The sequence below is a fragment of the Vagococcus jeotgali genome (assembly GCF_035918315.1).
In the GTDB taxonomy this organism is placed as follows: domain Bacteria; phylum Bacillota; class Bacilli; order Lactobacillales; family Vagococcaceae; genus Vagococcus; species Vagococcus jeotgali.
Genome location: NZ_CP142146.1, coordinates 1441786 through 1557128, shown reverse-complemented (window position 1 = coordinate 1557128; position 115343 = coordinate 1441786). Strand labels below are relative to the sequence as shown.

At 34.1% G+C, this 115343-nt stretch carries 104 protein-coding genes, 1 other RNA gene and 1 pseudogene; 79 read left to right on the top strand and 27 right to left on the bottom strand.

Features of this window, described 5'->3' with window-relative positions; translation table 11 throughout:
• Positions 1–22 precede the first annotated feature (22 nt).
• The 5 genes from VSF34_RS07730 to clpX all read left to right on the top strand — a co-directional run bounded on the left by VSF34_RS07730 (position 23) and on the right by clpX (position 4935).
• The gene (locus VSF34_RS07730; protein WP_326716757.1) at positions 23–946 is read left to right on the top strand and encodes a hypothetical protein; all 924 of its coding nucleotides are present in this window, start codon (positions 23–25) and stop codon (positions 944–946) included.
• 106 nt (positions 947–1052) lie between these two features.
• Positions 1053–2333 (top strand): trigger factor, encoded by a 1281-nt coding sequence (tig, locus tag VSF34_RS07725; RefSeq protein ID WP_326716756.1) that lies wholly within the window; start codon positions 1053–1055, stop codon positions 2331–2333.
• Positions 2334–2489: 156 nt separating this feature from the next.
• A complete protein-coding gene (locus tag VSF34_RS07720) occupies positions 2490–2939 on the top strand; it encodes a MarR family winged helix-turn-helix transcriptional regulator (protein WP_326716755.1) in 450 nt (149 codons plus the stop codon).
• A complete protein-coding gene (locus VSF34_RS07715) occupies positions 2923–3555 on the top strand; it encodes a nitroreductase family protein (protein WP_326716754.1) in 633 nt (210 codons plus the stop codon). The genes VSF34_RS07720 and VSF34_RS07715 overlap by 17 nt, the downstream gene beginning before the upstream one ends.
• 123 nt (positions 3556–3678) lie before the next feature.
• Entirely contained in the window at positions 3679–4935 is a 1257-nt protein-coding gene (clpX, locus tag VSF34_RS07710) for an ATP-dependent Clp protease ATP-binding subunit ClpX (RefSeq protein WP_326716753.1), read from the top strand.
• Positions 4936–5033: 98 nt separating this feature from the next.
• Here clpX and VSF34_RS07705 read toward each other — a convergent pair whose 3' ends face one another.
• Complete coding sequence (locus VSF34_RS07705) at positions 5034–6311, bottom strand: ISL3 family transposase (protein WP_326716709.1); 1278 nt, start codon at positions 6309–6311, stop codon at positions 5034–5036.
• 328 nt (positions 6312–6639) lie between these two features.
• Between VSF34_RS07705 and VSF34_RS07700 the strand changes: the two genes are divergently transcribed.
• The 3 genes from VSF34_RS07700 to VSF34_RS07690 all read left to right on the top strand — a co-directional run bounded on the left by VSF34_RS07700 (position 6640) and on the right by VSF34_RS07690 (position 10071).
• Positions 6640–7530 (top strand): phosphate ABC transporter substrate-binding protein PstS family protein, encoded by an 891-nt coding sequence (locus VSF34_RS07700; RefSeq protein WP_326718051.1) that lies wholly within the window; start codon positions 6640–6642, stop codon positions 7528–7530.
• 82 nt (positions 7531–7612) lie between these two features.
• Entirely contained in the window at positions 7613–8323 is a 711-nt protein-coding gene (locus tag VSF34_RS07695) for a response regulator transcription factor (RefSeq protein ID WP_326716752.1), read from the top strand.
• The gene (locus tag VSF34_RS07690) at positions 8320–10071 is read left to right on the top strand and encodes a sensor histidine kinase (protein ID WP_326716751.1); all 1752 of its coding nucleotides are present in this window, start codon (positions 8320–8322) and stop codon (positions 10069–10071) included. The genes VSF34_RS07695 and VSF34_RS07690 overlap by 4 nt, the downstream gene beginning before the upstream one ends.
• Before the next feature lie 126 nt (positions 10072–10197).
• Here the strand turns inward: VSF34_RS07690 and VSF34_RS07685 are convergent, their stop codons facing one another.
• Positions 10198–10908, bottom strand: coding sequence for an IS3 family transposase (locus VSF34_RS07685; RefSeq protein WP_326718050.1), 711 nt, complete (start codon positions 10906–10908; stop codon positions 10198–10200).
• Between the two features lie 155 nt (positions 10909–11063).
• Between VSF34_RS07685 and VSF34_RS07680 the strand changes: the two genes are divergently transcribed.
• Entirely contained in the window at positions 11064–12023 is a 960-nt protein-coding gene (locus tag VSF34_RS07680) for an IS30 family transposase (RefSeq protein WP_326716750.1), read from the top strand.
• Here VSF34_RS07680 and VSF34_RS07675 read toward each other — a convergent pair.
• A pseudogene (locus tag VSF34_RS07675) lies at positions 12019–12401 on the bottom strand (transposase); the annotation flags it as partial. The gene VSF34_RS07680 and the pseudogene VSF34_RS07675 overlap by 5 nt on opposite strands.
• Positions 12402–12623: 222 nt before the next feature.
• Here VSF34_RS07675 and VSF34_RS07670 point away from each other — a divergent pair.
• Together VSF34_RS07670 and VSF34_RS07665 are read left to right on the top strand one after the other, a co-directional pair.
• Positions 12624–13016 carry a CopY/TcrY family copper transport repressor gene (locus VSF34_RS07670; RefSeq protein WP_326716749.1) on the top strand — a complete coding sequence of 131 codons (393 nt, stop codon included), beginning with the start codon at positions 12624–12626 and terminating at the stop codon, positions 13014–13016.
• Positions 13017–13024: 8 nt separating this feature from the next.
• On the top strand, positions 13025–15481 hold the full coding sequence (locus VSF34_RS07665; protein WP_370659283.1) for a heavy metal translocating P-type ATPase: 2457 nt from the start codon (positions 13025–13027) through the stop codon (positions 15479–15481).
• Positions 15482–15568: 87 nt separating this feature from the next.
• On the opposite strand, the gene apf is transcribed toward VSF34_RS07665, so the two are convergent.
• Entirely contained in the window at positions 15569–16192 is a 624-nt protein-coding gene (apf, locus tag VSF34_RS07660; protein WP_326716747.1) for an aggregation-promoting factor, read from the bottom strand.
• Positions 16193–16623: 431 nt separating this feature from the next.
• Here apf and VSF34_RS07655 point away from each other — a divergent pair, with 431 nt between their 5' ends.
• The 3 genes from VSF34_RS07655 (at position 16624) to VSF34_RS07645 (ending at position 19855) form a co-directional block, all read left to right on the top strand.
• A complete protein-coding gene (locus VSF34_RS07655) occupies positions 16624–17454 on the top strand; it encodes a hypothetical protein (RefSeq protein WP_326716746.1) in 831 nt (276 codons plus the stop codon).
• A gap of 155 nt (positions 17455–17609) precedes the next feature.
• Positions 17610–18983, top strand: coding sequence for a glycoside hydrolase family 1 protein (locus VSF34_RS07650; protein WP_326716745.1), 1374 nt, complete (start codon positions 17610–17612; stop codon positions 18981–18983).
• Positions 18984–18994: 11 nt separating this feature from the next.
• Positions 18995–19855, top strand: coding sequence for an ROK family protein (locus tag VSF34_RS07645; RefSeq protein WP_326716744.1), 861 nt, complete (start codon positions 18995–18997; stop codon positions 19853–19855).
• Positions 19856–20068: 213 nt separating this feature from the next.
• Here the strand turns inward: VSF34_RS07645 and ahpF are convergent, their stop codons facing one another.
• Positions 20069–21595 (bottom strand): alkyl hydroperoxide reductase subunit F, encoded by a 1527-nt coding sequence (ahpF, locus tag VSF34_RS07640; RefSeq protein WP_326716743.1) that lies wholly within the window; start codon positions 21593–21595, stop codon positions 20069–20071.
• 14 nt (positions 21596–21609) lie between these two features.
• Complete coding sequence (gene ahpC, locus VSF34_RS07635; RefSeq protein ID WP_326716742.1) at positions 21610–22173, bottom strand: alkyl hydroperoxide reductase subunit C; 564 nt, start codon at positions 22171–22173, stop codon at positions 21610–21612.
• Between the two features lie 165 nt (positions 22174–22338).
• Here ahpC and VSF34_RS07630 point away from each other — a divergent pair, with 165 nt between their 5' ends.
• Complete coding sequence (locus VSF34_RS07630) at positions 22339–22590, top strand: DUF7916 family protein (protein WP_326716741.1); 252 nt, start codon at positions 22339–22341, stop codon at positions 22588–22590.
• Positions 22591–22711: 121 nt separating this feature from the next.
• Here VSF34_RS07630 and VSF34_RS07625 read toward each other — a convergent pair whose 3' ends face one another.
• From VSF34_RS07625 to mdxK, 3 genes are all read right to left on the bottom strand, one after another.
• Positions 22712–23701 (bottom strand): aldose epimerase family protein, encoded by a 990-nt coding sequence (locus VSF34_RS07625; RefSeq protein WP_326716740.1) that lies wholly within the window; start codon positions 23699–23701, stop codon positions 22712–22714.
• Positions 23701–24363: a beta-phosphoglucomutase gene (pgmB, locus tag VSF34_RS07620; RefSeq protein WP_326716739.1), complete on the bottom strand. Its 663-nt coding sequence runs from the start codon at positions 24361–24363 to the stop codon at positions 23701–23703. Before pgmB ends, VSF34_RS07625 begins: the two co-directional genes overlap by 1 nt.
• 374 nt (positions 24364–24737) lie before the next feature.
• Positions 24738–26999: a maltose phosphorylase MdxK gene (gene mdxK, locus VSF34_RS07615; protein ID WP_326716738.1), complete on the bottom strand. Its 2262-nt coding sequence runs from the start codon at positions 26997–26999 to the stop codon at positions 24738–24740.
• A gap of 194 nt (positions 27000–27193) precedes the next feature.
• Here mdxK and VSF34_RS07610 point away from each other — a divergent pair, with 194 nt between their 5' ends.
• The 3 genes from VSF34_RS07610 to VSF34_RS07600 are packed head-to-tail and all read left to right on the top strand — an operon-like array spanning position 27194 to position 31239.
• Positions 27194–29374: a PTS transporter subunit IIBC gene (locus VSF34_RS07610; protein ID WP_326716737.1), complete on the top strand. Its 2181-nt coding sequence runs from the start codon at positions 27194–27196 to the stop codon at positions 29372–29374.
• 15 nt (positions 29375–29389) lie between these two features.
• Positions 29390–30208 (top strand): endonuclease/exonuclease/phosphatase family protein, encoded by an 819-nt coding sequence (locus VSF34_RS07605; protein WP_326716736.1) that lies wholly within the window; start codon positions 29390–29392, stop codon positions 30206–30208.
• A gap of 20 nt (positions 30209–30228) precedes the next feature.
• Positions 30229–31239: a LacI family DNA-binding transcriptional regulator gene (locus VSF34_RS07600; RefSeq protein ID WP_326716735.1), complete on the top strand. Its 1011-nt coding sequence runs from the start codon at positions 30229–30231 to the stop codon at positions 31237–31239.
• A gap of 277 nt (positions 31240–31516) precedes the next feature.
• Here VSF34_RS07600 and VSF34_RS07595 read toward each other — a convergent pair whose 3' ends face one another.
• A complete protein-coding gene (locus VSF34_RS07595; RefSeq protein ID WP_326716734.1) occupies positions 31517–31732 on the bottom strand; it encodes a DUF4368 domain-containing protein in 216 nt (71 codons plus the stop codon).
• Between the two features lie 296 nt (positions 31733–32028).
• Between VSF34_RS07595 and VSF34_RS07590 the strand changes: the two genes are divergently transcribed.
• The 21 genes from VSF34_RS07590 (at position 32029) to VSF34_RS07490 (ending at position 54492) form a co-directional block, all read left to right on the top strand.
• The gene (locus tag VSF34_RS07590) at positions 32029–32229 is read left to right on the top strand and encodes a helix-turn-helix domain-containing protein (RefSeq protein WP_326716733.1); all 201 of its coding nucleotides are present in this window, start codon (positions 32029–32031) and stop codon (positions 32227–32229) included.
• 11 nt (positions 32230–32240) lie between these two features.
• Positions 32241–34028, top strand: a complete 1788-nt coding sequence (locus tag VSF34_RS07585; protein WP_326716732.1) for a type I restriction-modification system subunit M — start codon at positions 32241–32243, stop codon at positions 34026–34028.
• Positions 34018–35304: a restriction endonuclease subunit S gene (locus VSF34_RS07580; RefSeq protein ID WP_326716731.1), complete on the top strand. Its 1287-nt coding sequence runs from the start codon at positions 34018–34020 to the stop codon at positions 35302–35304. Before VSF34_RS07585 ends, VSF34_RS07580 begins: the two co-directional genes overlap by 11 nt.
• A 14-nt stretch (positions 35305–35318) precedes the next feature.
• Positions 35319–38348: a type I restriction endonuclease subunit R gene (locus VSF34_RS07575; protein WP_326716730.1), complete on the top strand. Its 3030-nt coding sequence runs from the start codon at positions 35319–35321 to the stop codon at positions 38346–38348.
• Between the two features lie 366 nt (positions 38349–38714).
• Positions 38715–40211 carry an FAD-dependent oxidoreductase gene (locus VSF34_RS07570; RefSeq protein WP_326716729.1) on the top strand — a complete coding sequence of 499 codons (1497 nt, stop codon included), beginning with the start codon at positions 38715–38717 and terminating at the stop codon, positions 40209–40211.
• A 43-nt stretch (positions 40212–40254) separates the two neighbouring features.
• Positions 40255–40689 carry an LPXTG cell wall anchor domain-containing protein gene (locus tag VSF34_RS07565; protein WP_326716728.1) on the top strand — a complete coding sequence of 145 codons (435 nt, stop codon included), beginning with the start codon at positions 40255–40257 and terminating at the stop codon, positions 40687–40689.
• Positions 40690–40899: 210 nt separating this feature from the next.
• Entirely contained in the window at positions 40900–41319 is a 420-nt protein-coding gene (locus VSF34_RS07560; RefSeq protein ID WP_326716727.1) for an oxidoreductase, read from the top strand.
• Between the two features lie 101 nt (positions 41320–41420).
• Complete coding sequence (locus VSF34_RS07555; protein ID WP_326716726.1) at positions 41421–42479, top strand: IS30 family transposase; 1059 nt, start codon at positions 41421–41423, stop codon at positions 42477–42479.
• A gap of 119 nt (positions 42480–42598) precedes the next feature.
• Entirely contained in the window at positions 42599–43024 is a 426-nt protein-coding gene (locus VSF34_RS07550; RefSeq protein WP_326716725.1) for a DUF4430 domain-containing protein, read from the top strand.
• Positions 43008–43901, top strand: a complete 894-nt coding sequence (locus VSF34_RS07545; RefSeq protein WP_326716724.1) for an energy-coupling factor transporter transmembrane component T — start codon at positions 43008–43010, stop codon at positions 43899–43901. Before VSF34_RS07550 ends, VSF34_RS07545 begins: the two co-directional genes overlap by 17 nt.
• Complete coding sequence (locus VSF34_RS07540; RefSeq protein WP_326716723.1) at positions 43874–45559, top strand: ABC transporter ATP-binding protein; 1686 nt, start codon at positions 43874–43876, stop codon at positions 45557–45559. Before VSF34_RS07545 ends, VSF34_RS07540 begins: the two co-directional genes overlap by 28 nt.
• A gap of 44 nt (positions 45560–45603) precedes the next feature.
• The gene (locus VSF34_RS07535) at positions 45604–46245 is read left to right on the top strand and encodes an ECF transporter S component (protein ID WP_326716722.1); all 642 of its coding nucleotides are present in this window, start codon (positions 45604–45606) and stop codon (positions 46243–46245) included.
• A 17-nt stretch (positions 46246–46262) separates the two neighbouring features.
• Positions 46263–46439: a hypothetical protein gene (locus VSF34_RS07530; RefSeq protein WP_326716721.1), complete on the top strand. Its 177-nt coding sequence runs from the start codon at positions 46263–46265 to the stop codon at positions 46437–46439.
• Entirely contained in the window at positions 46406–46603 is a 198-nt protein-coding gene (locus tag VSF34_RS07525) for an AAA family ATPase (RefSeq protein WP_326716720.1), read from the top strand. The genes VSF34_RS07530 and VSF34_RS07525 overlap by 34 nt, the downstream gene beginning before the upstream one ends.
• Positions 46600–47115, top strand: coding sequence for a hypothetical protein (locus tag VSF34_RS07520; RefSeq protein ID WP_326716719.1), 516 nt, complete (start codon positions 46600–46602; stop codon positions 47113–47115). The genes VSF34_RS07525 and VSF34_RS07520 overlap by 4 nt, the downstream gene beginning before the upstream one ends.
• Before the next feature lie 8 nt (positions 47116–47123).
• On the top strand, positions 47124–47486 hold the full coding sequence (locus tag VSF34_RS07515; protein ID WP_326716718.1) for a hypothetical protein: 363 nt from the start codon (positions 47124–47126) through the stop codon (positions 47484–47486).
• Between the two features lie 451 nt (positions 47487–47937).
• The gene (locus VSF34_RS07510) at positions 47938–49107 is read left to right on the top strand and encodes an IS256 family transposase (protein ID WP_326716335.1); all 1170 of its coding nucleotides are present in this window, start codon (positions 47938–47940) and stop codon (positions 49105–49107) included.
• Positions 49108–49173: 66 nt separating this feature from the next.
• Positions 49174–49779, top strand: a complete 606-nt coding sequence (locus VSF34_RS07505) for a hypothetical protein (RefSeq protein WP_326716717.1) — start codon at positions 49174–49176, stop codon at positions 49777–49779.
• 222 nt (positions 49780–50001) lie between these two features.
• Positions 50002–51435, top strand: coding sequence for a 6-phospho-beta-glucosidase (locus tag VSF34_RS07500; protein WP_326716716.1), 1434 nt, complete (start codon positions 50002–50004; stop codon positions 51433–51435).
• Between the two features lie 233 nt (positions 51436–51668).
• The gene (gene licT, locus VSF34_RS07495) at positions 51669–52508 is read left to right on the top strand and encodes a BglG family transcription antiterminator LicT (protein ID WP_326716715.1); all 840 of its coding nucleotides are present in this window, start codon (positions 51669–51671) and stop codon (positions 52506–52508) included.
• 67 nt (positions 52509–52575) lie between these two features.
• Positions 52576–54492: a beta-glucoside-specific PTS transporter subunit IIABC gene (locus VSF34_RS07490; RefSeq protein ID WP_326716714.1), complete on the top strand. Its 1917-nt coding sequence runs from the start codon at positions 52576–52578 to the stop codon at positions 54490–54492.
• 213 nt (positions 54493–54705) lie between these two features.
• On the opposite strand, the gene VSF34_RS07485 is transcribed toward VSF34_RS07490, so the two are convergent.
• Positions 54706–56100 carry a 6-phospho-beta-glucosidase gene (locus tag VSF34_RS07485; RefSeq protein WP_326716713.1) on the bottom strand — a complete coding sequence of 465 codons (1395 nt, stop codon included), beginning with the start codon at positions 56098–56100 and terminating at the stop codon, positions 54706–54708.
• A gap of 98 nt (positions 56101–56198) precedes the next feature.
• Between VSF34_RS07485 and VSF34_RS07480 the strand changes: the two genes are divergently transcribed.
• The 4 genes from VSF34_RS07480 (at position 56199) to hisS (ending at position 60784) form a co-directional block, all read left to right on the top strand.
• Positions 56199–57209, top strand: coding sequence for a LacI family DNA-binding transcriptional regulator (locus tag VSF34_RS07480; protein WP_326716712.1), 1011 nt, complete (start codon positions 56199–56201; stop codon positions 57207–57209).
• Positions 57190–57666, top strand: a complete 477-nt coding sequence (locus tag VSF34_RS07475; protein ID WP_326716711.1) for an ASCH domain-containing protein — start codon at positions 57190–57192, stop codon at positions 57664–57666. The genes VSF34_RS07480 and VSF34_RS07475 overlap by 20 nt, the downstream gene beginning before the upstream one ends.
• Positions 57667–57742: 76 nt before the next feature.
• Entirely contained in the window at positions 57743–59419 is a 1677-nt protein-coding gene (locus tag VSF34_RS07470) for a formate--tetrahydrofolate ligase (RefSeq protein WP_326718049.1), read from the top strand.
• A gap of 66 nt (positions 59420–59485) precedes the next feature.
• Positions 59486–60784, top strand: a complete 1299-nt coding sequence (gene hisS, locus VSF34_RS07465; protein WP_326716710.1) for a histidine--tRNA ligase — start codon at positions 59486–59488, stop codon at positions 60782–60784.
• 132 nt (positions 60785–60916) lie between these two features.
• On the opposite strand, the gene VSF34_RS07460 is transcribed toward hisS, so the two are convergent.
• On the bottom strand, positions 60917–62194 hold the full coding sequence (locus VSF34_RS07460) for an ISL3 family transposase (protein ID WP_326716709.1): 1278 nt from the start codon (positions 62192–62194) through the stop codon (positions 60917–60919).
• A gap of 215 nt (positions 62195–62409) precedes the next feature.
• On the opposite strand from VSF34_RS07460, the gene VSF34_RS07455 reads away from it, so the two are divergent.
• The 11 genes from VSF34_RS07455 to VSF34_RS07405 all read left to right on the top strand — a co-directional run bounded on the left by VSF34_RS07455 (position 62410) and on the right by VSF34_RS07405 (position 71177).
• Positions 62410–63822, top strand: a complete 1413-nt coding sequence (locus tag VSF34_RS07455) for a gluconokinase (RefSeq protein ID WP_326716708.1) — start codon at positions 62410–62412, stop codon at positions 63820–63822.
• Between the two features lie 13 nt (positions 63823–63835).
• Positions 63836–65131 carry an adenylosuccinate lyase gene (purB, locus tag VSF34_RS07450; RefSeq protein WP_326716707.1) on the top strand — a complete coding sequence of 432 codons (1296 nt, stop codon included), beginning with the start codon at positions 63836–63838 and terminating at the stop codon, positions 65129–65131.
• Between the two features lie 135 nt (positions 65132–65266).
• Positions 65267–65797, top strand: coding sequence for a YqeG family HAD IIIA-type phosphatase (locus VSF34_RS07445; protein WP_326716706.1), 531 nt, complete (start codon positions 65267–65269; stop codon positions 65795–65797).
• A complete protein-coding gene (yqeH, locus tag VSF34_RS07440) occupies positions 65790–66899 on the top strand; it encodes a ribosome biogenesis GTPase YqeH (protein WP_326716705.1) in 1110 nt (369 codons plus the stop codon). Before VSF34_RS07445 ends, yqeH begins: the two co-directional genes overlap by 8 nt.
• 16 nt (positions 66900–66915) lie before the next feature.
• Complete coding sequence (yhbY, locus tag VSF34_RS07435) at positions 66916–67227, top strand: ribosome assembly RNA-binding protein YhbY (RefSeq protein WP_326716704.1); 312 nt, start codon at positions 66916–66918, stop codon at positions 67225–67227.
• A gap of 15 nt (positions 67228–67242) precedes the next feature.
• Entirely contained in the window at positions 67243–67878 is a 636-nt protein-coding gene (locus VSF34_RS07430) for a nicotinate-nucleotide adenylyltransferase (protein WP_326716703.1), read from the top strand.
• 4 nt (positions 67879–67882) lie between these two features.
• On the top strand, positions 67883–68470 hold the full coding sequence (gene yqeK / locus VSF34_RS07425; RefSeq protein WP_326718048.1) for a bis(5'-nucleosyl)-tetraphosphatase (symmetrical) YqeK: 588 nt from the start codon (positions 67883–67885) through the stop codon (positions 68468–68470).
• A gap of 27 nt (positions 68471–68497) precedes the next feature.
• Positions 68498–68839, top strand: a complete 342-nt coding sequence (rsfS, locus tag VSF34_RS07420) for a ribosome silencing factor (protein WP_326718047.1) — start codon at positions 68498–68500, stop codon at positions 68837–68839.
• Positions 68839–69573, top strand: coding sequence for a class I SAM-dependent DNA methyltransferase (locus VSF34_RS07415; protein WP_326716702.1), 735 nt, complete (start codon positions 68839–68841; stop codon positions 69571–69573). Before rsfS ends, VSF34_RS07415 begins: the two co-directional genes overlap by 1 nt.
• Positions 69574–69651: 78 nt before the next feature.
• Positions 69652–70848: a nucleotidyltransferase gene (locus VSF34_RS07410; RefSeq protein WP_326716701.1), complete on the top strand. Its 1197-nt coding sequence runs from the start codon at positions 69652–69654 to the stop codon at positions 70846–70848.
• Positions 70845–71177: a DsrE family protein gene (locus VSF34_RS07405; protein WP_326716700.1), complete on the top strand. Its 333-nt coding sequence runs from the start codon at positions 70845–70847 to the stop codon at positions 71175–71177. The genes VSF34_RS07410 and VSF34_RS07405 overlap by 4 nt, the downstream gene beginning before the upstream one ends.
• 33 nt (positions 71178–71210) lie before the next feature.
• Here the strand turns inward: VSF34_RS07405 and fni are convergent, their stop codons facing one another.
• The 5 genes from fni to VSF34_RS07380 form a co-directional block, all read right to left on the bottom strand.
• On the bottom strand, positions 71211–72263 hold the full coding sequence (fni, locus tag VSF34_RS07400; RefSeq protein WP_326716699.1) for a type 2 isopentenyl-diphosphate Delta-isomerase: 1053 nt from the start codon (positions 72261–72263) through the stop codon (positions 71211–71213).
• Positions 72264–72265: 2 nt separating this feature from the next.
• On the bottom strand, positions 72266–73375 hold the full coding sequence (locus VSF34_RS07395) for a phosphomevalonate kinase (protein WP_326716698.1): 1110 nt from the start codon (positions 73373–73375) through the stop codon (positions 72266–72268).
• A gap of 14 nt (positions 73376–73389) precedes the next feature.
• Positions 73390–74388, bottom strand: a complete 999-nt coding sequence (gene mvaD / locus VSF34_RS07390) for a diphosphomevalonate decarboxylase (RefSeq protein WP_326718046.1) — start codon at positions 74386–74388, stop codon at positions 73390–73392.
• Between the two features lies 1 nt (position 74389).
• Positions 74390–75331, bottom strand: a complete 942-nt coding sequence (mvk, locus tag VSF34_RS07385) for a mevalonate kinase (RefSeq protein ID WP_326716697.1) — start codon at positions 75329–75331, stop codon at positions 74390–74392.
• A gap of 204 nt (positions 75332–75535) precedes the next feature.
• Positions 75536–76318 (bottom strand): peptidylprolyl isomerase, encoded by a 783-nt coding sequence (locus VSF34_RS07380; RefSeq protein ID WP_326716696.1) that lies wholly within the window; start codon positions 76316–76318, stop codon positions 75536–75538.
• A 223-nt stretch (positions 76319–76541) separates the two neighbouring features.
• Between VSF34_RS07380 and obgE the strand changes: the two genes are divergently transcribed.
• The 4 genes from obgE to VSF34_RS07360 all read left to right on the top strand — a co-directional run bounded on the left by obgE (position 76542) and on the right by VSF34_RS07360 (position 80174).
• Positions 76542–77855, top strand: a complete 1314-nt coding sequence (gene obgE / locus VSF34_RS07375; protein ID WP_326716695.1) for a GTPase ObgE — start codon at positions 76542–76544, stop codon at positions 77853–77855.
• Positions 77856–78021: 166 nt separating this feature from the next.
• Positions 78022–78951, top strand: a complete 930-nt coding sequence (rnz, locus tag VSF34_RS07370; RefSeq protein WP_326716694.1) for a ribonuclease Z — start codon at positions 78022–78024, stop codon at positions 78949–78951.
• Positions 78952–78970: 19 nt separating this feature from the next.
• Complete coding sequence (locus tag VSF34_RS07365; RefSeq protein WP_326716693.1) at positions 78971–79765, top strand: SDR family NAD(P)-dependent oxidoreductase; 795 nt, start codon at positions 78971–78973, stop codon at positions 79763–79765.
• A 10-nt stretch (positions 79766–79775) separates the two neighbouring features.
• Positions 79776–80174, top strand: coding sequence for a LapA family protein (locus VSF34_RS07360; RefSeq protein WP_326716692.1), 399 nt, complete (start codon positions 79776–79778; stop codon positions 80172–80174).
• Between the two features lie 66 nt (positions 80175–80240).
• On the opposite strand, the gene VSF34_RS07355 is transcribed toward VSF34_RS07360, so the two are convergent.
• Positions 80241–80894 (bottom strand): metal-dependent transcriptional regulator, encoded by a 654-nt coding sequence (locus VSF34_RS07355; protein WP_326716691.1) that lies wholly within the window; start codon positions 80892–80894, stop codon positions 80241–80243.
• A 154-nt stretch (positions 80895–81048) separates the two neighbouring features.
• On the opposite strand from VSF34_RS07355, the gene VSF34_RS07350 reads away from it, so the two are divergent.
• The 5 genes from VSF34_RS07350 (at position 81049) to VSF34_RS07330 (ending at position 87409) form a co-directional block, all read left to right on the top strand.
• Positions 81049–81405 (top strand): arsenate reductase family protein, encoded by a 357-nt coding sequence (locus tag VSF34_RS07350; protein ID WP_326716690.1) that lies wholly within the window; start codon positions 81049–81051, stop codon positions 81403–81405.
• Positions 81406–81420: 15 nt separating this feature from the next.
• Positions 81421–81711, top strand: a complete 291-nt coding sequence (locus tag VSF34_RS07345) for a glycine cleavage system H family protein (RefSeq protein WP_326716689.1) — start codon at positions 81421–81423, stop codon at positions 81709–81711.
• Between the two features lie 197 nt (positions 81712–81908).
• Positions 81909–82355 carry a flavodoxin gene (locus tag VSF34_RS07340; protein WP_326716688.1) on the top strand — a complete coding sequence of 149 codons (447 nt, stop codon included), beginning with the start codon at positions 81909–81911 and terminating at the stop codon, positions 82353–82355.
• Between the two features lie 93 nt (positions 82356–82448).
• Positions 82449–85988: a pyruvate:ferredoxin (flavodoxin) oxidoreductase gene (gene nifJ / locus VSF34_RS07335; RefSeq protein WP_326716687.1), complete on the top strand. Its 3540-nt coding sequence runs from the start codon at positions 82449–82451 to the stop codon at positions 85986–85988.
• Between the two features lie 362 nt (positions 85989–86350).
• On the top strand, positions 86351–87409 hold the full coding sequence (locus VSF34_RS07330) for an IS30 family transposase (protein ID WP_326716671.1): 1059 nt from the start codon (positions 86351–86353) through the stop codon (positions 87407–87409).
• Here the strand turns inward: VSF34_RS07330 and VSF34_RS07325 are convergent.
• Together VSF34_RS07325 and VSF34_RS07320 are read right to left on the bottom strand one after the other, a co-directional pair.
• On the bottom strand, positions 87379–88491 hold the full coding sequence (locus VSF34_RS07325) for a GGDEF domain-containing protein (protein ID WP_326716686.1): 1113 nt from the start codon (positions 88489–88491) through the stop codon (positions 87379–87381). The genes VSF34_RS07330 and VSF34_RS07325 overlap by 31 nt on opposite strands.
• 9 nt (positions 88492–88500) lie before the next feature.
• Positions 88501–90006: an AcpB/EbpR/MafR family transcriptional regulator gene (locus tag VSF34_RS07320; protein ID WP_326716685.1), complete on the bottom strand. Its 1506-nt coding sequence runs from the start codon at positions 90004–90006 to the stop codon at positions 88501–88503.
• A 217-nt stretch (positions 90007–90223) separates the two neighbouring features.
• On the opposite strand from VSF34_RS07320, the gene VSF34_RS07315 reads away from it, so the two are divergent.
• Positions 90224–90922, top strand: a complete 699-nt coding sequence (locus tag VSF34_RS07315) for a zinc metallopeptidase (RefSeq protein ID WP_370659251.1) — start codon at positions 90224–90226, stop codon at positions 90920–90922.
• On the opposite strand, the gene VSF34_RS07310 is transcribed toward VSF34_RS07315, so the two are convergent.
• Positions 90919–91773 carry a helix-turn-helix domain-containing protein gene (locus VSF34_RS07310; protein WP_326716683.1) on the bottom strand — a complete coding sequence of 285 codons (855 nt, stop codon included), beginning with the start codon at positions 91771–91773 and terminating at the stop codon, positions 90919–90921. The two genes, VSF34_RS07315 and VSF34_RS07310, sit on opposite strands and share 4 nt — an antisense overlap.
• An 83-nt stretch (positions 91774–91856) precedes the next feature.
• On the opposite strand from VSF34_RS07310, the gene tadA reads away from it, so the two are divergent.
• The 3 genes from tadA to VSF34_RS07295 all read left to right on the top strand — a co-directional run bounded on the left by tadA (position 91857) and on the right by VSF34_RS07295 (position 93783).
• Positions 91857–92369 (top strand): tRNA adenosine(34) deaminase TadA, encoded by a 513-nt coding sequence (gene tadA, locus VSF34_RS07305; protein WP_326716682.1) that lies wholly within the window; start codon positions 91857–91859, stop codon positions 92367–92369.
• A 29-nt stretch (positions 92370–92398) separates the two neighbouring features.
• Positions 92399–92485, top strand: an RNA gene (gene ffs / locus VSF34_RS07300) — signal recognition particle sRNA small type.
• A gap of 113 nt (positions 92486–92598) precedes the next feature.
• Positions 92599–93783 (top strand): acetyl-CoA C-acetyltransferase, encoded by a 1185-nt coding sequence (locus VSF34_RS07295; protein ID WP_326716681.1) that lies wholly within the window; start codon positions 92599–92601, stop codon positions 93781–93783.
• A gap of 58 nt (positions 93784–93841) precedes the next feature.
• On the opposite strand, the gene VSF34_RS07290 is transcribed toward VSF34_RS07295, so the two are convergent.
• Complete coding sequence (locus VSF34_RS07290; protein WP_326716680.1) at positions 93842–94441, bottom strand: bifunctional hydroxymethylpyrimidine kinase/phosphomethylpyrimidine kinase; 600 nt, start codon at positions 94439–94441, stop codon at positions 93842–93844.
• 177 nt (positions 94442–94618) lie between these two features.
• On the opposite strand from VSF34_RS07290, the gene mgtA reads away from it, so the two are divergent.
• The 8 genes from mgtA (at position 94619) to VSF34_RS07250 (ending at position 106936) form a co-directional block, all read left to right on the top strand.
• Positions 94619–97228 carry a magnesium-translocating P-type ATPase gene (gene mgtA, locus VSF34_RS07285; RefSeq protein ID WP_326716679.1) on the top strand — a complete coding sequence of 870 codons (2610 nt, stop codon included), beginning with the start codon at positions 94619–94621 and terminating at the stop codon, positions 97226–97228.
• Between the two features lie 448 nt (positions 97229–97676).
• Positions 97677–98789, top strand: coding sequence for a pyruvate dehydrogenase (acetyl-transferring) E1 component subunit alpha (gene pdhA / locus VSF34_RS07280; protein WP_326716678.1), 1113 nt, complete (start codon positions 97677–97679; stop codon positions 98787–98789).
• Between the two features lie 3 nt (positions 98790–98792).
• Positions 98793–99770, top strand: coding sequence for an alpha-ketoacid dehydrogenase subunit beta (locus tag VSF34_RS07275; RefSeq protein WP_326716677.1), 978 nt, complete (start codon positions 98793–98795; stop codon positions 99768–99770).
• Positions 99771–99811: 41 nt separating this feature from the next.
• Entirely contained in the window at positions 99812–101401 is a 1590-nt protein-coding gene (locus VSF34_RS07270) for a dihydrolipoyllysine-residue acetyltransferase (protein ID WP_326716676.1), read from the top strand.
• 12 nt (positions 101402–101413) lie between these two features.
• Complete coding sequence (lpdA, locus tag VSF34_RS07265; RefSeq protein WP_326716675.1) at positions 101414–102820, top strand: dihydrolipoyl dehydrogenase; 1407 nt, start codon at positions 101414–101416, stop codon at positions 102818–102820.
• Between the two features lie 151 nt (positions 102821–102971).
• Complete coding sequence (locus VSF34_RS07260) at positions 102972–104159, top strand: glycine C-acetyltransferase (RefSeq protein ID WP_326718045.1); 1188 nt, start codon at positions 102972–102974, stop codon at positions 104157–104159.
• A 267-nt stretch (positions 104160–104426) separates the two neighbouring features.
• Complete coding sequence (locus tag VSF34_RS07255; RefSeq protein ID WP_326716674.1) at positions 104427–105380, top strand: NAD-dependent epimerase/dehydratase family protein; 954 nt, start codon at positions 104427–104429, stop codon at positions 105378–105380.
• A gap of 41 nt (positions 105381–105421) precedes the next feature.
• Positions 105422–106936, top strand: a complete 1515-nt coding sequence (locus VSF34_RS07250; protein WP_326716673.1) for a DUF1846 domain-containing protein — start codon at positions 105422–105424, stop codon at positions 106934–106936.
• A gap of 80 nt (positions 106937–107016) precedes the next feature.
• On the opposite strand, the gene VSF34_RS07245 is transcribed toward VSF34_RS07250, so the two are convergent.
• Positions 107017–107427 carry a GtrA family protein gene (locus VSF34_RS07245; protein WP_326716672.1) on the bottom strand — a complete coding sequence of 137 codons (411 nt, stop codon included), beginning with the start codon at positions 107425–107427 and terminating at the stop codon, positions 107017–107019.
• Between the two features lie 253 nt (positions 107428–107680).
• On the opposite strand from VSF34_RS07245, the gene VSF34_RS07240 reads away from it, so the two are divergent.
• The 4 genes from VSF34_RS07240 to efaA all read left to right on the top strand — a co-directional run bounded on the left by VSF34_RS07240 (position 107681) and on the right by efaA (position 111478).
• Positions 107681–108739 carry an IS30 family transposase gene (locus tag VSF34_RS07240; protein ID WP_326716671.1) on the top strand — a complete coding sequence of 353 codons (1059 nt, stop codon included), beginning with the start codon at positions 107681–107683 and terminating at the stop codon, positions 108737–108739.
• A gap of 153 nt (positions 108740–108892) precedes the next feature.
• Positions 108893–109666, top strand: coding sequence for a metal ABC transporter ATP-binding protein (locus VSF34_RS07235; protein WP_326716670.1), 774 nt, complete (start codon positions 108893–108895; stop codon positions 109664–109666).
• The gene (locus tag VSF34_RS07230) at positions 109666–110523 is read left to right on the top strand and encodes a metal ABC transporter permease (protein WP_326716669.1); all 858 of its coding nucleotides are present in this window, start codon (positions 109666–109668) and stop codon (positions 110521–110523) included. The genes VSF34_RS07235 and VSF34_RS07230 overlap by 1 nt, the downstream gene beginning before the upstream one ends.
• Positions 110510–111478, top strand: a complete 969-nt coding sequence (gene efaA, locus VSF34_RS07225; RefSeq protein ID WP_326716668.1) for an Mn/Fe ABC transporter substrate-binding lipoprotein EfaA — start codon at positions 110510–110512, stop codon at positions 111476–111478. The genes VSF34_RS07230 and efaA overlap by 14 nt, the downstream gene beginning before the upstream one ends.
• 36 nt (positions 111479–111514) lie before the next feature.
• On the opposite strand, the gene VSF34_RS07220 is transcribed toward efaA, so the two are convergent.
• The 4 genes from VSF34_RS07220 to VSF34_RS07205 all read right to left on the bottom strand — a co-directional run bounded on the left by VSF34_RS07220 (position 111515) and on the right by VSF34_RS07205 (position 115287).
• Positions 111515–112789: a hydroxymethylglutaryl-CoA reductase, degradative gene (locus VSF34_RS07220; protein WP_326716667.1), complete on the bottom strand. Its 1275-nt coding sequence runs from the start codon at positions 112787–112789 to the stop codon at positions 111515–111517.
• Between the two features lie 20 nt (positions 112790–112809).
• Positions 112810–113976 (bottom strand): hydroxymethylglutaryl-CoA synthase, encoded by a 1167-nt coding sequence (locus tag VSF34_RS07215; protein WP_326716666.1) that lies wholly within the window; start codon positions 113974–113976, stop codon positions 112810–112812.
• A gap of 114 nt (positions 113977–114090) precedes the next feature.
• Positions 114091–114582: a GtrA family protein gene (locus VSF34_RS07210; protein WP_326716665.1), complete on the bottom strand. Its 492-nt coding sequence runs from the start codon at positions 114580–114582 to the stop codon at positions 114091–114093.
• A gap of 78 nt (positions 114583–114660) precedes the next feature.
• The gene (locus tag VSF34_RS07205) at positions 114661–115287 is read right to left on the bottom strand and encodes a 50S ribosomal protein L25/general stress protein Ctc (RefSeq protein ID WP_326716664.1); all 627 of its coding nucleotides are present in this window, start codon (positions 115285–115287) and stop codon (positions 114661–114663) included.
• Between the last annotated feature and the right edge of the window lie 56 nt (positions 115288–115343).

The window sequence follows — 115343 nt, the reverse complement described above, 5'->3', positions numbered from 1 at the left end:
TATAGTAAGGTAGGGGTGCGATATGGACGAGTATAAAGAGTTGTTAGAAAAAGGAAAGTTATGTGTAAACCAGGGTGATTATGAGCAAGCAGCTACCCTTTTTGATGAATATTTTGAAAAAACACAAGATTTTAAAGTTCACCCATTATTAGTAGATGCTTTGTTAAAAAGTGGCGATGAGGATGAGGGGTTTTTAAGAGTTCTCGAATATGACCAAATCTATCAAACAACGCCTCAGTTATATGATATGTATTTCAACTTGATGCTTAAGCGAAAACTATATTTAAGAGTTGGCATGTGGTTAAATAATTTAAGTGATGAGGAAAAAGAGCCTTATGTAGAAATGTTTAAATCAGCTATGATTTATTGGACCACTTTAGATACAAAAGAGTACCGAGCTATTCTTAAAGAGTTTGAAAATGTAGAAAAATTAAGTGAGAATGACCAACTAAGATTAATGCATAGTATGAGTTATTTAACACCTGGTGATTTTTTAGATTTTGCGACTTCAGCGTTACTAGTGCCAAATCTATCAGCTATTGTTAGACCTCAGCTGGCTGATTATATCATTAGACTAAAGGAAGTAAATGAATTAAGTTTCCTTGATTACTCTGGTGAGGTGCAGAGTTTATTAGCGAGTGATTGTGTGTCTTTAGAGCGAACCTTTTTAGAATCAGAGGTTTTAAGAAAGACTCGTGAATATTTAATTGATCATCAACCATCACTGATTGATCTTGTCATTGGAACAATCACCATGCATATGGGCCTATTATACCCAGCCAGTCTAAAAGTAATGTCACCAGTGGATTTATGGGTTGAAGCTTATCTATTAACTTTTGAAGTTAAGAAAAAAACAAGTTATCCTGAAGATCAAGAAAAAATCACTGAAATAATGGACATCATGCGCTTATTAGATAAACAAATTAGTGACATGGCTGATTTTTAAGGAAGCTATTGTAAAAAGGTTTACAATTTATACCCTTTAGTGTAGACTTATTGGGTATGAAGAAGTACAAATATCATAGATGAACGATTATATGGAGGTACAGAATATGTCTACAAAATGGGAAAAAAAAGGAACAAATGATGGTGTCTTAACATTCACTATCTCTGAAGAAGATATTCAAAAAGGATTAGATGCAGCATTTAAATCTGTTAAAAAAGATTTAAACGTACCTGGCTTCCGTAAAGGTAAAGTGCCACGTCAAATGTTTAACCAAATGTACGGCGAAGAAGCATTATATGAAGATGCTTTGAACCACATTTTACCATCAGTATATCCAGTTGCTGTTGAAGAAGCAGGAATTGATCCAGTATCTCAACCAACAATTGGTGTTGAGTCAATGGAAAAAGGTCAACCTTGGGTAATCACTGCTGAAGTTACTGTAAAACCTGAAGTTAAATTAGGTGAGTACAAAAACTTAACAGTTGAAAAACAAGAGCGTGACGTAACGGATGCTGAAGTTGAAGAAAACATTAAACAAAAACAAGCTGGACAAGCAGAATTAGTTATTAAAGAAGCTGCTGCTGAAAATGGCGACACAGTTGTTATTGACTTTGAAGGATTCAAAGACGATGTTGCTTTTGAAGGTGGAAAAGGTGAAAACTATTCATTAGAATTAGGTTCTAACTCATTTATTCCAGGATTTGAAGACCAATTAGTAGGCACTAAAGCTGGAGATGATGTTGACGTTACTGTGACATTCCCAGAAGAGTACCAAGCTGAAGATTTAGCTGGTCAAGAAGCTGTTTTTAAAGTTCATGTTCATGAAGTGAAAGTAAAAGAATTGCCAGAACTTGATGATGAATTTGCAAAAGATATCGATGATGAAGTGGAAACATTAGAGGAATTGACTGCTAAGATCAAAGAAGAATTAGTTGCAGCTAAAATTGCTGCTGCTGAAGCTGCTATTGAAGAAGCTGCTATTAGTTTAGCTGTAGAAAATGCAGAAATCGTTGAATTACCAGAATCAATGATTCATGAAGAAGTTCACCGCGCGATGAACGAATTCTTGACTAACATGCAAAATCAAGGTATCTCACCTGAATTATATTACCAAATGACAGGATCTACTCCTGAAGATTTACATAAACAATTTGAAGGTGAAGCAGAAAGCCGTGTTAGAACTAGCTTAGTTGTTGAAGCTATCGTTGAAGCAGAAGCTTATGAAGTAACTGAAGACGATATCAATGCAGAAATTACTAGTTTAGCAGAGCAATACAACATGGAAGTTGAAGCTGTTCGTGGTGCCTTAACTGATGACATGTTAGCTCATGATATTAAAATGAAACATGCTATTGATATGATTACAAAAACAGCAACTGAAAAATAATGATTCTTTAATTCTTTAGGGAGACTGATGTAAATCGGTCTCTTTTTTTTGTTTCTTAAACACATATTTCTAAGCAAATTAGTTTACAAATAATAAAAATAACCATAGAATTGACTAGTCAATCGTTGATAAGTCAATTTAAAAGGAGTTGATAAAATGAAGCTTTGTACGATGAGTGGTCTACTATATCTAATGAAAACAAAAAGCCAAGAAGTGACAGATCAATTTGAAGTGGAAACAGGATTTAGCTTGACTCGTTATGAGCTGATGATGTATGTCATCAATAAGCCACAAGTGAGCCAACAAATGATACAAACAAATTTAAAGATAGATAGAGCAGCCGTCACGAGACACCTAAAACAATTAGAGGAAAATGGTTATGTGATAAGACTAAGAAATCCAGACAATAACCGGGAAGTTTTAGTTGAAGCAACAAAAAAAGCTGTTAATGAGTTATCTGCTTGTGAATCACAATTAGCTAACATTTTATCAGAAGCCTTTTTGAATTTAACTTCAGAAGAATTGGATCAACTACAAAAGCTACTAAATAAATTGACACTACATTTACCAAAGGAAAGAGGAAAAATAAATGAACCAAAAAAATAATGATTTTTCAAAGATTATGTTAGAAAGACGTTCAGTACGTCACTATGATGAGACATTTAAAATACCACATGACGAGATGCTTGAGATGATTCAAGAGGCAATCACAGCCCCTTCATCTGTAAATCTACAACCATGGCGTTTTGTAGTTGTCGAAAGTGATGAGATGAAAGCAAAATTAAAGCCTCTAATTCGTTTTAATACACTACAAAATGAGACATCATCTGCTATGGTTTTAATATTTGGTGATATGCGTTGTCATGATAGAGGAGAAGAGATTTATGACTTAGCTGTAGAGCAAGGTAAGATGCCAAGTGATGTGAGAGATGAACAATTAGCTGCTATTATTCCATATTATGAGAATTTTTCTAAGGAAAAAATGACAAGTGTCGTAACAATTGATGCATCCCTTGCTGCCATGCAATTTATGTTAGTTGCCCGTACTCATGGTTATGAAACAAACCCTATTGGAGGATTTGAAGAGGATTTACTTGCTGAGGCAGTTGGCCTTGATAAAGATCAATATCTTCCAGTCATGATTATCTCAGTAGGAAAAGCTATGACTGATGGTTACGAGTCGAGCAGATTAGATGCTAGTGACGTGACAACATTTAAATAATAAAAAAATCATAAGTTATCCCATTATTTTCTTTTTTAATGCATTGTGAGAATCTTTATGTTATTATGAAAAAGATGATAAAAGAGACCTAGAATGGTCTTTTTTTATATAGGGGGGACGTACATGTACGACAATATCAATGATGGCTCAGAAGTTCGTTGTTCATTTTGTGGTAAATCTCAAGATGAAGTGAAGAAACTAGTTGCTGGACCAGGTGTCTACATTTGTAATGAATGTATTGATTTATGTAAAGAAATCATTGATGAAGAGATGCAAGATGAGATGGCATCTGACTTAATTAATGTGTTGAAACCAAAAGAAATTTTAGAGGTCTTAAATGACTATGTAATTGGTCAAGAAAGAGCTAAAAAGGTTTTATCAGTAGCTGTTTATAATCACTATAAACGTATACAACAACTTCATTTAGAAGGTGCTGATGAAGAAGAAATTGATGAGGTAGAACTTCAAAAAAGTAACATTTGCTTAATTGGACCAACTGGATCAGGTAAAACATTCTTAGCACAAACATTAGCTAAAACACTAAATGTGCCATTTGCTATTGCTGATGCTACAAGTTTAACAGAAGCTGGTTATGTAGGGGAAGATGTGGAAAATATCTTACTAAAACTACTTCAAGCAGCTGATTATAACGTTGAAAAAGCTCAAACTGGTATTATCTATCTTGATGAGATTGATAAAATTGCTAGAAAAAGTGAGAATGTTTCTATTACCAGAGATGTTTCAGGCGAAGGGGTTCAACAAGCTTTACTTAAAATTTTAGAAGGAACAGTTGCTAGTGTACCACCTCAAGGAGGACGAAAACATCCGCAACAAGAGCTAATCCAAATTGATACATCTGAAATCTTATTTATTGTTGGTGGTGCTTTTGATGGCATCGAAACCATTGTGAAAGAACGCTTAGGTGAGAAAATTATTGGGTTTGGAACAGGAACAACAAACAAACAGGTAAATGAAGATGCAAGTATTATGTCTCAAATCATTCCAGAAGATTTACTTAAATTTGGTTTGATTCCTGAGTTTATTGGACGATTACCTGTCATGGCATCTTTAGAAAAACTAACTAAAGATGACTTAGTTCGTATACTGACTGAGCCTAAAAATGCTTTAGTAAGACAATATAAAAAGTTAATGGCAATTGATGATGTGATTCTTGATTTTACACCAGGAGCCTTAGATGCTATTGCAAACTTAGCTATTGAGCGTGATACTGGAGCTCGTGGCTTGCGTTCGATTATTGAGGACGTGATGATGAATGTGATGTATGACATACCAACACGTGATGACGTTGAGAAAGTGATTATTACAAAAGAAGCAGTAGATGGTACATCTCATCCAGAGATTAAAACACGAGTTAGCTAGAATATAATTAAAAAGGCTCTTCGTCAAATCGTGTTGATATTTAAAAATTGATAAAATAAGGGCATTAGAAGAAGGGGGATTTTTCCTCCTTCTTCTTTTTAATTAAATTGAAATGATTGACCTTGAATAAGGAAAATCCGTCGCTTAAAAGTTAAGAAATTTCGGTAACCATAGGCTGTTCGTTTGATAGCTTTGATTCGGTTGTTAATTCCTTCTAAAAAACCATTTGAATAAGAATAATTTAAAGCATTGGTAACACCTTGCCTGAAGGTTTGGAATGTTTTGAATTTGGCTTTAAATTCCTTAGGAAGCTCATTAGAGATAGAATGAGTTAATTCTAAAAATAAGTCTGAATCCTTTGTTTCATAAGCATATTTTAACTCTTGTATATAATCATATGCGATTTTTATAGTTGAGTTATAGGAAAGAAGTTCTTCAATGACACCAACTTGTGTCATACTTTTATTGAAAAGAGGATAATTACTATATGTAGTGGCACTTAATTGACTAGAGTCTTTTAAAAATAGTTTCCAATATTTTTTTATTCTCCGGTATTGTTTTGCTTCTTCATTATCATAACGTTTTAATTGATTCATTTCTTTTATTCTTAGTTGATTAAAAGAACGATTGATATGCTGAATGATATGGAATCTATCTGTCACAATCTCTGCATGTGGAAATACAGTTTTAAGAAGGCCACCGTAGTTGGCATTCATATCCATGACGAGAAACTTCACTTTTAACCGCTCTTTTCTGGAGTATTTCAGGAAGTACTTAATAAGAGAGAAGAGACGTCTATCTGGTAAAATATCAATAATCTTTTTACTTTCAGCATCAGCACAAATAAAGCTCATACCAGATTGACATGACTTAGTTGATTTAAATTCATCGACACATAGTACTTTTGGTAGATGTTGAAAGTTGGTTAGACAGTGGTTGGTAAAGTCGTATAAAACACGTTGTACCGTGTTATCAGAAACATGATGGAATCTAGCGATCTCTTTTCTTGAACGATCTTCTTTCAAATCTAAGGCGATTTGATACTTTAATGTTTTCGATATATGACAATAGTCATCGACTAACGCAGTATCAGCACTGAATGTTGTATGACATTCTTTACATAGATATCGTTCTCTTTTAAGTTCTAAATAAGTTGTGACCCTATTAAACTCTGGTAGTTGTGTTTTAGTAGTATAAGTACCATTTTTAACACACGTATTCTGATGACAAGAGGGGCATATTCTGTCTGGAGACGTTAGTCTTCCCCTTATTATATTTGAGCGTCTACCTCTAATAGTAGCCTCAGTTAACCAATCTTTTTCAAAAATAATAGATTTGTCTGTTAAATTAAGTAATTTTCTAGTATGATTATCCATGGGAACATCCTCCTAATAATTTGGTTTTTGTCGACTTTATTTTATCATGTTTGGATGTTCCTTTTTGTATTTAAAAACAAAAAATCGTATTAATGGAAACTATCCATCAACACGATTTATTATAGACCCATTAAAAATAGGCGATGTGATGAAAAATCATATCGCTTATTTTTTTGTGTAGATTTTAGGTAAAACTATTGTAAAAAAAAGGTAAGATTAGTCTTATTATTTACAGATAGTTTACATAGTCATAAGAATTAAGTTTACATTAGCTTGTTAAACTCTATTTGTAAGGAAAACAACAAAAAAGAGTTAAGGGGAAAAGATGATGAAAAAATTCTTGTTATCAATTATGACATTAGGAGCAGTAGTAGGCTTAGCAGCTTGTGGCACAGGTTCAACAGATACAAAAGAGACAAGTAGTCAAGAAACATCTAAAAATGAAAAAGTTGACATAACAGCAGTAGGTTCTACTGCGCTTCAACCACTAGTAGAAAAAGTAGCTGATATTTACATGACGGATCATCCTAATTATACAATTACAGTACAAGGTGGCGGAAGCGGGACAGGACTAACTCAAGTTTCCCAAGGTGCTGTTGATATTGGTAATTCAGATGTGTATGCTGAAGAAAAAGATGGGATTGATGCTTCAAAAATTGAGGATCATAAAGTAGCTGTCGTTGGTGTAGCACCTGTAGTGAATCCTGAGGTTGGTGTGACAACAATTAGTTCCGAAGATTTAAAAGGAATCTTTACTGGAAAAATAACTAATTGGAAAGAGGTTGGTGGGAGAGATCAGACAATTGAACTCATTAACCGAGCAGCAGGAAGTGGAACACGTGCAACATTTGAGCAGTGGGCATTAGAAGGTGAGCAACCAGCTAAAGGTCAAGAGCAAGATTCATCAGGAACAGTTAGAAAAATTGTAGCAGAAACACCAGGAGCTATTAGCTACTTAGCTTTTTCCTACATTGATGATAGTATTCAAGGCTTAGCAATTGATGAAGTTGAACCAAAAGCTGAAAATGTACTAGATAACTCTTGGAAAATCTGGGCTTATGAGCATATGTATACTCAAAAAGGAGCATCTAAAGATATTTTGAATTTTGTAGAATACATGAAAACTGATGATGTTCAACAACATGTTATCAAAGACCTAGGATACATTCCAATTTCAGAGATGACAGTGGAAAAAGATTTAGATGGTACAGTGAAGTAAGGCTTAAGCATGTGAGTTTGTTTCATAAAATCTTGTGTTATAATGAAGCAAATAAACACGTGTTTAAGGAGAGAGTTGTGTTATGACAAAGCGCATATTAGTTGTAGATGATGAGCCATCAATTACGACACTATTAAAATATAATTTAGAAAAAGAACATTTTATTGTAGATACTGCATATGACGGAGAAGTAGCCATAGAAATGGCTACTTCTTTGGCGTATGATTTTATTATTTTGGATTTAATGTTACCTCGTGTCAATGGATTAGATGTAACAAAGCACTTACGTCATGAAAAAATAGAGACACCTATTATTATGCTTACAGCAAAAGATGAGGTGGTGGATAAGATTATTGGTCTTGAGGTAGGGGCAGATGATTATTTGACAAAACCTTTTAGTCCTAAAGAGTTAATTGCTAGAATTAGAGCAGTAGAGCGGCGGATAGATAAAATGAATAAATCCAATAAGGAAAATCAAACACAAGCTACTTTAGAAATTGGGGAGATAGTCATTTATCCAAATGATTACCAAGTTCTAAAAAATGACAATGAGCTTAGCTTAACTAAAAAAGAATTTGAACTATTACTTTATTTTATGAAGCGACAAGATAGGATTATTAGCCGAGATGAGCTGATGCAGACTATTTGGCAAGATGACATGTATCATTTATCAAGAACAGTGGATATTCATGTTAGCCATCTACGTGAAAAAATAGAAGATGACCCTAAAAAACCGCTTTATATTAAAACAGTGAGAGGATTTGGCTATAAATTTCAGGAGCCAACACAATGATTAGCATGAAGCGCTATATTAAACCTATGGGTGTAGTATTTTTTACTGTTATGTTATTTATGACAGGAAGTTTCTACCTTAATCATCTTCTTAAAAAAGATATGATTGCTCAGCAGACGGAGCAATTATCTGGTGAGATTGATTTATTAACTCCTTTTTTAATAGATAAAGATGAGTTAGTATTTAATCCTGAAAAATTAAGTCAAAGCTTGTCAGGATCTGAGCGAATAACTGTATTAAGTGCTACAGGTCATGTTTTATATGATTCATCTCACCAAGTTAGTCTTGATGTAACTAGGAAAAATCGTCCAGAAATCAAAGGGATTTTAGAAGGAGAAGCTAAAGAGTTAACTGATATTAGAGACAGCCAAACAGTGAATACAGAGCTTTTATATGTCGCAAAAGGTATTTATGTTAATGATGAGCTAATTGGTGTTGTTAGGCTAGCTGAAAATTATCTTGGTGTCTCAGAGAATATTATGAGTATTCAGCGTAGTGTGACATTGATATTGTTCATTTTATTACTTTTTATGTTAATACTAGCTCTTTATATTTATCGTCAAAACAAAAAACCGTTAGATTTTATTTTACCGATTTTAAAAGAAGCTACCCAAAACCCAGAGAAGAAACAAGAAATCATCGAAGCTCCTAGCGAGTGGCGAGAATTGTATGAGACAGTTTATGAGTTAATGGATGAGACCAACCTGTTGTATTATAAACAGCTCCAAAACAAAGAAAAACTCTATTTTCTTTTTAACAATTTAAGTATTGGTATTTTTATTTTAAATCAAGATCTAGAGATAACATTAGCTAATACGGTTGTGGAAGAGTGGTTTCAGAAAAAATGGAAAGTAGAAAGTTATGAGACGTGGATTAGTCACAAAAAATTAAAACAAATGATTCGCTTAGCTGTTGAGGGCGGGGAAGATGTTCAAGGAGAAATTAGAGTAAAACGTCCTAAATATCGAAATCTAAAAGTGGTCATTCGCCCTCTACAATCTGAAAAGAAAGAATACGTGTGTATGATTTATGATGTGACTGAGATTAGACAAATGGAGAAAGTTCATGAGGATTTTATTAGTAATATTTCCCATGAACTAAAAACACCGACAACATCAATTATTGGTTTTGCTGAAACACTATTAGCTGGTGCTAAAGATGATCCTGATGCTTCTGTAGAATTTATTACTATTATCGAGCGTGAAGGTCAGCGCCTACTGAGTCTAATTCAGCACATTATGATGTTACTTAAAACAGAAAAAGATTTACATGTGAGTGACTCACTAAGAACAAGTCCTGTCAGTATTATTCAAGAAGAATTAAAACGCTACACTCATCAAATGAAGAAAAAACAACTAGATGTGAGTTTTGATGAATCTGTTGATTCGACCATTTTAGTTTCTAGTCAAGGTTTTCAGATTATCGTAAAAAATCTACTGGAAAATGCAATAGAATATTCAGAAGAAAGTGGCAAAATTTTTATTTACTTAACTCAATCAGAAGATGAACTGATTTTTAAGATTGAAGATACTGGTATTGGTATTTCAAAAGAAGATCAACTTCGGATATTTGAGCGATTTTACCGGGTGAGCCACTCTAGACAACGAAATACAGGAGGCTCTGGCTTAGGATTGTCACTTGTACAACATTATGCCGATCTGTTAGGTGGTTACGTGAAGTTAAGCAGTGATTTAGGTGAGGGGACTACTGTGATTGTGAGGTTTCAACTGGATTATTTAATGGATTAAATATTCTACAGCTCAGCCAAGTAGGCCTTTAACTCTGCTTGGTTGACAAGTGTATGAATTGGCAACACTTTTCTGTACAAAAATTATACGGTCTTTATTTTATTTAGATAGTTATTCTATGTTCTGCTAAATAACCTGTTTCAACTCCCAATCTAAACGGTAATTAATCGGGGATTGATAGCCAAGCTTGCCATGTTTTCTAAACTTGTTCCACCAATTGACATAATCCATTAACTCATATTGTAGTTCAAACAATGAGTCAAAAGATTGTTGGTAAATAAACTCAATTTTAAAAGCTCGATAGGTTGCTTCTGCCACAGCGTTGTCATAGGGGCAGCCAGGACGTGATAAAGACCGTTTTATCTGAAACACATCCAATAATTCATCAATACTTTGGTTATCAAATTCTTTTCCTCGGTCTGTATGAAAAATTTCAACATCATCTAATGGCTGTTCAATCGTTCCGATTGCCTGTAGCACAAGGTCCACAGATTTGTTAGGACCACTAGAATGCCCAACTATTTCTCGATTGAACAAATCGAGAATAAAGCAGACATAATGCCACTTTTTGCCTACTTTAACATAGGTTAAATCTGTCACTAAAGCTTCCATAGGTTGCATTTTATCAAATTGACGTGATAAAACATTATCGATTTTCTGTTCATTTTTAGTCGTTGCTTGAGGTTTAAATTTCAGTGTTGTGTAGCTTGAAATGAAATTAAACTTATTCATGATTCGTCGTATCCTTCTTCTTGAAACAATTAATCCTTGATCGTTTAAATCATCTTTAATTCTTCTTGCTCCGTAGGAGTTACGGCTATCTGTAAATGACTCAATGACTGCTTTTTCAACAATAGCTTCTGATTTTTTTCTTTTGACTTCATAATCGCCGATTGTAAAATTAAGCTAGACAAATAAAAAAATCATTTGTGATACACTCAAATTGTCCAAATTGTATTTCCGACGAAAGAAAACAAGGAGAGTGATCACAAATGACCTATATACATCTTACTACAGACGAGCTTGTTTTAATAGAATCTTATTATCACCAAGCTAAAAAAGTTAAACATGTTGCTGATACTTTAAAAAGATCAAGACAAACTATTTATAATGTTTACAACGCTTTAAATGAGGGATTATCTATTCTAGATTACTATCAAAGATACAAAAAAAATAAAAAGAAATGTGGAAGGCGTCCTATTTCTTTACCTGATAATGAAACAAAATATATTCAAAACAAAGTGGCTCAAGGATGGACTCCTGACGTGATTATCGGTCGTGCTGAGATTTCTATTTCTTGTTCTGTTCGGACACTTTATAGATTGTTCTCGCGTGAATCTTTTGATTCCACAACTTTATCAATGAAAGGTAAAAGAAAACCTAATGGGCATAAAGAAAAACGAGGTAAACAAGCATTTAAACGAACCATTCATCAGAGAGACGCTGAGCATAACGAGTTTCAAAGTGAATTTGGTCACCTAGAAGGTGACACTATTGTTGGGAAAAATCATAAAAGTGCTGTTATTACATTAGTTGAAAGGTTATCAAAAGTTATTATTACCTTAAAGCCAACAGGGAGACACGCTATAGATATTGAGAATAGCTTAAATGAATGGTTAAAAAAATGCCCTAATCACTTGTTTAAATCTATCACATTTGATTGTGGCAAAGAATTTTCTAACTGGAAATCTATCAGTAACTTAAATGATATTGATATCTACTTTGCTGACCCTGGTACACCTTCACAACGAGGTTTAAATGAAAATTCTAATGGGCTATTGCGTAAGGATGGATTGCCTAAGAAAATGGATTTCAACGAAGTTGATGAATCTTTCATTCAATCTGTTGCATCCAAAAGAAATAATATTCCTAGAAAATCATTAAACTATAAAACACCATTAGAAGTATTTTTGAGCTATGTAGACAATGACATTTTGTCTAGCTTCTTTTGACTTCATAATAATAAGCCCCACGAGAAATTTCTAATTTTCGACACATCGCTGATACACTATACTTCTTTTTGTTTTCCCTAACAACTTCTACTTTCGTCCGAATATCAGCGCCGCTTGCTTTAAAATATCATTCTCCATCATCAGTTCTTTATTTAGTTTTCGTAATTCACGCAACTCTTTTTCTTCTGGTGTCAAATTATCTTTCTCTTTGAATGATCCTGACTGATTATATTGTTTTACCCATTTATCAAAGGTTGATGGTGTCAGGTCATATTCTCTTAAAATATCTTTTCTAGGTTTTCCTGATTTATGCAGTTCCACCATTTGTTTCTTAAATGATTCTTTGAAGGTCCGTCTTGGTTTTCTGTTAGTTGTCATGAAATAAGCTCCTACTTTGTTTTTTATTAAGTATAGACACCTTATCTTTATTGTTCAACTAAGTGTAACCTATTCAGTAGATTGATGAGTTATGATGTATTCATAGTAAAGAAAGAGAAATTATTTTTTTTTATAATAAATCTACAATTGTAGTTTTAAAAGGAGGAGAATAGAATGGCTGTTGAATTAATTGATACTATCACTGATTCAGAGTGAGAGATTATGCGGGTAATTTGGACGCAAAAAGAAAGTACAAGTAATGACATGATCGACATATTACATGAGAAAACCCAGTGGAAACCATCAACAGTTAAAACGCTACTATCTAGACTAGTTGATAAAGGTTATTTAGAAACAAGACGAGAAGGAAAGCAATTCGTTTATAGTGCTTTGATTAAAGAAGAGTCTGGTATGAATCATGCGATTGATCACCTATTAGAGAAAGTCTGTAATAAAGATGTAGGAAAGCTGACTTATCAATTAATAAATGAGGAAGAATTAAGTTTATCTGATATAGAAAAATTACAACAATTATTAGAAGAAAAAAAACAAACGGCTCCGGATACTATAATCTGTACATGTATACCAGGACAGTGCCGATGTGAGGAGAGATAATAATGGAAATGACAAAAAAATATACTGTTGAAGGTATGAGTTGTGCATCTTGTGCTCAAACAGTTGAAAAAACAGCAGCAAAAGTCAGTGGTGTTAAAGAAGCATCTGTTAATTTAGCAACTGAACAATTAAATATAGTATTTGATGATGAATCATCACAAGAGCAAGCTGTCATTGATGCTGTGGCTCAAGCAGGTTATCAGGTAGTAGTACCAAGTGAGAGCATTCAGTTTAATTTAGAAGGTATGACGTGTTCATCGTGTGCCCAAACCATTGAAAAAGCTGTAGCGAATATGCCAGGTGTGACAAGTGCTAATGTCAATTTTGCAACAGAGCAACTATCCGTTGGGCTAAACACAGAGGAAGCTTCAATTAATGATGTCATTAAAGTCGTTAGTGATGCAGGTTATAAAGCTATTCTAAGATCTGACAGTATCTCAGAAGCAGACCGTATTAGAGAGCAAAAAGAAGCACATGTTAAAACGATGTGGAAACGATTCTGGTTATCAGCAATATTCACTATTCCTTTGCTATATATTTCAATGGGACATATGGTTGGACTACCTATACCAGGTATGATTAATCCAGGAGTATATCCAGAGAGATTTGCTATGACGCAGTTAATTTTAACACTTCCAGTGATTATAGTTGGTTGGGCATTTTTCTTAGTTGGTTTTAAAGCATTATTTAAAGGTCATCCTAATATGGACTCTTTAGTAGCACTAGGAACAAGTGCTGCTACACTTTACAGTATTTACGGTACTATAAAAGTTTTCCAAGGTGATGCTGGATTTGCTATGGATTTATATTATGAATCAGCAGCAGTCATTTTAACTTTGATTACGTTAGGTAAATATTTCGAGGCAGTCTCAAAAGGTAAAACGTCTGAAGCCATTAAAAAATTAATGGGGCTAGCTCCTAAAACAGCAATGGTTTTAAATGATGGAAAAGAAGTGGAAACACCAATTGAACAAGTTCAAGTAGGTGATGTGATTGTAGTCCGTCCTGGAGAGAAAGTACCTGTGGATGGGATGATTGTCTCAGGAAGTAGTGCACTAGATGAGTCGATGATTACTGGGGAGAGTATTCCTGTTGAAAAAACAGTAGGGGACTTAGTTGTTGGTGCAAGTATGAATAAAACAGGAAGCTTTCAATTTGAAGCAACAAAAGTAGGGAAAGATACAACGCTATCTCAAATTATTCGATTAGTAGAAGATGCCCAAGGTTCCAAAGCACCGATTGCTCAAATGGCAGATAAAGTGTCTGGTGTTTTTGTACCAATCGTGATTGTTTTAGCTATTTTATCTGGTGTCTTATGGTTTACCCTTGGACAAGAATCTTGGATCTTTGCTTTAACCATTACGATCTCAGTTTTAGTTATTGCCTGTCCTTGTGCGCTAGGTCTAGCAACACCAACAGCTATTATGGTGGGGACTGGTAAGGGAGCTGAAAATGGTGTATTGATTAAAAGTGGGGACGCTCTTGAAACTACTCATAAATTACAAACAATTGTATTCGACAAAACAGGAACGATTACAGAAGGAAAACCTGTCGTAACAGATATCCATGTTTTATCAAATATGTCTTCTGATGAGTTACTACGCTTAGCAGCGTCCGCTGAAACAGGATCAGAACATCCATTAGGTGCTGCTATTGTAGAAAAAGCAAAAGAAAAAGACATGAATTTTGTAGAAGTTTCTGATTTTGAAGCAGTCCCAGGTCATGGTATTGAAGTTGTTATGAATGATGTGACTTATTTAATTGGAAATAAAAAACTAATAGAAAAAAATCAGTTATCATTAGACAAAGCTATTGATGTGTCAAATCAACTTGCCTCAGAAGGTAAAACACCAATGTATATGGCAACTAAAACAGAGTTGTTAGGTATTATTGCTGTAGCTGACACGATTAAAGCAAGTAGTCATCAAGCGATTAAAAAATTACAAAGTATGGGTATTGAAGTTGTCATGATGACAGGAGATAATGAGCGAACTGCTATGGCAATAGCTAAACAAGTTGGTATTACTCGTGTATTGAGTGATGTGTTACCAGAAGATAAAGCAAGTGAAGTGAAAAAACTTCAAGAAGAAGGTAAAAAAGTTGGAATGGTAGGAGATGGGATTAATGATGCACCAGCTCTTGCTCAAGCTGATATTGGTTTAGCTATTGGATCAGGAACAGATGTAGCTATGGAGTCAGCAGATATTGTGTTAATGAGAAGTGATTTAATGGATGTGCCGACAGCAATTGAATTATCTCATGCAACGATCACAAACATTAAAGAAAATCTGTTTTGGGCTTTTGCTTATAACGTATTAGGTATTCCAGTTGCTATGGGAGTTCTTTACTTATTTGGAGGTCCATTACTTAATCCAATGATTGCTGGAGCTGCCATGAGTTTTAGTTCAGTTTCTGTTTTACTAAATGCTCTACGATTAAAACGATTCAAACCTAAAACTATTTAAATTAGTAATATAAAAAAGTCAGAAAATGGTTATATATCGAACCGTTTTCTGACTTTTAAGTTTTAAATGAGACTTATTTATCTATTCTTAGTACCAACCGTTATTCATCCAGAATTCTTGAGCATTTTCCCATGAACCATAACGTCCTGAAACATACTCATCAGCTACTTTTTCTTGGTTTTCTGGAGAATGATCCCCGTTTAAGTAACTTGGGTCTAATTGATAACGTCCAATATGATAACCATTTGTTGCATTATAATCCCCACCTGATTCACGCTGGGCAATCCATTCTTTAGCACTTGATGATTCACCAGTATATTCTGTGTGATTGTTATCAGATTCCCCTACATTTATCTCATCTGCCTCATCACTAATAATGTCTTCTTCTTGAGTATTGTCAACAATAGGTTCTTCTTCCTTAACATCAGGTTTTCCTTCTTCGGCTTTTTGAGTTGTCACTGGCGTTACTTTTTTATCATTATCAAATTTGATTTTTAGTTCTTGTCCTGGAAAAATTAAGTTGATATCTGAAATATCATTATCTTTAGCAATTTGCTCAACTAATTTGTTGCTACCTACAAATTCTTTTGAGATAGCTGATAGAGTATCTCCTGATTTAACTGTATATAATGAGTCGGCTAAAACGCTAGTTCCAAGTAATAATCCACATGCTAAAGTACTTCCTACAATAATAGTTTTTAGTGATTTCATAAAAATCTCCCTTATTCGTTTTAATTTAGAGGTCTATATTCCTCGCTTACAAGAAATACTTTAACAGCAATAAATATGACATAGGTAAAGGAAATAATTAAGTTGTATGACAAGAAACAGCCTTATTAACGATTTTTGTTACAATGTAATATTAAAACGTACTATTCCATTAAGGTGTGAAATAATAATTAAATTGGTTTTTATGACATATATAATAATAAAATAAGTAGAATTGTATATTTATATTGGTAGAGATAGTTATGAAATATGGTATATTTTTATTACAAATATATCTATAATTTTGAAGTATATGACATAAAAGAGGAAAATTTTGGTATTCTCTTAGATAATTTGATTGGTTACCTTTGATATATTATGTTTTTTTTCATATACTAAGACTATAAGATTTTTATTATGTGAGGAGTGAAGTGATGTTAGTAGATTCTAATTTACCAGTAGAACGTGATAAATTAAAAAATCGTCTAGTACGACTTGTCAAAGAAGATGAAGAAATCATTGGTTGTTTCTTTGGAGGGTCAATTGGATCAAAAGAAGAAGATTATTATTCTGATATTGATGCTAGAATAGTAGTTATTGATGGGATCGATTTAGTTAGAAAGCAACAAGATATTATTAAGTCTATTGGGGAGTACCTATTTGTTGAAACATTTACTGAAAATTACTCAGTTATTAATTATGCAACATTTGTTCAATTAGATTTATTTGTCTACCGAAAAGAGATGTTAGAGCCAAGTATCTGGATGAAGCAAATTGATATTGTCAAAGATGATGAAGGTATTTTAGCAGATTTACGAGCATTGTCACAAGGACTAGAGTATGAGATTACTCAAGGGACATTTGATTCTGTGTTAAATGAATATTATGGCTATTATTTTGAATTATACCGTGCATGGCGTAGAGGTGAGCCAAATAATATGGAAGCTATTATTTTAAATATTAAACAACACTTGGTTTCTATGTGGTACTTATCAAAAGGAGAGATTCCAAACTATGATCGTATTTGGTCTAAATATGAAGGAAAACGATCTAAATTATCACACCTAGAAACTGAATTTTTATTATCCTACACACCTTGTCCACCAGATGAGTTATATATATTTACTAAAAAAATTGAAATTTTAATGCTTGAAGCAACAGAAAAAGTTGCCGCGTACAATCATTTAGAATTTTCTCCTTCTATTTTTAGACGAGTTCATGACCGTATTTCATTTAAAGTAGAAGAAGATATCGAAGAATACTAAACACTAGAGAGTGCCTTAAAGGGGACTCTCTTATTTTTTTATTCCGTTAATTGATATATCATTTTTAAAAAAATCGAAAAGTTCTTTATAAAAGTTATATCTTATTCTATAATGAAGAAAAGCGTTATCATTATATTAGATAAAGGAGAATCATTATGAAACAATTTCCAAAAGATTTTTTATGGGGATCAGCAGCTTCTGCTCCTCAAACAGAAGGCCATGCTTTAACAAATGGGAAAAGTGCTTCAACTTGGGATAAATGGTTTGAGCTCAACCCAGAAAAATTTAATAAAGATCAAGGACCACAAGATACATCTAATGTATATGAATATTACAAAGGTGATGTTAAGCGGATGACAGATATTGGTATGAATTCATATCGTACATCAATTTCTTGGGCTCGCTTGTTACCTGATGGCAAGACTTTAAATCAAGAAGCCGTTACGTTTTACCGTGATTACTTCCAAAGTTTAGTAGATAGTGGTATCAAGCCAATCATTAATTTATTTCATTTTGATATGCCGTGGTGGTTAATGGAAAAAGGTGGTTGGGAAACACGTGAATCAGTTGATGCTTTTGGTTTTTATGCTAAAACTGCCTTTGAACAATTCGGTGATATCGTGAAAGACTGGGCGACGTTTAATGAGCCTTTAGTCCATATTGAGTGTGGTTATTTGTATGAATTCCATTATCCAGCTATTGTTGATTTTAAAAAAGCGATTCAGGTTGGATATAACACATTGATGGCTCATTTTTCAGCAGTAAAGGCTTTTAAAGATGGTCAACATGAAGGTAATATTGGAATTATTTTAAATGTGACACCTATTTATGCTAAGAGTGAGGAACCAGAAGATGACAAAGCAAGACGTATTGCTGACTTATTAATTGTAAAAAGCTTTTTAGATCCTTGTGTTTTAGGGCATATGCCAACTGGACTTTATGAAATATTAGCAGAAAATGAATTGCTACCAGTGACAGTTGATGGAGATAAAACTCTGATGAAAGACTATCCTGTTGATTTCATCGGTATTAACTACTACCAACCAATGCGTGTTCAAGCACCTAAAAACACACAAAAACCAGCTAAAATGCCAAGTGACTTCTTTAGCTCATATGATTGGCCAGATAAGAGAATCAATCCATATCGTGGTTGGGAAATCTATCCAGAAGCTTTATATGATGTGTCAATCATGATGAAAGATGATTACGGTAATATTCCGTGGTATGTTTCTGAAAACGGTATGGGTGTAGCTGATGAGGAGCGTTTTATGGATGAAGATGGCATGATTCAAGATGATTACCGGATTGAGTTTATGATTGAACACTTAGATCAATTACATAAGGGGATTGAACTAGGTAGTAACTGTTTTGGTTATCATACTTGGACCTTTGTTGATTGCTGGTCATGGTTAAATGGTTACCGTAATCGTTATGGTTTTTACCGAGTAGATTTAGATAATCATTTTGAGAGAACACTCAAGAAAAGTGGTCTTTGGTATAAAGAAGTCTCTAAAAATAACGGATACTAAGGAGTATATGAATGGATGCGATTGTAGCTTTTGATATAGGTGGTTCAGCAGTTAAGTATGGTTTTTGGATAGACAATCAACTAAAGCATCAATCTTCTTTTGTTACACCAGAAACAATGGATGATATGATTGTAAGCATGAAAGACGTGATAAACTCAGCTCCAAAAGAGGTAAAAGGTGTTGCTATTAGCTCTCCTGGAGCTGTGAATGCTGATGCTAGAGTCATCGAAGGGATTAGTGCAGTTCCTTATCTGCATGATTTTCCTATTTATGATAGGTTAGAAAAAGAATTTAATTTGCCAGTAACTATTGAAAATGATGCTAACTGTGCTGGTATTGCAGAGATGGCTCTTGGAGCAGGTGAGAAAGCTAATAATGCTGTGTTTATTGTATTAGGAACAGGTGTTGGTGGTGCAATTTTTATTAATGGTAAAATCTATAAAGGAAGCCATTTATTTGGCGGAGAATTTGGTTTATTAAAAAATAAAACGGATAAAATACTAAGTATGACAGGTACGATTGTTAAAGTAGCTAATCGTTATGAGGAATTAACTGGAGAAAAAGTGACAGGTAAGGAAATATTTGCTTTAGTTGATGAAAAAAATGAGTTAGCAATTGAACTGGTGAAAGAGATGTATGATGACCTTGCTCAGTCTTTGTATAATATTCAAGTATCTATTGATCCTGAACTTGTGATGATTGGTGGGGGTGTTTCTGAGCGTGAGGAGCTACCTGTTGAGTTGTCGAAGAGATTAAAAATATTATTAGATGGTCAAGGAGTAGGTAGTATTATGCCTGAGATTGTAGCTTGTCAGTTTAAAAATGATGCTAATTTAATTGGAGCAGTCATGAATTTTATTCAAAATAGTTAAATAAAAACCCTCAAAAATTAGTCTATGACTAGCTTTTGAACTGGCCCCAAACGATGAGACAAATATAAACACACCCCGTTGAATTCATGTAAAATGAAATTAACGGAGGTGTATTTTTTTATGATAACGTCATTTTAGGTAATTCATTGAAAAAGCCAATTGATTACCTAATCCTCCAGTTATTTAGAGCAAACTACTTTTTGAATCACCTTGTTATTGTCTAATGAGGTAATCAAAGGCTCCAAGGGCTGCGGTTGCTCCTAATCCCATTGAGATAATGATTTGTTTATAGGCGGAGTCTGTACAATCACCTGCCGCAAAAATACCAGGTGTGTTTGTTGATCCATTTTTTTCAGTTACGATTTCCCCGCGATTTGTCACATCAATAAAATCTGGTAGCCATTCAGTATTTGGTACAAGTCCAACTAAGATAAAGACTCCTTGTACGTCTAATCTATGAATTTCTTGAGTGATATTATCTTTATAAGAAATACCATTAACATTAGAATCACCTTGAATTTCTTGTGTGGCTGCATTAGTAATAACCGTTACATTTGGTAAAGAGCGTAGTTTTTCTTGTAAAATGTTATCTGCTTTTAATTCAGGTAAAAATTCTAAAACATAGACGTGTTTAGCCATATTTGCTAAATCAATAGCAGCCTCAATACCAGAATTCCCCCCACCAATAACAGCAATATCTTTACCAGTAAATAAAGGACCATCACAATGTGGACAATAAGCAACCCCTTTATTTTTAAATTCAGATTCACCAGGAACATTGATATTTCTCCAACGAGCCCCTGTTGATAAAACTAAACTCTTAGCATGAAGAGTTGCTCCGCTTTCTAAAACAACATCAAAATGTTCATTTTTTTCAATAGTTTTAGCACGTTGTTTTTTCATCACATTAACATTATATTCATTAACGTGAGCTTCTACTTGACGCATTAAATGAGGGCCTTCAACGTAAGGTGTGCCAATTAGATTTTCAATACCTAATGTGTCTAACACTTGTCCACCAAATGTATCAACCACCATACCTGTATGGATACCTTTACGAGCAGCATAGATGGCAGCACTAGCCCCAGCAGGTCCACCGCCAATGACTAAACAATCGAAAACTTCTTTTTCATCAAGTTCAGTCACATCAGTTGGACCAGTGATTTTTTCTAGAATATCTTCTAAAGACATACGTCCACTGGCAAATTCTTCCCCGTTTAAGTAAACCGTTGGGACAGCTAAAATATTTTTTGCCTCAATTTCATTTTGGTACATACTACCTTCAACCATAGTACTAGTAATGTTGGGATTTAAGACAGTTAATATATTTAGCGCCTGTACAACGTCTGGACAATTGTGACAAGTTAGACTGATGTAAGAATCAAAGTGTAGTTCATCTTTAATAGCTGTTATTTGTTTGATTTGTGTCTTTTCAATTTTTGGAGCACGCCCTCCAACTTGAAGTAGTGCTAAAAGAAATGATGAAAACTCATGTCCATTTGGTACACCAGCAAAGGTGATACCACTTTTGTTATCAATTGGATTGATTTCAAAAGATGGCGTGCGTGATAGTTTTTCTTTTTCAATAGAAATTTTATCTGACATTTTAGCTACACTATCGATAAATTCAAATACTTTACTTGAATCATCAGAAGTATCTAAGCTTGCAGTGAAGCGAACTGGATTTTCTAATAGAGTTAAGTATTGTTCTAGTTGTTGTTTTGTTTCATTATCAAACATATTATTTTAGCTCCTTAAATTTTACCAACTAAATCAAAGCTTGGTTTTAATGTTTCGCCACTTTCTTTCCATTTTGCAGGGCAAACTTCACCTGGATTTTCACGAACGTATTGAGCTGCACGAACTTTATCAATTAAGCCACTAGCATCACGCCCGATACCATCAGCATTGATTTCAACTGCTTGAACGATCCCATCTGGGTCAATGATAAAAGTCCCACGTTGAGCTAGACCAGATTTTTCATCTAAAACATCGAATGAACGAGAGATATGGTGAGATGGATCACCTAACATAATATATTTGATTTTACCAATAGCATCTGACGTATCATGCCATGCTTTATGAGTAAAATGTGTATCGGTTGAGCAAGAGTATACTTCTACACCTAATTTTTGTAGGGCTGGGTATTGCTCTTGTAAATCTTCTAATTCAGTGGGGCAGACAAAAGTAAAATCTGCAGGATAAAAACAAACAATGCTCCATTTACCTTTAAAATCTTCACTAGAGACAGTTATAAAATCTCCCTCGTGATATGCTTCTGTTGTAAATTCTTCAATTTCTTTACCGATTAATGACATAATTGATAGCCTCCTAGAATAGTTAAAGATTCAAACAAAATAATTCTTTGTTTAGAATTATTATAAATAAGGGGTTAGTAGAAGTCAAATTGTTTTCGTAAAAGGGTCAATAAGTTGATATAACTAAAATAGAATGATTATCTCTTGTTATATTAAAAAGGAAAAATGCACTCAGCTGGTGTATTTGAGAAAATTATAACAGATGATGTGATAGAGGACTTTGTTCAAGCTGGTACCGATGTGGAAACCATTAGACAGCTTGCTCTAACAAGTAAGCGAGCAAGGGCTGATATTCAGCATATTGGAGATGCAGGATTTAATGGAACAGCTGCCCCAGAGAATATCAAGGCTTTATCCATTGCGATACGAGGTAAGCGTCATACCTATTTAAAAATGACCCAATCTGTTAATTGTTAACTCATCATACTAGTTCGGGAAGGGGTTAGTGTGATTAATTATAGGAAAAGAGGCTGACATATACACGTCAGCCTCTTTTTTATTTATGTTCCTCTTAACTCATATTTTTTAGTAAAAATATTTAAGTATTTTCAATGTTATAAGTTGTTTTGTATATTCTTGTATCGCCTTTTGACAAATTGATGCTACCCCATTCAGGAAAATGAACAATATCTGGTAATTCTTGTGTTTCAATAGCTAGACCTAGTTGAGAAGAAACTTGTTTGCCATTAACACAATAATCTAGGTTAAAGTCAGTCATTGAAAAAACAACAGCTGCCTTTCTATCCGTTGTAATAGTTAATTCTCGGCCAGATTCAGGGTGAGTCAATTTAATGATAGGGTGTGATTGACTTAAAATAAAAGCATCGTCAAGTCCTGAACTTAGATTGTTAAAATTAGTTTCAATGGTAGTTAGTTGGTTAAAATCATAACCTGTACCTGCCACTGGTATAAGTTTACCAGTAGGTAGGTTGTCTTCATCTGTTTCAGTGATGTAATCAGCTGGTATTTCTAAAGCGTGTGTTGATATATCTTCCTTAGCGTTACCACTTAAGTTGAAATAAACATGATTAGTTGGATTAACAATTGTTTCCTCATCTGTTTGACAAGTTGTAGTCATAGCAATCGCCTTTTTGGTTACCTCATAAGTATTAGTGACGTGAATTGGACCAGGATAACCAGAATCAGTATCTTTTAAAGAGAAATGAACGAAAACACTATTAGCTGTCTCCTCTATATCAACATCCCAAAACTGGTGCCACCAACCGTTACTACTACCATGGATGTGATGTTTACCTAAATTTTTTTCTAGGCTAATACCATTCCAATCGGCATTTTTAATTCTACCGGCAACAGGTCCCACTAAGGCACCGAATTGAGCCGTATCATTTAATATGTCTTCAGGTTTGTCTATAGTTAGTACGATATTCTCTTTTACCCCATCCTTATCTTCTACTTGCCACTCATGAATACGTGCTCCAAAATTTGTAAAAGTTACCTCCATATGGGGTTGAATCACAGTGATAAATTTGATTTGACTCTGTTTATCTTCTTTGATAACAACTTCCATTATTTTTCCTCCCAAATTCGTTTTAGAAAACTCAAGGTTAAATCTTTTGTATTTGGGACAACGACAATATCATCACCTAAATCTTGGGTTGATCCGACACCTACTGGTAAGGCACCACTTGCTTTGATGGCTTCAATACCTGCTTTAGCATCTTCAATACCAATACACTCATGGATTGGTACGCAAACTTCTTTAGCTGCTTCAAGAAAAATATCTGGAGCAGGTTTACCTTGTTTTAGAGAAGCAGGATCAACAATGGCATCGAAATAATGACGAATCCCCATCATATCTAGTAAAGCAGGTCCATTTTTACTGGCAGAAGCTAGAGCTATTTTAATTTGGTTTTTTGATAAATCTTTTAATAGTTCAGCAATACCAGGATAGATATCCTCTTTAGTGATAGATTTAATTAGAGTGACATAGTGGTCATTTTTTTCTTTTGCTAGTTGTCTAAATTCATCCTCACTTATGTCTTCAAGTTTATTACCTTTTTGTAGGATTAGAGTTAGAGAATCTTCTCGGCTAACTCCTTTTAGCTGTTCGTTAAACTTTCGGTCAATATCAATTCCAAGTCCTCTAGCTAGTTCTTTCCAAGCTTTGTAGTGGTATTCTGCTGTGTCAGTAATGACACCATCCAAATCAAATAATACAGCTTTAAACATACTAATCAACGTCTCCTTTATTGGTGGTAGATGATAAAAAGAGGCTGCGTGTCAACATCAGCCCTTTTATCTATTTTTTATTTAATATTGTTAACAACTAAGAGTAAATCGACTTTTGAGTCACTTTGGTTTAATCCGGACTAAAAAGTCTGCTTTTTCGGTAACTTCAGCATCAATACACAATTGAAACAGCCAATTGTGTATCAACGCTTCCAGTTACTTAGAGCAAATCGACTTTTGAGTCACTTTGGTTTAATCCGGACTAAAAAGTCTGCTTTTTCGGTAACTTCAGCATCAATACTCAATTGAAACAGCCAATTGTGTATCAACGCTTCCAGTTACTCAGAGCAAATCGACTTTTGAGTCACTTTAGTTTATTGGATTGGTAAATTTAATTCTTTGCTGAGGTGATGGCTTTTACCGTAAATGGTGATATCTAATGGTTCTCCTTTAAGTAAACTAATGTTGACTTGATTGTTTACTGTGATATGTAGTAGTCGGTCACGGTAATTAATATGAAAAGCATATTCATCCCATTGGCTTGGTAAGAAAGGTGCAAATGATAGGGAATCATTAAAGGTCTTCATTTGAGCAAATCCTTGGACGATAGCTAACCAACTTCCGGTCATACTAGTAATATGTAAGCCGTCTTCTGTGTCATTATTGTAATTATCTAAATCTAGTCTTGCAGTACGTTGGTACATCTCAATGGCTTTTTCTTCCATACCTAATTCAGCTGCTAAAATAGAGTGAATACAAGGAGATAGAGATGATTCATGGACTGTCATTGGTTCGTAGAAATCAAAATTACGTTGTTTTTCTTCTAAGCTAAATTGATCATTAAAGAAGTATAAACCTTGAAGGACATCTGCCTGCTTAATAAAACAAGAACGTAAGACTTTGTCCCAAGACCAGTTTTGGTTAAGTGGAACATCTTTAGCACTCAGCTCTGTCACAGGTTTTAAATCCTTATCTAAGAAAGTATCATGCTGGACAAAAATGCCTAGTTCCTCATCTGTTGGGTAGTACATATTATCAATAATATCTTGCCAATGTTTTTTTTCATCTTCATCAATGGTCACAATAGCACTGTCTTTAAATGTTTCATAATTATCAAGAGTGTATTGAAGAACCCAAGTAGCAATCAAGTTAGTGTACCAGTTGTTGTTAACATTATTTTCATACTCGTTTGGTCCAGTAACTCCGTGAAGCATGTATTTTCCATGACGTTTTGAGTAGTGAACACGATCTGCCCAAAATCTTGAAATGGCAGTTAACACTTCAAGTCCTTCTTTTTCTAGGTAAGAAGTATCTCCAGTATAATTTGTATAGTTATAGATAGCATAGGCAATAGCACCATTTCGATGAATTTCTTCAAAAGTAATTTCCCACTCATTATGGCACTCAACACCAGTGAAAGTCACCATTGGGTATAGGGCTCCTTTTAGACCTTGTTGCTTAGCATTATGGAAAGCTTGTGGTAATTGATTGTGACGATATTTCAATAAATTCATAGTGACAGAAGGGTCTGACAATGCCAAGTAAAGAGGGACAGCATAGGCTTCTGTATCCCAATAAGTTGCCCCGCCATATTTTTCACCAGTAAAGCCTTTTGGTCCAATGTTTAACCTAGCATACTCACCATAATAAGTACTAAATAATTGGAATAAGTTAAAACGGATTCCTTGTTGGGCTGCTTCATCTCCTTTGATAACAACATCAGCTAACTCCCAGCGCTTTTCCCATTCTTTTTTATGCATCTCTTCTAACTCTTCAAATGAATGTGTTAAAACGTCATCCATTAATGTTTTAGCAGACTTATATTGTTCATCAGCAGCGACATCACGGCTTGTTACAATCACAACATATTTATTTAGAGTAAAAGAGTTTCCCTCTTCTAACGTAACGTTTAAAGTTTCACTAACACATAATTTAGATGAATGGAGTTTTCTGGTAGCAGGCACTGAGATGTGGTTCTCCATTAAGGCTGTTACAGTGAACTGTTCAATATCAAAATCATTTGGAATCGTACGAGTTGTGATGGAGTGATCAGTTGTTGCGATCTCATCCCAAAACATATCATCATAATTACTGTCTTCATTATGTACATAGTTATCTAATTTTGAGATGATTTTAATATCAGGGTTTCCTTTTATAGCTTTAGCGCTAAATTGGACAACCCCAAGTTCTTTTATAGTTAAACTTAAAAAGCGTTTGAATTTAAGTTGAACAGTTGCATCACCAATAGAGATAGTATAGTGACGAGTTAATATACCATGCTTCATATCTAGTTCTTGATAAAAATCTTCAACATCTTGTGTGTATAAATCTATTTTTTCTTGGTTAATGTAAATATCTAAAGCTATAAAATTAATGGCATTAATCACTTTTCCGAAATAATCTGGGTAACCATTTTTCCACCAGCCAACACGGGTTTTATCTGGATACCACACGCCAGCTAAATAACTTCCCTGATGGTGATCACCTGAGAAGCCTTCTTCAAAATTACCACGCATACCCATGTAACCATTACCGATACTAGTTAAAGATTCTTGTAGTCTCATATCCTCTGAGTGTAGTGAGTGAGTAGATAATGTCCATGGGTCAATATTAAATAAACGTTTTAAATGTTCCATTAAACGTGCCTCCTATTATTTTTTCTTGCTTTAAGCATATATGCGAACGGTTGCGAAATCAATAGTTTTTTTAGGATTTAGCCATCTTGTTACTGGTAACATTATTTTTTATATAATCAATTATCTATTTACAATACGTTAACTTATTCGTATACTTAGATATAGAGAAAACGATTGCGTAAGGAGAGAGTATCATGAAGAAAATATTTAACTTTGAATTTTGGCAAAAATTTGGGAAAGCTTTGATGGTTGTAGTAGCTGTGATGCCAGCAGCAGGACTGATGATTAGTATTGGTAAAACAATTCCGTTAATCAATCAAAATATGGCTTGGTTAGTCACAACGGGTGGTGTAGTTGAAAGTATTGGTTGGGGAATTATTGGTAACCTTCATCTTTTGTTTGCCTTAGCTATTGGTGGGAGTTGGGCAAAAGATAGAGCAGGTGGTGCTTTTGCTGCGGGTATTTCTTTTGTTTTAATTAATAGAATTACAGGTTCAATTTTTGGTGTAACAAGTGAGATGCTAAACCAGGAAGATGCGTTTACTCATACATTATTTGGTACAAAAATTATGGTAAAAGGATTTTTTACTAGTGTTTTAGAGGCACCAGCTTTAAACATGGGCGTTTTTGTTGGGATTATTGCAGGTTTTGTGGGGGCTATGGCTTATAATAAATACTATAATTATCGTAAACTTCCAGATGCTTTATCATTTTTTAATGGAAAACGTTTTGTTCCTTTTGTAGTAATTTTATGGTCAGTGATAGTATCTTTGGTTTTAGCAATTATTTGGCCGGTGATTCAATCAGGTATTAATAATTTTGGTCTATGGATAGCAACATCACAAGACTCAGCTCCAGTGTTGGCACCGTTTTTATATGGTACTCTTGAGAGACTGCTACTGCCATTTGGACTACATCATATGTTAACCATTCCAATTAATTATACACAATTAGGTGGATCTTATGAGATTTTATCAGGTGCACAAGCAGGTACAGTTGTATATGGACAAGATCCATTATGGTTAGCTTGGGCAACAGATTTAATGAATTTAGATACCGCTAAAAATGCTGAACAATATAACTATGTGTTAAATAACTGGACACCTGCTAGATTTAAAGTCGGTCAAATGATTGGTGCATCAGGAATTTTAATGGGTGTTTCTTATGCTATGTTTAAAAATGTAGATGCTGATAAAAAAAGTCAATACAAATCGATGTATGTTTCAGCAGCATTAGCTGTCTTTTTAACAGGTGTGACAGAACCACTTGAATTTATGTTTATGTTTGCAGCTGTACCTTTATATGTCGTTTATGCTATTTTACAAGGGGCAGCTTTTGCTATGGCAGATATAATTGATATGAGGATTCATTCTTTTGGAAACATAGAATTACTAACTTGTATACCGATTACATTAAAGGCAGGACTTGGTCGTGATTTAATTAATTATTTAGTCTGTGTCATCGTCTTTACAGTTATTGCTTATTTCTTATCTAATTGGATGATAAAACGATTTAATTTCGCTACACCAGGTAGAAATGGTAATTATGATGTGGACACATCAACTCAAGCTGATTCTAATTCTTCTTTAAGTGATGGTATTAGCCAACAAGTCGTTCAAGTGGTTAATCTTTTAGGTGGACGAGATAATATTGTAGATGTAGATGCTTGTATGACTCGTTTGCGTGTGACAATCATTGATCCACAAAAAGTTGGAGCTGAGGAAAAGTGGAAACAAGCTGGTGCCATGGGCTTATTTGTGAAAGACAAAGGTGTACAGGCGGTTTATGGTCCTAAAGCTGATGTCTTGAAATCAGATATTGAAGATGCTCTACAATCGTCATTTGATTTTTCAAAGGCTAAGGTGAGTCAACCAATTGAAAAAGTTGATAATCAACAACAAACACCTAATAAAAATGGTGCAGTTATTTCTTTATGTGCGGTTAGTGATGGTAAATTATTAGCCATTACTGAAGTAAAAGATGAAGTGTTCTCATCAAAAGTGATGGGTGAGGGGTATGCTATTGAGCCAAGTACTAGTGAGGTTGTTTCTCCAGTATCAGGTGAAATCACAACTATTTTTCCAACAAAACATGCTTTAGGAATTGTGAATTCAGATGGCCTAGAGGTACTCGTTCATATGGGACTAGATACAGTAGAGATGGCAAAACAAGCTTTTGAGACAAAAGTAGCTGTTGGAGATAAAGTGAGTGCAGGAGAGGTGATAGCCTCAGCTGACTGGGATTGTGTTAGAGAAGAAGGAAAAGAAACTGTGATTGTTGTTGTGATAACAAATAGTGAGATGATTGATTCTTTTGAAGTAGAAGATAAAAATCAGGTGAGTGCAGGAGAGGTGATTGGTTTACTTAGATTGTAAAGGAGACAAGGGAAAATGAAGTACCTGACGTTAAATATTCATAGTTGGATGGAAGAAAATCAACTAACAAAATTTGAAGAAATTGCAGCCTTTATTTTAAAAGAAAATATTGATGTGATTGCCTTACAAGAAGTTAACCAGTCTATTGGGGCTGATGTCGTTAACGACCCTCTTCATTTTATTTCACCAAAAAATGAGGAGGTTACTATTAAAGAAGATAATGCTGGGTTAGTGTTGGTTACTTTGCTTAAGGATCTTGGATGTGATTATTACTGGTCATGGAGTATGTGTCATATTGGTTATGGTAAATATGATGAGGGAATTTGCTTGTTGTCAAAAGAAAAAATGGAAACAAGCTCCCTTTTAATATCTGAAGAGTTTGATATAGTGGATTATAGAAGGCGTAAAGTTTTACTAGGACGACAAACTATCGCATCTAGGGAATACTGTTTTGTTAGTTGTCATTTTTCTTGGTGGCAAAAAGATAACACAGGCTTTAAGTATGAATGGGATAACTTGTTAAAATCATTACCTTTAAGTGAAGCAAATGTGGTATTATTAGGGGACTTTAACAATCCTGCTAATATTAGCGATGAAGGGTATGATTTAATCAGAAGAGATTTTTATGATACATATTCTTTGGCACATCAAAAATTGGGTGATTATACTATCCCGCCTAATATTGATGGTTGGAAAAACAGTCAAGATAACTTACGAGTTGATTATATCTGGGTGAATAAAATGGTTCCTGTTGCTTCTTCAAAAGTTGTTTTTGACGGAGTGGGTACACCTATTGTAAGTGACCATTTTGGTGTGTTAGTTGAAGTATGCTAAGCATATATTGAGGTGAAAATATGAGTGTGACAATCAAGGATGTTGCAAGAGAAGTTGGCGTTGCTCCGTCAACGGTATCAAGGACATTAAAAGACCACCCGAGTATTTCTGAGGAGACAAAAGAAAGAGTCAGAAAAGCGATGGATAAATTAGGTTATGTACCAAATGTTGCTGCAAGAAACTTGGCCAGTAACTTATCTAATGCTGTTGGGGTTATTCTACCTGCCTTAGGTACAAAAGATAAAGAAAGTAACCCTTTTTATTTGGAAGTTATTTCAGCTATTAATGAAGAAGCTAGTCATCATCAAATGACGGTTTCCTTAGCTACTGGAGAAAACCAGGAAGAATTATTGAAAAATGTACAATTGATGTATAGACAAAAACGGGTAGATGGGTTTATTTTGTTATATGTTCGTGAAGACGATCAAGTGCTAGATTACTTAGTTGATCAACGCGTTCCCTTTACAATTATCGGACAGCCATATAAATATCATAATGAAGCAAGTTGTGTGGATAATGATAATCAAATATTAGGAAGAACAGCGACTCAATATTTGATTGATAAAGGACATTCAAATGTTCTGTTTGTTACTAATACTGAAAACGAGAATTTCTTTAAAGAGCGTTATTTTGGGTATAGAAGATGTCTTGGAGAACAGAATTTAAAAGTACTAGACTATAGTGTTTTAAAAGAAGCAAGTGATTTTTTAGCTCTAAAAGATAAAATAACTAGTAGTCAAGTGAGTGCTTGTATTGCGATTGATGATATGTTTGCTTTAAGGTTGATTCAATTTATTCAGCTCAATGATTGGTTGGTACCTGATGATATCTCAGTCATAAGTTTTAATAATTCAATTTTTTCAACATTGATTCATCCCTACATTACGTCAATTGATGTCAATAGCAAAGAATTAGGACACTTGGCGCTACAAGAGTTTTTAGAGCAATTAAAAAAAACTGATAGTGTTAAGAAACGTATCATTATACCTCACCGGCTGATTGAGCGTGAGACAGTTATTTCCTATAAGTAAGTAGAACAAACACAAGGCAAAATGTAGTGTCACCCTAAAGTTAGACTAAAAAATCTAACTTTAGGGTGGTGCTGATAGTGATGAATAGTTTTTTAAAAAAGGCATAGTCGTAAGATTCACGGCTATGCCTTTTGTCTTGCCTTCTTACTCCGTTGATTTGCCCTTCAGGTGGACGCTTTCCTCAGGGCATGGCATGAGCCTCCTTGGAAGAAGTTCACTTCCTGCGGGGCCTCAAGACTCATGCTTTTTCCGCAGGAGTCGCCACCTTACGTTCCAATCAACTGGTCTCCATCTTTACATTTGGTTCTATTTCAATTGCTCCGATACAGTTGTAGTAGATTTTAATACGTTGTTCTTGTTTACCATGTACTTTCTCAACTTGATAAACGATAATTTTATCGACAAAGTCTCTGATTAATTCAGGACTGATTGTACTGATTTCTGTATGCTTTTTCAATAATTGATTCATCGGATAAATACGACACCACTTCATCTAAATCATTCTGTCTTACAGTAGACGAACGCTTCATAAAGACTTCTAAGAACTGTGGTAATGTATCTGTCTTTTCACTTATGAACTATCCGACAAATTTCACAGTTGTAAATATGTCCCTCACCTATAAGCGAAGAATTCGACCAATTGGAACCCCTTTTTAAAAAAGGAAAATTAAATCTATTTAAATCGACAAAAATAGACGAATATTTATAGTTTCAAGTGACTGCTTCACGTCTTCGTGATATGATGATAGATAGGTAGAAAGAAGTCGTTCAAGATAAGGAGGAAGTGAAATGGGTGTACGTTATGAAAAGTTATTTCACTTATTAGATAAACGAAATATGACGACAAGAGAATTAGAAAAACAAGCGGGTTATTCGGGAAATATTACAACCCGAATGAGAAGAAATGAATACATATCACTCGAGAGTATTGAAAAAATATGCACGACTTTGGATTGTCGTGTCCATGATATTTTAGAATTTGAGAAATAGGAGCGAACAAAATGAATGAATTTAATCGAAACTTACAAACATCAATTAATGTACAAAGACAAGCAAACTTAATCTGGAGTGTTGCGGATATTTTACGCGGACTTTATAAGCCTCATGAATACGGTAAGGTAATTTTACCAATGACAGTAATCAAACGATTACATGATACATTAAAACCAACTCGTGATGCTGTATTAGATGTCGCAAAGAAAACAGAAAATATGAATGACACCATGCGGAATAAAATGTTGACGAACGCTTCTGGCTATTCATTTTATAATACGAATCTTTATACCTTCGAAACATTACTTGCAGATCCAGCAAATATTGAAACAAACTTTAGAGCCTATTTAAATGGCTTTTCAGAAAATATGCAGGATATTCTAGCTAACTTTAAATTCGATTTAGAGATTAGTAATTTAGCAGAAAACGATCGCCTCTTTTATGTCATCCAGGAATTTAGTAAAAAAGAAGTTGATCTAGGACCAGATAAAATGACGAGTACGGATATGGGATATGTGTTTGAAGAGCTTGTAAGAAAATTCTCAGAAAGTTATAACGAGGAAGCTGGGGCACACTTTACGAGCAGGGATATTATTTATTTAATGACAGATTTACTCTTAGTTGAAGATCAGGATACTTTAACAGGTAAAGATGTGGTGAAGACGGTTTATGACCAAACGATGGGTACATCACAAATGTTGTCAGCTATAACAGAACGAATTCATGAGATGAATGAAAGTGCAGAAGTTGCCACCTTTGGTCAAGAATTAAACCCTGAAACATACGCAATCGCAAAGGCTGATACGATGATTCGTGGAGGAAACCCAGACAATATGGCATTAGGCAGTACCTTATCCAAAGATGGCTTTGAAGGCTATACTTTTGACTATTGTATTTCTAACCCGCCATTTGGGATTGATTGGAAAGGGGACCAAAATGCTGTAAAGGCTGAACATGAACTTGGTGAAAATGGGCGATTTGGGGTTGGACTACCAAGAATCAGTGATGGGCAATTATTGTTTCAGTTAAACGGGATTTCAAAGTTAAAAGAGACTGGTAGAATGGCAATCATTCATAACGGATCGGCATTGTTTTCTGGTAATCCAGGAGCAGGTGAAAGTTTAATCCGCCAGTATGTGATTGAAAATGATTGGTTGGAAGCGATTGTTCAATTGCCAAATGATTTATTTTACAACACAGGTATTTCAACATACATATGGATCGTAACGAAAAATAAATCTGCCGAACGTCAAGGAAAAGTGCAGCTCATTGATGCATCAAAGATGTTTGAAAAGCGTAGGAAGAACATTGGTGAAAAGCGTGTTGATATTTCGGAAGAATGTCGTGATATGATTGTCAAGGCTTACGGAGAGTTTACTAATGACGAATATTACTTAGGTGAACGTGTCGTTGAATCGAAAATCTTTGATAATGAAGAATTTGGTTTTACACGTGTGACTGTCGAAAGTCCGTTGAAAGATGAAAATGGAGAAATCGAACGTAAAAAGAACGGGGACCCAAAACCTGATCCGAAATTACGTGATACAGAAGACATTCCTTTAAAAGAAGATATAGATGCGTATTTTGAGAGAGAAGTATTACCATTCAACCCAGATGCCTGGATGGATCGCTCAAAAGACAAAATTGGCTATGAAATTCCCTTTACGCGACTTTTCTATAAGTACACAGCACCAGAAGCCTCAGAAGTCATTGCTGAACGAATAAAAGAATTAGAAGAATCCATCGTAGCAAACTTCCAAGCACTATCAGGGAAGGATGTGGAGAATGTTGACTAGGAAAATGAAAGACAGTGGAATTGAGTGGATTGGGGAAATACCAGAGGATTGGGAGAAAGTTAAATTCAAGTATATATTTGATTATCAAAAAGGTAAAAAACCCAATCTATATAATGAACCAAAAGAAGATTTGTATCCATACGTATCCATGGATGTTCAAAGAAATAACTTAAATAAATATCAATATGCAAATAGTAGAGATGGGGTTTTGGGTGAAAAAAATGATATATGTGTTCTATGGGATGGGGCGAATGCAGGAGAATTTTATAGGTTAAGAATCAAAGGCGTTATATCTTCAACGTCTGCTATTATACTAAGAAACACAATCAATCCTATAGTGGATAAAGATTATTTATTTTATTTTTTAAAGTTTTATGAGATAGAACTAAAGTCTAGTTCAATTGGAATGGGAATACCCCATGTAGATTCCTTTAAAATGAAAAACGATGTAATTTCATTCCCATCATTAAAAAAACAAAATATAATAGTGACTGCATTGAACAGTAAAACAAAAAAAATTGGGGTATTAATAACTGAAACCCAACAATCCATCGAAGAACTAAAAAAATACAAACAATCACTTATCACAGAAGCAGTGACAAAAGGCTTAGACCCGAATGTGGAAATGAAAGATAGTGGGATTGAGTGGGTTGGGGAGACACCGAAGCATTGGTTAATTACTCGACCAAATAGAATCACCACAATCGTTCGAGGTAACTCAGGATTTCAAAAAGTTGATATGAAAAACACGGGAGACTATGTAGCTGTACAATATGGTCAAGTATACAAGCTAAATGTGCTAGATGAGAAGTATCAATTATATGTAGATGGAAAGTTTTATAAAGAAGATCAGGTAGTTCAAAAAGGTGACACTATTCTGGTTTCAACATCTGAAACAATGGAAGACCTAGGTCATTCATGTTTTTATAATAGAAAAGATATTGGTTTACTAGGCGGAGAACAGTTGTGTTTAAAGCCTAATAAGAAAGTTCTTTTCGACAAGTTTTTATATTATGCTACTACTTATTTTAATTTAGAATTAAATCAGTATTCTACTGGTTTAAAAGTATATCGTTTTAAATTAGATGATTTAAAAAAGATAAATATGATTGTTCCATCAACAATAGAAGAACAACGCCAAATCGTCTCCTACTTAGACGAACAAACGTCTCATATCGATAAATTGATTGAAGATAAAACAAAAGTAATTAAGGAACTTGAAGATTATAAGAAGTCCTTAATCTATGAATATGTAACAGGGAAAAAAGAAGTGTAAAGGAGGTTAACTTCATGCTTGAGAAAAAGGAAATTCGCTTTGAGCAAGATATTGAAACTGTGCTAACGAATGTAGGCGGTTGGCAGTCTGTGTCTTTTGCCGATACCAACTATGATCCTTCTATCGGAATGGATGCTAGTGTCTTGATTGATTTCATTCAAGAAACCCAACCACGTGCTTGGAAGCGGTATGTTTCTATTTATAAAGAAGCTGCGGTAGATCGTTTTGTAAGGCGTTTTAATGAAGAAGTAACCACACATGGTCTACTACACGTTCTACGCAAGGGCATTCGTGACCGTGGGGTACACTTTCGTGTCATTTATTTCCGTCCGGTTTCTTCCATCAGTTATGATAACTTGGAATTATATGAAGCCAATCGTTTTCACTGTATTCGCCAGTTTTATTATAGTGCAAACAATCGTAACTCGATTGACATGGTACTCGCTGTAAATGGGATACCACTTGTTGCCTTAGAGCTTAAAAATCAATATACAGGTCAAAGTGTTGAACACGCGAAACTGCAATTTGAACAAAATCGTGACCCAAGAGAACTTGTTTTTCAGTTTAACACTCGCTTTCTCGTATATTTTGCAGTAGATCATTATGATGTCTTTATGACAACGAAACTAGCTAGAAATAAGACATACTTTCTTCCATTTAACCAAGGCTCCAATGGTCCAGGAAATGTTGGTGGTGCAGGAAATCCAGCTAATCCTGAAGGTTATCCAACTGCCTATTTATGGGAAGAAGTCTTAAAGCGCAATCAACTCATGGATATTATTGAACGGTTTATGAACCTAGAAGTGAAGAAGAATATTCTTATCTTCCCACGTTATCACCAGCTAGATGTCGTGAAAAAGTTAGTTGCAGACACAAAGGAATATGGCTCTGGAAAAAATTATTTAATTCAACATTCAGCAGGGTCAGGAAAATCTAATAGTATCGCCTGGCTAGCTTATCATTTGGCTTCTTTACATAATCTAGAGGATAAGCCGATCTATAGCTCTATCATTATCGTGACAGACCGAACTGTCTTAGATAGGCAGTTACAAGATACATTACTTAGTTTTGAACATACGACAGGGCAAGTTGAAACAATCGGTGATAATAAAACGTCCCAACATTTAAAAGATGCGATAAATGATAGAAAAAAGATTATTATTACAACCTTGCAAAAATTCCCTGTCATTTACGATGAGATAGATAGTGTAGCGGGACGAAATTTTGCCATCATTGTTGATGAAGCTCATTCATCTCAAACAGGTTCAAGTGCGCAAAAGTTAAAGCAAGCATTAGCAGATAAAGAAGCATCTTTAAAGGAATACCAAGAAATCAAAGAAGAAATTGAAAACCAATCTTTAGATGATCAAGATCAACTTGTGAAAACACTACTTTCGCAAGGTCAGCATAACAATTTGAGCTTCTTTGCCTTTACAGCGACACCAAAAGAAAAGACGATTGAAATGTTTGGGACAAGGCAAAAAGACGGTAGCTATCGACCTTTTCACATTTACTCCATGCGTCAAGCGATAGAAGAAGGGTTTATTTTAGATGTTTTAAACAACTATATGACTTATAAGGCTTCCTATCGTATTGCAAAAGAAATAGAGGAAAATCCAGAACTACCAAAAACGGAAGCTGTCCGAGCGATTGCTAGATATCAGTCCTTCCATCCATGGGTATTAAGGCAGAAAACAGAAATTATTATTGAACAGTTTAGAGAGGTAACCAAAAAAGCGATAAATGGACGTGCAAAAGCAATGATAGTCACATCATCCAGATTACATGCTGTCCGCTATATGAAGGAATTTAAGCAATATATTGAAGAAAAGGGTTATGAAGATTTAGATGTCCTTGTTGCTTTTTCAGGGACAGTTAATGATGATGGCGAAGAATATACGGAACCTAAACTAAATATCACAAAGTCTGGAGAACGTGTTCAAGAAAATCAATTGAAAGAAACGTTTCATAGTGATGACTTTAATTTGCTCATTGTTGCTGAAAAATATCAAACAGGCTTTGATGAACCATTACTTCACACGATGTTTGTCGATAAGAAATTGCGTGGTGTGAAAGCTGTCCAAACTTTATCACGCTTAAATCGAACCATGCCAGGTAAAAAAGATACTTTTGTTTTAGACTTTGTCAATACAGAAGAAGAAATATTTGAAGCTTTCCAACCTTTCTATGAAGCGACAACGTTAAAAGAAGAAATTAATATTAACCTTATTTATGATACACAAAGTAAATTAAGAAAGTTTTATGTTTATAATGATGACGACATTAAACAAGTAATGAAAATAAATGAACAAGCAGGTAATAAACAAGACGAACGATTACTTGGTAGATTATCCAGCTTATTCAAACCAATACTGGGTCGCTATGAGGAACTAGAAGAAGATGTGAAATATGATTTTAGGGTGACATTACGTAATTTTAATAAGTGGTATAACTACATTGCACAAATTGACCAAACTTTTGATAAAGATTTACTAGAGGAAAGTATCTTTACAGGTTTCTTACTTAAGTTTATCCCCAAGGAAAAGCGTGAAAAGATAAGTATTGATGATAAAGTAAAATTAGAATATTACAAATTACAAGAAGACTTTCAGGGAGAAATATCGCTTATAGCAGAAGATGATGGAAGCGGTATGTTAGAACATCCAGGTACTGTAGATGCGACTGTTAAACCGACAGATAAACATGACACATTGGAGGAAATTATCCAAAGAATCAACGAACGTTTTCCAGAAGATTTTACTGAGGGTGACCGAGTCTTAGTAGAAACAATGCACCGTACCCTTAGAAAAAGTGCAGATGCAAAATTAGTAAATATGGCAAGGAATAATAGTGTAGAAATGTTTGAGAATAATTTGTTTAAAGAACAGTTTCAAGACTTTATTATTGAACAATATACTGAAAATCAATCTGCATATGGAAAATTATTTGACGCTGACCAATCATACTACAATACAATTTATTCATTCATTGCAAAAGATTTGTATAAGTGGTTAAGGTCACAAACATCTGATAATTATGCTTAAATATCAAATTGTTAATTTAGAGTTAAAGTGGTCCATATTTCATAAAAAGCGGGATGATTAGAGTGGAAGTTATTAAATAATAAAACCCGAGTATTGAACACATTTTGTTCATTACTCGAGTTTTATCTCCGCCTGAAGAGCGTCATTCCGCATATTTTATTTTCATCACTACTAGCAATCTCCATTAGGGTGTTTTTTTATTTGTCTAAATAAAAGATAGTTCTCTAACAAACTAAGGTTGGCATTCATTAAGATTAGTTATATAATAAAAGGGATGAATAAGAAATCTGCCATTAAATTATTTTGTAAGGAGTTAGGTACTTTGGGTATATCTAACTAAATAAGTGACATATAAGGGGGATTAAGATGTTTGATAAAAGTATTAAGAGTCAGTTAAAGGAATACTTTAAATGCATCGAATCAGATGTGTTATTAACAGCTTGTCTTGACTCTGGCAAAGAGTCTAAAGAAGTTGAGCGTTTTTTAAATGAAATATCTGCTTTATCTAGTCGGATTTTTATAGAAAAATCATCACTAGAGAGAGTAGCAAGTTTTGAAATAAATAAAATAAATAAAAAAACTGGGATAACTTTTGCAGGAGTACCAATGGGTTATGAATTTCAGGCCTTTTTATCAGCGATTATTCAAGTTAGCTCATCTGATTTAGGAGTAGATGGTCTAATTGTATCTGAAGCTGACCAAATTACGACACCATTAGCATTTGTGAGTTTTGTTGATCCAGCAAAGGATAATTATTTAGACTTAATTCAATCTTTAAATGTCTTGGCTTTGCTAAATGAAAAAGTGAGTCATACTACTGTTAATAAAGATGCTTTTAAACAAGAAGTTCAGGATAAAGCTATCAGCTCAACACCAGTGACTTATTTGAATGGTAAAGTTTTTACAAATGATTTAGATGAATTTGAATCAGTTTTAACAAGTGATGATGCAAAAAAGACATTTGAGTGTCTAGTCATAGGTGGAGGTCCAGGAGGTACTAGTGCAGCTATGTATGCCGCTAACAAAGGATTGGAAACTGGGATTGTTGCTAAGAAAATTGGTGGACAAGTGCTAGATACTCACACTATTATAAACATTGTTGGTATTCCTAAAATAACTGGAGCCAGATTTACACAAGAAGTCACAGAGCAGATGAAAAAAAATGATGTGACGATTGTGGATAAAGTAGAAGTTTGTAAAATTGAACAAGATACTAACTTCTTAGTTCATCTGAAGAGTGGGCAGGTTTTATCAAGTGAAACATTAATTATAGCATCAGGTACAACTCAACGTGCATTACAGATACCAGGTGAAGCTGAATTTTTAAACAAAGGGGTTTCTTATAGTGCTTATTGTGAAGATGAGTGTGTAAGTGGTTCTCAAGTTGTTGTTGTAGGTGGTGGAAATGCTGGTGTTGAAGCTGCTATAGACTTAGCACAAAGAAGTAAGCACGTTTATTTAATTGAATATTCTGATCAACTAACGGCAAATCCTGCTCTACAAGAAGAATTATTAACATTCTCTAATGTTACTGTTTTATTGAACTCTGAAAGTATAGGTATTAAAGGAAGTCAAAATGTGACGGAATTTGTATACAAAAACTTAGTCACTAATGACATGAATGCTTTAATTGTGAGTGAAGTGTTTATTTTAGTTGGGACAACAGCTAATACCTCTTGGTTACCTACTAATATTAAGTTAAATGATAATAATGAAATTATTGTTGATGAAAAAGGAATGACTAATATTCCTGGTTTGTTTGCTGCTGGTGATTGCACAAATATTCCGTTTAAACAAATTATGACGTCTATTGGTTCAGGTGTCACTGCTGCCTTAGGTGCTTATACCTATTTGAAAAAATAAAGTCAAACGAAGCTATCCTTGTGGTTAGCTTCGTTTTTTTAGAGTGTATTTATTTGTTTACTGTCAAGGAAACAAAGAGAAGTTACAATCAGAGAGTGTTATCTCAGATGATAATGGTAAATTCACTTTAAAAATTCAAGAAAAATTATTAGAAGGCGATAAAGTCGTGTTTACTTTTACTAAAGATAAAGCTACTTATACATTAACTGAAACAGTTAAAGCAAATAAAGATGTTAATGATGTATCTGGTAAAGGTGATGCTGGAACACCGCCACCTAAAAAAGGTGGTAAAGGTAACTCAGGCAATCATTCATCAAGTGGCAATGCTTCAGGTGCTACAAGTAGCGGTGGTAACCGTGGAACAGACAACTTACCAAAAACGGGTGAATCAAAAGCTAAATTGACTGTTATTGGTGTGGTTGTTCTTATGAGTGGAGCTGGAGTTTATATTTATAATAAAAGACAGCTAGCTAAATAATAAAGTGGGATGGCTCTTTGTTATCCCCTTTTTTTATAAGTTACATGTTTATATTTATATTATCTTGTCGCTTTTTTGTCTTTTGACGAAGTGATGTGGATTTGTTACAATGACTATAATTAAAGTGGTTACAATGTCGTAACAACACATGCAATGACGCAAGAAGAAGGGATTCTTTTTGCGTTTTTTTAATAAAAAGAGGTGAATGAAATGAATGTGAAAAATGCTTTTACGCTACCTTCAGGTGTACGTTTAAAAAACAGGCTGATTTGTGCCCCTATTTCGACTTTAGATAGCAGTGAATCTGGGAATTTATCTGATTTAGAATACCAATTTTACGCACAACGTACAGGTGATTTAGGTGCTATCATGATTGCCTCATCCTATGTTAGTTATGAGGGGAAAGCTTACGAGTACGGCGTTGGAGTGAGTCATGATGGTCATATTAAAAGTTTAGATAAATTAGCAAAAACCATTCAGCAACAAGGAACAAAAGCCTTTTTACAAATTTATCATGGCGGGGCTATGACACAATATCTAGAAGGAAAAACACATCATGTTTGCGTTAGTGAATCTAGTGCTAATTTGTTTGAAGAAAACAATCATTTTAAAGAGTTAACAAAAGCTTAGTTGTAAAATCAAGTTAGCCACTCTAAAATAATAAAAAAACACCATGGTAAAAATTCGTGTATCATTGAAGTAACTACCCAACAACGAAAGGAATTTTTATCATGGTGAAAATTAAGAATAACACAAAGACATCTAGTTATAAACATCTTTCCTTAAAGGAAAGGCAGCTTATTGAAGTTTGGCATAATATGGGAGACTCTAATAGAGAAATTGGTAGACGATTAGGCCGACACCATCAAACAATAAGTAATGAGCTTAAACGAGGAACGACCACGCAAATCAAAGAAAATAAGAAACCTAAACAACTCTATTTTGCTGATACGGGGCAAGCTAAATACATAGAAAACAGGAAACGCTGTGGTTCGAAATCTAAGCTAGTTAGTGCTGTTGATTTTATTAATTATGCTTGTAAACAAATGATAGACTTTAATTGGTCACCAGATGCAATTGTTGGCTTTATCAAGTCTTTAGGGACTTGGGATAAACCTATTGTTTCTACTAAGACACTTTATAACTATATTGATAAAGGTTTTTTACCAGTCAGAAATCATCATCTCAAGATGAAAGTTAGACTATCACCTAAAAAGAAAAGAAGTCGTCAGCATAAAAAAGCTCTTGGAAAATCAATTGATGAACGACCTAGCAAAATTGATTCTAGACAAGAGTTTGGTCATTGGGAAATAGACAGTGTCATTGGTTCAAAATCTAAAGATGATAATGCTCTACTTACACTTGTTGAAAGAAAAACTCGCTACATGATTACTGTTGTTCTAGATGATCATACTGAAGAGTCTGTTAGTTACGCTATTAAACAGTTAAAATATGAGTTTGGAAGAGCCCGATTTAGTAGCATATTTCAATCGATTACTGCTGATAATGGCAGTGAATTTAGCTCACTTGATGATACTCTGCAACAAATGACTGATATCTACTTTGCTCACCCTTATTCATCTTGGGAACGAGGAACAAACGAAAGACATAACGGTTTATTAAGGCAATTTGTTCCGAAAGGAACGCCTATCTGTCACTATTCAAAGCAGTTCATTCAACTGGCTACTGGAAAAGTTAATCTTTTGCCGCGTAAAATTTTAGACTATAGACAACCAGCAACATTATTTTTAGAAGAAATTCAAAATCTAAAGATCAAAACATGTTGGTAAGTAAGGAGTTCAATAAAATAACACTGATATTTAGATATTTTTACCAGAGTGGCTAACTTAATGTTGCAATTTAGAATTATTATTTAACTAATATAGATAATATTACCCCAGATTCAGAAGTGGTCACAATTAGTATTAATGCTAAAACAGCAAGGGATAATTGGGAGAAATTAGATAAAGGTTTACAGCAGGCGGAATATGTTCCTGAAAATGGGATGATTTTGGAAAAGCAAGAGGTTGTTTTACGCCCTAATGATAACGTGTTGGAGTTATTAAAACGAGTGACTCGTCACAATAAAAATCCATTTGATTTTCAAGGATCGACAGACAATTCATTTGGTAGTGCTTATATTAAGGGTATTAATCATCTTTATGAATTTTCAGCAGGATCTTTAAGTGGTTGGATGTATAAAATTAATGATGAGTTTTTTAATTATGGTGTCAGTAAATATTACCCAAAAGATAACGATGAGATTGAGATTATTTATACTACTGATTTAGGCCGAGATATAGGAGGAGAGATGCCAAATGATATTAAGAAATGATGAACTTGCTTTTGGATCTTTCCATCCATTTGTATTGTTTGCCTATTATATGACTATTATTTTCTTTACAATGTTCACTAACAACCCTGTATTACTCTTAATCTCTTTAGTTGGAAGTGGTCTTTACTTAGTTGTGATAGCTATGGATACTTGGCGAATATTTTTATATTACGCTTTCATTTTACTACTAATTACTTTGACTAACCCTTTATTTGTTCATAGCGGTGAAACAATTTTATTCTTTTTAAATGATCGACCTGTTACACTGGAAGCTTTTTTATATGGTGGGACAATTGGTTTAATGCTTGTTACAATCATTTTTTGGTTTAAAAGCTACAATGAGGTGATGACTAGTGACAAGTTCATTTTTTTATTTGGTAACATATCACCAAAGTTGTCTCTTACCATTTCTATGATTATTAGATACGTCCCAATGTTTAGAACACAAACAAAACGAATTCACTTGGCTCAAAAGACATTGGGATTATACGCAAGTGATAGCTACTGGGATAAATTTAAAAGTGGGATACGTGTCTTTAAAAGTTTGATTTCTTGGTCACTAGAAACAACTGTGGAAACTGCTAAGTCTATGCGTGCGAGGGGTTATGGTTTAAAAGGAAGAAGTCATTTCTCCTTATTTAGTTTTCATCAAGAAGATGCTGTGATGCTAGTGATTAATGCCTTATTTATTGTGTGTATTGTCTTAGCTGATAAGTATCATATGATTTCTATTACGTTTTACCCTACAATGGAAAAATTAGCCTTTCATCCAGTGACAATTTTTTTATACTGTATGACGAGTCTATTTGTCTTATTACCAATATTTATTGAATTAAAGGAGCAACTAACATGGCGATTATTGATATCAAAGATTTAACGTTCACTTATCCTAATCAGGACAAACCAGCTCTAGATAATATTTCTTTAGAGATTCAACAAGGAGAGTTTGTGGTAATTTGTGGGTCTAGTGGCTGTGGTAAAACAACCCTTTTAAACATGTTAAAACCTTCTTTAGCTCCAAATGGCAAAAAAAGTGGACACATCTCATTTTTAAATCAGCCAATCACTTCTTTTGAGGAAAAAACATTGGCAAGTGATATTGGTTTTGTTATGCAAAATCCTGAAAGTCAGATTGTCACTGATAAAGTTTGGCATGAGTTAGTTTTTGGTTTAGAAAATATGGGCGTTCCTTCTCAAGTGATGAGAAGAAGAGTAGGTGAGATGTCTAGTTTTTTTGGTATTCAACAGCTCTTTAGAAAAAACACAGCTGATTTATCAGGAGGACAGAAGCAGTTAGTTAATTTGGCTAGTGTTCTTGTTATGGATCCTAAAGTTTTGATTTTAGATGAGCCAACTTCTCAGTTAGACCCTATTGCTGCTTCAGAATTTATTCAAACTTTGCATAAGTTAAACTTAGAGCTTGGCCTGACTATTATTATTGTTGAGCACCGTTTAGAAGATGTTTTTCCCTTAGCAGATAAGGTAGTCGTCATGGATTCAGGTGAGGTGGTTTTAGTTGATTCACCTAGAAAAGTTGGGGAGAGTATTCATTTAAATCAACGAGCAAAAAAAATGGAAAAAGGCTTACCTAGTGCTGTTAGAATTTACAACGGTTTAAACCACACAGGAGTTTGCCCTTTAACGATTAAAGAAGGGAAAGGTTATTTAAATAAATACTACTTACCTTTACCTATGTCTTTTTCTGAGCGTGTATCAGAGAAAATATCTTCAACAGAGGCTGTGATTGATTTAAAAGATGTCTGTTTTAAATATGAGCGTAACTTGCCTGATATTTTATACAAAGTCAATTTACGCATTAAAAAAGGTGAAATTTTTAGTATGTTAGGTGGAAATGGTGTAGGTAAATCCACTTTATTAAGTGTGATTTCAGGGCAAAGAAAGGCCTATAAGGGAAAGGTTAAAATCAATCAAAAATTAATTAAAAAGTATAAAGACAATGAATTATATCGTCAGAATTTAGCTTTTTTACTTCAAAACCCTCAGCTATTATTTATTCAACCAACTATTAGAGAAGATTATGAAGAAATTGCTAAAAGTGTTGGGTACAGCAAAGACGAAACAGAAAGATTGATTCAAGAAAACCTTAAAAAAATAGGTATTACACATTTAATTGATCAGCATCCTTATGATTTAAGTGGTGGTGAACAGCAAAAGGCAGCTTTAGGTAAAATTTTATTATTAAAACCAAAAATTTTATTACTTGATGAGCCAACTAAGGGGATGGATGCCTTTTCTAAAGAATCATTTGGTCAGATTTTAAAGGAGTTAAAAGATGAAGGAGTAACTATTTTGATGGTAACTCATGATGTGGAATTTGCAGCAGAATACTCAGATCGTTGTGGATTATTTTTTGATAGAGAAGTCATTTCAACAGATCAAACGATTGAATTTTTTGCCAATAATACATTTTATACAACAGCATCTAATCGAATTGCTAAACAACTATATCCTGAGGCAATCACAACAAATCAAGTGATTGCCTGTGCTAAAGAAAGTGTGGCGAGTACATCTTGAGTAAAAAAATGAAAAATATCATCACAATTTGTCTCATTTTAATTGTGATTCCATTAATTATTGTCATGGGAGTTAATTTATTTAATGGCCGGAAATATAATATTATTTCTATTGGAATTATCTTAGTATCTATGTTCCCTATTTTTTATAAGTATGAGAAAAAAGATAGCAGTATGTTACTTATTGTTTTGATTGCAGTACTAGCAGCGATTGCTATTGTTGGTCGGGTTGCCTTTTTTATGGTTCCATTTGTCAAACCAATGTCAGCAGTTATTATTATTGCTGGTATGTATTTAGGTAGTGAGGAAGGATTTTTAGTGGGAGCACTGGCTGCAGTTGGGTCCAATGTTATTTATGGACAGGGCCCTTGGACTCCTTTTCAAATGTTTTCTTGGGGGCTTATTGGTTTTATTGCGGGTATTCCTTTCATTAGTAAAAAGTGCCAGAAGAATAAGATTTATTTAGTCTTATTAGGAATTATATCAGGAATATTATTCTCAGTTATTATGGATTCCTGGTCAGTTCTTAACTTCCAAAGTTTTTCATGGACAAGATATTTAGCCATGTTAGCTAGAAGTTTACCAATGACTGTTACTTATATGATTTCAAATGCTATCTTTTTGCTAGTGTTGTATAAACCAATTGGAGATGTACTTAAGCGAATACAAGTCAAATATGGCTTTTAAAAATAGGACGTGTAAAAATGGAGAAAGAAGCAAGTTTAATTTTAGAGGAGTTAAAAAGATCTGTTCATGGTAAAGATAAGACATTAAAAAAAGTACTAATGTCTATGTTAGCGCAAGGTCATATTTTACTAGATGATGTACCAGGTGTAGGGAAAAAACGATGGCCTTATCTTTTAGTCGGGTGCTGGATTTAAGTTTTAAACGTATCCAGTTTACACCAGATGTGACGCCTTCTGATGTAGTTGGTTTCACTATGTATGACAGCGGTAAGCAAGAATTTGTCTTTAAACCAGGAGCAGTTATGAGCAATTCGACATGGGTGATTCGATTAAACAAATTCATGGGAAGCTCTCAGTGAAAGAAAATCAATTAATAGTGAAAGAATTAAGCGAGGTAGCTGAGAGTATGAGAATTGTGTTGTTAGAGTCTCATTATGTTAAAAAAAGAGAAAAAGCTAAAACAAGAGAGTTAGATGCCTTATTGTCTTCATATGCTTCTTTAGTGAGTGGTTTTTTAGACCAATATATTCCTGTTATGATAGCTTGGTATAGTGTTGAGTTGGAACAAATTAAGATAGATACGATATCTTCACAAGAAGAATTATATAAGTTATACCATAGCATTGAAGATATTAGCTATGAACATGATTCCTCACAAGTATTAGATAAGATAACTGATAGTTTATTAGCAACAGAGGTAAATGAATTATTTTATTTAACAGCTAATAAAGGGGATGTGATTAGGCCTCTAGTTTATGAAGGGAAATTTACACCTGTGATTGTCAGTCGTAGATCAAAATCAGTAACAGATGATGAGGTTTTTTTAAGTTCAAAAAACATTGAAAAAGATTTAATGAAAGTTGTGTTTTAGGAGGAGTCATGATGAAGAAAAAAAGACGGATTAGAAGTCGAATTAAACATATTCGTGTCTCATTCCAGAATCATCAAACCACTATTATGAATGTGTTAACTATTTTTTTAAAATGGTTATCTTTGGTGTTAATACCAAGTAGTTTTTTATTAATACTGGCTGATTTATCTGAGATAGTTAATCGTTATATAGGTGTGAGTCTAATCAGTTTAGGAATTATGGTTATCATCTACATTATAGGTAGCAAATTAACTAAAAAATCAGGAATCTATCTCTCCTTAATATTTTTAATAACCCTACTTGTTGCTTTAGTATTCATACAAAATATTCGTAATACCTATTTTTTGATGGTGAATGAGGTTTTAAAGTAAGTTGGCCAAATAAGAGGAACTTATCTATTTGGTTTATCTGTTGATTACTCAACTACAGGTACTCTCTTTTTTATGATTCTTTTAGGAGTATTTTTGATGGGGTTATCAATCGGTGTTTTTTCATATGAAAAAATTGGACTCTTTATTGTATGGGTTGCTATATTCTTATTGATCATGATATTAAAAGGGCAGCTCAACTTATTAAGTATGTTATGTTTAATATTTGGTACGTTGATGATTTCATTTATTAAGTCTCTTAATAGAAGACATACTATTCAGACAACTGGAAGTATCTATATGAGTCTTTGTTTGATATTAAGTACATTCTTGTTTTTAGGAGTAAGGATAGGGTAAAATATTTTGTGTAAATAGAAATTTAGGGTAGAAAAAGAGAAAGTCCATTCTGTAAAATTAAAGTTACGACACAGAAATTTTATAGGAGGACTTTCTCATGACTCATTTTACTACAGAAATAATGGAAACACTAATTAATAAAGGTGATTTAGATGATTTATTTCGTCGTCATTTAGAACTCGCTATCAACTCATTATTACAGGCTGAATTAACAGCGTTTCTTGACTACGAAAAGTATGATAGAGCTGGATTTAATTCAGGTAATTCCCGCAATGGGAATTACTCACGTTCATTTAAAACAGAATATGGAGAATTAAATTTGGTGATTCCTAGAGATAGAAATGGAGAATTTTCCCAACAAACATTACCAGCCTATAAAAGAACCAATGATTCCTTAGAAACTACTATTATTCAGCTATTTAAAAAAGGGATCACTATGTCTGAAATCTCTGATCTAATTGAAAAAATGTATGGTCATTATTACACACCACAAACTATTTCAAACATGAGTAAAATCGTATCTGAAGATGTTTTGGCTTTTAAAGAAAGAACTTTAGAAGCTAAATACTCAGTCATTTTTATGGATGCTACTCATATTCCTTTAAAGAGACAAACCGTATCAAAAGAAGCCGTTTATATTGTGATAGGCATTCGATTGGATGGAACCAAAGAGGTTCTAGGATTTACTATTGCTCCAACCGAATCTGCTTATGTTTGGAAAGAGATACTTCAAGATTTAAAAGATCGTGGTTTAGAAGAGGTTTTATTAGTTGTAACTGATGGTTTAAGTGGTATTCACGATAGTATCCATAGTGTCTATCCAAATGCTCAATTTCAACAATGTTGTGTCCATATCTCTAGAAATATTGCTCATAAGGTTCGTGTTAGTGATCGACAAGAAGTCTGTAATGATTTCAAATTGGTTTATCAAGCAGCTTCAAAAGAAGAAGCTATGAATCAAATAAGTTTTATGATAGATAAATGGAAAAAGCAGTATCCACGAGTAGTTAAATTACTCTTGAATCCTGCTATATTAACTTTCTATAACTTCCCACCATCAATCAGAAGAACTATCTACTCAACTAACTTGATTGAGGGATTTAATAAACAGTTAAAAAAATATACAAAGAGAAAAGAACAATTTCCTAATGAAGAATCTCTGGAGAGATTCCTTGTTTCTCAGTTCAATGAATATAACCAAAAATTTTTAGGCAGAGTACATAAAGGATTTAAGGAAATACAAGATACATTAGAATCAATGTTTTAACTTAAAAAAATGGAATGGATTTTCCATTTACACATAATTCTTGACGCAACCGGAGTAAGTTGGGCAATGCAAGTTGATGGGTTTAATCAATCTATTAAAAGTGTTGAAGAAATTCAATCAAAGATTAAGGATAAAGGTAAACAAGTACGATATGCTAAAGGTAAAAAGACGCCACTTACAAGAGGTAAGGTATCAGAGGTGACCTCTTTTGATCCTGAGAAAATCATACTTGAAGTTGAGATGAGTCAACCAGAACCAATCTATTTAAAAAATTATGTTGGAAGTGAATACACATCAGGTGCTTGGTCTGAACAAGGAATGGAAGAGTTGTATGAAAATTATGGTATGACGTACTCTAAGGGGCTAAATGATATGGTGACAAATGATAACATGCTCCTAAGTAAGGGGCTGACTGGTGATAGGCAAATGAGCTTTGATATGATAAGTCAGGCAATAACAACATATTATGGTGAGGATTATGGTCAGTTTTATCAAGGCGTTGTTTGGAATTTAGAGATGTCATTATATACAGAAACACCTTTGAGTGCTAAGAAGCTAGAAATGACTAGACATTGTCATGAACTCACTAGTCATTATGTATTTAATAAACAAAAATGGCGACAAAAAAGACAAATGAAAAAGACATTATTAACGATGTTTTATCAAGAATGATGATTAGTTAATTTGATAAACTACCACTCAGAAAGCGTTGACAATAAATCTTTTTATTGTTATATTAAATACAGTTGAAGGTACAGGATAGTGACATTTAGTTGGCTAAACCTAATTTTTTTAGAGTTTTTTTGCTCTGGAAAAATTAGGTTTTTTTTATGAAATCATGGTAGTTGAGTGTATCCAATCAAACTAATTAAGTAAAAACAGGGGGATATTATAATGGGATTTAGAGAAGACTTTTTATGGGGCGGCGCAACTGCTGCAAACCAATGTGAAGGTGGATATAATAAAGGTGGAAGAGGATTAGCTAATGTTGATTTGGCTCCAACAGGTAAAGATCGTTTTCCTGTAATTACAGGTGAGATGAAAATGTTTGATTTTGATGATGAGCATTTTTATCCAGCCAAGGAAGCCATTGATATGTACACTCATTTTAAAGAAGATATTGCTTTATTTGCAGAAATGGGTTTTAAAACATACCGATTATCTATAGCTTGGAGCCGTATTTTCCCTAAAGGTGATGAGAAGGAACCAAATGAAGAGGGCTTGAAATTTTACGAAGATATTTTTAAAGAATGCCAAAAATATGGGATAGAACCATTGGTAACTATCACTCATTTTGACTGTCCAATGCATTTAGTCGAAAAATATGGAGCTTGGAGAAGTCGTGAAATGATTGGCTTTTATGAAAATTTATGCCGTGTTATTTTTAATCGTTATAAAGGATTAGTTAAATATTGGTTAACATTTAATGAAATCAATATGATTTTACATGCACCATTTATGGGAGCTGGTCTTTATTTTGAAGAAGGTGAAAATAAGGAACAGGTGAAGTATCAAGCAGCTCATCATGAATTAGTGGCTAGTGCTATTGCAACTAAGATTGCTCATGAAGTGGATCCAGAAAATCAAGTAGGCTGTATGTTAGCAGCAGGTACTAACTATCCTTATACTTGTAACCCTGAAGATGTTTGGGCAGCTAAAAAATCTGACCGTGAAAATTATTTCTTTATTGATGTACAGTCACGTGGTGAATACCCAGCTTATGCACTACTTAAGATGGAGCGAGAAGGTATTGTGATTGATATGACTGAAGAAGATCTAGCTTTATTAAAAGAGTATACAGTTGATTTTATTTCATTCTCATATTATTCTTCACGTGTTCAAACAACTGATCCAGAACTTTTAGAGCAAACAGCAGGTAATATTTTTGCTTCAGTGAAAAATCCTTACCTACCAGCAAGTGAGTGGGGTTGGCAAATTGACCCATTAGGACTTAGAATCACAATGAATGATTTATATGATCGTTATCAAAAGCCTCTATTTATTGTAGAAAATGGCTTAGGTGCTGTAGATACACCTGATGAGAATGGTTATGTAGCAGATGATTACCGTATTGAGTATCTAGCAGCTCATATTGAAGCGATGCGTGATGCTGTTGAGTTAGACGGGGTTGACTTAATGGGTTATACGTCTTGGGGATGTATCGATTTAGTAAGTGCAGGTACTGGTGAGATGAAAAAACGTTACGGATTTATTTATGTCGACCGTGATAACGAAGGTAATGGTACACTAAAACGTTCTAAGAAAAAATCATTTGATTGGTACAAAAAAGTGATTGCTACAAATGGTCAAGATTTAGAAAACAACTAATTTCTTTGGAATATAGGGAGGTGACTAAGATTATCCCTCTATTTTTAAGTTATAATATTTAACATGATATAATAATTAGAAAGCGTTGACATCGTCTTTTTTTATTGTTATATTTGGTGTAATTAAACGCATAGGATGGTAACATTAAGTTGGCTAAACCTGGTTTTATTAAGGCACGAGAGTGTACCTTGATAAAATCGGGTTTTTTATTTGTTAAAAAAGGGGGGGATAAAATGGAAATAGTGAAGATTTTAAATAATAATGTAATTGTTACTTTAAATAATCAAGGAGTGGAGCAAATTGTTACTGGACGAGGTATTGCGTTTAAGAAAAAAATTGGGGAAACAATTGATAATGATAGAGTAACACAAGTTTTCAAACTAACAACGGATAATCCACATACAAAAGTATTGGATTTAGTAGAACAAATACCCATTGAGATTATTGAAGTAGTTGATCAAATTATCAAGATGGCAGAGTTAGAATTAAATAAAGAATTAAATGATTCAGTTTACTTTTTTTTGATGGATCATTTAAACTCAGCGATTGAACGAGAGAAAAAAGGAATATTTATTAAGAATATCTTACAGTGGGACATTAAACGTTTTTTCACTAAAGAGTATGAAATTGGAAAAAAAGGGTTAGACATGGTTAATAAGGAGTTAAATATTCAGTTATCAGAAGAAGAAGCAGGGTTTATTGCTCTACATATCGTAAATTCAGAAATGGCAGATGACAGCAAAGATATGACAGAGTTGACAGAACTTATGTCAAGTATTACAAGTATTATCACCTATCACTTCAAACAAGAAATAGATGTCAACACTATTTTTTATGATCGTTTTATCACACATTTAAAGTATTTTTGCTACCGAGTTTTGAACCAAGAAACATACATTGAAAAACCAGATGAGGAATTATTTAATTTATTACAAAGAAAATATCATAATGAGAATGTGTGTGTTGATAAAATAAGTGAGTTTCTATATGTGAGTTATGAATACCAGTTAACTGATCAAGAGAGGTTTTATTTAACAATACATATCGCAAAATTAGTTAAAAATAATACTTAAAAATAATTAGTGGATGGTAACATTAAGTTGGCCAAACCTTCATAAAAAAGAGATGGAGGATTTTATAATGGGTAAATATTATGAATTAGCAGAAAAAATAGTAAAAGAAGTGGGCGGTAAGGAAAATATCAATGGGTTAACTCATTGTATTACGAGATTACGATTTAAGTTAAAAGATGAGTCAAAAGCAAATGATGACGTACTAAAGAATATGGACGGAGTCGTAACTGTCATGAAAAGTGGTGGTCAATACCAAGTTGTTATTGGTAACCATGTACCTGATGTTTATGCGGATGTTGTAGAAATTGCTGGGTTATCTGAGCATACTGTTATTGAAGAAGACGAGAAGATGTCTTTATTTAATAGACTAATTGATATCATTAGTGGGGTTTTCCAACCATTCCTTGGAGCTATGGCAGCTGCAGGTATGATTAAGGGTTTAAATGCGTTACTTGTCTTTTTAGGAACCGTTATTCTAACTATGAATTACACCATGGACAGTGGTACTTATATGATGTTAAATGCTATTGGGGATTCGGTATTTTACTTTATGCCAATCATAATTGGTTACACATCTTCTAAGAAGTTTAATGTTCAGCCAATGGTTGGGATGTTAATTGGTGCCAGTTTAGTTTATCCAACTATTCAAACATCCTCGATTATAGCTAGTTTAGAAGCCGCAGGAAATGCAGGTAATCCTATAAATGTTTTTGGTGCAGAAGCATACACGACTTTCCTAGGTATACCTTGGGTAACAGGAAGTTATGTTAGCACAGTGATACCTGTTATCTTTATTGTGGCTTTTGCTGGGAAAGTTCAAAAATATGCTAAAAAGTTTGTTCCAGAAGTGGTTCAAAATTTTTTCGTTCCCTTCTTTGTATTACTTATTTCTTTACCAGTTGGGTTTTTAGTTATCGGACCAATTATTAATATTTTAACAAATCTATTAAGTGATGGATTCCTTGCAGTAATGGGATTCTCCCCTATATTATACGGTCTGTTACTTGGTACTTTATGGCAAGTGTTAGTTATTTTTGGACTTCACTGGAGTGTTATTCCACTAGCGATTATGCAAATGGCGATGAATAAAGAAAGTCAAATTTTAGCCCCTACATTTGGAGCAAGTTTTGCTCAAACGGCAGTGGTTGTTGCGATGTATTTTAAATTAAATGATCCAAAACTAAAAAGTTTAGTTATTCCAGCTGCTATTTCAGGCTTTTTTGGAGTGACTGAACCAGCTATTTATGGTTTAACTCTACCTAAGAAAAAACCGTTTTACTTTTCATTAGTTGGAGCAGGTGTTGGTGGGTTACTTATGATGTTATTTAACGTAAAGGGTTATATTATGGGTGGTTTAGGTATTTTTGGAATTATGAATTTCATTTCTCCAGATGGTAATGCTAGCGGTATGTTGTACTCGCTGATTGTTATTGTTGTATCCTCAGCTATTGGTTTCCTTTTAACTTATTTCTTCTGGACAGATGACTCAATTGTTATTGATAGTAAACCTGGAGAGGAAAAAGAAGTATTAAAAGAAACTTTAACTTCGCCTGTTGAAGGTCATGTACTACCTTTAAGTAAAGCAGAAGATAAAGCTTTTGCAGAAGGAGTTATGGGTGAAGGTGTTGTGATTGAACCTACAAAAGGTGAAGTTGTGGCACCGTTTAATGGTACTGTTATGACTTTATTCCCAACAAAACATGCCATAGGTTTGATTTCAGATGATGGTTTAGAGCTACTAATTCATATTGGTCTTGATACAGTTCAATTAGATGGCAAAGGTTTCAAGTCTTTTGTTAAGCAAGGAGATAAAGTAACAAAAGGTGAAAAATTAGTAACGTTTGATATTGATTTGATAAAAGATGCTGGTTACAGTGTTCAAACGCCTATCATTGTGACAAATAAACAAGACTATTTAGATATCATTGTTCAAGATGATATTGAGGCAAATACATCAACGACATTATTAACTGTTTTGAATTAGAAGAATGATAATTGTTGAAGTTATCTAATAGGTACCAAAATGATATTCAAATTATTGCATTGAATGGGTCAGAGAATTATAAGACATATACCGATTTAGACTGACAGATAATTACATAGATTTAAAAAATAAAGATGAAATAAAGCGACCTCCAAAAATCATTTTTTTGGAGGTCGCTATTTTTAATGTTGCCATACTTTATTTATTTCATGACTAATTAGATGTCATCAATTCAGTCACATAAGCCACTGTATCTGGTTGTGTTTCTTCAATTAGAGTAATTGATTCTTCAAATTGTGGTAAGTAATCTTTATGAGCAATTAATAACTCATCAAGCAATATTTTTGACATAACCCCGCCAGGAATTAAAGGATTGATTGTAAAGGCATGAAGAGCTGCGCCGTAATCACCTGTTACTGCTGCTTTAATAACAGTTTCTTCCATACCTTTCATACTTTGTAAGATACCACGAGCACCAGGTGGGAAAGCTCCCCAGTTGTAGGGTTCTTGACCATGGGCTGTGACAGGTCCAGATACTTCAACCACACAGTCATATGGTAAATCAGTAATAACCCCATTATTTTGAGTGGATACTACCATATCAGTTCGTTTGTCATTGTGGATTGAAGCGATTAATTCACATGCAGCATCACTATAATGTGTCCCACCACGTTGTTCTAATTCTTTTGGTTTATAGTCTAAGTTTGGATCTTTATAGAGTTCAAATAATGTTGTTTCTGTTTCCTTAACAACTTGAGCACGAGTTTCTCCTCGTTCAAACTCCTCAATAGAATGTTTTAGCATCTCATCTTCAATATAATAATAACGGTGATAGCCACAAGGTAGCATACCTAAGTCTTTTAATTGTTCATAATGAAATGGTGCATCCCAAATATTTTTTAGATGACTGGTTTGTTCTGTTTTAGGTCCATAAATAAGATCAATTAATTCTTGTGTTCGCTCATTACCTTCTTTATCCCAGACTCTATGCCAGTGGAAGTGATTAATCCCAGCAAATTTAAAGAATAAGTCATCTTCAGGAATATTTAAAGCCTCAGCTGCTTGTTTTCTATGGCCAATGGGTACATTACATAAACCAACAGTCTTTTTCCATCCCCCATATTTAATCGCAGCTTCTGTGACCATACCAGCTGGGTTAGTAAAGTTAACTAACCAGGCATCAGGGCATAATTCTTTCATATCTTCAATAATTGAAAGGATTACTGGAATGGTTCTAAATGCTTTGAAAATACCGCCAGCACCATTTGTTTCTTGACCTAACACGCCATGAGATAAAGGAATTCGCTCATCTTTAATCCGAGCCTCAAGTAGTCCAACACGAAATTGTGTTGAGACATAATCAGCATCTTTTAAGGCAGCACGTCTATCCAAAGTTAAGTGAACTTCCCAGTCAAGTCCAGCAGCTTTGACCATACGTTTTGCCATTTCCCCGACAATATTTAATTTTTCTTGTCCTTCTTCAATATCCACTAACCAAATCTCTTTAATAGGTAATTCATCTTTACGTTTGATATAACCTTCAATTAATTCTGGTGTATAGCTAGAACCACCGCCAATAGTTACAATCTTTAGTGCATCTCTACTCATGAATATTTCCTCCTTTAATATATATAAATCATTCTAATGTATGGGAATGTTCCCACGTCAAGGATAAACTTATGGTAAAATAAATTAGAGGTGATAATATGGCAACTATTATTGATGTAGCAAAGTTAGCAGGTGTATCAAAGTCAACAGTATCAAGGGTTATCACTAAAAATGGTTATGTTAGTAAAGAGACGGAAACAAAAGTCATTAAAGCCATGCATGAGTTAGAATATTATCCTAATATATTAGCTAGACAATTTCAGGCCGGAAAAACGAGAACAATTGGTTTTGTTTCTCAAGTCTATATTGACTCTATGCAGATTTTTTTAAGAGAGTTTGTTGAAGTTGCCAAAAAATATGGCTATTTTATTAATTTATATTTTACAGATGGTGATAGAGAAAAAGAGATTGAGATTTTAGAGATGATGAAGTTTAAACAAATTGATGGAGTGTTCATTTTTACTAGAACAAATGACTGGTCTGTGATTGAAGATTTCGCTCAATATGGCCCACTAGCTACTTGGCATAGAAGAGACTCAAAAAAAATTTATTCTCCGTACTTTGACCATTATGATGGTTATTATGAGTCCTTGAATTATTTATATAATAAAGGGTATCAAAAAATTGGACATGTGGTTGGACATGGTGCTAATTTAAACACCCAAGCTAGGCTACAGGCGATTAATGATTTTTATTTGGAGAAGAAGGTTGATATTAATCAAGACTGGATTATAACAAAACTCCCTTTATATGAAGGTGGTCAGTATTTAGCACAAGAGTGGATCGATAAAAAAGAAGAGATTGATGCTCTAATCTTTTACTCTGATTATATTGCTGCTCAATTTTTATCTGCTATTCAATTAATGGGATATGATTCACCAAGGGATATTGCGATGATGGGGTTTGATAATACAGATATAGGTCGTTTGATGCATATTTCGACTATTGACTATTCTATTAAACATCAGGCATATAATTCTTTTATTTATATATACAATCAATTAACTAAAAAAGATATTCCTTTTAAAGAGTTAAAAATGACATTGATTGAGCGAGAAACCACCCGTAGTAAGGTAAAGGAGGAAAAGTATGGATGTGATGATTTATAAAAAGAAAATAAAACAAAAATTTTCTATCCCCAGTAGTCAAAAAATAAGTATTTACTCTTTAGGAGACACTGATGAATTGGCAATGTCCCTAGGAAAACTTGTGATAGATGGCACAAAAAAAGCTAGTACAAGTGGTTATAGACTTTATGAATCAGGACCAATTCCTAAAAAAGGAGATATTAGTATCATCATAGATAATCACCATCACCCACTGTGTACCATTAGGAATACAGCAGTAAAAACAGTTAAATTTAATGATATGACAGAAGATGAGGTGAGAAAAGAGGGCGAGAGCGACTTGAGTTTAGCATCTTGGAAGGAAGATCATCGGCAATTTTTAACGCCTTATTATCAAAAATATCTAGGTATTGATTTTACAGAAGACGAGATGGTTGTTCATGAAGAATTTGAAGTCATTGATGTTTATGAAAAGAGTAAAAAAACAAATAAATCATAAAAAAATGAGTCAACTTATGATAGAATCAAATATAGCTAATCAAAAAGTAAACGAAGATATGAAGGGATGTTTTTTAATGACACATCTAACAGATATTGGTATTGCGAATTCAATCGAGATGGCACCTATTAAAGAAGTTGTAGCCTCATTTGGTTTAACACAAGAGGATATAACTCTGTATGGAAATTATAAAGCAAAATTAGATGCATCCCAAATTGAAGAATTAAGTGAAGAAAAAGATGGAAAATTAATTCTTGTGACAGCAATTAACCCAACACCAGCTGGTGAAGGAAAAACAACGACATCAGTTGGTTTAGCTGATGGTTTATCTAGCTTAGGCGAGAAAACAATGTTAGCTCTACGTGAGCCATCTCTTGGACCAGTTTTTGGAATGAAGGGTGGCGCAGCTGGTGGGGGTTATGCTCAAGTTGTGCCGATGGAAGACATTAATTTGCATTTTACAGGAGATTTTCATGCTATTAGTGCAGCTAATAATTTACTTGCAGCTATGTTAGATAATCATATTCATCATGGTAATGATCTAAACATTGACACGCGTCAAATTACTTGGAAACGTGTGGTTGATATGAATGATCGTCAACTACGTTATATTGTTGACGGTTTAAATGGGAAAACAAACGGAGTGCCAAGAGAAGACGGGTTTGATATAACAGTAGCTTCAGAAATCATGGCTATTCTTTGTTTAGCAGATAATATGAGTGATTTAAAAGAAAGATTAAAAGCTATTGTTGTGGCTTATAATTATGATGATAAGGCAGTGACCGCTGGGGATTTAAAAGCAGAAGGTGCCATGTCTGTGCTACTTAAAGATGCGATTCATCCAAACTTAGTTCAAACGCTTGAAAAAACACCAGCTCTAGTTCACGGTGGGCCATTTGCAAATATTGCCCACGGTTGTAATAGTGTGATTGCAACAAAACTTGCTTTAAAATATGCTGATTATGTAGTCACAGAAGCAGGGTTTGGGGCAGATTTAGGTGCTGAGAAATTTATTGATATAAAATGTCGCTTAGGAGGCGTTAAACCTGACGTTGTCGTACTTGTTGCAACAGTCCGTGCGCTTAAGATGCATGGCGGGGTAGCTAAAAATGAACTAGAAATTGAAAATGGCGAAGCTGTTGAGAAGGGTCTAACTAATTTAGTGAAACACATAGAAACGATTCGTGAAGTTTACGGTTTACCAGTTGTTGTAGCAATTAATAAATTCCCACTTGATACAAAAAAAGAGTTACAAGTTATTCATGAGGCTTGTGAGAAGTTAGATATTCCAGTTGAGTTATCTGATGTTTGGGCTAAAGGTGGCAAGGGTGGTGAGGATTTAGCTAGAAAAGTTATCGAATTAGCTAAGACTCCATCAGAGTTATCTTTTACTTATGAATTGACAGACACTATTGAAGAAAAATTGACGAAAATTGTTCAAAAAATTTATGGTGGAGCAGGAATTGAGTTAACTGCTAAGGCAAGAAAAGATATCAAACAATTAGAAGAATTAGGGTTTGGAGATTTACCAATTTGTATGGCTAAAACTCAATACTCATTATCTGACAATCCAGCTTTAATGGGGGCTCCAAAAGATTTTATTGTCACTATTAGAGAATTAAAAGTATCAGCAGGAGCAGGATTTATTGTCGCTCTTACAGGTAATATCATGACAATGCCAGGGTTACCAAAAACACCAGCAGCAGAAAATATTGATATTGATAATGAAGGAAATATTACAGGTCTTTTTTAAAAAGACTTGAGAAATAATAAGTGAAGACATATGATAAGTAGAGTTAATAAAGAGAGGTAGACAAGCATGAAATATCAAAAACCAAAGGGCACCAATGACATCTTGCCAAAAGAAACCAAAAAATGGCAATTTGTGGAAACAACAGCTAGAAATATTTTAGAAAAATATGATTTCCATGAAATAAGAACGCCAATGTTTGAGCATATTGAAGTGATTACTAGAGCAGTGGGGGAGTCTACAGATATTGTGACTAAAGAGATGTATGATTTTACAGATAAAGGAAATCGTCATATCACACTTAGACCAGAAGGCACAGCACCACTTGTTCGTTCTTATGTGGAAAACAAATTATTTGGTCCAGAACATCAAAATCCATTTAAAGGCTACTATTTCGGACCAATGTTTCGTTATGAACGTCAGCAAGCAGGAAGATATCGTCAATTCCATCAATTAGGTGTTGAGGTTATCGGGAGTCAAAATCCAGCTACAGATGCTGAAGGAATTCTTTTAGCACTTGATTTCTTTAAGTCTCTTGGGGTAACTCATACAAAACTAGTTATTAACTCACTTGGGACAAGAGAAAATAGAAAAGCATACCGCCAAGCTTTAATTGATTATTTGGAGCCGCTAAAACAAGAGTTAAGTGATGATTCAAAACGTCGTTTAGAGTCTAACCCTTTACGTGTTTTAGATAGTAAAGATAAAAAAGATAAGGTTATTGTTGAAAATGCGCCATCTATTTTAGATTACCTAGATGAAGAATCTGGAGCTTTCTTTGAGGAAGTTAAATCGCTACTAGATGCTCTAGGTGTGGCGTATGAGATTGATCACCGTATGGTACGTGGATTAGATTACTACAATCATACAGTCTTTGAAATTATGAGTGATGCTCCTGGATTTAAAGGTGCTATTACAACCATTTGTGCTGGTGGTCGTTACGATGGTTTAGTAGCTGAGTTTGGTGGACCTGATACGCATAATGCTGGTTTTGGTTTTGCTCTAGGTATGGAGCGTATTTTAATTACTATGGATGCAGAAGGTATTGAGATACCAAGTAAACCAGAAGTTGATGTGTACGTGATAGGTATCGGAGAAGAAACCAATGTACAAAGCCTAAAACTAACTCAACTAGCTCGTGATAACAACTTATCAGCTGAGCGTGATTTCTTGAATAGAAAACTAAAAGCTCAGTTTAAATCAGCTGATAAACTAGGTGCTAAAGTAGCGTTAATTATTGGTGGAACTGAACTTGAAAACCAAGTTGTTCGTGTTAAGAATATGACAACAGGTACTGAAGAAGAAGTTAGTTTATCAGATATCTATCAAGATTTTGCCACTATTTATGAAACTATTTTAAGCAAATAAGTTAAAGCTATTAGGTATCTGTAAATGGGATATCTAATAGTTTTTTTAGGCTCTTCGTCAAATCGTGTTGATATTTAAAAATTGATAAAATAAGGGCATTAGAAGAAGGGGGATTTTTCCTCCTTCTTCTTTTTAATTAAATTGAAATGATTGACCTTGAATAAGGAAAATCCGTCGCTTAAAAGTTAAGAAATTTCGGTAACCATAGGCTGTTCGTTTGATAGCTTTGATTCGGTTGTTAATTCCTTCTAAAAAACCATTTGAATAAGAATAATTTAAAGCATTGGTAACACCTTGCCTGAAGGTTTGGAATGTTTTGAATTTGGCTTTAAATTCCTTAGGAAGCTCATTAGAGATAGAATGAGTTAATTCTAAAAATAAGTCTGAATCCTTTGTTTCATAAGCATATTTTAACTCTTGTATATAATCATATGCGATTTTTATAGTTGAGTTATAGGAAAGAAGTTCTTCAATGACACCAACTTGTGTCATACTTTTATTGAAAAGAGGATAATTACTATATGTAGTGGCACTTAATTGACTAGAGTCTTTTAAAAATAGTTTCCAATATTTTTTTATTCTCCGGTATTGTTTTGCTTCTTCATTATCATAACGTTTTAATTGATTCATTTCTTTTATTCTTAGTTGATTAAAAGAACGATTGATATGCTGAATGATATGGAATCTATCTGTCACAATCTCTGCATGTGGAAATACAGTTTTAAGAAGGCCACCGTAGTTGGCATTCATATCCATGACGAGAAACTTCACTTTTAACCGCTCTTTTCTGGAGTATTTCAGGAAGTACTTAATAAGAGAGAAGAGACGTCTATCTGGTAAAATATCAATAATCTTTTTACTTTCAGCATCAGCACAAATAAAGCTCATACCAGATTGACATGACTTAGTTGATTTAAATTCATCGACACATAGTACTTTTGGTAGATGTTGAAAGTTGGTTAGACAGTGGTTGGTAAAGTCGTATAAAACACGTTGTACCGTGTTATCAGAAACATGATGGAATCTAGCGATCTCTTTTCTTGAACGATCTTCTTTCAAATCTAAGGCGATTTGATACTTTAATGTTTTCGATATATGACAATAGTCATCGACTAACGCAGTATCAGCACTGAATGTTGTATGACATTCTTTACATAGATATCGTTCTCTTTTAAGTTCTAAATAAGTTGTGACCCTATTAAACTCTGGTAGTTGTGTTTTAGTAGTATAAGTACCATTTTTAACACACGTATTCTGATGACAAGAGGGGCATATTCTGTCTGGAGACGTTAGTCTTCCCCTTATTATATTTGAGCGTCTACCTCTAATAGTAGCCTCAGTTAACCAATCTTTTTCAAAAATAATAGATTTGTCTGTTAAATTAAGTAATTTTCTAGTATGATTATCCATGGGAACATCCTCCTAATAATTTGGTTTTTGTCGACTTTATTTTATCATGTTTGGATGTTCCTTTTTGTATTTAAAAACAAAAAATCGTATTAATGGAAACTATCCATCAACACGATTTATTATAGACCCTTTTTTTATGAGAAAATAACGAAGGGGCTAGAAAAGTCATCAAAGGGTGGTAAAATATAGTTATAAATATAAAAGGTGGTCGTGTGATGTATCCATTAGCAATTGATGTGGGAACCACAAACATAAAGTTACATGTGTTTGAAAAAGAGAATTTACTTGATAAGTTAAGTATACCGATTGATACGTACCGAGAAGACGATGGTAGGGTTTATCAAAGTCCTGAGCGTATTTGGAATAAGATAAAACGAGGCATCAGGTCTTTAACACAAAAAGGTTATCAAATTGATTCTGTGGTACTTAGTACTGCTATGCATAGTATCATGCCGGTTTTTGATAATAATAGTGAAGATGAACTATATATTTGGCAAGATAGACAAGGACAAGAATTTATCGAGAGTTTCAAACGCGATGAAGATTATTTAAGTGTGTATAAAAAAACTGGGACGCCGATTCATGAAATGTCACCTTTTGCTAAAATCGGGTCTTTTCAAAGAAAACCTTGGTTTCAGGATGTTAGAAAATGGGTGAGTTTAAAGGATTATCTAATGAATGAATTCACAGGAGAATGGGTACTAGATTATTCTATCGCCTCAGCAACTGGTTTGTTTAATATTCATGACAAGCAGTGGGATGAAGAGATACTTGAGATGATAGATGTTAAGCGTCATCAGTTGTCAAGATTAGTTGATACTGATTATTACGCACCGCTTTTAGATCATGTAGCTGAAGAATTATTTTTAAAAGAAGGCATTCCAGTTTTTATTGGGGCAAGTGATGGTTGTTTAGCTAGTTATGCTAGTTACGTGGCAAATGGGACGCTAAATACACTCACTATAGGTACCAGTGCAGCTGTTAGAAAACTATCAAAAGAGATTGAACTAGATGATTTAGGCCAAACTTTTTGTTATTATTTAAATGAAAACTATTGGGTGATTGGTGCAGCCAGTAATAATGGTGGACAAATTATGACTTGGGCAGATAAGACGTTTTATGACGGGCATTCGATATTTAAGCATTTAAATCAATTACTTGATCAAACTAATATTGGAAGTGACGGGTTATTATTTTTCCCTTATTTATCTGGAGAAAGAACACCTTCCATTCAACAAGATATTAACGGTTCATTTACTGGACTTACAATGTGTCACACTAAAAATCACTTTATTAGAAGCGTTGTCGAGGGTATTTTTTATAATTTACGCTATATTAGTGAGTTAGTAGCATTAGATTCCAGAGAAATAACTATTAGTGGTGGTTTTTTTCAAAATGATATCTTAACTATGATGGCATCTGATATTTTTGGTCGCAATGTGATTCAATCAGTCTACGGAGAGCCAACGTTTGGTGGTGTGAGCCTTGTGACACCTCTTAAAACGTATTTATTATCTGATTATAAACGTACTTTTTATAGTGAAGAGAGTCATCAGTTATACAATAAAACATATGACAAATATGTGGAAGAATTAGAAAAAAATTATTTAGAATTATCTAAGGATTAAAGGGGATAAAACAATGATAGAACGTTATACAAGAGAAGATATGGGCCGTATTTGGTCAGATGAAAATAAATACAAAGCTTGGCTTGAAGTTGAGATTTTAGCTGCAGAGGCTTGGAGTGAATTGGGAGATATTCCTAAAGAAGATACTATTAAAATTAGAGAAAATGCTAGTTTTGATGTGGCGCGCATTTTAGAAATCGAAGAAGAAACACGTCATGATGTCGTGGCTTTTACAAGAGCTGTTTCTGAGAGCTTAGGAGAAGAGAAAAAATGGGTTCACTACGGTTTAACAAGTACAGATGTTGTTGATACAGCTTATGGATACCTCTTAAAACAAGCCAATGACATTTTAAGAGCTGATATTGAAGTTTTCTTAGAAGTGATTCGTGAAAAAGCTTTAGAATACAAAGATACTGTGATGATGGGAAGAACTCACGGGGTACATGCGGAGCCTACAACATTTGGTTTAAAACTTGCTTTATGGTATTCAGAGATGAGCCGTAATAAAGAGCGATTTGAACATGCAGCTAAAGGTGTTGAAGCTGGTAAAATCAGCGGTGCAGTTGGAACGTTTGCCAATACACCACCTGCAGTAGAAGCCTATGTATGTGAGCATTTAGGATTACGTGCCCAAGATATCTCAACGCAAGTCTTACCTCGTGATCTACATGCTGAGTATGTAGCAACGATTGCTTTAATTGCCACAAGTATTGAGAAATTTGCTACAGAAATTAGAGGCTTACAAAAATCAGAAACACGTGAAGTTGAAGAATACTTTGCAAAAGGACAAAAAGGTTCATCAGCTATGCCGCACAAACGTAACCCAATTGGTTCAGAAAATGTAACAGGTCTGGCTAGAGTACTACGAGGTCATGTTGTGACAGCTTATGAAGATGTTTCTTTATGGCACGAGCGTGATATTTCACACTCTTCAGCTGAGCGTATTATTATTCCTGATTCAACGATTTTACTTGATTACATGTTGACTCGCTTTAGTAAATTAGTTAAAGAATTAACAGTCTTCCCTGAAAATATGAAACGTAATATGGACTCAACATACGGCTTAATTTATAGCCAACGTGTTTTACTTAAATTGATTGATAAAGGCATGTCTAGAGAAGAGGCTTATGATTTAGTTCAACCCAAAACAGCAACTGCTTGGGATGATCAAGTTCAGTTTAGACCACTTTTAGAAGCAGATGAGAAAATCATGTCTGTTTTAACAAAAGAAGATATTGATGATGCGTTTGATTATAATTACCATTTAAAACATGTGGATGATATTTTTGAACGTGTGGGAATTAAATAAGAATCCTTTAAACTCTTTGGAATGATTTTCAAAGAGTTTTTTCATTACAGGTGAAATATTGACAAAAGTAGCGTATAATGATAAGTGCTAAAGGAGTGCGTATGGACTCCTATTTTTTTATGAGAGGAAGAAGATATGTTTTTAGAATATAAACCAACGTGGATGATTGATAAAATTTATGATATTACTCCAGAACAATTAAAAGCTCATGGTATCAAGGCTGTATTAACAGATTTAGATAACACATTAATTGCTTGGAATAATCCAGATGGTACCCCAGAATTACTTGCATGGATTAAGTCTATGAAAGAAGCTAATATTCCTGTCATTGTTGTTTCAAATAATAAAGCCTCACGAATTGACCGTGTTGTCAGTCACTTAGGGTTAGACTATGTATCACGTGCTATGAAACCATTCCAAAAAGGCTTTAAGGAAGTTGAGAAGAAATATAATATTCCAAAAGGTAATTTAATTATGGTTGGAGATCAGCTGATGACAGATATCAAAGGTGCAAATAAAGCAGGGATTAAAACTGTTTTAGTTAAACCTATTGTAGAGTCAGATGCGTGGAATACAAAGTTTAATCGAACAAGAGAAAAATATATTATGAACTATTTATTGCAACATCATTCTGATATGAAATGGAGGACATCATTAAATGACTGAAGAATATAAATGTATAGGTTGTGGGTCTACTATTCAAACAACGGATAAAGAAGGAATTGGTTACACACCAAAATCGGCTTTAGAAAAAGGGATTGAATCAGGGGAATTATATTGTCAGCGCTGTTTTAGACTGAGACACTATAATGATATACAAGATGTGGCTATGACAGATGGTGACTTTTTAGCTTTACTAAATACGATTGGCACAAAAGATGCTTTAATTGTAAATGTGGTCGACATTTTTGATTTTAGTGGAAGTTTAATTCCTGGTTTGCATCGCTTTGTTGGGGATAACCCAGTTTTACTTGTTGGAAATAAAGCTGATATTTTACCAAAATCCCTTAAAAAAGGTCGCTTGATTCAGTGGATGAAAGAGCGTAGTCATGAAGCAGGTTTACGTCCAATAGATGTTACACTAACAAGTGCGAAGAAAAAAAACGATATTCAAGAATTACTAGAATTAATCGATGAGTACCGTGACGGGCGTGATGTTTATGTAGTTGGTGTAACGAATGTAGGAAAATCGACATTAATTAATGAGATCATTAGACAATCAGCTGGTGTTGAAGATGTGATCACAACATCCCAGTTTCCTGGAACAACTCTTGATTTAATTGAAATTCCTTTTGAAGATGGGACTTGTTTGATTGATACGCCAGGAATTATTCACCGTCATCAAATGGCTCATTATCTAGGGAAAAAGGATTTAAAACTTGTCTCTCCTAAAAAAGAAATCAAGCCAAAAGTATACCAATTAAATGAAGAACAAACTTTATTTTTAGGTGGACTTGCTAGATTTGATGTCATTAAATCTGAAAAGATGGGCTTTATTGTTTATGCCTCAAATGATTTAGATCTACACCGTACAAAACTAGAGGGTGCAACAGAATTTTATGACAAGCATGTGGGAGGACTTTTACAACCACCACGTGAAGACGAAGTAGCTGACTTTCCAGAACTTGCTCGTTTTGAATTTTCAATTAAAGAAAAAACAGATTTAGTTTTTGCAGGTCTTGGTTGGGTGACTATTCCTAAAGCTTGTGTTGTGGCAGGTTGGGCACCTAAAGGCGTAGATGTGACAATTAGGAAATCTCTCATATAAGAAAGAAGGAAATTAAATGACATTAAGAGGTAAACAAAAACGATTTTTAAGAAGTGAAGCACATCATCTAGATCCAGTCGTACAAATAGGAAAACATGGTTTAACAGCTAATGTGTATGAGCAAATTGATGATTTATTAGAAAGACGTGAACTGATTAAAGTGACGTTTTTACAAAATACAGATGAGGACATGGAAGATGTTTCGTGGCGACTAGAAGAAGAGTTAAATTGTATAGTTGTCCAAAAGATTGGCCGTATTTTAGTTGTATACCGTCCATCATCAAAAGAAAAATTTCAAAAAATTTCATATCAAGTTAACCGAATTTAAGGACGGTCGTCAGATATGAAAAAACAATCATTTGTCAAAACAAAAACGAGTCCGAAGACTTTACCAATTCAAAAGAAAAAAAAGCGAGTTGGTTTATTAGGTGGTGGTTTTAATCCTGTGCATATGGGACATTTAATCATGGCTGACCAAGTATTTGACCAGTTGTGTTTAGATGAATGTTACCTAATGCCAACATTTAAATCACCTCATGTAGATGAAAAGCGAGTAATTGAAGCAAGTGATAGGGTGGAGATGTTAAAATTAGCAGTTGAAACTCATGAGCATTTAGGTATTGAATTAACAGAGATTAACCGTGAAGGTAAGAGTTACACTTATGATACAATCAGCTACTTAAAAGAAATTCACCCAGATGTTGATTATTATTTTATTATTGGAGCCGATATGGTGGAGTACTTACCTAAGTGGTATAACATTGATGAATTAGTAGATATGGTCCAATTTGTCGCAGTAAAACGTAATGGACATACTGAAAAGTCACCTTATCCACTTATTTGGGTAGATGCTCCGCTAATTGATATCAGCTCAAGTATGATTCGTAAAAAAATATCAAAAAACAGTTCTATTAAGTACCTTTTACCTGATAATGTGGTAGACTATATACATAAAAAAGGATTGTATGGTTATGAATGAGGCAATAATTTATACAGATAAGTACATCATGATTTCAAGAGATGAGTTGCTTGAAAAAGTAGCTAACCAGATGTCAAATCATAGATTTCAGCATGTTTTACGTGTAGAAAAAAAGGCTTTGGAATTAGCAAGACGTTATCATGTTAACCTTGAACAAGCTAGTATTGCAGCTTTAGTCCATGATTATGCCAAAGAAAGAGATGATGGTGAGATGATTAAGCTCATTAAATCTCAAGATTTTTCCAAAGAATTATTAGAGTATGGGAATCCTATCTGGCATGGTATTGTTGGTGCTTATATTATCGAGGAAGAGCTTGGTATTACGGATCAAGATATACTTGATGCTGTGAGGCTTCATACAACAGGAGCTGCTAATATGAGTGAGTTGTCTAAATTAATTTATGTGGCTGATTATATCGAAGAGGGACGTGATTTCCCTGGTGTTGATGAGGCAAGAAAGTTATCTGAAATTGACTTAGATGAAGCAGTTAAATTTGAAGCTTATCAAACTTTAAATTATTTATTAAAAAGAAAACAAAGAATTTACCCAAAATCTATTGAAACGTATAATACTTGGGTAGTTAACAATTAGGAGGAATTCATTATTAATAGTCAACAAATTTTAGAAATGGCAGTAAAAGCTGCAGATGATAAAAGAGCAGAGGATATTGTTGCTTTAGATGTTTCAAAAGTATCATTATTAGCAGATTATTTTATTATCTGTCATGGTAATAGTGACAAACAAGTTTTAGCAATTGCAAAAGAAATTGTAGATGAAGCATACAAACACGAGTTAGTTGTGAAACGTGTTGAAGGTAAAGAGTCGGCAAAGTGGGTATTAATTGATTTAGGTGATGTGATTTGTCACGTATTCTACGGTGAAGAGCGTGAATTTTATAACTTAGAAAAATTATGGTCAGATGCTCCTCTTGTAAATATTGATAATATGGTTGTGGAGTAATGACAAATTACCGAACATTTGCCCGAATTTATGACGAGGTAATGGATAGCTCAACTTATGAAGATTGGTTAATGTTTACAACAAGACATATTAGGCCTGAAGCTAAGTCAGTATTAGAGTTAGCTTGTGGAACAGGCATATTATCTGTTGAACTAGCTAATATTGGACTAGATGTGACAGGAGTAGATTTATCTGAGGATATGATAAAACTAGCTAATGAACGTCGCTATGTTGATGATGAGTGTCTAAGATTTGAAGTAGGGGATATGTTAGATTTAAAAAAACAAGATGAGTTTGATGTCGTAACATGCTACTCTGATTCTTTATGTTATATGCCTGATGAGCAGGCAGTAGCACGTGTATTTAAAGAAGTTTATAAAGCCTTGAAACCTGAGGGAATCTTTATTTTTGACGTACATTCGATCTATCAAATTGAGGAAGTATTTAGTGAGTATAGTTATCATTACCAGACAGATGAGTTTGCTTTTTTATGGGAGAGTTATCCAGGAAGTGTCCCTTATAGTGTGGAACATTTTTTAACATTTTTTATTCCAGAAGGAAAAGACACATTCAAACGTTTCGATGAATTACATGAAGAGCGTACTTATTCTATCGAGACATATAAAGATTTATTACAAAAAGTAAGATTTAAACAAGTCAAATTATTTTCTGACTTTACTGATACTCCACCGACAGATTCATCAACACGTTGGTTTTTTGTTTGTGAGAAATAATGGTATGACATTATTGGAACGAGGAAGGCTATCCCAGCTCCCTCGTTTTTTTGTCATATGATGAAGAGGAGAGAGAAGATGAGTCTATCTAGTTGTGGTTTAATTGTAGAATACAACCCATTACATAACGGGCATCTCTACCATATAAAAAAAGCAAGAGAAGAGACACAAGCTGATTGTTTAGTAGCAGTTATGAGTGGGAATTTTTTACAACGAGGTGAACCTGCTATTTTAGATAAGTGGAAACGAGCTGAGATTGCTCTTTTAGCAGGAGCTGATTTAGTAATAGAATTGCCTTTTGCAAGTGCTGTTCAATCAGCTGATTATTTTGCTCATGGTAGTATTCAAATTTTACAAGCTTTAAATGTAGACTTTCTATGTTTTGGAACAGATAGTAAGGAAAAACTTGATTATGCTACTTTTGGTTTGACTCATAAGATATATGAGTCACAAATCAATCAAAGATATCAAGAGATGAAAAATAATGGTATGAGTTATCCCCAGCAAATGACTACAATATATAGAGAAATTATACCGAATTGGCCCTTAGATTTTTCATCTCCTAATCATATATTAGGTATGAGTTATGCAAAGGAAAATGCTAAGTATAAGCAACCGATGACTTTATTTCCAATTAAGCGTCAAGGCTCAGGCTACCATGATGAAACAGTGAATAAAACTGAATTTTCTAGCGCCACTAGTATTAGAAAAATTATGTTAGAGGATACTAAAAGAATAAATGAAATAAAATCAAGTATTTCACCTCATACCTATCATCAGTTATCAACATCACGTTTAGCTAGTTGGGATGTAGCTTGGCCTTATTTAAAATATGCTATCCTAACTCTTTCTTATCAAGAATTAGCTAATATTTATCAGATGACTGAAGGGATAGAATACCGAATCAAGGATTGTGCTAAAAAAGCAATAAGTTTTTCTCAATTTGTTGAGTTAGTTAAGACAAAACGCTATACTTGGACTAGAATTCAACGATTAGCTACTTACATTTTAAATCACATTAGTCTTGAAAATATTAAAAAAAATAAGGAAAATCCATATATTAGAGTACTAGGATTTAATGATATGGGTAGGTCTTATTTAAGACAAGAGAAAAAGCAGTGTCTTTATCCTATTATTACTAAGATAGATAGAAAAAATGAAGAGAGTGCGTCGTTAGATATTAAAGTTGGGGAAGTATACAATCTTATAACAGGATCAAAGGATCCACAAGATTATTACCGTTCCCCAATCTATGTAAAAGGAGAGAGAGTATGAAAGTCGTATTTCATATCCACGATTTAAACAAATGGCAAACTGTATTAACGAATGTTTCTAATTTATTAAAAAAAGGTGAAGGTAAAGTCAAAAAAGTTGAAGTTGTAGCTAATGGTGCTGCTGTTCAAGGTTATAAGATGGATCATCATATGGATAAGATAGTTGTCTTATCTACAGATTTTGGAGTCCATTTTAATAGCTGTCAGTTTGCAATGGCGCATCAGCACATGACACAGGATGAATTGCCAAAATTAATTCAAGCAGTGCCATCTGGAGTTTTAAGACTAGCAGAATTACAACATGAAGGTTATGCGTATATTAGAGTTTAACAGTATAAATAACAAAGAGGCTGATAATTGACATCAGCCTCTTTTTTTATGAATTGGGATATTCCGTTCTTGACACCAATGTGTTAATTCTTGATTTAATATAAAAGGTTTATCTTTAATATCAGATATCTGTTTAGCACCTATCATAGTCATTAAGAAAGTTAATTCTTCTTTCCACTGTTGAACTTGTTGAATAGTAGCAGCATTTCCTTTAGTTAAAATCAAATTTAAAAACTCTCCTGAAATACCAACGGCTGAAGCACCTAATCCAAAAGATTTTAGCATATCTAAAGGAGTTTTAATACCACCAGATGAAATAATAGTAGTATTATATAAAAATGGTTGTGCTTCTAGTAAAGACTCTACCGTTGTTTGTCCCCAATCCATAAGATAATTATATTCCTTTTCCTCACGGCGTTCATTTTCAATTTGGATAAAATTAGTGCCCCCTCTACCAGCTACATCAATGATTGAAACACCCACCTCAGTGAGTTTTGTCATAGTCTCTTTTGCCATACCAAAGCCGACTTCTTTAACAATAACAGGCACATCAAGGTTAGTCGTGATATGTTCAATATTTTTCAACCACATAGTAAAATCACGGTCACCTTCTGGCATGACAAGTTCTTGTGGAGTATTTAAATGAAGTTGTAAGGCATTAGCTTCGACTAAGTCAACAACTTTTTTTGCATTATCTAGGGAATGGTGGGCACCAAGATTTGCAAAAATAATACCATCTGGATTGACTTTCCTCACAATACGAAAGCTATTTTGTAAATCAGGTTGTGTTAAAGCAATACTGATTGAACCAAGAGCCATGGCAAGTTTTGTCTCTTTAGCAACATAAGCTAAGTTTTCATTAATCACTTTAGCTTTATCACTCCCACCTGTCATTGCATTAATAAAAAAAGGAGTGTCAAGATTTAAATCAGCAATAGAGGTATTAAGCGATATGTCACTAACTTTTGTTTGAGATAGGGATTGGTGGATAAATCTCATCCCCTCAAATCCATTGAAACGAGGTGTGTCATATTGCATTTGTGCATAGTGAATGTGCTGATCTTTTCTATTCCATGATGTTGTCATAACTATAGGTCTCCAGTAATAGCTTTGTGAGAAATATCTGGTGTTTTATAAACTTGTAGAGGTAAATTCATAATACCTTTCTTCTCCCAAGCAGACACCATAGGTAAAATTTCTTCTTCCTGCTTAAAGATGACAATACCACAATCACCACCACCAGCACCAGAAGATTTAGCCGCCCCATGAGCATCTTCAGCAATTTGACAAAGATCTCTTAAGGCCTGTGTTTCAATATCAACACCACTTTTATTTGCTAGAGATTGTAACAAAGAGCGATTTAAACGAATACCTTCTTGAACGTCTCGAATGTTACCATCTTTAAAAGCTGCAATTAAATTAGAGACACAAGCATGACTCTTAGTTAAAAATTCTCGGTAAAAACCATTCATTTCATCTTGCTCGTCTTGCATACTATCAACTAAGAGTGTCGTAGAAGCAGGAGAGCCTGTCCAGCCAATTAATAAGCGTAAATCCTCAGGGGATTCAAGAGGTTCAATCATTAGTTTTGGCCATGTTTCTTCTAATAATTCTGTAAATGTCAAAGTATGATGTGTTAAGTGATTAATCAACCAGTCACGCTCAAAGCATGAATAAGCAATCCAGCCTTCATAAGAGCTTGCAGCTAAGTCACCAAAAGAGCCATTACTATTTAAAGATAGGTGGGTGATGGCGGCTAATTTATAAAGTAATTCAGCGGTATATTCTATGTCATAAAATTTTAAAATCGCTTTAATCGTTGCTATAGTAACAGCCCCGCTTGAACCTAAGCCGTATTTACGTCCATCTTTATTATCCAATTCACTTTCAATAGTTAGATCAAAATATTTTAAAGTATAACCTAATTCTTTTAGGTACGTTTCAACAATACTTACAGAACTGGCAATATATGAAAATGGGTTATCGCGTTGGTCCATGTAAAATTTACCATTACGCCTTGTCCAAGGAATGGATATCCCATTTGAATAACGTGAGCATATACTACCTTGTTTATCAGCTTGTTTCAGAGTAACTGTTATAAATTGATCGAGTGCTACGATTAGAGCAGGTTGTCCTGGTTCTAACACAGCGTATTCTCCAGCAATATAAAGTTTCCCTGGTGCACTTGCTTTTATCAAAAATATCTCTCCTTTTAATAATCCCAATCGTCCTCAGTCAAATAAGTCAATCCTGAACCAACTTTAGACGGGATGATTTTACTCTCATCAAAATCGTGGCGTAACTGTTTCATAATATTAGGCATGTCTGATTGTTGACAGAGTACCTTAACATTAGGTCCAGCATCCATCGTGATATAGCACGGAATCCCGTTTTCTCTAATTTCCTTTACTTTTTGAATAGCTCTAACACTATCTGGTTCCCAGTAGGAAATGGGAGGGGTTGCGCCTAGCATGCTACCATGCATCTTCATTCCATTAGATTCAGTAATCTCTCCTAGACGGATAAAGTCTTTTTCTTTAATGGCTTGTTTTATTTCTTTTAAATCAACTGCTGCACTATTAACCCAAGCCGGGTAAAAAGGGGAAGTAGCTACTGTTTCTTTCATTCCCTTGCGACTTGAGAGTTTTTTCTTACTAGTATTGACTGCGATGACAATCATACCAATATCCCAAGAGGCATCATCAACAGGTATAGCATAACTTGAAGTCGAATCATTTTCTACGCCCATTTGCCACTCAACAAAGCCACCATATAAACTTCTTGTTGCACTACCACTACCACGTCTTGCAAAAGTAGATAGTGTTTTAGTATCTAAGTCTAATTCTAGAGCTTGGTTTAAAGCACCACTTAAGGCAGCATAAGCAGAAGCTGAAGAGGCAAGCCCAGCTGCTGTTGGAACATGATTAAAGCTAGTAATGATCATATTATCTTGTATATCAGCTTCTTTTCTAAATAAGTCTAGAAATTTAGACATTTTTTGTGTCTCTTCAACCGACTGTTTTTTACCATTTAAGAAGAAGACATCTTCTGTGGCATTTGGATCAATTTTTACTTGAGTATCTGTAAAAAAAGCATCTAAGGTTAGTGAGAGACTACTATTCATGGGTAAAAATAAGGCTTCATTTCTCTTGCCCCAGTATTTAATTAAGGCAATATTAGTATGTGCCCGGCATCTACCTATTTTTTTCAATTTATTCACTCATTTCATAGAGCCAAGTTTGTTTTGCTCCAGCATGTTTAAGTTCTTGTGCAATGTTTTTGGCATCATCTTTATTTTTTGCTAGGGCAATCATGCAACCACCACGTCCACCACCTGTTAACTTAGCACCTAGAGCATTATGATCAAGTGCTGAGTTAACTAATATGTCTAATTCAGGACTAGAAATATCTAACTCTTTCAATAAATTATGAGTTTGGTTCATGACTTGACCTAATTTTTCAGGTTGGTTATGTTGTAAGTAAGATAAACCATCATAGGTTAAATGACCTAACTTATCTATTATATCTTGAAAGTACCCTGTCTCACAAGTCTCTAATTTTTTAGAAAGACTACTCACAGCCTCTTTAGTCTGCCCAGTTATTCCAGTATCAGCCACGACTAAAAAAGCACTAAGGTTTAACTCAATGTCTCTAGGTGGTTGGTTTTTAATAAAGCAAACGCTACGGTGACCGCTTGTCATGAGAGCATCTAGCCCGCTAGGATTACCATGAGCAATTTTTTCAGAAATACCAACAATTTCTAATAACAGCTCATCTGTTAGAGGGGATTTAAAAAAATCAAAAATAGCTCTTGTTGTTGCCACAGCAACAGCAGCACTGGAACCCATACCACGCTCTGCAGGAATTTGACTATCAATCGTAATATTAATAGGTGTTGATTCTTGATTAAGTGTTACTAAACATAATCTAACGACCTCCCTCAAGCTCTCCAACAGCTCAGGTAAATCATCGATTAAACCGTGGTAAAAGTCGCAATGAATTTCTGTTTTTTCTTGTGACGTTGTGACAAGCGTTTGAGTTGTTACAGCTTGAAAAGGCAAAGCAATTGACGGCTTACCATAAACAACAGAATGCTCACCTAGTAAAATAATTTTACCATTAGCCACTCCGTTTCCTTTTTGTTGATGTATCATTATGTCGTCCTCATTTTATCTTAATCATAGCCAATTTTTGGCGTCTATATGTATGTGTATTAATTTGTGAATCATCCATTCACATCATACACAAAGTTTATAAGAAAGGTGTCATCTAAGACACTTCTTTTATAAAATCTTATAAAATTTTAACTTATAAGCATGAAAAGACCCCTGAATAAATTGTTCAGAGGTCAAGCTGTCTTATTTTTTTGCTTCTTGTAAAATATTGATCTTTTCAATCTTCACATCTTTGACAGGTTTATCAGCTTCTCCAACTTTGACACTAGCAATTTTATCAACCACATCCATGCCATCAATAACTTGTCCAAAAACAGTATGGCGACCATCTAAATGAGGAGTGCCACCTTTTTTGTAAGCATCAATCATCTTACTAGGAACATCTTCACTAAGTAACCCATCTGACATGTCATCATTATTTTGTACAATAAAGAATTGACTTCCATTTGTATTTGGTCCGGAGTTTGCCATAGATAAAGCACCTTTTATATTATAAAGTTGATTAGAAAACTCATCTTCAAATGGTTCTCCCCAAATACTTTCACCACCAGTACCAGATCCATTAGGGTCCCCACCTTGAATCATGAAGTTTTCAATAACACGGTGGAAGATAAGCCCATCATAATACCCATCTTTTGCATGAGTTAAAAAGTTTTCGCTTGCTTTTGGCGCGATACTTGGGAATAATTTGATTTTCATTGAACCTTCAGTTGTAACCATTTCAACTAAGGCTTCGTTATCAGCTACATCTTGACTTAACTGGGGTAGCTCAAGACTATTAATATCTTCTTTTTTAGTCTTGTCTTCACTATTTTTAGTTGAGTCATCTGTTTTTGTTGTTTGTTCTGTTTTTTCAGAAGATTTGTTGGTTTGATCACTTGCTTTTTTATCAGAACCACAAGCACCTAAAAGAGTTACTGAAAGCAGTAGTGTTGTTGAGATTAATAACCATTTATTTTTTTTCATTTGAGTTGTATTCCTCCGTATCAAATTCATTTATGTGTCACATCAGTATCATACTAACAGACTTCAAAACAGTTGCCAATAAAAAAAGTAAGATAGAAACTGAATTTTAGCAAAGCTTTAGGATAGATAGAAAAGAAAATAGAAGAAAATAGAAGTTGGTAGACAAATAAAACACTAACAGATACAATAAGGGGAAGACTTATATAGAAAAGAGGTGGGCAATATGTCCATGTTTTTAGATCAAGTAACCATTGATGTTAAAGCCGGCAACGGTGGAGATGGCATGGTAGCTTTTAGAAGAGAGAAATATGTACCAGATGGTGGCCCAGCTGGTGGAGATGGTGGACGTGGTGGAGATATTTTCCTAATCGTCGATGAAGGATTACGTACCTTAATGGATTTTAGATTTAACCGCCGATTTAAAGCTAGTCCAGGTGAGCATGGTATGAGTAAGGGGATGCACGGACGTGGTGCAGAAGATACTTATGTTAGTGTCCCACCAGGAACAACTGTTAAAGATAAAGAAACTGGAAAAATTTTAGGTGATTTATTAGAAAATGGACAAACCCTTTTAGTAGCTAAAGGTGGACGTGGTGGGCGTGGAAATATTCGTTTTGCAACACCTAGAAATCCAGCACCAGAAATTTCAGAAAACGGAGAACCAGGACAAGATAGAAAACTTGAATTAGAACTTAAAGTTTTAGCTGATGTAGGTTTAGTTGGTTTCCCTTCAGTAGGTAAATCAACATTATTATCAGTTGTCTCTCAAGCAAGACCTAAAATTGGTGCTTATCATTTTACGACTATTGTCCCTAATTTAGGAATGGTCACAACAACTGATGGTAGAAGTTTTGTTATGGCAGATTTACCTGGCCTAATTGAAGGAGCTTCAGAAGGAGTTGGACTTGGTACTCAATTTTTACGTCATATTGAGCGGACTAGGGTTATTTTACATGTGATTGATATGAGTGGTATGGAAGGTCGCGATCCTTTTGAGGACTACATGTTAATCAATAAAGAGTTAGAATCCTATGACTTAAGACTTATGGAGCGTCCACAAATTATTGTAGCCAATAAAATGGATATGCCAGACTCAGAGGAAAATTTAAAAATCTTTAAAGAAGAGTTAGCAAAATTAAAAGATAACGAGTGGGATGAAGATGCACCAATCTTCCCAGTATCAGGTATTACTAAGCAAGGCTTAGATCCTTTGTTAAATGCAACAGCAGATCTTTTAGAAGTAACACCTGAGTTTCCGATGTATGTGGAAGAAGAGGAAGAAGATGTTGTTAGCTACATCTTCCAAGAAGAAGGACCAGAATTCACAGTTGCCAGAGATGATGATTCTACTTGGGTCTTATCAGGTGATAAGTTAGAAAAACTGTTTACAATGACTAACTTTGACCGTGAGGAAAGTACAATGAAATTTGCTCGTCAACTACGTGGTATGGGTGTAGATGAAACACTTAGAACTATGGGAGCTAAAGATGGAGATTTAGTTAGAATTAAAGATTTTGTCTTTGAATTTGTTGACTAAGCTACGTCATACTCTATAAAACGTCATCATAAGGCATCAAACGCTATAATCATTTGCTGACTTTAAGTGTTTGATGCCTTATTTTGTCTAAAATAACTTGTTTAGACCATTAACAGATAGTAAGATAGATGAAAGAGACAAAGATAAAAAGAAAAGTAGGAAAATCATGGAATTACAATTTTTAGGAACAGGTGCAGGCGTACCATCTAAACAAAGAAACGTTACAAGCATCGCATTAAAATTACTAGACGAGCGAAATGAAGTCTGGTTATTTGATTGTGGTGAAGGAACTCAACAACAGATATTAGAAACAACCATTCGACCAAGAAAAATCACAAAGATATTTATTACTCATTCACATGGTGATCATATACTAGGTTTACCTGGTTTAGTTAGTAGTCGCTCATTTCAAGGTGGGGAAGATGCTTTAGATATATATGGTCCAAAAGGCATTAAGGATTTTTTAGAAATGAGTTTAAAAGTGTCAGGTACGCATTTAAAATACCCAATTAACTATTATGAAATAACCGAAACAGGTTTGATTTTTGATGATCAAACATTTAGTGTTTACTGTGAGCACTTAGATCATAGAATAGAGTGCTTTGGTTACCGAGTTGTAGAAAAGGATCATATTGGTGAATTAAATGTTGAAAAATTAAAAGCAGAAGGAATACCGCCAGGCCCAATTTATAAAGATATCAAAAGTGGTCAAGTGGTAACTTTAGCTGATGGTCGTGTGATTGATGGGAAAGATTTTGTAGGAGATACCATTAAGGGCCGTGTAGTGACTATACTTGGTGATACTAGACTTCACCCTAATTGCTTTGTGTTGTCAAAACATGCTAACGTGTTAGTTCATGAGAGCACTTTTGGTGGTAGTGAAAGTAAAATGGCTAAAAGTTATTATCATTCTACCAGTTTACAAGCAGCTTCTGTTGCTTATAAATCAGAAGTGGATCAATTATTTTTAACTCATATTAGTGCAAGATATTTAGGTAGACAAGCTTTAGAGCTAGAAGAAGAAGCTCAAACTATTTTTCCAAATAGTAAGATTGTAAAAGATTTTGATACATTTGATATTCCGTTGAAAAAATGAGAAAGAGGTTAGTTAGTGTATGTCTGCTAAATTATTAGGAAAAGTTGTCTTAATCACTGGAGCTTCTAGTGGTTTAGGTGAAGAGATTGCCTATGAATCAGCTAAGAAACAAGCTACTTTAGTGTTGTGTGCTAGGAATATAAATAAATTGCAAAGAGTGGCAGATGTTTGTCATAGTTTGTCAAAACAGCCTGTATATGTTATTTCTTTGGATATTTCAAATTATGATAGTGTGATGAAGGCCATAGCTGTAGTAAAAGAGACAGTCTGTCATGTTGATATTTTAGTGAACAATGCTGGAGTAGGTTTATTTACTAACTTTTTAGATATGTCTTATGAAGATATGAAAAAAATGATGTCTGTTAATGTATTAGGCTTAATGACCTTAACACAGCATATAGCTTTAATGATGGCAAAAGTAGGTTCAGGACACATTATTAATATTGCTTCTCAAGCTGGGAAAATGGCAACACCAAAATCTAGTGTTTATTCTGCTAGTAAGTTTGCTGTGATTGGTTTCTCCAATGCTCTTCGCTTGGAAGTGAAACCTTTAGGGATAAAAGTTACAACGATTAATCCAGGGCCAATTAAAACTAATTTTTTTGAAACAGCAGATCCAACAGGCAATTATTTAGAAAACATTGGAAAAATGGCGATAGAACCTGCATATCTAGCTAGAAAAATAGTGAGTATTTATGGAAAAAGTAAGCGTGAGATAAATACGCCTTTCATAATGGAAATGGGAAGTATAGGCTATCATTTATTTCCTAAATTAGGTGATTATTTAGCAGGTAGTTTATTTAATAAAAAGTAAAGTGGAGGTCATGATGAAAAATACAACAAAGTTAATTATTATGTTGATTTTATTATTTGTAGTAGTGTTGTTTGCAGTGATTAATGCCCAACCTGTTAACATTAATTTTATTTTTGCTGAAAAAAGAGTTCCTTTAGTACTAATCATCATCATATCTGTCATAGTAGGGGCTTTAATTGCTTTAATTGGAACAACAAGTAGTATATGGAAAAAAAATCGAGCGATTAAAGAGTTAGAAGCAAAAATACATCACCACACTCAAGATGAAACAGCTCACATGGATGCTAATAGTCACTATCAAATCAAAGATTTAGAAGCTCAATTAAAGGAAAAAGAGATTGAATTATCTGAATTGAGACATAATATGGTGAATCAATTAATAAAAGAAAACAAAGAAGATGACGTATAAATAACAACAGAATATATTAAAAAGACCGTCTATCAAAAAAGCTTAAATTTTTTGATAGACGGTCTTTTATTTATTTGAAAAAATGATTTGTGCTTGCTTAAAGCTGATGTGATGAGGTGTGTTATTATCATTAATTGAAAAGATAATTAACTCATTGAAATCATCTACTTGATTGATATGAATTGTATCACCAATAGATAAGTTAATGGAATCTAAAAAAGTTAAGATCGACACATCATCCATAACACGCTTAATGACAACATTTTGTCCTTTTTCAAAGTCAGTTAATGGAATAGTAGCAGGTTCTCTAAAATGTGTTTCCGTTGGGATAATACCACCATGAGGGCAGTTTTCGGGTTGGTTTAAAAAATTATATAGTCGCTCAAAAAACACAGAATCTTTAACATGTTCCAACTCTTCTGATAAGTGATGTAAATCAGGTAATGAATAACCTAGTTTATCAAATAAAAATGTCTCAATAATACGGTGGTTACGAATAATCATAATCGTTTGCTTTAAACCATCCTCCGTAAGTTTTGCCCCGGTATAAGGTTTATATTCAATGAGACCATCTTTTTGAAGTTTTTCAACCATTTCACTAACAGAAGCAGGTGAGACTTTAAGATGTGTGGAAAGAGCCTTGTTAGATACAAACGTATCAATGCCGTCGTTTTCATAAATTGCTTTTAAATAATCTTCCTTGTTTGAAGACCTAGACATATTGCTACCTCCTACTCAAAATTCGGTTAAACACATGTTAACTCACACTAGTTTATCATAAAAAAATAAAAATGACAGGAAAGCTTTTATTCTTTTTTTTATAATATGATATACTGATACATGAAACCGAAAATAAAGAAATGAGGACGATTTAATGACAACTTTTTATTGGTATCCAAAATGTTCAACATGTAAGAAAGCCCAAGCTTGGCTAAATGTTAATCATATCGAGTATAATGTCATCAACATGATTGAAACACCACCATCAAAAGAGCAATTAGTAACATGGATGAGTGATAATGATTATCCAATTCGTCGTTTTTTTAATACCAGTGGTGGGCGTTATAGAGAACAAAATTTAAAAGAAATAGTTAACACGTTCACAAAAGAAGAAGCAGCTCAAAGGCTAACTGTAGATGGTATGTTAATTAAGCGTCCAATTTTAGTTGTTGGAGATAAAGTTTTATTAGGATTTAAAGAAGAACAATACGAAGAGCTATTGCTTAAATAATAAGGAGGGTATGTCATGTCACAAGGAAATTTATGGTTTAAAACTGATAAAGAAGTGATCACAGTTGGTCTAACAGCTCAAGCTCAAGATGACTTAGGTAGTATCACTTTTGCGATGTTGCCTAAAGTTGATCAATTAATCAAATTAGGTGAGCCAGTTATTGAGTTAGAAGCAGAAAAAGCTGTGGTAGAGTACGAATCGCCAGTAGAAGGAAAAGTTGTTCGTGTGAATGAAGAGGCACTAAATAATCCTAAACTACTAGATGAGCCTGATGCTTGGCTATTTTCAGTTATTGAAGTTATTTAGTAATATGAATATGGGAGATATTATCTTTTGATAAAGAGATGATATCTCCTTTTGTGTGAGAATAATTTAGGAAAAAAAGTAATAATTTTCACATTTTTAGAAAATCTGTGTTCATAAAGTATTGTAATTATGTTAAAATTCTAGATGAGAATGCTTGTGAAAATATATATAATAAAAACAAGAGAGGTAGATAATAGATGGCTTTAGTAAAAATAGTTTATGCAAGTATGACTGGTAATACTGAGGGGATTTCTGAAATTGTTGAAGAGTTATTCATTGATGAGGGCATGAGTGTTGAACGTGAGGAATGTTCAGATGTTGACCCAGACTTTTTTGAAGATGCTGACATTTGTATTGTTGCAACGTATACTTATGGTGATGGTGATTTACCTTTTGAAATAGAAGACTTCTTTGAAGAATTAAAAGAAGAAGATTTATCAGGAAAATACTTTGGTGTTGTTGGTAGTGGTGATACAGAGTATGGTGAATTTTACTGTCAGTCTGCCAAAGATTTCGTTGAACAATTTAAAAAGACAGGTGCCTCAATGGGTGCTGATTTAGTGATGATTGAACATGAAGCAGATGAAGATGATGCACAAGGCTTAGAAACATTTGTTAAAACCTTAGCAGCACGTGTGGAATAAAAAACGCTGAGTTTGACGATTTGAAATAATGATAAACTAAGGTTGACAAGTCCTTCGTCAGCCTTTTTTATTTAGAAAAAGAAGGGTAAAAAAATGACAGAATTAAAAAAAATAACGATGGATGGGAATACAGCAGCAGCTTATATTTCCTATGCTTTTACAGAACTTGCAGCAGTTTATCCTATCACCCCCAGTTCAACAATGGCAGAAGTTGTTGAAAGCTGGTCAGTTAAATCAAGAAAAAATATATTTGATGAGCCTTTAAAGATTGTGAATATGCAATCAGAGGCAGGAGCTGCAGGAGCTGTTCATGGTTCATTAAAAGCAGGAACTCTAACATCTACTTATACGGCTTCACAAGGTCTGTTACTGATGATTCCTAATATGTATAAAATTGCTGGTGAATTACTTCCAACTGTCTTTCATGTTGCTTCACGTGCTGTTACAACTAATGCTCTTAGTATCTTTGGAGATCACGGGGATGTTATGGCAGCTAGGCAAACAGGATTTTGTATGCTAGCTGAAGGATCTGTGCAAGAGGTGATGGATTTATCAGGAGTAGCTCATTTAGCTAGCTTAGAGGCTAGTTTACCTTTTATGAATTTTTTTGATGGGTTTAGAACGAGCCATGAAATTCAAAAAATTGAGGTTATCCCGTATGATCTGTTAGCTAAATTAGTAGATCAAGAGGCTCTAGCTCATTTTAGAAAACGTGCTATGAATCCCAATCATCCTAGTGTATCAGGGACGGCGCAAAATCCTGATATTCATTTTCAACAAAGAGAAACGGTAAATGAGCATTATAACCAAGTACCTAAAATTGTTCAAAAATATATGAATGAGATTAATCATATTAGAGGAACAAATTATGACTTAACGACATATTACGGTGATCCAGAGGCAACAGAGGTAATTATCTCTATGGGGTCAGTTTCAGCTACTATCAGACAAACTGTTGATTATCTAAATCAATCAGGTAAAAAGGTCGCTCACTTAAATATTCATTTATATCGTCCATTTCCAACTGAGAATGTTTTAGAAAAACTACCAAAAACAGTAGAAAGAATAGCTGTCTTAGATAGAACAAAAGAACCTGGAGCTGATGGTGAGCCTTTGTTATTAGATATTCAAAGTGCGATGTACCGACACCCAAATCGTCCGATTGTTATTGGGGGTAGGTATGGTCTAGGGTCAAAAGATGTACCGCCAAATCAGATAAAAGCTGTTTTTGATCACTTAGCTGGTCCTGTAGATAAATTATTATACCGCTTTACAATAGGTATCAATGATGACGTGACCCACTTATCACTACCAGTTGGTGATACAATCGATTTATTACCAAAGTCGACTTACCAAGCGAAATTTTGGGGATTTGGTTCTGATGGAACAGTGGGAGCTAATAAACAAGCAATTAAAATCATTGGGAATCATACTGATTTATATGCTCAAGGATATTTTGCTTATGACTCTAAAAAATCAGGAGGTCTAACCACATCTTACTTGCGCTTTGGCCCAGAAAAAATCGATGCACCATATTTAATTGATACAGCTAATTTTATAGGCTGTCACAACGGGTCTTACTTGCATCAATATGATTTAATTGATTGCTTAAAAGAAGGCGGAACGTTTCTACTTAATACAACGTGGGATAAGGAGCGTGTATTACGGCTTCTACCTAAAAAAATAAAAAAACAATTAGCTGATAAAAAAGCTCATTTTTACATTATTGATGCTTTGTCAATTGCCAGAGAGGTTGGATTAGGTCGTAGAATTAATCAAGTTATGTCAACAGCCTTTTTTGAATTAAACAAATTAATGCCCCAAGAAGAGTATCTAACTTATTTAAAAGAAGAAGTTGAGGGAGCATATGGTAATAAGTCAGCAGTTATTGTGGAAAAAAATCAAAAAGCAATTGATCTGACCCTTGAAGCTTTAACTAAAGTTGACATTCCTAGTGAGTGGGCAGAGATTCAATTAAAAGAAAGTCAAGTCGATTTATCTAAACCAAAATATGTTAGAGAAATTCTAGAACCAGTGAATAGACAAGAAGGTAATGACTTAAGTGTTAAAACATTGATTGATAATGAGATGATTGATGGGAGCATCCCACTTGGTACAGCAGCCTTTGAAAAACGAGGTATTGCTTTAGAAGTACCTGAGTGGCAACCAGGTGCCTGTACGATGTGTAATGAGTGTGCTTTTATTTGTCCTCATGCAGCTATTCGTCCATTTTTAGTTGACGAAGAAGAAATGGAAGAAGCGCCAAGTGGTTACATTACACGTGACATGCGTGGTGCTGATGGGGTTAAGTATCGTATTCAAGTGTCTCTTGAAGATTGTACGGGATGTGGATTATGTGTGGATATTTGTCCAGTAAAAGACAAAGCTTTAGTGATGAAACCATATGAAGAACAAAAAGAAGAGGCAATTAACTGGGCCTTTTCAATGACCTTAAAACAAAAAGACAATCCAGTTAAAAAATTAGAGTCTATTAAAGGTTCACAATTTGAGAAACCATTAATGGAATTTTCAGGAGCTTGTTCTGGATGTGGGGAGACGACTTATGTTAAATTACTAACCCAGCTTTACGGTGATAGAATGTTAATGGCTAATGCCACAGGTTGCTCGTCAATTTGGGGAGCATCTTCTCCTGCAACACCTTATACAACAAATGAAGCTGGACAAGGACCTGCTTGGAGTAATTCTTTATTTGAGGATAATGCTGAATTTGGTTTAGGAATGTATTTAGCAAATAAAACACAGCGTGAGCATGTGGCCAACTTAATGAAAACAATTCTTGATGAAGGCCTGGGTTCAGAAAGTCTAAGAGAGTTGATGAATGACTGGATTGAACATATGAACATAGGGGATGGCTCACGTCAACGTTCTACTAAATTAGAAGCTGCACTATTAGAAGAAAAAGGAGGCTTAGAAAAACTAAATATGCTCTATGATAAGCGAGACTTATTTGTGAAACCAAGCCAGTGGATTATTGGTGGTGATGGTTGGGCTTATGATATTGGTTTTGGTGGGATAGATCATGTGTTTGCTAGTGGTGAAGATGTTAATATTTTTGTTATGGATAATGAGGTTTACTCCAATACTGGTGGTCAGACGTCAAAAGCAACACCAACAGCCGCTATTGCAAAATTTTCTTCATTAGGAAAAAGAACAGCTAAAAAAGATTTAGGTATGATTGCGATGACTTATGGCAATGTTTATGTGGCACAAATAGCTATGAATGCTAATCCAACACAAACAATTAAAGCTATTGCAGAGGCTGAAAGCTACCCTGGTCCATCACTTATCATTGGTTATGTTCCATGTATTAATCATGGTATTCAAGGCGGGATGAGCGAAGCGATTGAAGTAACCAAAAAAGCTGTAGAGTCTGGGTACTGGCCATTATACAGGTTTAACCCAGAGTTAGCACTAAAAGGTAAAGAACCTTTAAAAATTGACTATAAAAAAGCGGATTTTGATACACTTCCTGATTTCTTTAATTTCCAGTCACGTTTTTCTTCATTAGAAAACGTGTTAGATAGTCAAGAAGAGGCAACTCATCTACTTGAAAAATCAGCAGATGAGGCTATTGAGAAGGCACAAACATACAAACATTTATCAGGTAAATAATAAAAAGAAGGAGAAAGACGTAAAAATTGTCTTTCTCCTTCTTTTTGTTTAAATAAATACGCTTAACCATGATTTTATTTTTCCCATCTTTTTTTGCCTCGTAAAGAGCTTCATCAGCTAATGTAAAAATTTGATTTGAGTTTGGCACATCAGTTTGAACATCTTGTAAGTGCATAATCACAAGTCCGCAAGACAAAGTGATATCAATGGTTTGCTCTTTATAAATAAGTGGTGTTTTCTTAAAAAGTTTAATTTGCTTAGTTGTAAAATCAAGTTAGCCACTCTAAAATAATAAAAAAACACCATGGTAAAAATTCGTGTATCATTGAAGTAACTACCCAACAACGAAAGGAATTTTTATCATGGTGAAAATTAAGAATAACACAAAGACATCTAGTTATAAACATCTTTCCTTAAAGGAAAGGCAGCTTATTGAAGTTTGGCATAATATGGGAGACTCTAATAGAGAAATTGGTAGACGATTAGGCCGACACCATCAAACAATAAGTAATGAGCTTAAACGAGGAACGACCACGCAAATCAAAGAAAATAAGAAACCTAAACAACTCTATTTTGCTGATACGGGGCAAGCTAAATACATAGAAAACAGGAAACGCTGTGGTTCGAAATCTAAGCTAGTTAGTGCTGTTGATTTTATTAATTATGCTTGTAAACAAATGATAGACTTTAATTGGTCACCAGATGCAATTGTTGGCTTTATCAAGTCTTTAGGGACTTGGGATAAACCTATTGTTTCTACTAAGACACTTTATAACTATATTGATAAAGGTTTTTTACCAGTCAGAAATCATCATCTCAAGATGAAAGTTAGACTATCACCTAAAAAGAAAAGAAGTCGTCAGCATAAAAAAGCTCTTGGAAAATCAATTGATGAACGACCTAGCAAAATTGATTCTAGACAAGAGTTTGGTCATTGGGAAATAGACAGTGTCATTGGTTCAAAATCTAAAGATGATAATGCTCTACTTACACTTGTTGAAAGAAAAACTCGCTACATGATTACTGTTGTTCTAGATGATCATACTGAAGAGTCTGTTAGTTACGCTATTAAACAGTTAAAATATGAGTTTGGAAGAGCCCGATTTAGTAGCATATTTCAATCGATTACTGCTGATAATGGCAGTGAATTTAGCTCACTTGATGATACTCTGCAACAAATGACTGATATCTACTTTGCTCACCCTTATTCATCTTGGGAACGAGGAACAAACGAAAGACATAATGGTTTATTACGGCAATTTGTTCCGAAAGGAACGCCTATCTGTCACTACTCAAAGCAGTTCATACAACTGGCTACTGAAAAAGTTAATCTTTTGCCGCGTAAAATTTTAGACTATAGACAACCAGCAACATTATTTTTAGAAGAAATTCAAAATCTAAAGATCAAAACATGTTGGTAAGTAAGGGGTTCAATAAAATAACACTGATATTTAGATATTTTTACCAGAGTGGCTAACTTAATGTTGCAATTTAGAAAAAGTTTAATTTTTTCATAAAGCATATCATAAGGATCTTTGTTATCTATGTTGAAGACAACCCCAATTTCATCCCCACCAAGTCGGCAATATTTAGCTTCTTGGGTGACATCACTGTTAGTTAAAAGTAGATGAGATGTGTGTACTAGAGCTTTATCCCCGGCTAAATGTCCGTAATTATCATTAATTTGTTTAAAATTATCAATATCTATAATGGCCACAGATAAGGTTTTTTTATGATAAATCAAATCATTACGAGCATGATTTAAAAAGAAGAAAAAGGCGTCTTTTTTATAGAGATTGGTTAGCTTATCGTAAATAGCTTCTCTTTGATAGAATCCAATTTGTTGTGAAATATTGATGAATTGGTTAATGAACCATGACGTAAATAAAAAAATACCAGACATAGTCAAGATAAAGATAAGTAGATGTAAGTAGCTTATTGGTGTATCTGTATAAGTCCAAGTTACGGCATTTGACAAATCATAGGAAGCAATCCGGAGTAATAAAGTTAGACCAAGGTAAATGTAGGACGCTCGTTTAGGAGGTATTTTTCTTTTATAAATAAATGAGGCGATAATTAATAATAAATACATTAAAATGGTATTATTTATATGAATAACAGAAGAATCATGAACCAGTATGTATTGTATTAATTTAGTGATACTTAGTGTGGTGATACTATAAAACCCTACAATTGGGGACCCGTAATAAACAATAAAAAATACTAAAAGGTATCGTATATCCATTGGTAACATACCAGGAACAGGTAAATTAATAATATTATGTGAAATGAAAAAGAGCATAAATCCCATGGCAATACCTAATAAAATATTTTGGCTAGGTCTTAAGGGAGAAGCACCTGTATGTTCTGAAAATAAGATGTCTCCTTTATCCTCTTTTAAAAATTGCCTAATACTAACGATATACAGCACTAAAGTTACCGTTATAATCAAGGATAGGCTAATTAGAATATCCTTGATGAAGTAGAGAATTGCAGCAGCCATAGTCGCCTCCTAACGGTAGTTTTTATTCAAGTGGTTAACAACTTTATCATTAACTTTTTGGGTTCTATTGATAGCTTGTCTTATTTCACGCCAATTATTGTCAGATGGAATATTGTCGATTGAGATTAATTTTTCATCAGGTAAAGAGTTTGAACAAATCGTGCTCACTATAATATCATAAGCATTAAAATAATCATCTGGTAAGTCATTTAAAAAAATGACAGAATCGGTAAAATTATCCACAATGGCTTTTTGTCCAAATTTATTTTCAATCATATCAGCTAAAAACTCAGAATGATCACTACTAAAGTCACTGATGACTAGGACTTTAACTTTTTCTTTTTTCTTCTCTAATAGAAAAGGAAGATCAGACCATTTAATCATTAAGGTATATAAAATAACGTAATAATAATCAGTATGCCACGGGAAATTAGTACTATTTTCTAGTTTAATTAATTCCTTTTCAATGACTAAACTCATTAAAGGGAAAAGTTGTCTAATTGCAATAGCATTATAAAAGTGTTGATTAAAAATAGTATAGTCAGGAAACGGATAAACTTTATGCATCAAATAAAGGTGAGTCATGTAAGATTCAATTCTACTTGATAGTTCATTTGTTAAGGTTAAATCAAAAACAGAGCGGACATTTTTTAAAAGTTGATTGATTTGTTCTGAGATAAATAAATATTCCTCTTCAGAATCCCAATTAATTAAGTGGTAGTATAGTGCAAACATTAAGTCAGTCATGACCTTCTCATCAAGAGTCACACCATAAGTATCCGCTAAAGGTTGTAATACATCTAGGGAATCATGTAAAGAGTCTTTCATTTGTTGAGTAAATAAATCATCAGAATAACCAGTAATAAAAAATCCCTGACTTTGTCTGACTAAACTGACGTTTAAAACATAAGCAATATCTAACAAATCACGATCATCAACAGCAATGTTAAAATGAGCTATAATACGTTTAACGAATTCAATAGTTGTCTTTTTATCAGAAGGAAAGGGCCACTCAGTCATATCATGAGCTTCACAAAAAAAGTTTGAATAAAAAAAACGAACATAAAACTCATCATCACCGATGATTTTACATGTTTTTTTTTCTAGATTAAGTCCGTACAGTTTAATAATTTGAGCAATGTCATTAGTGATTCTATAAAGAGAGGACTCACTAATAAATAGACGCTCTCCCCATTTTTCAATACTCAAAGTGGTATCGAAAAAAACTGCTTCTAGCAGTCTGAAAGCATCGGAATTTTTTAATATATGCTGATAGACTAATGAAATATGTGTATTTGGTTGTATTTTTAAACGAATACCATTTTTTTTAGAAGTTTCGATAATAAGTTTAGGATACCAATGCTCTCTTAAATAGCTGATATCATTATTAATGGTTCTTAAAGAAGCATGGTTATTTTCAGCTAATTGGTTTGAATTTATCCACCCAGAAGCTTGATTTAACTGCTCTAAAATATTTAATCTTCTTTGAGTTGGGGTGTCTAAAAGACTACGCATATATGTCACGACCTTTCTTTTCAATAGATACTATTATTAGTATATTAAAGATACATTATTTCAAATAATAAATCTACTTTCCAATACGAAACAATTCAATTAATCAACAATTATTAAACAGTATATAAATTTTTTAAACTTTTTTCTTTTGCTAAAAAAAACAAAAGAAATCTGTTACAATATGAAATATAAGTAATGAAGGAGGGATACGATGTTTATGCCATTTTACTTCGATAGTACTTATATATTGGTTATCATAGGAATGTTCATTTCCATGCTAGCCTCTAGTTTTGTTAATAGTACTTATCGAAAATATGACAAAGTAAGAAATAAAAAGGGGTATACAGGCACAGATGTTGCCAAGATGATCTTACAAGATGCTGGTATTAATGATGTTGGTGTTCAGCAAATATCTGGAGATTTGACTGATAATTATAATTCACATACAAAAGTACTGAGTTTGTCTCAAGCAACAGCAGAATCAACATCAGTTGCTGCAATAGGTGTGGCAGCCCATGAATGTGGACATGCGGTTCAAGATCAAAAAAGTTATGGTCCACTAAAGTTAAGAATTGCTCTAGTACCTGTTGTGAATTTTGGAGCTAAAATTTCAATTCCTTTGATTTTTGTTGGTGCTATATTCTTTAGTAGCACACCGATTTTAGTTAATATTGGACTTTGGTGTTTTGCGTTAACATTTCTTTTCCAAGTCGTGACGTTACCTGTTGAATTTAATGCCTCAAGAAGAGCCTTAGCCATACTAAGTGACAATCACATCCTAGAAAAAGATGAGCTGAAAATGGCCAAAAAAGTGCTTCAAGCCGCAGCCCTAACTTATGTTGCCGCAGCTATCACGTCACTTTTACAGTTATTGCGTTTATTTATTTTATTTGGTAATAATAACCGACGAAACTAAAGACTGACTAGGTAACAAAGAGTCAAGTCATTCATATTTTTAAGTGATAATCCAGTTCGCTCATAAAACTTATCCAGTCGGTACTGTAAAGTATTTCGGTGGATATATAACTTTTTAGAAGTGGAAGTGATATTGCCTTGTTCCTCCCAAAGAGTATGAATGATTTGTATAAACTCTTCATCAAGTTGTAGATTAGCTTTTATATCCGTCATAATAGAACTTTTTGCGATGGTTTCTTGAGTGAGATAATTCAAAGCAATATGCTGGAAATTAAAGACATCATTGACATGGAAATGTTTAGCATAAGTAAGCCCTAGCTGATTTTCTTCTTTGAAGAAGTCTATAAATCTAGGTGATAATTCATGAAAAGCACCTAGAAAAATAGTAGCTTGCACCATAAAATCAGCTTCCAATGTGAGAAGCATGGCTTTAATATCATCTATGTTACTAGACATACTATTTTGCTTTTCAATTAAGATAGCAGTGGTACTATTAATGAAAAAGGCATCTTCAACTTGATTAAATAGATTAGTGAAATGAGTCAACCAGTCATCTTTTAAGGGTGACTCTTTTTTTAGGTGTATTTGAATGATTCGGCAACTATCAGTGGAGTGAGGTAGTGTGCCATTTGCAAATAAGTAATTGTACCAAGGGTGGCTAATTAAATCAGTGTTTGTTTTGGTTTGATTAAAATAAGTCTTTAGAAGTTTAATTTCTGTTTTTGTTAAGTTTTCACAAGGAATGTGAAACCAGCCATGATCTATAGGTAGTATCACGTACTCAGTGGATGTTGTTTTTTCTTGTTGAAAAAATCCTGTAGTATAAATTTGTTGTAACTCATTAAGAGTCATAGTCATCATCCTTTACAAAAGTGTCATATTTTAATTAGTGTAACATAGAATACTTTAAATTATTGATAATAAGGAGGGAAAAGATGTTCCTAAGATCCCCTAGTTTGAGTATTGAGGAAAAAGAAATGTTTATGAAAGAAGCTTTGCTAGAAGCAAAAAAAGCAGAGTTAATGGGTGAAGTCCCAATTGGAGCAATTGTTGTATTAGATGGTGAAATTATCGGACGTGGTCATAATGTAAGAGAATTTTCAAATGATGCTACTACACATGCAGAGATGATTGCCATTAGGGAAGCCAATAGACATACAGATAGTTGGCGATTAGAACAAGCCCATCTTTTTGTTACGCTTGAGCCGTGCCCGATGTGTAGTGGAGCTATTTTATTGTCAAGAATTGATAAGGTCTATTATGGTGCAAAAGATCCAAAGGGTGGCACAGCAGGATCTTTAATGAATTTATTACAAGATAACCGGTTCAATCATTCCTGTTATGTTGAGTCTGGTCTTTTAGAAGATGAGTGTAGTCAGATTCTAACATTATTCTTTCAAGAATTAAGAAAAAGAAAAAAGGCTGAAAAAAAAGCTGGTAATTTATAGGAAGATAACGTATAATAATATTTGCCGTAAGGCTAGGACAATGGTGGGCTGATGAATTGTGTCAGGTCTGGAAGGAAGCAGCACTAAGTCGGTGCCACCATGTGTCTGATTAAAATGATATTAACAAGGGTTTGGCTAAATAGTCAGACTCTTTTTTTTATGGATAATTTTGACTGAATCTCTTTTTTTAGGCATAATAAGAAAAAATAATGTTTTTGTGGAGGGAATTATGGAAGAAGTCGTTATTGTTAGAGCCAAAAGAAGTCCTATTGGTAGTTTTGGTGGAATACTTAAAAGTGTCTCGGCTGTGGAACTTGGGACGAGTATCGCTCAATCGTTATTAGAATCAGCTAACTTAGAGCCGTTTCAAGTTGATGAAGTTATTGTAGGCAATGTGTTAGCAACAGGCAATGGTCAAAATATAGCAAGACAAATTAGTATAAAAGCAGGCATTCCAGAGACATCATCTGCTTTTACTGTGAATAAAGTATGTGGATCTGGCTTAAAGGCTATTTTATTGGGAGCTCAGTCGATTATGTTAGGTGAGAATGATGTTGTCATTGCCTTAGGGACAGAGAATATGAGTCAGGCTCCTTACGTGTTACAAGATGAAAGATGGGGCAAGAAAATGGGGAATAGTGTAGTGATTGATACGATTCTCTCAGATGGTTTAACAGATGCTTTTTCAGGAGAGCATATGGGAGTTACTGCTGAAAATATTGCTGAAAAATACCAACTCACTCGTCAAGAACAAGATGAATTTGCTTTAAACAGTCAAAAAAAAGTGAAACATGCTCTTGAAACAAATCGTTTTAAAGAGGAATTAATTGACATAACTATCACTAACCCAAGAAATAAAGAAATGGACATTGTATCGCTAGATGAGTATCCACGTCCTAGTATCACGATAGATAAATTAGGTCGCTTGAAACCAGCATTTAAAATAGGTGGGACAGTCACTGCTGGTAATGCTTCTGGTATTAATGACGGAGCAGCAGGTGTTATGCTAATGTCTTACAAAAAAGCTAAAGAGTTAGATATGGAGATATTAGGTCATATAGAAGCTTTTGCTAGTGCTGGTGTTGATCCGAATTATATGGGGTTAGGACCTGTTCCTTCTATAAAAAAAGTTATAGATAAATCAGGGTTAAGTTTAACTGACATTGATTTATTTGAATTAAATGAAGCCTTTGCTGCTCAGTCGATTGCTGTTATAAAAGAGCTGGATTTAGATGAGGATAAGGTGAATGTTAACGGGGGAGCTATTGCTTTAGGTCATCCTATTGGTGCAAGTGGCGCAAAAGTTGTGGTTTCTTTGCTTCACGAAATGCAAAAGAGAAAAGATACTTATGGTATCGCATCTCTTTGTATCGGTGGTGGACAAGGGATTTCAATATTATTAAAACGAGGTTAACCAAAAGAGAGGTTTATTAGTCTATAAATAATGTAGACAATAAACCTCTCTTTTTTTATTAAAACATCTGTTCAAAACTAGTCATACCTCGAGCAAGACTTGCTGTTATGATATCTCCAATACTCATCATATCTAGTGAATGTGAGTAGGTCGTATTATTGTAATTATCAACACAGATATCTGTTGGGCTAATTATAATAATCACGGCTTCTTTGTTTATATGCTTTTTTATATCTTTGAGGCGAGCTAGTTGGTCTTTAGGTAATACAACAAATGAAGCAATAGGTAATATGCTTAGGCACCAATCATTAAATAAAGCATCATTCATTTTAACAGTCATCTCAGTAACAATCGGAATACTTGGAAAAGCTGATAAAAACTCAGTGATAGCTATCATACTTTCTTTGGATAATACAGTTCCGATTTTTACGGCATTAGGAGTGGGGCCAGAAAATACGGTTTGAATTTGATCAATAATGACCTTTGATTCAGGAATAAATAATGGGTTTTCGTAATTATCATAGACTGCTGTATTATATAAAGCTGTGATAGCAGTTAAATTAAACACACGTTGTGCTTGATAGGTTTTAAGTCCATGTTGAATACCACTTTGACATGAATTATCAGAGTGAGAGATATTTAAAGTAAAATAAGTCATAAGCTTCCCCCTTAGTCATCGTTATTATACTAAATATACTTAAATCTGGCATCTCTTATCTCTCTTGTTTTTGTCAGGTGAAATTCGTATTATTATGAAAACAGTCTCAGTTCTGATACTATTAAGTTAAGGCTTTTTTTAATATAGCAAAAATTATTTTATTTTAAAGGAGGAGTTGTGGTGAAAAAAGAAGAAACAAATGTGAATAAAAGTGACGACTTAAAGCATTTGTCAACCTTAACAGATAGAGAATTAATGATGGACCTTAGAACCTCACCAGAAGGATTGAGCTCTGAGGATGCCAAGATGCGCTTAGAAGAGTTTGGAGAGAATAAAGTTGCCGTTCAAAAGCCTAAACCTTGGTATGTGGTTTTTATTAAGTCATTTATGGATCCATTTACTTATGTTTTAGCAGGATTATTAGTTGTTTCAGCCTTAACAAAAGACTATGAAGCTGTTGTTGTTATGGGGCTTATGATTTTAATTAGTGCTATTATTCGCTTTACCCAAGACTACAAAGCTCAAAAAGAATCCATGTCTTTACAAGACTTAGTCAAACACACAAGTGCTGTCAAGCGTGATGGTGAGGTTAAGGAGCGTCCCATGGAAGATATTGTACCAGGGGATATTGTCTATTTGTCTGCAGGAGATATGATTCCAGCAGATAGCGTGTTGATTTGGACAAAGGATTTATTTGTAAATCAGTCTTCTTTAACAGGTGAGTCGATGCCTGTTGAAAAATTAGAAGCGGGTAAAATGAAACAACCAGATGACGATGCTCATTCTGCCATTGATTTACATAACTTAGTTTTTATGGGAACAGATGTCTTAAGTGGTCAAGGTGAAGCCATTATTCTAAAGACAGGCCAAGATACTTTCTTTGGAGACATCGCCAAAAGTGCTAGTATGTCTCGGGAGATGACAAGTTTTGATAAAGATTTAAATCGAATTAGTAAGTTGCTTTTAAAAATGGTTACTATTTTGTTTCCTATTGTCTTTTTAATTAACGGGATATCAAAAGGCGACTGGACTCAAGCTTTCTTCTTCTCCATAGCAGTTGCTGTCGGTTTAACACCTGAGATGTTACCGATGATTGTGACAAGTAACTTAGCAAAAGGTTCCCAATCACTTGCTAAAAAGAAAGTGATTGTTAAAGAATTAAATGCTATTCAAAACTTAGGTTCTATGACAGTATTATGTACAGATAAAACAGGAACTATTACAGAAGATAGAGTCGTTCTAGTTGAGCATGTGAACCCCTTTGGTGATGATAATCAAAAAGTTTTAGATATGGCCTTTTTAAATTCAAATTATCAAACAGGTTGGAAGAATTTAATGGATCATGCGATTATTAACTTTTATGAAACTCATCCTGAAAAAATGAATACACATCATATTGAAAAAATAGATGAAATTCCTTTTGATTTTTCTAGACGCCGATTAACGGTTGCACTGAATGATGATGGGCATCAAATCATGGTAACAAAAGGTGCTGTTGAAGAGATGGCAGAAGTTTGTTCATATGTCGAAATTAATGACGAGATTGTTCCTTTGACAGATGAGTTAATGGAGCAAATGGCACAAGTTAATAAAGAGATGAATGAGCGAGGCATGCGTGTGATTACTGTTGCCTATAAGCGTGATGTTCATTCTGATGCCACTTACACAGTAGCTGATGAGTCTAATATGATCTTAGTTGGTTTTGTAGGATTTTTAGATCCAGCTAAACAATCAGCTATTACAGCAATAGTATCTCTTCACCAACACGGTGTAGAAGTAAAAGTGTTAACAGGAGATAACGAAATTGTATCAAGAAAAGTTTGTAAAGATGTTGGTATTGCTGTTGATAAATCCTACATCGGTGTAGACATTGACAATATGGATGACGATGAGTTAAAACAAGCAGTCAAAGAGTCTCATTTATTTGCTAAATTAAACCCAATGCAAAAAGCTAGAATTATTCGTGTGCTAAAAGAAGAAGGAGAAACAGTTGGGTTTATGGGAGACGGGATTAATGATGCGCCTGCTCTTAGAACAGCAGATGTAGGTATTTCTGTTGATACTGCAGCCGATATTACAAAAGAAGCTAGTTCTATTATCTTACTTGAGAAGAGCTTAACCGTTTTAGAGGACGGAGTTATTGAAGGCCGTAAAGTATTTAAAAACATGATGAAATATATTATGATCACTATTAGTTCAAACTTTGGGAATGTGTTCTCAGTTTTAGTTGCAAGTGCCTTTTTACCATTTTTACCAATGATTTCAATTCAGCTTCTAATTCAAAATTTGATTTATGACATTGCTCAACTAGCTATTCCTTGGGATAACGTGGATGAAGATCAAATTATGAAGCCAGTTAAATTTGATATTGCTAATTTGAAGAAATTTACGCTCTTTATTGGGCCAATTAGTAGTATCTTTGATATTTTAACCTTTGTGGTGATGTGGTTTGTTATTGGAGCAAATACTATAGCTGATCAAAGTGTATTCCAATCAGGATGGTTCTTAGTTGGTTTGTTTACGCAAACATTAGTGGTTTATGTTATTCGAACTGAAAAAATACCGTTCTTCCAAAGTATGCCAAGTCCACAAATGATGTTAATGAGTGTTTTGGCATTAATTTCTGGTGTATTAATTATTTTAGTTGAGCCTGTTAGAAATGCTTTTGATTTTGGGCTATTACCTGGAGAATATTGGGGTTGGTTTATTGGTATTACGTTAGCTTATCTCATATTCCAACAAATCATTAAACAAATTTATATTAAAAAATATAATAAATGGATATAAATATAAAGTGAATAAAATCACTTTCTAAATAAAAAGACAGTATTGTATTTTTGAAAAGAGACATAATCTTTATCGTCTCTTTTTTTTGAAAATTAAATAACTAATGTAATGAATTTGAAAGAAGAAAAGTGAAAAATTGAAATCGTTTAAAATCAATATTTTAAGACTTGATATATAACAGTTTTTTTATGAAAATAGTACAGATTAAAACAGTAGCACTCTTTTTTTAATAAAAAAGTATGAAAAAAAATGAACAAGTGATTTAATTCACTACAACAAGATATGCTGAATTTTAAAGGTTTTTTTCAATAAAAATGGAAACTCATTACTTGCATTACATGAGTTTGCATGTTAAATTGTATTTGTCAAATGAAAAGAACAGTAATACAGTTTTTTTAGATTTGAGAACAACATAATAATTTGTAAAGAGAGAGGATTGTGTAACAATATGGCGAAGAAAAAATTAAACCCACTTGATTTTGAAGCATTATTAGCAGATATCAATGCAGATTTTCCAACAATTCAAGCCTTAGATAAGGATGGTAAAGTAGTAAACGAGGAGTATATGCCAGATTTATCAGATGACGAAATGGTTGAACTTATGACAAGAATGGTATGGGCAAGAGTATTAGATCAACGCTCAACTGCTTTAAACCGTCAAGGTCGTTTAGGATTTTACGCTCCAACAGCTGGACAAGAAGCTAGTCAATTAGCTAGTCAATTTGCAATGGAAAAAGAAGATGTGTTATTACCAGGTTACCGTGATGTGCCACAATTGATCCAACATGGTTTACCACTTAAAGATGCTTTCCTATGGTCAAGAGGACATGCAGCAGGTAGTGCTTATGCAGATGATCTACAAGCTATCCCACCACAAATTATTATTGGTGCTCAGTACGTTCAAGCAGCAGGTGTTGCTCTTGGTCTTAAAAAACGTAATAAACCAAACGTAGCCTTTACATATACAGGTGATGGTGGTTCTTCACAAGGGGACTTCTATGAAGGAATTAACTTTGCAGGAGCTTACAAAGCAAACGCAGTATTCTTTATCCAAAACAACGGCTATGCTATTTCTACACCACGTGAAGTTCAAACGGCAGCTAAAACATTAGCTCAAAAAGGTGTGGCAGCAGGAATCCCAAGTGTTCAAGTTGATGGTATGGACCCACTTGCAGTATACAAAGTAACTAAAGCAGCACGTGATTGGGCAGTAGCAGGAAATGGACCTGTTTTAATTGAAACATTGACATTCCGTTATGGACCACATACTTTATCAGGTGATGATCCAACAAGATACCGTTCTAAAGAAACAGAAGGTGAGTGGGTAGAAAAAGACCCATTAACTCGTTTCCGTAAATACTTAACAGCTAAGGGATTATGGTCTGAAGCTAAAGAAGAAGAAATTATTGAAGCGACTAAAGAAGAAATTAAAACAGCTATTAAAGAAGCAGATGCTGCACCAAAACAAAAAGTATCAGAATTCTTAGGAAACATGTTTGAAGTTAAACCACAATCAATTCAAGAACAAATTGATATTTTCAAAGCAAAGGAGTCGAAATAAGTTATGGCACAAAAAACAATGATCCAAGCAATCACAGATGCACTAGCTTTAGAACTTGAAGCAAATCCAGATGTATTAATCTTTGGGGAAGACGTAGGTAATAATGGTGGGGTTTTCCGTGCCACTGAAGGCCTACAAGAAAAATTTGGTAAAGACCGTGTATTTGATACACCACTTGCAGAGTCTGGTATTGGTGGTTTAGCCTTTGGTTTAGCCTTAGAAAACTTCCGTCCAGTTGCTGAGATCCAATTCTTTGGTTTCGTTTTTGAAGTGATGGATGAAATCGTAGCACAAATGGCCCGTACTCGTTTCCGTATGAGTGGTACTCGTACTATGCCAATTACAATTCGCGCACCATTTGGTGGTGGTGTTCATACACCAGAATTACATGCTGATAACTTAGAAGGTTTGATTGCTCAATCTCCTGGTATCCGTGTTGTTATTCCAAGTAACCCATATGATGCTAAAGGATTATTAATTTCAGCAATTCGTGATAATGACCCAGTTGTCTTCTTAGAGCATATGAAATTATACCGCTCATTCCGTGAAGAAGTTCCAGAAGAAGCTTACACAGTTCCTTTAGATAAAGCTGCTATCACACGTGAGGGAACTGATGTATCAGTTATTACTTACGGTGCTATGGTTCGTGAAGCTATTAAAGCTGCTGAAGCTTTAGAAAAAGATGGTATTTCAGTAGAAATCATCGACCTTAGAACAGTTGCACCACTTGATATTGAAACAATTATTGCAACAGTTGAAAAAACTGGTCGTGTTGTTGTTGTTCAAGAAGCTCAAAAACAAGCAGGTGTTGCTGCTCAAGTTGTATCAGAAATCTCAGAAAGAGCCGTTCTTTCACTAGAAGCTCCAATTGGTCGCGTTTCAGCACCAGATACAATCTATCCATTTGGACAAGCAGAAGGTTCATGGTTACCAAATGCCTCTGATATTGAAGCAAAAGTAAGAGAAATTTACGAATTTTAATCCCAGAACTTGTGGAATGAAAGTAAGGAGAGAGTTAATAGATGGCTTTTAAATTTAAATTACCAGATATTGGTGAAGGTATTGCAGAAGGCGAAATCGTAAAATGGTTCGTTAAAGAAGGCGATACAATTAATGAAGATGATACATTATTAGAAGTACAAAACGATAAATCAGTAGAAGAAATTCCTTCTCCGGTAACAGGAAAAGTATTATCAGTAGTTGTTCCAGAAGGATCTGTAGCAAATGTTGGTGATGTGTTAGTAGAAATTGATGCACCAGGACATGAGTCAGATGATACTCCTGCAAAAGTTGAAGCAGCAGTAGAAACTGCATCAGCACCAACAAGTACAGGTGGCGTATTCCAATTCAAATTACCAGATATTGGTGAGGGAATTGCAGAAGGCGAAATCGTAAAATGGTTTGCAGCTGTAGGTGAAACAATTAATGAAGATGATACATTACTTGAAGTACAAAATGATAAATCAGTAGAAGAAATTCCTTCTCCAGTAACAGGAAAAGTGGTTAACATTTTAGTATCTGAAGGTACTGTAGCAAACGTTGGTGATGTATTAGTAGAAATCGATGCACCAGGACACAATGATGCAATGTCAGCTGCGACTTCTGTATCTACACCTGCCGCAACTTCTGCACCAGTAGTGCCAGTATCGACAACACCAACTGGAACACCAGGAAAACGTGTTTTAGCTATGCCTTCAGTACGTCAACATGCACGTGAAAAAGGTGTGGATATCACATTAGTAACACCAACTGGTAAAGGTGGACGTGTTGTTCGTGAAGATATTGATAACTTTGGTTCAGAAACTGTAGTGGAAACTCAAAGTGCAAGTGTTGAAGCAGCACCAGTTAAAGAAACATCAGCTACTCCAAAAGATGCTAAAGCAGCAGTAGCATTTGTTGGTGCTCCTGAATTAGAAGTAAGAGAAAAAATGACACCAACGCGTAAAGCAATTGCTAAAGCAATGGTAAATAGTAAACACACAGCACCTCATGTGACATTACATGATGACGTTGAAGTATCTAAATTATGGGATCACCGTAAGAAATTCAAAGATATTGCAGCAGCTAGAGATACTAAATTAACATTCTTACCATATGTTGTTAAAGCACTAACTGCAACAATGAAAGAATTCCCAACATTAAATGCATCTATTGATGATACAACAGATGAAATTGTATACAAAAACTACTACAATATCGGCATTGCAACTGATACTGATCATGGTTTATATGTACCAAACGTGAAACAAGCTAACACTAAGAGCATGTTTGATATTGCCGATGAGATTAACGAAAAAGCAGCATTAGCTATCGAAGGTAAGTTAACAGCAGCTGATATGCGTGGTGGAACAGTAACAATTAGTAATATTGGTTCAGTTGGTGGCGGTTGGTTTACACCAGTTATCAACTACCCAGAAGTTGCTATTTTAGGTGTTGGTACAATTACTCAACAACCAGTCGTTAACGCTGAAGGTGAATTATCAGTAGGACGTATGATGAAATTATCATTAAGTTTTGACCACCGTATTGTTGATGGTGCAACTGCTCAAAAAGCAATGAATAACATCAAACGTTTATTAGCAGACCCAGAATTATTATTAATGGAAGGTTAAGGTGAGAACTCAATGGTAGTAGGAGATTTCGCAGTAGAATTAGATACAGTTGTCATTGGATCAGGACCTGGTGGCTATGTTGCTGCTATTCGTGCCGCTCAAATGGGACAAAAAGTAGCTATTATTGAACGTGAATACATCGGAGGCGTTTGTTTAAACGTTGGATGTATTCCTTCAAAAGCACTGATTAGTGCAGGACATAAATTCCAAGAAGCAAAACATTCAGAAATTTTTGGTGTGGCAGCAGATAACGTCACTCTTGATTTTTCTAAAACTCAAGACTGGAAAAACAACACAGTTGTTAGCAAGTTAACAGGTGGAGTGGAAGGCTTACTTAAAAAGAACAAAGTTGAAATTATCCGCGGGGAAGCATTCTTTGTAGATGAACATACTTTACGTGTAATTGATGAAGATGCTGCTCAAACGTATTCATTTAATCATGCCATTGTAGCAACTGGTTCTCGCCCAATTGAAATCAAAGGATTTAAATTTGGTGGACGTGTTCTTGATTCAACAGGTGGATTGAACCTAGCTGAAGTTCCTAAAAAATTAGTTATCGTAGGTGGCGGGGTCATTGGTGCTGAATTAGGTGGTGCTTATGCTAACCTTGGAGCTGAGGTAACGATTTTAGAAGGTTCTCCACAAATTTTACCAACTTTTGAAAAAGATATGGTGAAATTAGTTGAAAAAGAATTTGATAAAAAAGGTATTAAAGTTGTTACTAATGCAATGGCTAAAGAAGCTGTTGATAATGGTGATAATGTTACAGTTACTTATGAAGTAGACGGTAAAGAAGAAAAAATCGAAGCTGACTATGTTATGGTGACTGTTGGTCGTCGTCCAAATACTGATGAATTAGGTTTAGAAATTTTAGATGTTGAGATGACTGATCGTGGATTAGTTAAAGTAGATGAACAAGGACGCACTAATGTGAAAAGTATTTTCGCTATTGGTGACATTACTCCTGGAGCTGCTCTTGCTCATAAAGCAAGTTATGAAGCTAAAATTGCTGCTGAAGCAATCTCTGGTAAACCAGTGGCTATTGACTACATCGGTATGCCAGCTGTGGCATTTACTGATCCAGAACTTGCAACAGTTGGTATGACTCTAGCTGAAGCAAAAGAAGCTGGATTAGATGTAAAAGCATCTAAATTTTCATTAGCAGGAAATGGCCGTGCCCTATCTTTAGACCAAACTGACGGATTTATCCGTTTAGTAACAACTAAAGATGACAACGTGATTGTTGGTGGACAAGTAGCAGGAATTAGTGCAAGTGATATTATTGCTGAAATTGGACTAGCTGTAGAAGCTGGTATGAATGCAGAAGATATCGCTCTAACAATTCACTCTCATCCATCACTTTCAGAAGCGGTTATGGATACAGCAGAATTAGCATTAGGTATGCCAATTCATATGTAGTAGATTTAAAGATTGATTGTACTCGGACTGATAACACCTCTTTTTAGAGGTGTTTTTTTATTTAGATGAAAAAGATAACTCATTCGATTTAACGAGTTAAAACAGGTATAATAAAGTAGAGAAAAAATTAGGGGGAATTTGAATGAGTCATATGAGTCCAAGTTTAGAAACATTTTTAGATGAAGGATTAGCTAATTTAAAAGAAAAAGGGTTATATTCAACCATTGATGTAGTTGAAGGGTCAAATGGTGCTATTATTGAAGTCGACGGGGAAGAAAAAATTAATTTAGCCTCAAATAACTATCTAGGATTTGCAACGAACCTAGAATTAATTGAAGCAGCTAACTTGGCGACAGAAGAATATGGCGTTGGAGCTGGTGCTGTGAGAACAATTAATGGAACACTTGCGATCCACCGTGAATTAGAAGAAAAAATTGCTAAATTTAAAGGAACTGAGGCAGCTATTGCCTTCCAATCAGGGTTTAACTGTAATATGGGAGCCATCTCAGCTGTTATGAATAAAGATGATGCTATTCTTTCAGATGAGTTAAATCATGCTTCAATCATTGATGGTTGTCGTTTGTCACGCGCTAAAATTATTCGTGTGAAGCATTCTGATATGAAAGATCTAGAAGAAAAGGCAAAAGAAGCTGTTGAGAGTGGTTTATATAACAAAGTGATGTATATCACTGACGGTGTTTTTTCAATGGACGGGGATATTGCTAAAATGCCAGAAATTATGGAGATTGCTGAAAAATATAATTTAATGGTTTATGTGGATGATGCTCATGGTTCTGGTGTGCTTGGTGGTGGCGCTGGAACAGTTAAGGAATTTGGGTTATCAGACAAAGTTGATTTTCAAATGGGAACGTTATCTAAAGCAATTGGTGTTGTAGGAGGATATGTAGCTGGCTCACAAAAATTAATCGACTGGTTAAAATCACAGTCACGACCGTTTTTATTTTCTACATCACTAACACCAGGGGCTGCAGGAGCTGTGATTAAAGCCATTGATTTGATGGAAAATGATCCTAGTTATGTGGAAAAATTATGGGATAATGCGAATTATTTTAAAGAAGAATTACAACGAATTGGTTATAACATAGGAGATTCACAAACTCCAATTACCCCAGTTATTTTAGGCGATGAAAAATTAGCCCAAGAATTCTCTAAAAAATTAATTGAAAATGGTATTTATGTCAAACCAATCGTTTTTCCTACTGTACCACTTGGAACAGGACGTGTAAGAAATATGCCAACAGCAGCTCACACTAAAGAGATGCTTGACCAGGCTGTTAGGGTTTATGAAAAAGTTGGAAAAGAAATGGGTATTATTTAAAATAAAAAAATATCTTGACGAACAATGATTAACCTTGTATCATACTGTTTGGGCACTCTTGAAACAATAGAGTCAGATTGAGATAAATCAAGCTCCCTTATTCATAATTGAATAGGGGAGCTTTTCTTATTTTTAGTACGAGACTCCCATAATGAAAAGGAAAATAAAGTTTTTCTTCATCATGAGTTTATATGTTAATGTTATTTTTTATTAATAACTAAGCCCTTGTGACGTCAAAGAGCTTAGTTTAAGGAAAGGTGAAAAAGTATGAAGCGTGTAATGGTGACAGGGGCTTTAGGCCAAATTGGAGTAGAGATTGTTAGTAGGTTAAGAAGTGAGCTGGGAGTAGATTGCGTATTAGCAACAGATATCAGGCAACCAGAAGGCAATCCTATTGTGGAAAACGGGGTATTTGAAGTATTAGATGTACTTGATGCTGAGAAAATGTATGAACTAGCTACTGAATTTCAGGCTGATACGATGATTCATTTGGCCTCACTCTTGTCATCTGTGGCAGAAGATAGACCTCAAGATGCGTGGTATATTAATATGACGGGGCTAACAAATGCTTTGGAAGTATCTAGAAAGTTAGACTTGAAGTTTTTTACACCAAGTTCAATTGGTGCTTTTGGTCCAAGTACACCAAAGAATGATACCCCGCAAGATACTCTGCAACGACCTGAAACAATGTATGGTATTACAAAGGTATCAGGGGAATTACTTTGTGATTATTATTATACTAAGTTTGGTGTAGACACAAGAAGTTTGAGGTTTCCAGGTTTAATTTCTTATGATGCACTTCCAGGTGGTGGGACAACAGATTATGCTGTGGAAATTTATTATGAGGCATTAAAAAATAACCATTACACTTGTCCTTTAGAAGCTGGAACATTTATGGATATGATGTATATGCCAGATGCAATTGATGCGATTATGATGCTTCTTAAAGCAGAGCCAACTAAGTTAAGACATCGTAATGCTTTTAATGTATCTGCTATGTCCTTTGATCCAGTGTTGATAGAAGCAAGCATTAAAAAAATAAGGCCAGATTTTACTATGGATTATAAAGTAAATCAAAAGTTACAACAGATTGCTAATTCTTGGCCAGATCATATTGATTGTGAGTGCGCTAAAGAAGAGTGGGGATTCATACCTAAGTATGATTTAGATGCAATGACATGTGATATGTTAGAAAAACTTGAAGCAAAACTGAGTAAGTAAAAATTAGCTAAGTAAACACAACATTCAGGGGGAAACGGAAAATGAAAATAGGATTTAATTCAGATAAGTATATTGAGGAACAATCAAAATTTATTTTAGAAAGAGTTAATAACTACGATAAATTATATTTAGAATTTGGTGGTAAGTTGATAGGGGATAAACATGCCAAACGTGTTCTACCTGGATTTGATGAAGATTCAAAAATAAAAATTTTACAAAAATTAAAAGATAAAGCTGAAGTCATTATTTGTGCCTATGCAGGAGATATCGAAAGAAATAAAATTCGTGGTGATTATGGTATTACTTATGACATGGATATTTTAAAATCAATTGATGAATTTAATGAGTACGGTTTATCAGTTAATAGTGTATTAATTACAAGATATAGTGGTCAACCTGCAACTAAAGTATTTATTAATAAATTAGAAAAACGTAATATTAAAGTGTACACTCATGAGGCGATTGAGGGCTATCCATATAATATTGATCAAATTGTGAGTGAAGAAGGATTTGGTAAAAATCCTTATATTCCAACAACTAAACCAATTGTTGTGGTAACAGCTCCTGGTGCCGGAAGTGGTAAACTTGCAACAAGTTTAAGCCAGATTTATCATGAAAGTAGATTAGGTCGTATCGCAGGCTATTCTAAATTTGAAACTTTCCCAGTTTGGAATATCCCATTAAAGCACCCGCTAAACATTGCTTATGAAGCAGCAACAGTTGATTTAAAAGATGTAAATATGATAGATTCTTTTCATTATGAAGCTTACGGGGAAGTTGCAGTAAACTACAACCGTGATATTGAAACTTTTCCAGTTATTAAGCGTATTATTGAGCGTATTACAAATCAAGAAGCAGAATTTAAATCACCGACTGATATGGGTGTGAATCGTGTAGGCTTTAGTATTAGTGATGATGACGTTGTAAAAGAAGCTTCTAAGGAAGAAATCATTCGTCGTTGCTTTGACACAGAATGTTTCTTTAAACGTGGTATGGTAGATGAGGAAGTTGTTAATCGTATTCAATTAATCATGGAAGAGATGGAACTTAAAAAAGAGGACCGTAAACCAGTGATTCCAGCAAGAGAGTATGCTGAGAGTATAAAAAATCGTGAAGAGTATGTTGGCAATATTAATCCTATTTCGGCTGTGGCCTTTGAATTAGAGGATGGACACATGATCACAGGACGTTCATCAGTTTTAATGGATGCCTCGGCTGCAGCCATTTTGAATTCGATTAAATATTTAGGGAATATATCAGATGACATTCTGTTATTATCTCCTGCTATTTTAGAGACAATTCAAAAAATGAAAGTAGAAGAATTGAACAATAAAATGATTGCTTTAAATGCTAATGAAGTTTTAATTGCTTTATCTATCAGTGCAGTAACCAATCCAACTGCTGAACTTGCTTATAAACAATTATCTAAATTAGAAGGTGTACAAGCTCACTCTACAGTTATTTTAAATAAAGATGATGAGCAAATATTGAAAAAATTAGGAATGGATGTCACAAGTGATGCTGTCTTTTCATCAGAGAATCTATTTTATATCTAGTTAAAGAAAAGAGGATGACGCTGAGTCACCCTCTTTTTTTGTCTACCAAAACAATATCAGCTATTGACCTAGCATTGTTTTTATATTTTCATAAATAGAAGTTTACTTAAAAAAAAGTTTAATACTAGAGCGGCCACGTGGCCAATAATTTTACTAATAGTTGGGTTAATTGTTAAAATAGAAACAAATAGCCAAAGTAAAATCAGCTCAAGAACTAGAGATAAAACTCTTGTCCCAAAAAAAGAGATAACCTCTTTAAATAGTGCTGTAGATTTAGATTTAAAAACAAATAATTTGTTCACGATAAAAGCAAAAATAACAGTGAAGAACCAATCAATAATATTGGCAAGTTGATAATTCATGTTAGTTTTTGTATATAGCAAATAAAAAAGATAAATATTAAAAATAACTGTGACAATTCCCCAAACGACGTAGCGCCCGACTTGTCCTGTTTCACTATGTTTTGTTTGAACTTGTTCATCATTTTCCACAGGTATCCCTCCTTTCTTCTTGTTATCTTAAATCCGTTAACTTAATTCTACAGTATTTGTTAGGATTCCACAAGTAAACTAGTAGAAAATAAGAACAAAATTTGAACATTTTTCTAAATAGTTGTGATTATCATTCTTATTTGTTAGCTTAGTTGTAAAATCAAGTTAGCCACTCTAAAATAATAAAAAAACACCATGGTAAAAATTCGTGTATCATTGAAGTAACTACCCAACAACGAAAGGAATTTTTATCATGGTGAAAATTAAGAATAACACAAAGACATCTAGTTATAAACATCTTTCCTTAAAGGAAAGGCAGCTTATTGAAGTTTGGCATAATATGGGAGACTCTAATAGAGAAATTGGTAGACGATTAGGCCGACACCATCAAACAATAAGTAATGAGCTTAAACGAGGAACGACCACGCAAATCAAAGAAAATAAGAAACCTAAACAACTCTATTTTGCTGATACGGGGCAAGCTAAATACATAGAAAACAGGAAACGCTGTGGTTCGAAATCTAAGCTAGTTAGTGCTGTTGATTTTATTAATTATGCTTGTAAACAAATGATAGACTTTAATTGGTCACCAGATGCAATTGTTGGCTTTATCAAGTCTTTAGGGACTTGGGATAAACCTATTGTTTCTACTAAGACACTTTATAACTATATTGATAAAGGTTTTTTACCAGTCAGAAATCATCACCTCAAGATGAAAGTTAGACTATCACCTAAAAAGAAAAGAAGTCGTCAGCATAAAAAAGCTCTTGGAAAATCAATTGATGAACGACCTAGCAAAATTGATTCTAGACAAGAGTTTGGTCATTGGGAAATAGACAGTGTCATTGGTTCAAAATCTAAAGATGATAATGCTCTACTTACACTTGTTGAAAGAAAAACTCGCTACATGATTACTGTTGTTCTAGATGATCATACTGAAGAGTCTGTTAGTTACGCTATTAAACAGTTAAAATATGAGTTTGGAAGAGCCCGATTTAGTAGCATATTTCAATCGATTACTGCTGATAATGGCAGTGAATTTAGCTCACTTGATGATACTCTGCAACAAATGACTGATATCTACTTTGCTCACCCTTATTCATCTTGGGAACGAGGAACAAACGAAAGACATAATGGTTTATTACGGCAATTTGTTCCGAAAGGAACGCCTATCTGTCACTACTCAAAGCAGTTCATACAACTGGCTACTGAAAAAGTTAATCTTTTGCCGCGTAAAATTTTAGACTATAGACAACCAGCAACATTATTTTTAGAAGAAATTCAAAATCTAAAGATCAAAACATGTTGGTAAGTAAGGGGTTCAATAAAATAACACTGATATTTAGATATTTTTACCAGAGTGGCTAACTTAATGTTGCAATTTAGATTCTTATTTGTTATAATAACTATACAGTTTTAGGTTAGCCTAAAAAAAATTCTAGGTGTGTGAAAGTAGAGGATTGACATGAACAAAAGAAATCATCAAGAGTCTGCCTTAAGACAGACGATTTATATAAAAGATTTAACAGTTGCTTATCAGCACAAAAAAGCTATTGAAGATATTAGTTTAGCCATTGAGCCAGGAAAAATAACTGGGATTATTGGCCCAAATGGTGCTGGGAAATCTACTTTATTAAAAGGAATCATCGGACTAATTAAAGTCGAGTCTGGAGAAGTTGAGATTAATAATAACGCCATAGATGAGTACAGAAAAGAAATAGCTTATGTAGAACAACGTAGTGCCATTGATTTAACTTTTCCAATTACAGTAGAAAAAGTCGTTTTACTTGGTACTTATCCAAAACTTGGTTTGTTTAAAAGTCCTAAAAAAGAAGATAGAGAAAAAGTATTAACTTGTTTGAAACAAGTAAAGATGGAAAGGTTTGCAAAAAGGCAAATTGGTAACTTATCAGGTGGACAATTACAGCGAGTTTTTATTGCTAGAGCCCTAGCCCAAGAGGCAGATATTATCTTTTTAGATGAGCCTTTTGTAGGAATTGATATGGTTAGTGAGAAAGTTATAGTATCCATTTTAAAGCAATTACAAGGAGAAGGAAAAACGATAGTGATAGTTCACCATGACTTACATAAAACAAAAGAATATTTTGATAACTTAATCATTTTAAATCAAAAACTAATTGCTTCAGGTCCAGTTAAAGATGTATTTAAAACTAAGTTCATCCAACAAGCATATGGTGAAACAATGGGTGAGATTGTAATTAAAGGAGTGAATGATTAATGATATCACATTTTATAGAAGGATTAATGAAGTATGAGTTTTTACAATATGCTCTAATTACTTCAGTTATTGTAGGAATTGTATCAGGAGTGATTGGTAGTTTTATTATTTTAAGAGCTATGTCTTTAATGGGGGATGCTATTTCTCATGCGGTACTACCAGGCGTGGCTATGTCTTATATGTTAGGTGCTAATTATATGATAGGGGCATCTTTATTTGGAATACTGGCAGCTGGTCTGATTGGATTTGTGACACAAAAAAGTAAATTAAAAAATGATACAGCCATAGGGATTGTTTTTAGTTCCTTCTTAGCTCTAGGAATTATTATGATTTCACTAGCTGAGAGCTCCACGGATTTATACCATATTTTATTTGGTAACGTTTTAGCAGTAAGGCCAAGTGATATGTATACAACACTAGGTGTGGCAGTTGTTGTGATATTATTTGTCATCATTTTTTATAAAGAATTACTCGTCAGCTCTTTTGATCCAACAATGGCAAAAGCATATGGTTTAAAAGTACAGGTTATTCATTATGCTTTAATGTTTTTTTTAACACTAGTTGCCGTGTCATCTCTTCAAACAGTGGGAACAATACTGGTAGTAGCTATGCTAATAACACCTGCTGCTACAGCTTTTCTATTAACAGATAAATTATCTGTGATGATTGTCATAGCTAGCTCAATTGGGGTAATTAGTGCTGTCATTGGTTTATTATTTAGTTATACATATAATTTGGCTTCAGGAGCAACGATTGTTTTAACAACAGTTGTATTCTTTATCATAGCATTTATATTTTCACCAAAACAAGGATTTATTTTTAAAAGAAAAGAGGATCTGATTAATGAAGAAGACTAAAGTATTTTTAGCAGGTTTAACCGTACTACTAGGAATAGGAGTACTAACTGGATGTAAGGGCAACCAGTATAAGGAAGATACCGCAATATCTAGTGAGCAACAAGGGGACGTGTTACAAGTTGTCGCGACCAACTCAATTTTAGCTGATATGATTGAAAATGTAGGAGGAGACCACGTTGTCGTCCACAGTATTGTGGAGCGAGGAACTGATCCTCATGAGTATGAGCCATTACCTGAAGATATTTCAAAATCTACAGATGCTGACATTATTTTTTACAATGGTTTAAATTTAGAAACGGGCGGTAATGGCTGGTTTAACAAGTTAATGCAAACAAGTAAAAAGAAAGAAAATGAAGATTATTTTGTTGCAAGTAAAAATGTCGAGCCGCTTTATTTATCAACAGAAGGTCAAGAATCAAAACAAGATCCTCATGCTTGGTTATCTTTAGCAAATGGGATAACTTATGTGGAAAACATTAAAGATGTTTTGGTTGAAAAAGACCCAAAACACAAAGAAGATTATGAAAAAAATGCTACTTATTATACGGAAACATTGAAAAAATTACATGAAGATAATCTGAATCGTTTTAATGATATTCCAGATGATCAAGCCTTTTTAGTTACGAGTGAAGGGGCATTTAAATATTTCTCTAAAGCATATGGTCTAAAAGCTGGCTATATTTGGGAAATCAATACACATGAAGAAGGGACACCAGAACAGATGAGCCAGATTATCGATCAAATAAATGATTCAAAAGTCCCTAACCTTTTTGTCGAACAAAGTGTGGATCCAAGAAGTATGGAAACTGTCTCAAGAGAAACAAAACGCCCTATTTATGACACTATTTTTACTGATTCTCTTGCTAAAGAAGGAGAAACAGGAGATACTTATTACACAATGATGGAATGGAATTTAAATACTATTCATGATGGCTTAATTGAAGAATCTAAGTAAAAAATTGGTGCTGACTGTATAGTCAGCACCAATTTTTTATTTTTCACGTAACTTGTTTAATATATGTTTTGCTATTTGAGTATTCATCTTAGGAGCACGGCGTAGAGCTTTAGTGACCTCTTCGATTTCTTCCCCTTTAGCTCCGACTTGAATGGCCAAGGAACTAGCATGAAGAGACATATGTCCTTTTTGAATTCCCACACTCACAAGAGCTTTTAGAGCTGCTAGATTTTGTGCTAGACCGACTGATAAAATAATACGAGCTAAATCAGTAGCATCTCTTACTTCTAGAAGGTCTAAATTGGCTTTTGCCATTGGAAGTACCGAAATAGCCCCTCCAACACTACCAACAGCCATTGGTAAGGTCAGTTCGCCTATTAAATGATCCTCCACTACATACCAATTAGTCATCCCTTCATATTGACCATGACGACTAGCATAAGCGTGAGAAGCTGCTGAGACGGCTCTAGGGTCATTTCCGGTGGCAATGACAACAGAGTCAATCCCATTCATAATCCCTTTATTATGAGTCACTGCTCGGTATGGGTCTAGTTTAGCATAAAGACTAGCTTCAGCTATTTTTTCAGCAATTAATTTTCCTTGTTCTACACTAGGTGCTAATTGAAGAAAAGGGACTTTACAAGAAGCACTCACTAAACAATCTGTATTGTAATTGCTTAGGATAGACATAAGAGAGGCTCCTTGAATTAATTCAAGAACAAAAGGGGTGACACCTTCTAAGATAGTATTAATAATGTTTGCACCCATGGCATTTTGTACGTCGACAAATAAGTGAATCGTAAAGAAATTTTGCTCAGAAGTGTCACTAATCGAGCGAGTCTTGATTTTCTTAAGACCGCCACCACGAGCTACAATCGAAGGATGAGTATTATCTGCTATTTCTTTTATTTCTCTAAAATGACTATCAATCATTTGAGATGCTTCCTTATGATCTACCACATCTTTTAAAATAATTTGCCCAATTATTTGTCTAGAGTGAACTTTTGTAGTAATACCATCAGGCAAAGTCATTTTAGCTGCATGACTACAAGCAGCAATAACAGAAGGCTCCTCAACAACCATAGGAATCACTTTTTTTTCACCATCAATAATAAAATTCATGGCAACACCCATTGGTAAAGGGAACTGAGTTAGTTGATTTTCAATTAAGGCATTTGCTACATCATCATCTAAGAGCTTGTTATTTAAAAATAAATCATAATCATTTGGAGTCAAGTAATGTTCTTTTAATAAAATAGCTAATCGTTCTTCTCGTGATTTTTTGTAAAATTTATAGAAAGGTGACGTCATGATTTATTCTCCAATTATCATTATTTTCCGTAAATACGTTTGTGTTCATTAATCTCTTTTAAATAAAATAAACTATTATCAGTTTTTGAGCGATTAATAGTATGAATACCATCATCTTTAGGAATTGTTTCATTAAATAAGGCTTCATACTCATCAATAGATAGTGAGATACGACTCTCTAAGTGTTCTTCTTGCTCTTTTTTTAGTAGGTGTTTTTCAAATCCAGGAACTAAGACACCAGAAAAAATTTCGGCAACTGCCCCTGAACCATAACTAAAGAACCCAATGCGACTTTTAGCAGTTAGTTTATGATCTGGATTATTTAATAAAGACATTAAACTTAAGTAAAGAGAACCAGTATAGATATTACCAATATGCCTTGTATAATGTGTTCCTAAATCATAATTAAAAATTAATTGATTCGCTAAATCTTTGTCTTCATTTTCTAAGATAGGTAGCAACGCTTTTTTGCCCATTTTTGTATAAGGCATGTGGAAACAAAAAGCGTCAAAATCACTTAATTTTAATTCAGTTCGGCGCATAAATTCTTCCCATAAGGTATGAAATGAAGAAATATAAGCCTCGTTTGAAAACTTCCCATCAACAATGGCTGTATCAGAATAGTTTGGGCGCCAAAAGTCAAAAATATTTTGAGTCAGTGCGACAGTTTCTCCCTCGATTTCTAGAATACGTGGATTTGAGCTAATAACCATGGCGATGGCACCAGCACCTTGTGTGACCTCACCAGATGTTGCTAAACCATATCTAGAAATATCAGAACCAATGACAAGAGCTTTTCTATCAGGGTGCAAACGAACGTAATCAACAGCCATCATTAAACCAGCAGTAGCACCGTAACAGGCTTGTTTGATCTCTACTGCTTTAGCAAAGGGTTGAACTCCTAACAAGTCATGAATGAAGGTCCCAACAGATTTTGATTCATCAATACCAGACTCAGTGCCCACAACAATTAAATCAATCAGCTCTAAATCAGCTTTTTCTAAGATAGGAAAAGCTGCATTTGCCCCCATTGTGACAGTGTCTTGGCTAATTGGTGGAACAGACATTTTTGATTGCCCAATTCCAATTATAAATTTATCAGGATCAATTCCACGAGCCTCAGCAAGTGTTACTAAATCGATATATGTATTAGGGGTGTAAAAATTGATTTTATCAATACCAACCATTAAATATTCATCCTACTTTCCTATTGATTTTAATTGTGTCCACGTTATTTTAACATAAGATAAGGCTTGTGGAACCTGAAAAATTCTTTCTTAAGAGATATTTTAAAAGGTTTGTTATTTTTTAAAAATAGCCTTTTTAGAGATGATATAATTTAAAATTATGGCTAAAACTTGAACGAAAAGAGCAAAGATAAATTCATTTAATAATTTTTCTGATCCAATGAAGTTTCTCATTAAAGGAGAGGCAAAGAAAAAGCTGTTATAATCAATTTGATCTAACCAAAATAAATGGATAAAGAAGTCAGCATTTTTTTGGACAGCTAGGTAAGTAATACCAACATCTAGGAAAAAGACGAATAGGCGACCAATAATAAATCCAAGCAGCTGTATCATCACTACTTTAATGGACCAGTCTTTGTCTTTGAAAACAAATAATTTATTAGTAAAAAAGGCAAATAATATGGCACTGATTTGAGCGTACACAACACCTGCCATTGAGTTTCCAGTTAAATAAACGACAAAAAAACGAGTTAAAAAATAAACCACAGTGGTTAAAACACCAAATATTAGATAGCTAATGGTTTCTTTATTTAATATTTTTTTCATAAAAACCTCACTTTTATTTTGAAATTAACATATAAAAAAGCTTGCGACCATAGATGATCACAAGCTCCTTGATGAAGATTATTCTTCTTCTTCTTTACCTTTTTGGTCAACAATCTCAGGTTCAACAGCTGTAGCTGGAACTTCGATTTCTTCAACTGCAACAAACTCAGTTACCGCACAGATTTGCTCTTCAGCATCTGTTACGATTGTGTAGTCTGCATGAGCTGGAATATCTCCAATAGTTAAAGCATCACCAATTACTAAAGGCTCGATATTCACTTCAACACGTTCTGGTAAATTATCAGGTGTTGCAGAAACTTGAACGTTGTATAAGTTTTGCTCTAACACGCCACCAGCTTTAACGCCTTTAGGAGTTCCAACAAGAACTAATTCAGCTTCAACTTCTGTTAATTGAGTCATATCAACAGCTAAGAATTCAACGTGAATCCAAGCTTTTGTAAATGTATCTAACTCATAATCGTGTAATAATGTATTAACTTTTTTACCGTCTAAGTCTAAAGTATAAACAGCGTTTAATCCATTTTCACGGATTGCTTTGTCTAATTCTTTTTCATTAACAGAAATTGATAAATTTTCAATTCCGTTTCCGTTAACAGCACCAGGTACACGACCTTCTGCTCTTAATTTTTTACGTAATGATCTTGGACGTACTTCTCTTGCTGCTACTTGTAATACTACTGACATAAATAATTCCTCCTTTAGAATATAACATTTTATTTGTTCGTTTTTCTACTAAGTCT

Bases quoted from the DNA above. Each gene is read 5' to 3' on its own strand.
- VSF34_RS07730 (WP_326716757.1), top strand. From the start codon at position 23: ATGGACGAGTATAAAGAGTTGTTAGAAAAAGGAAAGTTATGTGTAAAC.
- tig (WP_326716756.1), top strand. From the start codon at position 1,053: ATGTCTACAAAATGGGAAAAAAAAGGAACAAATGATGGTGTCTTAACA.
- VSF34_RS07720 (WP_326716755.1), top strand. From the start codon at position 2,490: ATGAAGCTTTGTACGATGAGTGGTCTACTATATCTAATGAAAACAAAA.
- VSF34_RS07715 (WP_326716754.1), top strand. From the start codon at position 2,923: ATGAACCAAAAAAATAATGATTTTTCAAAGATTATGTTAGAAAGACGT.
- clpX (WP_326716753.1), top strand. From the start codon at position 3,679: ATGTACGACAATATCAATGATGGCTCAGAAGTTCGTTGTTCATTTTGT.
- VSF34_RS07705 (WP_326716709.1), bottom strand. From the start codon at position 6,311: ATGGATAATCATACTAGAAAATTACTTAATTTAACAGACAAATCTATT.
- VSF34_RS07700 (WP_326718051.1), top strand. From the start codon at position 6,640: ATGAAAAAATTCTTGTTATCAATTATGACATTAGGAGCAGTAGTAGGC.
- VSF34_RS07695 (WP_326716752.1), top strand. From the start codon at position 7,613: ATGACAAAGCGCATATTAGTTGTAGATGATGAGCCATCAATTACGACA.
- VSF34_RS07690 (WP_326716751.1), top strand. From the start codon at position 8,320: ATGATTAGCATGAAGCGCTATATTAAACCTATGGGTGTAGTATTTTTT.
- VSF34_RS07680 (WP_326716750.1), top strand. From the start codon at position 11,064: ATGACCTATATACATCTTACTACAGACGAGCTTGTTTTAATAGAATCT.
- VSF34_RS07670 (WP_326716749.1), top strand. From the start codon at position 12,624: ATGCGGGTAATTTGGACGCAAAAAGAAAGTACAAGTAATGACATGATC.
- VSF34_RS07665 (WP_370659283.1), top strand. From the start codon at position 13,025: ATGACAAAAAAATATACTGTTGAAGGTATGAGTTGTGCATCTTGTGCT.
- apf (WP_326716747.1), bottom strand. From the start codon at position 16,192: ATGAAATCACTAAAAACTATTATTGTAGGAAGTACTTTAGCATGTGGA.
- VSF34_RS07655 (WP_326716746.1), top strand. From the start codon at position 16,624: ATGTTAGTAGATTCTAATTTACCAGTAGAACGTGATAAATTAAAAAAT.
- VSF34_RS07650 (WP_326716745.1), top strand. From the start codon at position 17,610: ATGAAACAATTTCCAAAAGATTTTTTATGGGGATCAGCAGCTTCTGCT.
- VSF34_RS07645 (WP_326716744.1), top strand. From the start codon at position 18,995: ATGGATGCGATTGTAGCTTTTGATATAGGTGGTTCAGCAGTTAAGTAT.
- ahpF (WP_326716743.1), bottom strand. From the start codon at position 21,595: ATGTTTGATAATGAAACAAAACAACAACTAGAACAATACTTAACTCTA.
- ahpC (WP_326716742.1), bottom strand. From the start codon at position 22,173: ATGTCATTAATCGGTAAAGAAATTGAAGAATTTACAACAGAAGCATAT.
- VSF34_RS07630 (WP_326716741.1), top strand. From the start codon at position 22,339: ATGCACTCAGCTGGTGTATTTGAGAAAATTATAACAGATGATGTGATA.
- VSF34_RS07625 (WP_326716740.1), bottom strand. From the start codon at position 23,701: ATGGAAGTTGTTATCAAAGAAGATAAACAGAGTCAAATCAAATTTATC.
- pgmB (WP_326716739.1), bottom strand. From the start codon at position 24,363: ATGTTTAAAGCTGTATTATTTGATTTGGATGGTGTCATTACTGACACA.
- mdxK (WP_326716738.1), bottom strand. From the start codon at position 26,999: ATGGAACATTTAAAACGTTTATTTAATATTGACCCATGGACATTATCT.
- VSF34_RS07610 (WP_326716737.1), top strand. From the start codon at position 27,194: ATGAAGAAAATATTTAACTTTGAATTTTGGCAAAAATTTGGGAAAGCT.
- VSF34_RS07605 (WP_326716736.1), top strand. From the start codon at position 29,390: ATGAAGTACCTGACGTTAAATATTCATAGTTGGATGGAAGAAAATCAA.
- VSF34_RS07600 (WP_326716735.1), top strand. From the start codon at position 30,229: ATGAGTGTGACAATCAAGGATGTTGCAAGAGAAGTTGGCGTTGCTCCG.
- VSF34_RS07595 (WP_326716734.1), bottom strand. From the start codon at position 31,732: ATGAAGTGGTGTCGTATTTATCCGATGAATCAATTATTGAAAAAGCAT.
- VSF34_RS07590 (WP_326716733.1), top strand. From the start codon at position 32,029: ATGGGTGTACGTTATGAAAAGTTATTTCACTTATTAGATAAACGAAAT.
- VSF34_RS07585 (WP_326716732.1), top strand. From the start codon at position 32,241: ATGAATGAATTTAATCGAAACTTACAAACATCAATTAATGTACAAAGA.
- VSF34_RS07580 (WP_326716731.1), top strand. From the start codon at position 34,018: ATGTTGACTAGGAAAATGAAAGACAGTGGAATTGAGTGGATTGGGGAA.
- VSF34_RS07575 (WP_326716730.1), top strand. From the start codon at position 35,319: ATGCTTGAGAAAAAGGAAATTCGCTTTGAGCAAGATATTGAAACTGTG.
- VSF34_RS07570 (WP_326716729.1), top strand. From the start codon at position 38,715: ATGTTTGATAAAAGTATTAAGAGTCAGTTAAAGGAATACTTTAAATGC.
- VSF34_RS07560 (WP_326716727.1), top strand. From the start codon at position 40,900: ATGAATGTGAAAAATGCTTTTACGCTACCTTCAGGTGTACGTTTAAAA.
- VSF34_RS07555 (WP_326716726.1), top strand. From the start codon at position 41,421: ATGGTGAAAATTAAGAATAACACAAAGACATCTAGTTATAAACATCTT.
- VSF34_RS07545 (WP_326716724.1), top strand. From the start codon at position 43,008: ATGATATTAAGAAATGATGAACTTGCTTTTGGATCTTTCCATCCATTT.
- VSF34_RS07540 (WP_326716723.1), top strand. From the start codon at position 43,874: ATGGCGATTATTGATATCAAAGATTTAACGTTCACTTATCCTAATCAG.
- VSF34_RS07530 (WP_326716721.1), top strand. From the start codon at position 46,263: ATGGAGAAAGAAGCAAGTTTAATTTTAGAGGAGTTAAAAAGATCTGTT.
- VSF34_RS07525 (WP_326716720.1), top strand. From the start codon at position 46,406: ATGGCCTTATCTTTTAGTCGGGTGCTGGATTTAAGTTTTAAACGTATC.
- VSF34_RS07515 (WP_326716718.1), top strand. From the start codon at position 47,124: ATGATGAAGAAAAAAAGACGGATTAGAAGTCGAATTAAACATATTCGT.
- VSF34_RS07510 (WP_326716335.1), top strand. From the start codon at position 47,938: ATGACTCATTTTACTACAGAAATAATGGAAACACTAATTAATAAAGGT.
- VSF34_RS07505 (WP_326716717.1), top strand. From the start codon at position 49,174: ATGCAAGTTGATGGGTTTAATCAATCTATTAAAAGTGTTGAAGAAATT.
- VSF34_RS07500 (WP_326716716.1), top strand. From the start codon at position 50,002: ATGGGATTTAGAGAAGACTTTTTATGGGGCGGCGCAACTGCTGCAAAC.
- licT (WP_326716715.1), top strand. From the start codon at position 51,669: ATGGAAATAGTGAAGATTTTAAATAATAATGTAATTGTTACTTTAAAT.
- VSF34_RS07490 (WP_326716714.1), top strand. From the start codon at position 52,576: ATGGGTAAATATTATGAATTAGCAGAAAAAATAGTAAAAGAAGTGGGC.
- VSF34_RS07485 (WP_326716713.1), bottom strand. From the start codon at position 56,100: ATGAGTAGAGATGCACTAAAGATTGTAACTATTGGCGGTGGTTCTAGC.
- VSF34_RS07480 (WP_326716712.1), top strand. From the start codon at position 56,199: ATGGCAACTATTATTGATGTAGCAAAGTTAGCAGGTGTATCAAAGTCA.
- VSF34_RS07475 (WP_326716711.1), top strand. From the start codon at position 57,190: ATGGATGTGATGATTTATAAAAAGAAAATAAAACAAAAATTTTCTATC.
- VSF34_RS07470 (WP_326718049.1), top strand. From the start codon at position 57,743: ATGACACATCTAACAGATATTGGTATTGCGAATTCAATCGAGATGGCA.
- hisS (WP_326716710.1), top strand. From the start codon at position 59,486: ATGAAATATCAAAAACCAAAGGGCACCAATGACATCTTGCCAAAAGAA.
- VSF34_RS07460 (WP_326716709.1), bottom strand. From the start codon at position 62,194: ATGGATAATCATACTAGAAAATTACTTAATTTAACAGACAAATCTATT.
- VSF34_RS07455 (WP_326716708.1), top strand. From the start codon at position 62,410: ATGTATCCATTAGCAATTGATGTGGGAACCACAAACATAAAGTTACAT.
- purB (WP_326716707.1), top strand. From the start codon at position 63,836: ATGATAGAACGTTATACAAGAGAAGATATGGGCCGTATTTGGTCAGAT.
- VSF34_RS07445 (WP_326716706.1), top strand. From the start codon at position 65,267: ATGTTTTTAGAATATAAACCAACGTGGATGATTGATAAAATTTATGAT.
- yqeH (WP_326716705.1), top strand. From the start codon at position 65,790: ATGACTGAAGAATATAAATGTATAGGTTGTGGGTCTACTATTCAAACA.
- yhbY (WP_326716704.1), top strand. From the start codon at position 66,916: ATGACATTAAGAGGTAAACAAAAACGATTTTTAAGAAGTGAAGCACAT.
- VSF34_RS07430 (WP_326716703.1), top strand. From the start codon at position 67,243: ATGAAAAAACAATCATTTGTCAAAACAAAAACGAGTCCGAAGACTTTA.
- VSF34_RS07415 (WP_326716702.1), top strand. From the start codon at position 68,839: ATGACAAATTACCGAACATTTGCCCGAATTTATGACGAGGTAATGGAT.
- VSF34_RS07410 (WP_326716701.1), top strand. From the start codon at position 69,652: ATGAGTCTATCTAGTTGTGGTTTAATTGTAGAATACAACCCATTACAT.
- VSF34_RS07405 (WP_326716700.1), top strand. From the start codon at position 70,845: ATGAAAGTCGTATTTCATATCCACGATTTAAACAAATGGCAAACTGTA.
- fni (WP_326716699.1), bottom strand. From the start codon at position 72,263: ATGACAACATCATGGAATAGAAAAGATCAGCACATTCACTATGCACAA.
- mvk (WP_326716697.1), bottom strand. From the start codon at position 75,331: ATGATACATCAACAAAAAGGAAACGGAGTGGCTAATGGTAAAATTATT.
- VSF34_RS07380 (WP_326716696.1), bottom strand. From the start codon at position 76,318: ATGAAAAAAAATAAATGGTTATTAATCTCAACAACACTACTGCTTTCA.
- obgE (WP_326716695.1), top strand. From the start codon at position 76,542: ATGTCCATGTTTTTAGATCAAGTAACCATTGATGTTAAAGCCGGCAAC.
- rnz (WP_326716694.1), top strand. From the start codon at position 78,022: ATGGAATTACAATTTTTAGGAACAGGTGCAGGCGTACCATCTAAACAA.
- VSF34_RS07365 (WP_326716693.1), top strand. From the start codon at position 78,971: ATGTCTGCTAAATTATTAGGAAAAGTTGTCTTAATCACTGGAGCTTCT.
- VSF34_RS07360 (WP_326716692.1), top strand. From the start codon at position 79,776: ATGATGAAAAATACAACAAAGTTAATTATTATGTTGATTTTATTATTT.
- VSF34_RS07355 (WP_326716691.1), bottom strand. From the start codon at position 80,894: ATGTCTAGGTCTTCAAACAAGGAAGATTATTTAAAAGCAATTTATGAA.
- VSF34_RS07350 (WP_326716690.1), top strand. From the start codon at position 81,049: ATGACAACTTTTTATTGGTATCCAAAATGTTCAACATGTAAGAAAGCC.
- VSF34_RS07345 (WP_326716689.1), top strand. From the start codon at position 81,421: ATGTCACAAGGAAATTTATGGTTTAAAACTGATAAAGAAGTGATCACA.
- VSF34_RS07340 (WP_326716688.1), top strand. From the start codon at position 81,909: ATGGCTTTAGTAAAAATAGTTTATGCAAGTATGACTGGTAATACTGAG.
- nifJ (WP_326716687.1), top strand. From the start codon at position 82,449: ATGACAGAATTAAAAAAAATAACGATGGATGGGAATACAGCAGCAGCT.
- VSF34_RS07330 (WP_326716671.1), top strand. From the start codon at position 86,351: ATGGTGAAAATTAAGAATAACACAAAGACATCTAGTTATAAACATCTT.
- VSF34_RS07325 (WP_326716686.1), bottom strand. From the start codon at position 88,491: ATGGCTGCTGCAATTCTCTACTTCATCAAGGATATTCTAATTAGCCTA.
- VSF34_RS07320 (WP_326716685.1), bottom strand. From the start codon at position 90,006: ATGCGTAGTCTTTTAGACACCCCAACTCAAAGAAGATTAAATATTTTA.
- VSF34_RS07315 (WP_370659251.1), top strand. From the start codon at position 90,224: ATGCCATTTTACTTCGATAGTACTTATATATTGGTTATCATAGGAATG.
- VSF34_RS07310 (WP_326716683.1), bottom strand. From the start codon at position 91,773: ATGACTCTTAATGAGTTACAACAAATTTATACTACAGGATTTTTTCAA.
- tadA (WP_326716682.1), top strand. From the start codon at position 91,857: ATGTTCCTAAGATCCCCTAGTTTGAGTATTGAGGAAAAAGAAATGTTT.
- VSF34_RS07295 (WP_326716681.1), top strand. From the start codon at position 92,599: ATGGAAGAAGTCGTTATTGTTAGAGCCAAAAGAAGTCCTATTGGTAGT.
- VSF34_RS07290 (WP_326716680.1), bottom strand. From the start codon at position 94,441: ATGACTTATTTTACTTTAAATATCTCTCACTCTGATAATTCATGTCAA.
- pdhA (WP_326716678.1), top strand. From the start codon at position 97,677: ATGGCGAAGAAAAAATTAAACCCACTTGATTTTGAAGCATTATTAGCA.
- VSF34_RS07275 (WP_326716677.1), top strand. From the start codon at position 98,793: ATGGCACAAAAAACAATGATCCAAGCAATCACAGATGCACTAGCTTTA.
- VSF34_RS07270 (WP_326716676.1), top strand. From the start codon at position 99,812: ATGGCTTTTAAATTTAAATTACCAGATATTGGTGAAGGTATTGCAGAA.
- lpdA (WP_326716675.1), top strand. From the start codon at position 101,414: ATGGTAGTAGGAGATTTCGCAGTAGAATTAGATACAGTTGTCATTGGA.
- VSF34_RS07260 (WP_326718045.1), top strand. From the start codon at position 102,972: ATGAGTCCAAGTTTAGAAACATTTTTAGATGAAGGATTAGCTAATTTA.
- VSF34_RS07255 (WP_326716674.1), top strand. From the start codon at position 104,427: ATGAAGCGTGTAATGGTGACAGGGGCTTTAGGCCAAATTGGAGTAGAG.
- VSF34_RS07250 (WP_326716673.1), top strand. From the start codon at position 105,422: ATGAAAATAGGATTTAATTCAGATAAGTATATTGAGGAACAATCAAAA.
- VSF34_RS07240 (WP_326716671.1), top strand. From the start codon at position 107,681: ATGGTGAAAATTAAGAATAACACAAAGACATCTAGTTATAAACATCTT.
- VSF34_RS07235 (WP_326716670.1), top strand. From the start codon at position 108,893: ATGAACAAAAGAAATCATCAAGAGTCTGCCTTAAGACAGACGATTTAT.
- VSF34_RS07230 (WP_326716669.1), top strand. From the start codon at position 109,666: ATGATATCACATTTTATAGAAGGATTAATGAAGTATGAGTTTTTACAA.
- efaA (WP_326716668.1), top strand. From the start codon at position 110,510: ATGAAGAAGACTAAAGTATTTTTAGCAGGTTTAACCGTACTACTAGGA.
- VSF34_RS07220 (WP_326716667.1), bottom strand. From the start codon at position 112,789: ATGACGTCACCTTTCTATAAATTTTACAAAAAATCACGAGAAGAACGA.
- VSF34_RS07215 (WP_326716666.1), bottom strand. From the start codon at position 113,976: ATGGTTGGTATTGATAAAATCAATTTTTACACCCCTAATACATATATC.
- VSF34_RS07210 (WP_326716665.1), bottom strand. From the start codon at position 114,582: ATGAAAAAAATATTAAATAAAGAAACCATTAGCTATCTAATATTTGGT.
- VSF34_RS07205 (WP_326716664.1), bottom strand. From the start codon at position 115,287: ATGTCAGTAGTATTACAAGTAGCAGCAAGAGAAGTACGTCCAAGATCA.